The sequence below is a fragment of the Pseudomonas sp. ACN5 genome, assembly GCF_002303975.1.
Classification (GTDB): Bacteria; Pseudomonadota; Gammaproteobacteria; order Pseudomonadales; family Pseudomonadaceae; genus Aquipseudomonas; species Aquipseudomonas laurylsulfatiphila.
In genome coordinates this window covers 173,015-288,357 of record NZ_MRCP01000003.1, presented here as the reverse complement: position 1 = coordinate 288,357, position 115,343 = coordinate 173,015, and the positions used below count along the sequence as shown (strand labels likewise).

Below are 115,343 nucleotides of genomic sequence, written 5' to 3'. Positions count from 1 at the left end.
GGCTCGCTCCCACAAAGGTTCTCGCCTCCCCGGACGATCACGGCGGATCAAGGTTATCCAGCACCCGATTCACCGCCAGTTCACCCAGCATGATCGACTGCTGAATGCCCAGCAGGATGTGCCCCTGCGATCCCTTCAAGTCTCTGGCGAAGTCACTCGCCATGACGCTTGCCGAGGCCAGCGACACGCAGGCGTATTCCAGCAGGGTGTGGTTGTCGATGTCGGGGGCGATGAGGAAGATTGTACTGGTCATGATTCAGCGTCCTGAAAGTGGGCGGCCACGCCAAATCTTTGCTGATCATAGGGTGGCAGCTGTACGCAGGTTAGCAGACCGGGTTACGTGAACCGGCGCGCCCGAAGGCGCCCTGCGCACAGCGGCCGTCAAGGGCAGGTATGGAAATACCTGCCTTTCAGGAGCGCTAATACGCTTCATGTAACTACGGGCTGCTAAACCCGATCACTGACCATCAGTGACCCGGATCAAGCTACCGATGGCCCTCAAAGCGCACAAGCCGGCGGATTCTGGAGTAGTTGTAGGCAGCGCCGCAAGGCGCTGTAGCCTGTCCGAGGGATTTCGGAAATGTCCCACGGCAGGCGGTAAAGCTTCCTGCTGGCTTGGGATACTGTTGGTGTTCTTGCGGACGCCTTCGCGGGCAAGCCCGCTCCCACAGGGTTTCCCGGCGCTACCAAGATTGTGCTCACTGCGCTGAACCCTGTGGGAGCGAGCTTGCTCGCGATTGACGGCGCAGCCGTCACGGCTTCAGTGGCTCGACCTTCCTCGTCAGCAGTTCAACAAACGCCTTGGCCATCGCCGACTTCTGGTCCTTGCGCTGCACCAACCAAACCGCCGACACCGCCGCCGGATCAAGCAACGGGCGATAAACCACGCCATCAATACGCATCCGCTGATAAGACGCCGGCAACACCGAAACGCCGAGCCCCGCCGCCACCAGCCCGATGATGGTCATCGCCTCTCCGGCCTCCTGGGCAAAGTGCGGGCTGAAGCCTGCGTCCCGGGCCAGGCTGAGCAGTTGTGCATACAGGCCACTGCCATAGCTGCGTGGAAAGAACACGAAAGGCTCAAGCGCCAGGGCTGACAGAAACAGGCCCTCTTCGCTGCCCTCTACCAACGGGTGCTTGGAGCTGAGCACCGCGACCAGCGGCTCACGCATCAGCTCGACTACGCTGAGGCAGTCCGGCAGCCCGAGCGGGCGCATGATGCCGACCTCAATCGACTCGTCCACCAGCGCATCGGCCACCTGGGTACTGCTCATTTCCCGCAGATTCAGATGCACCGCCGGGAAACGCTGACGGAAAGAGAAAATCGCCTGGGGAATGGTCGAGTTGAACGGGGCGGATGAGGTGAAGCCAATCTTCAATTCACCCAACTCACCCAGTTGCGCCCGTCGCGCGACATCCGCCGCTTTATCAACCTGCGCCAGCACCAGCCGCGCCTCTTCCAGGAACAGCCGACCGGCCTCGCTCAGCTCGACCCGACGATTGGTACGCTCGAACAGCCGCGCGCCGACTTCCTGTTCCAGTGCCTGGATTTGCTGGCTCAGCGGCGGCTGGGAGATGCCCAGCACCTGTGCGGCGCGGCCGAAGTGCAGTTCTTCGGCGACGGCGATGAAGTAGCGCAGATGACGCAATTCCATGGAAACCCCATTAGGTCGTAAAAGCTATCAAACAGGTCGAACAATATATTGGATTGAATCATTAGCCAGCTATATGCTTTTTTCATTGCCTGACCGGCTGCGTCCTCCGAGGTCCCACCGTGAAAACTGCTGTCGCCCCACTCGCCCATGAAGTGCCTCCCTTAGCGACGGACGCTATCGCCGTTGAGCTGGCGGAGATCTACATCGAAAAAGGCACGCCAGCGTTCATGCGCACGGTGCTGGCGCTGTTCTGCGGCGGCTTCGCGACCTTCGCCCTGCTGTATTGCGTGCAACCGATGATGCCGCTGCTGTCCGACGAATACTCCATCAACGCGGCGCAAAGCAGCCTGATCCTCTCGGTGGCCACCGGCATGCTCGCTTTCGGCCTGCTGATCACCGGCCCCATCTCCGACCGCGTCGGGCGCAAACCGGTGATGGTTGCCGCGCTGTTCGCCGCCGCCCTGTGCACCCTTGCCAGCGCGATGCTGCCGAGCTGGCACGCGGTGCTGGCGATGCGGGCGCTGGTGGGCCTGTCTTTGAGCGGGCTGGCGGCGGTCGCCATGACCTATCTGAGCGAAGAGATCCATCCGCAGCACATCGGCCTGGCGATGGGCCTGTATATCGGCGGCAACGCGATTGGCGGGATGAGCGGGCGCTTGATCACCGGGGTACTGATCGACTTCGTCAGTTGGCACACGGCAATGCTGGTGATCGGCGGCCTGGCCCTGATTGCGGCGGCGGTGTTCTGGAAAATCCTCCCCGAATCACGCAACTTCCGTTCGCGCTCGCTGCACCCGCGCAGCCTGCTCGACGGCTTCACCATGCACTTTCGCGACGCCGGCTTGCCGCTGCTGTTCCTCGAAGCCTTTGTGCTGATGGGGGCGTTCGTCACGCTGTTCAACTACATCGGCTATCGCCTGCTGGCCGAGCCGTATCACATGGAACAGGCGTTCGTCGGGATGCTTTCGGTGGTGTACCTGTCGGGTATCTACAGCTCGGCGAAAATCGGTGCCCTGGCCGACAAGCTCGGTCGACGCAAAATGCTCTGGAGCACCATTGCGCTGATGATCGCCGGCCTGGCGCTGACGATGTTCACACCGCTGCCGCTGGTGATCATCGGCATGCTGGTGTTCACCTTCGGTTTCTTCGGTGCCCATTCGGTGGCCAGCAGCTGGATCGGCCGCCGCGCCACCAAGGCCAAGGGCCAGGCGTCATCGCTGTACCTGTTCAGCTACTACGTCGGGTCGAGTATTGCCGGTACGGCGGGTGGCGTGTTCTGGCACCTGGGTGGCTGGAACGGGATCGGGCTGTTTATCGGCACGCTGCTGGTGATTGCGCTGCTGATCGCGTTGAAGCTGGCGAAGTTGCTGCCATTAGGCGGTGTAAAAGCTTGAAGCCACTTTTTCCTGCTATCCACATGTAACTGTGGGAGCGAGCTTGCTCGCGATAAGGGCTTTACATTCAACATTTCTGTTGACTGATCGACCGCTATCGCGAGCAAGCTCGCTCCCACAGAAAAGCCGAGGGTTTTGTCAGATCACGATCACTCGTGATATTGCGCCGACAATTCATGCACGGCACGCAGGAATGCACCGGCGTGTTCCGGATCGACTTCCGGCGTAATGCCATGACCAAGGTTGAACACGTGGCCACTGCCTTTGCCGTAGCTGGCGAGAATGCGTCCGACTTCAGCGCGAATGGCTTCCGGTTTGGCGTAGAGCACGGTCGGGTCCATGTTGCCTTGCAGCGCGACCTTGTCGCCAACACGGGCACGGGCGTTGCCGATGTCGCAGGTCCAGTCCAGGCCCAATGCATCAGCACCGGCATCGGCGATGCTTTCCAGCCACAGGCCGCCGTTCTTGGTGAACAGGATGACCGGCACCTTGCGACCTTCGTGCTCGCGGATCAGGCCGCTGACGATTTTGCGCATGTAGGCCAGGGAGAACTCCTGGTACGCCGCTGCCGACAGGTTGCCGCCCCAGGTATCGAAGATCTGCACCGCCTGCGCACCGGCCATGATCTGGCCGTTGAGGTAGCTGGTGACCGATTGCGCAAGCTTGTCCAGCAACAGGTGCATGGCTTGCGGGTTGTCGTAGAGCATGGCCTTGGTCTTGCGGAAGTCTTTCGACGAGCCGCCTTCGACCATGTAGGTCGCCAGGGTCCATGGGCTGCCGGAGAAGCCGATCAACGGTACACGTCCGTTCAGTTCACGACGGATGGTGCTGACCGCATCCATCACGTAGCCGAGGTCTTTCTGCGGATCGGGAATCGGCAGGGCTTCGATGTCGGCCAGGGTGCTGACGACCTTCTTGAAGCGCGGACCTTCGCCGGTTTCGAAGTACAGGCCCTGGCCCATGGCATCGGGGATGGTCAGGATGTCGGAGAAGAGGATCGCCGCGTCCAGTTGCGGATAACGGTCGAGCGGTTGCATCGTGACTTCGCAAGCGAACGCCGGGTTCATGCACAGGCTCATGAAATCGCCGGCCTTGGCGCGGCTGGCGCGGTATTCAGGCAGGTAGCGACCGGCCTGACGCATCATCCACACGGGAGTGACGTCTACGGGTTGCTTGAGCAGGGCGCGCAGGAAACGGTCGTTCTTCAGGGCAGTCATGTCGGCATCCGGAAAAAAAGTGCGGGCATTTTCTCAGAGCCGGGCGCAAAAGGCACGGCAAGAGCGGAGGCTTTTGTCTATCGGGTCAATTTGTCGCAATGAAATAAAGAGTTTAGCAACACCGCGAAACAACTGTGGGAGCGGGCTTGCTCGCGAATGCGGTTTGTCAGGCAACAAAACTGTCGACTGACACTCCCTCTTCGCGAGCAAGCCCGCTCCCACATGTTTACTGCATTTCAAGTCTGGATCGGGTGCTTAGACGCCCAGGTAATCCAGGATCCCTTCAGCAGCATTACGGCCTTCGAAGATCGCCGTCACCACCAGGTCAGAACCGCGCACCATGTCGCCACCGGCGAAGATTTTCGGGTTGCTGGTCTGGTGCTTGTACTGACCTTGCTCCGGTGCCACAACGCGGCCCTGGCTGTCGGTCTGGATCTCGAACTGCTCGAACCACGGCGCCGGGCTAGGGCGGAAACCGAAAGCGATGACCACGGCGTCGGCCGGGATGATCTCTTCGGAACCCGGGATCGGCTCGGGGCTGCGACGGCCACGGGCGTCGGGCTCGCCGAGACGGGTCTCAACCACCTTCACGCCTTCGACCTTGTCTTCGCCGACAATGGCGATCGGCTGGCGGTTGTAGAGGAATTTCACGCCTTCTTCCTTGGCGTTCTTCACCTCTTTGCGCGAGCCCGGCATGTTCGCTTCGTCACGACGATAGGCGCAGGTCACCGACTTGGCGCCCTGGCGGATCGACGTACGGTTGCAGTCCATCGCCGTGTCGCCACCGCCCAGGACCACGACCTTCTTGCCTTTCATGTCGACGAAATCTTCCGGCGACTTTTCAAAGCCCAGGTTGCGGTTGACGTTGGCGATCAGGAAGTCCAGCGCGTCGTACACGCCTGGCAGGTCTTCACCGGCAAAACCGCCCTTCATGTAGGTGTAGGTGCCCATGCCCATGAATACGGCATCGTATTCTTCGAGCAGTTGCTCCATGGTCACGTCCTTGCCCACCTCGGTGTTGAGGCGGAACTCGATGCCCATGCCGGTGAAGACTTCGCGGCGATTGCTCAACACGGTCTTTTCCAGCTTGAACTCGGGGATGCCGAAGGTCAGCAGACCGCCGATTTCCGGGTTCTTGTCGAACACCACCGGGGTCACGCCGCCACGCACCAACACGTCGGCGCAACCCAGGCCCGCAGGCCCGGCACCGATGATCGCGACACGCTTGCCGGTCGGCTTGACCTTGGACATGTCCGGACGCCAGCCCATGGCGAACGCGGTGTCGGTGATGTACTTCTCCACCGAACCGATGGTCACCGCGCCAAAGCCGTCGTTGAGGGTGCAGGCACCCTCGCACAGACGGTCTTGCGGGCACACCCGGCCGCAGACTTCCGGCAGGGTGTTGGTCTGGTGCGACAACTCGGCGGCCTGGAGGATGTTGCCCTCGGCCACCAGCTTCAGCCAGTTGGGAATGAAGTTGTGCACCGGGCACTTCCATTCGCAATACGGGTTACCGCAACCCAGGCAGCGGTGGGCCTGGTCGGCCGACTGCTGGGGTTTGAAGGGTTCGTAGATTTCCACGAACTCTTTCTTGCGTTGACGCAACAGTTTCTTCTTCGGATCCTTGCGCCCGACCTCGATGAATTGGAAGTCGTTGCTGAGACGTTCGCCCATCTTCAAAACCTCTTACACGACAGCTTCAAGCTACAAGCTTCAAGCTGCAAGACAATCACGGTGGCAGGCACAACGCGCTCTGCTGTTAACTTGCGGCTTGAAGCTTGCCGCTTGCAGCTGCGTCGTTACTGCGGATTCGCACGAGTACTGGAGAGCAGAGATTTCAAGTTCGCCGCCTTAGGTTTGACCAGCCAGAAACGACGCAAGTAATCATCGAGGTTCTCGGCGAGTTCACGACCCCACTCGCTGTCGGTCTCCTCGACGTACTCGTTCAGCACGCGTTGCAGGTGGCTACGGTAGGCTTCCATCGCCTCGCCGCTGATCCGCTGGATTTCCACCAGTTCGTGGTTGACCCGGTCAACGAAGGTGTTGTCCTGGTCGAGCACATAGGCGAAACCGCCGGTCATGCCAGAGCCGAAGTTGTAACCGGTCTTGCCCAATACGCAGACGAAGCCACCGGTCATATACTCGCAGCAGTGATCGCCAGTGCCTTCCACGACAGTGTGGGCACCGGAGTTACGCACGGCGAAGCGCTCGCCCGCGGTGCCAGCGGCGAACAGCTTGCCGCCGGTAGCGCCGTACAGGCAGGTGTTGCCGATGATGGCACTGTCCTGGGTGCGGTAGACGCTGCCCTTCGGCGGCACGATCACCAGCTTGCCGCCGGTCATGCCCTTGCCGACGTAGTCGTTGGCGTCGCCTTCCAGATACATGTTCAGGCCGCCGGCGTTCCACACACCGAAACTCTGGCCCGCAGTGCCCTTGAAGCGGAAGGTGATCGGCGCATTGGCCATGCCCTGGTTGCCGTGCTTGCGCGCGATTTCGCCGGAGATCCGTGCACCAATGGAACGGTCGCAGTTGCAGATATCCAGGGCGAATTCAGCGCCGCTCAGGTCGTTGATCGCCGAGGTGGCCATGTCGACCATTTTCTCGGCCAGCAGGCCTTTGTCGAACGGCGGGTTGCGGTCCACGCCACAGAACTGCGGTTTGTCCGCCGGCACGTGGTCGCTGCCCAGCAACGGAGTCAGGTCGAGGTGATGCTGCTTGGCGGTCTGGCCTTCGAGGACTTCCAGCAGATCGGTACGGCCGATCAGCTCCTCGAGGGAACGCACGCCCAGCTTGGCCAGCCACTCACGGGTTTCTTCGGCGACGTAGGTGAAGAAGTTCACCACCATGTCGACGGTACCGATGTAGTGGTCCTTGCGCAGCTTCTCGTTCTGGGTCGCGACGCCGGTGGCGCAGTTGTTCAGGTGGCAGATGCGCAGGTATTTGCAGCCCAGGGCGATCATCGGCGCGGTGCCGAAGCCGAAGCTTTCAGCGCCGAGGATGGCCGCCTTGATCACGTCGAGGCCGGTTTTCAGGCCGCCGTCGGTCTGTACCCGGACCTTGCCGCGCAGGTCGTTGCCGCGCAGGGTCTGGTGGGTTTCGGCCAGGCCGAGTTCCCACGGCGCGCCCGCGTATTTGATCGAGGTCAGCGGCGATGCACCGGTGCCACCGTCGTAGCCGGAGATGGTGATCAGGTCCGCGTAGGCCTTGGCCACACCGGCGGCGATGGTGCCGACGCCCGCTTCCGCTACCAGCTTCACCGAGACCAGCGCTTTCGGGTTGACTTGTTTCAGGTCGAAAATCAGCTGCGACAAGTCTTCGATCGAGTAGATGTCGTGGTGCGGTGGAGGCGAGATCAGGGTCACGCCTGGCACTGCGTAACGCAGCTTGGCGATCAGACCGTTCACTTTACCGCCCGGCAGTTGACCACCCTCGCCCGGCTTGGCGCCCTGGGCGACCTTGATCTGCAGCACTTCAGCGTTGACCAGGTATTCCGGAGTCACACCGAAGCGGCCAGTGGCAACCTGCTTGATTTTCGAGCTCTTGATGGTGCCGTAGCGTGCCGGGTCTTCGCCGCCTTCGCCGGAGTTGGAACGCGCACCGAGGCGGTTCATGGCTTCGGCCAGGGCTTCGTGAGCTTCCGGCGACAGGGCGCCCAGGGAGATACCAGCGGAGTCGAAGCGTTTGAGCACCGATTCCAGCGGTTCGATCTCGCTCATATCCAACGGAGTGTCGAGGGTTTTGACTTTCAGCAGGTCGCGGATCATCGACACCGGGCGGTTGTCCACCAGCGAGGTGTATTCCTTGAACTTGCTGTAGTCGCCCTGCTGCACAGCCGCCTGCAGGGTGTTGACCACGTCCGGGTTGTACGCGTGATATTCGCCACCGTGGACGAACTTCAGCAGGCCGCCTTGCTGGATCGGCTTGCGCGGACTCCAGGCTTCGGTGGCCAGGGCTTTCTGCTCGGCTTCGATGTCGACGAAACGCGCACCCTTGATACGGCTCGGCACGCCACGGAAGCTCAGGTTGCAGACCTCCTCGGACAGGCCGATGGCCTCGAACAACTGCGCACCGCGGTACGAAGTGATGGTCGAGATGCCCATCTTCGACAGGATCTTCAGCAGGCCCTTGGTGATGCCTTTACGGTAGTTCTTGAACACCTCATAGAGGTCGCCCAGTACTTCACCGGTACGGATCAGGTCACCCAGCACTTCATAAGCCAGGAACGGATAAACGGCAGAGGCACCGAAACCGATCAACACGGCGAAGTGATGCGGATCGCGAGCGGTCGCGGTTTCCACCAGGATGTTGGAGTCGCAGCGCAGGCCTTTTTCGGTCAGGCGGTGGTGCACCGCGCCGGTGGCGAGCGAAGCGTGGATCGGCAACTTGCCCGGGGCAATGTGACGGTCACTCAGCACAACCTGGGTACGACCGGCGCGCACGGCTTCTTCGGCCTGATCGGCGACGTTGCGGATGGCCGCTTCGAGGCCGACGCTTTCGTCGTAGTTCAGATCGATGATCGCGCGCTCGAAGCCCGGACGATCGAGGTTCATCAGCGAGCGCCACTTGGCCGGGGAAATGACCGGCGAGCTGAGGATCACGCGCGAGGCGTGTTCCGGCGACTCCTGGAAAATGTTGCGCTCGGCACCGAGGCAGATTTCCAGCGACATGACGATGGCTTCACGCAGCGGGTCGATCGGCGGGTTGGTGACCTGCGCGAACTGCTGGCGGAAATAGTCGTACGGCGTGCGCACGCGCTGGGACAGCACGGCCATCGGCGTATCGTCGCCCATCGAGCCCACGGCTTCGTAGCCCTGTTCGCCGAGTGGACGCAGCACCTGGTCGCGCTCTTCGAACGTGACCTGGTACATCTTCATGTACTGTTTGAGCTGATCGACGTCGTAGAACGCCGAACCGTGGTCGTTGTCTTCCATGGTCGCCTGGATGCGCAGGGCATTCTTGCGCAGCCATTGCTTGTACGGATGACGGGACTTCAGGCGGTTATCGATCGCATCGGTGTCGAGGATCTGACCGGTTTCGGTGTCCACGGCAAAGATCTGGCCCGGGCCCACACGACCCTTGGCGATCACATCTTCAGGCTGGTAGTTCCAGACACCGATTTCCGAAGCCAGGGTGATGAAACCGTTCTTGGTGGTGACCCAACGCGCCGGACGCAGACCGTTACGGTCGAGCAGGCACACCGCGTAGCGACCGTCGGTCATTACCACGCCAGCCGGACCGTCCCACGGTTCCATGTGCATCGAGTTGTATTCGTAGAACGCACGCAGATCCGGGTCCATGGTCTCGACGTTCTGCCACGCTGGCGGAATGATCATCCGCACGCCACGGAACAGGTCGATGCCACCGGTGACCATCAGCTCCAGCATGTTGTCCATGCTCGAGGAGTCCGAACCCACGCGGTTGACCAGCGGGCCGAGCTCTTCCAGGTCCATCAGGTCGTTGGTGAACTTGGTGCGACGGGCCACGGCCCAGTTGCGGTTGCCGGTGATGGTGTTGATCTCGCCGTTGTGCGCCAGGAAGCGGAACGGTTGAGCCAGCGGCCATTTGGGCAGGGTGTTGGTGGAGAAGCGCTGGTGGAACACGCAAATCGAGGTTTGCAGGCGCTCATCGCTCAGGTCCGGATAGAAGGCGGTCAAGTCCGCCGGCATCATCAGGCCTTTGTAAATGATGGTCTTGTGCGAAAAGCTGCAGACGTAGTGGTCTGTGTCGGCGGCGTTGGCCACGGACGAGCGACGACGGGAGGTGAACAGCTTGACGGCCATGTCCTGGTCGCTCAGGCCTTCACCACCGATGAACACTTGCTCGATCTGTGGCAGGCGCTCAAGGGCCAGGCGGCCGAGGACGCTGGTGTCGATCGGCACTTTGCGCCAGCCGACCAGTTGCAGGCCAGCGGCCAGGATCTCGCGGTTCATGTTCTCGCGAGCGGCTTCGGCTTTGACCGGGTCCTGGTTGAAGAAGACCATGCCCACCGCATATTGCTTGGGCATTTCGACGCCGAAGGTTTCCTGGGCGATGGCTCGCAGGAACACGTCCGGCTTTTGAATCAGCAGACCGCAACCGTCACCGGTCTTGCCGTCGGCATTAATCCCACCGCGGTGGGTCATGCAGGTCAGGGCCTCGATGGCCGTTTGCAAAAGGGTATGACTGGGCTCGCCCTGCATATGGGCTATCAGGCCGAAACCACAGTTATCCTTGAATTCATCTGGTTGGTACAGACCTGCTTTCATAGACACTTTCTCACCAGGCTGCCTCTGATCGAGGCAAATTTCTTTTCAATTCAACCACTTGCCATCCGCGCCGAACGTACGCCAGCTTTGCGGGGACAAAAGGGAGGTCATTGTACACACCGACACTTGGCCTCACAAATTTGACGACGAAATGTCGCAAATCCATGTCGCATTTGTGAAAGGTTTAAAGCGATCTGCTGTGCTAGTCAAAACTTTTTTAATTTTGACCGCAACGACTCAAAGACTACTATGACGCAGACACCACAAGGCACGCAGCCTGGAAGGCAGCGCGCACTTGTAGAAATTTTGAGGTGCTTGGAGAGGCGGCCTGGGTAAGGCCGCCGAATCTTCAGCGAGTTGTTGCCAGTTCCTGTTGGACGCTGGCGACAGTGCGAGGCCAAGGTTTACCAGCCTGAACCTTCGCTGGCAAGGCCTTGATGGCGGAAACGGCTGCATCACGATTGGCGAAGTTGCCGTAGGTGATCACGTAGAGCGGCTTGCCATTGAGGACTTTCTTGAAATAGCGGTACTCGCCGCCCTGCTCCTTGACGAAGCTTTGCGCGGCCGTTTCGGAGCTGGTGCCGAGGATTTGCACCACGTAGTTGCCCGGTGCCTGACCGGCGTACCAGGTGCCACCAGCCGCTTTGGCCGCCGGAGCCGGTTTCTCGGCAGGCTTGGCCGCCGCAGCAACGGCTGGCTTGGCTGGCGCTGGAGCAGGCTTGGCCACTGGAGCAGGGGCTGGCTTGGCGGTGGCGACCTGAGTCGGCGCAGGTGCCGGCGCAGGTGTCGGTTTGGCAGCCGGCGTCGGCGCAGGGCCGGCAGGAACGCCCACAGGCGGCGCGGTGGTGGTCACCGTCGGCGGTGTGGCGCTGGAGCCTTCAACCGGAACGCCGTCGTCGCCTTCGGTAATGCCGCCTGCGGCCTCAGCCAGCGGGGCGCGCATGACCGGTTGCGAGTTGCCGACCAACGGCAACGGCATCGGCTGCGTGTTGCCGGCGAATTCGACGGCCGGAGCACCGCCATTCGCGGTTGGCTGGCCCTGGCCAAGCGGCAGTTGCGCCTGTTCATTGGCGGGCGCACCGGTGGTCGGTGCCTTGTTGCGACCCGGCATCATCCAGGCGGCAGCTACCGCAACCACGACTACGGCGGAAATCGCCAATACGTGTTTCTTCGGCATATTGAACCCCATTTTTGGACGCTTGACCGCAGAGCGGCTGGCGATCATGGCTTCGATCATCGCATCGCGGGCGACCTGATTGATGCTGCCAGGCCAACCTTCGGAGCTTTCGTGAATATCAGAGATCTGATTCGCGGTGAAAAGTTCGATGCCGCGGCCAGCGCCCTCGAGCCGCTGCTCCAGATACTCGCGGGTTTCGTCCTCGGTATAGGGCTGCAGTTCGATGACGTGGAATCGCTCTTCCTCGAGATGCAAAGCCTCAAGCTGAGCGATCAGCGAGGTCTCGCCGAACAGGAACACATGCGGGCGACCTTCAGGCGCACCGGCCGCCAGGACCATCAGAACTTCAAGGCCGGACTCATCGAGCTGTTCGGCGTCATCGACCAGCAAATAGACTTCCTGCCCGATGAGTGCAAGCTGCACCACCTGGGCCAGAATAGCGTCGGCATCCGCCTGGGCGACATTCAGCGCCTGGGCCACCTGACGCAGCACGCCGGCCGCATCGCCGGCGCCACGGGCGGACACCACCACGCTTTGTACCGACTGCTTGTTGGTGCTGGCGACCAGGGCCTGACGCAGCAGGGTCTTGCCACTGCCCTCGGGACCGGTGACCACCAGCAACAGCTGACTGTAGCGGGCCAGGTGATGCAACTGCCCCAGCACGGGTTTGCGCTGGGCCGGGAAAAATTTGAAGCCAGGCACCCGTGGAGCAAAAGGGTCATGACTCAACTGGTAATGGCCGAGGAAAGCCTCGTCGGCATGCAAACTAGTCATCGTGTTCTTATTAACCTTTAAGCTGAGCCAGGGCGCGGTAGTCTGCCCCCAGCGTGGCCTGTAGAACCTCTTTCGGATAATCGTCGGTCACCACCGCTTCACCCATGCGGCGCAGCAGCACCAGGCGCAAACGACCGTCGATCACTTTTTTATCAATGGACATATGTTCGAGGAAATCGGCTTCTGTCATCTCTTCTGGCGGGATGACCGGCAGCCCTGCACGCTGGAACAGACGAATGCCGCGATCACGCTCCTGCTCGCTGATCCAGCCCAGTCGCGCGGACATTTCCAGCGCCATTACGGTGCCAGCAGCCACCGCCTCTCCATGTAGCCAGACACCATAGCCCATGTGGGTTTCGATGGCGTGGCCAAACGTGTGGCCCAGGTTCAACGTGGCACGAACGCCCGTCTCTTTCTCATCGGCACCGACCACCGCGGCCTTGGCTGCGCAAGAGCGCTCGATGGCATAGGTCAGGGCTTGCTGATCCAGGTTGCGCAGGCGGTCGACGTTGTCTTCGAGCCAGGTCAGGAACGGCTCATCACAGATCAGCCCGTACTTGATGACTTCAGCCAGACCGGCGGACAGTTCGCGCGCCGGCAGGGTATTGAGGCTGGCGGTATCGATCAGCACCACGTTCGGCTGATAGAAGGCGCCGACCATGTTCTTGCCCAGCGGATGGTTGATCCCGGTCTTGCCGCCCACCGAGGAGTCGACCTGCGACAGCAGCGTGGTCGGAACCTGGATGAAATCGACGCCGCGCTGGTAGCAGGCGGCGGCAAAGCCGGCCATGTCACCGATCACACCGCCACCGAGGGCGATCACCGTGGTGCGGCGGTCATGTCGCGCGGTCAGCAGACCGTCGAAAATCAGCTGCAGGGTTTCCCAGGTCTTGAAGGCTTCACCGTCGGGCAGCACCACGGAAATCACCGAGTACTGCGCCAGGCTGCGGGTCAGACGCTCAAGATAGAGCGGTGCAACAGTCTCGTTGGAGACGATCGCCACTTGCCGTCCGCGAATGTGCGGGGCCAGCAGCTCGGGCTGATCCAACAAACCTTCGCCAATATGAATCGGGTAGCTGCGCTCGCCTAGATCAACCTTGAGTGTCTGCATGTGTCCCCACAGTGAAGATGAATCAGGCGTCCTGCCTTGAGTTAACGAATATCCACGGCATCTGCTGGTGTGACGCCGTTCGGTAGCCATCTGCCACAACCTTGAGCGGTCATGGCCAAACGCCGAGGATAGCGCATTTCGCGCGGCGCTTTAACGGGGTGGCAACTGCTGCAGGCGCTCTAGAATGTCGAGTACGACCATTCGTGGCGGTCGCTCATCGGTTTCGACCACCAGGTCGGCAATTTCCCGGTAAAGCGGATCGCGGATCGCCAACAGATCCCGAAGGGTCTTGGCCGGATCGGCAGTTCGCAACAATGGTCGATTGCGGTCACGGGCCGTGCGGCCGACCTGCTGCTCGACCGACGCATGCAGATAAACCACCCGCCCACCGGCATGCAGTGCCCGACGATTGGCTTCGCGCATGACCGCGCCACCACCTGTCGCCAGCACCACTCCGTCGTAATCGCACAGCTCGGCAATCATTGCCTGCTCGCGATCACGAAAGCCCGGTTCGCCTTCTTTATCGAAGATCCAAGGGATATTGGCGCCCGTGCGCAATTCAATTTCCTTATCGGAATCTTTGAATGGCAGGCGCAGCTCTTTGGCCAGCAACCGGCCGATGGTGCTTTTTCCAGCACCCATCGGTCCTACAAGAATCAAATTTCGCACAGAATCAATGACTCACAGCAATCGCCTGATTGTTCATGATACGCGGAGTGAGGAATACCAGCAGCTCGGATTTTTTCTCCGAAACCACATCACGCCGGAAAAGGCGGCCAAGATACGGCACATCGCCAAGAAATGGCACCTTATCTACGACCTTGCTCTGAGTATTTGAGAAAACGCCGCCAATGACGATGGTCTCGCCATCGTTGACCAGGACCTTGGCGTTGACCTCGTTTTTCTTGATCGGCGGTACATCCTGGACCTTGTTCAGGTAGTCCGGCTCGTCCTTGGTCACCTTGACCTCCATGATGATCCGGTTGTCGGGCGTGATCTGCGGCGTCACCTCCAGCGACAGCGACGCCTCCTTGAACGACACCGAAGTCGCGCCACTGGAACTGGCCTCCTGATAGGGAATTTCGGTGCCCTTGAGGATCTTGGCGGTTTCCTTGTCGGACGTGACCACCTTGGGTTGCGAGACGATTTCCCCGTTGCCGGTTTTCTCCATGGCCGTCAGTTCCAGGTCCAGCAAGACGTTATCGGTGATGAACGCGATGCCGATTCCCGAGGTGTTGTTGGCTACGCCCATGTCGACGAACGGCGAGTTGGTGCTGGTACTGCCGGGCGTGCCGATGGTCGATGACCCGTTGAGTCCATTGCTGACACCGGAGGTGCTCCAGTTTCCCCGGTTCTGTATCGATCCGCCCCAACGCACCCCGAGGCTTTTGTCATAGTCGACGTTGGCTTCGACAATGCGCGCCTCGATCATGACCTGACGCACAGGGATATCCAGCTGCGTGACGATCCTGCGCAGCTCATCAAGCCGGTCCTGGGTCTGGTAGGCAATGATGTTGTTGGTGCGCTCGTCGACAGTGATCGACCCCCGCTCGTCGGGTTTCGCTTCGGCACTGGTCACCGACTGGAAGAGCTTGGCGATGTCCGCCGCCTTGGCGTAATTCACCTGCAACAGTTCACGGCGCAACGGCGCCAGATCGGCAATCTGCTTTTGTGATTCCAGTTCCTGTCGCTCACGGGCAGCAATTTCATCGGCCGGCGCAACAAGCAGGACATTACCGACCTTGCGCTTGTCCAGCCCCTTGGTTCTCAGCACCAGATCCAGCGCCTGATCCCACGGCACGTTCTGCAGGCGCAACGTGATGCCACCCTGCACCGTATCGCTGGCCACCAGATTGAGGTTGGTAAAATCGGCGATCAATTGCAGCACCGACCGCACATCGATGTCCTGGAAGTTCAGCGAAAGCTTCTCGCCGCTGTAAGCCTGTGGCCCGACATTGCGTTTTTGCAGGTCGTCGACCGTCGCCGGGCGAACGCTGACCGTGAGCTTGCTGTCGGTCTGATAGGTCGAGTAATCGAACGCACCACCGGGCTCGATGCTGATGATGGCTCGATCGCCGCTCGCGCTGGCCTTGACGAACTGCACGGGGGTGGCGAAATCCTTCACATCCAGACGCACGCGCAACGGCTCGGGCAATCGGGTTTTGGCAAACCCGACAATAATCTTGCCCTCGCGCTGTTGTATGTCGGGCGCAATCGACGGGTCCGACAAGTCGATCACCACGTTGCCCTCGCCCTGCGTCCCTCGCTGAAAATCCACACCCCGAATGGCCTTGCCTGGCGTCGCAGCGGTGCGTGCCGGCATTGCCGGGGCCGCCGGCCTGGGTGTCGACGGTTTGACACCCTGCCCGACAACCACCAGCAAATTGTTGCCTTCAATTCGCGAGTCGTACGGGGCCGACTGAGCCAGGTTGATGATCAATCGCATACGCCCCCCGGCCTCCACCACCGTTGCACTACGGGCATTTCCACTACCGAGATCGCGAGTCTTGCTGGCCAACTGACTGACGACACCCGGCAAATCCAGCGCAATCCGGGCCGGCGACTCAGTCATGTAGCCCTGAGGCAACGGGGGCGGCGCATCGAACGACAACTTCAACTCGACCCGGTCTCCCGGCAGCGCAGCGACATCCAGCGCCTTGAGATTGGCCGCTTGTACCATCGGCGACAACATCGCTATCCATAGCGAAAGGCCGAAGGCGGAGAAAATCCTGTTCATTATTCGGGTTCCACTATGAGTGCTCTTTCAAAGGGATGGTCCGGGGACGCTCCAGCCACGCACCCTGACCATCAGGGACAATTTCAACCACATCGACTTGCGAACCACTGATCGCAACGATTCGTCCGTCGTTACGCCCCAGGTAATCACCGACCTTCAGGCGGTGCACGCCACCCGCCCCGCGCAACAGGGCAAAGGAGCCTGTCGCATTGGAAAGGGTGCCGACCATTTCAAACTGCTCGATGTTGAAACCTTCGAGGTATTGCCTGACCCGGTCAGGGTCGGGCTTGACGTTGCGCGAACCCCGCCGATGGGCCGCCAGATCAGTGCTGAGCTGTGGTGAAAACGGACTGCGCAGGTTCGCTGCGTCGTAGGTGAATGCCGGGTAAGACCGGAATACCGGCGTTGGTTCAATACTGCCCGGCCCGCGCAGGCGTATTTCGCTCAGGTAAGCGTCCAGATCGCTGTAGTCATCGCCAGCGCCGCAGCCGGACAGAACAGACAGCAACAGCACCATCGGAAAACAACGTGCCGGATTCATGGATGCCGCCCCATTTCGTTGTAGCGGTAGGTCTTGGCGAGGATGCTCAAGCGCAGTTTCGGAGCCCCCTGGGGACTGACGGGGACAAGGTCGAAATCGTGCAAGGTGACGATTCGCGGCAACCCGGCCACGCCACTGACGAAGGTGGCCAGGTCGTGGTACCCCCCGGTGACCATGATCTGGATCGGCAACTCGATGTAGAACGGCTGAGCGACCTCGGGCAGCAGCTTGATCTCTTCGAACTCCAGGCCGCTGCCCAAACCTGTACGTGTGATGTCTTCCAGCAAGCCGGGCACTTCGGTGTCGCCGGGCAGTTGTCGCAACAGCACGCTGAAAGCGCTCTCCATCTCCTTCAACTGTCGGGTGTAGAGATCGAGATTCGCCGCCATGCGCGCTTTACCGGCGAACTGTTCCTTGAGCGTCGACTCTTCCTCACGCTTCAGATCGAGCTGGCTCTCGAGGTCGCGAGTGGAAAAGTTGTAGCCCAAGGCCAGCACCACAAGCATCAGCAAACCGGCCACCAGACACTTGATCGCCGGCGGCCAGGCTCCCATGTTGCTGGTGTCCAGCTCATTGATGTCGATCTTGCGCAGCCCTTCGAACCATTCGGACAGGCTCATTTGCCGCCCTCCGGGGCTGCGGGTTGAGTCTGGCGAACGGTCAACTGGAAGACGTTGGCCTGCTCCACCTGACCGGCAGCTGCGGCCTTGACTTCGGTCAGGCTCGGCGCATCAAACCAGTCTGATGCCTCGAGGTTGCGCATCAAGTCTGAAACACGGTTGTTGGATTGCGCGGCACCGGTGATGGACAAGGTCTTTCCGGTCATTCTCACTTCGGTGAAATACACGCCGTCAGGCAGTGCCCGCGCCAACTGGTCAAACATTCGCCCGCTGATTTGGCGATTGTCCTGCAGACCCTGAATGATGCGCATGCGCTCGATCAGTTGTTGGCGGCGTTCCTTGAGATCATTGATCTGCGTGATCCGCTCATCGACCACGGCGATTTGCCTGCCGATGTAATCGTTACGGGCGATTTGCCGGTCGATGGCACGGCTGATGGCCTGGTTGGCAACCAGCACCGCACCCATCGTACCCGCCATAGCGGCCACCAGGACCAGCAGGAAGCGTTTGCGGCGAACTTCACGCCGCTCCTCTCGCCAGGGTAAAAGGTTGATCCGTGCCATCAGTCGAAGCTCCTGAGGGCAAGACCACAGGCGATCATCAACGCCGGGGCATCACTCGTCAGGGCGGCACCATTGACCTTGCTGCCCAGCGTCATGTCGGAAAAAGGGTTCGCGATCAGGGTCGGCGCGCCCAATTGCTGCTCGATCAAACGGTCCAGCCCCGGAACCGACGCGGTACCGCCGGCCAGCAGGATATGGTCGACGGCGCTGTACTGGCCGGCAGCAAAGAAGAACTGCAACGAGCGCGACACCTGCTGCACCAGTGCCTGTTGAAAGGGCTGCAAGACCTCACCGGCATAATCTTCCGGCAGGCCGCCCTTCCTTTGCGCCAGACTCGCCTGCTCCAGCGTCAGGCCATAGCGACGCTGGATTTCCCCGGTCAACTGCCGACCGCCGAACAGTTGCTCACGGGTGTAGATAATCCGCCCGTTGTGCAGCACGCTCAGGGTGGTCATGGTGGCGCCGATGTCCACCACTGCGACCGTCAAAGGTTCCTCGGAAACCGCAAGCCGACTGGCCAGCAACCCGAATGAACGCTCCAGTGCATAGGCCTCGACATCGACTACGCGAGCGGTCAGTCCGGCCAGAGCCAGGGCTGCCTCGCGGACCTCGACGTTTTCCTTGCGGCAAGCCGCGAGCAGCACGTTGACCCGCTCCGGGTTGCGCGCGCAGGTGCCCTGGACTTCAAAGTCGATCGCGACTTCATCCAGGGGATAAGGAATGTATTGATCCGCCTCGATCTTCAGCTGGCTTTCCATTTCGTCTTCGGAAAGAGCGGCATCCATCTCGATGATCTTGGTGATCACCGCCGAGCCTGCCACAGCCACGGCCACACCCTTGAGGCCGGTTCTGGCCCTGGTCAGCGCGCGCGCGAGGGCCAGCCCCACGCCCTCGAGGTCAGCGATGTTCTTTTCGATCACCGCGCCGACGGGCAAAGGCTCGACCGCATAAGCCTCGACCCGGAAGTGTTCGCCCTGACGGCTCAATTCCAGAAGCTTTACCGAGGTAGAGCTGATATCGATTCCGAGGAGCGTACTGGATTTTTTGTTGAAGAGTCCTGGCACTACCAATTCCCTATGACTTTCCGTGAGTTACGGACTCTGCAATGTCCATTGCGTTCAATCCGCCCGTCTTGACAGCAGCGCCAACCGCGCTCCCGATCAGAAAAATGCTTATAATGCCCAGCGTTTTTTTCCGCATTTGCTCAAGCGCGGGTCGTTCTCATTTAGCCTGAACCCTGTTGCCCAATTCATTTTTACCCTGGATATCCAAAAGCCTTGATTCGTCTGCTGAAGTTTTTCGGTTGGTCCATCGTCGCGGTTTTCTGCGGACTCCTTCTGGGTCTGAGCGGGACGTACCTCTACCTTAGTCCCGGGCTGCCGTCCGTGGAGGCGCTGAGAAGCATCCAGTTGCAGATTCCTTTGCGGGTCTACAGCAGCGATAACAAGTTGATTGCAGAGTTCGGCGAAATGCGCCGCACACCGATCCGTTTCGCCGACATTCCCCCCAATTTCATTAATGCGTTACTAAGTGCTGAGGACGACAATTTCGCCAACCACTATGGCGTCGATCCCAGCAGCCTGATGCGTGCCGCGACCCAACTGATCAAAAGCGGACACATCCAGTCCGGTGGCAGCACGATCACCATGCAGGTGGCGAAGAACTTCTTCCTGACCAGCGAACGCAGCTTTTCGCGCAAGACCACCGAGATCCTGCTGGCCCTGCAGATCGAACGACAACTGACCAAGGACGAGATCCTCGAGCTGTACGTCAACAAGATCTACCTGGGTAACCGTGCGTACGGCATCGAGGCGGCGGCGCAGGTCTATTACGGCAAATCGATCCGCGATGTCAGCCTGGCGCAGATGGCAATGATTGCCGGCCTGCCGAAGGCACCATCGCGCTTCAACCCGCTGGCCAACCCGGCGCGCAGCAAGGAGCGTCGCGACTGGATCCTGGGGCGCATGTACAAACTGGGCAAAATCAGCGAGGCCGACTACACCGCCGCGATCAACGAGCCGCTGAACGCCAGCTATCACGTACCGACTCCGGAAGTGAACGCGCCGTACATCGCCGAAATGGCCCGTGCCGAAATGGTCGGGCGTTATGGCAGCGACGCGTATACCGAAGGCTTCCGCGTCACCACCACGGTGCCGAGCGACCTTCAGGAACTGGCCAACACCGCCGTCCACGAAGGCCTGATGACCTACGATCAGCGCCACGGCTATCGCGGCCCCGAGTCGCGGCTTCCGGGCAAGACGCGTGAAGCCTGGGTAACCGAGTTGACCAAGCAACGCACCATCAGCGGCCTGGAACCGGCCATCGTGACCCAGGTCGACAAGAGCGGCCTGCAGGTGCTGACCCGCACCGGCCAGGAACACGTCAGCTGGGACACCATGAAGTGGGCCCGTCCGTTCCTGAACACCAACAGCATGGGCGCCAACCCGAAGCAGCCTTCGGACGTGGCTCAGGTCGGCGACCTGATTCGCGTGCAGCGTCAGCCGGACAACTCGCTGAAGTTCAGCCAGATCCCGCAGGCCCAGGGCGCGCTGGTGTCCCTGGACCCACAGAACGGTGCCATTCGCGCCCTGGTCGGCGGCTTCGCTTTCGAACAGAGCAACTACAACCGCGCACTGCAGGCCAAGCGCCAGCCGGGTTCGAGCTTCAAACCGTTCGTCTACGCCGCCGCACTGGATAACGGCTACACGGCCTCCAGCCTGGTGAACGATGCCCCGATCGTGTTCGTCGACGAGTATCTGGACAAAGTCTGGCGGCCGAAAAACGACACCAACACGTTCCTCGGCCCGATCCGCCTGCGTGAAGCGCTGTACAAGTCGCGCAACCTGGTGTCGATCCGCTTGCTGCAAGCGATGGGCGTTGGCAAGACCATCGACTACATCGCTCGCTTCGGCTTCAACAAACAGGACCTGCCACCCAACCTGTCCCTGGCGCTGGGCACCGCGACCCTGACGCCAATGGAGATCGCCACCGGCTGGAGCACCTTCGCCAACGGCGGCTACAAGATCACCCCGTACATCATCGACAGGATTGAAAGCCGCAACGGCGACACGCTGTTCGTCGCCAATCCGCCGAGCGTGCCTCAGGGCGGCGCTGCCAGCGATGGCATTGCCGCACCGGCACCTCAAGCCTTCACGGTCAATGCAACGCCGGGCGAGACCCCGGGCGCTGCACCGACGCCACAGGCACCCGCCGTGGCCGAACGCATCGTTGACGGGCGCACCACGTACATCCTCAACAGCATGCTTGAGGACGTGATCAAGCTCGGCACCGGTCGCCGCGCACTGGCCCTGGGCCGCCCGGACATCGCCGGCAAGACCGGTACGACCAACGAATCCAAGGACGCATGGTTCTCCGGTTACAACGCCGATTACGTGACCACCGTATGGACCGGTTTCGACCAGCCGGAAAGCCTGGGCCGCAAGGAATTCGGCGGCACCGTCGCGCTGCCGATCTGGATGAACTACATGGGCGCAGCACTCAAAGACAAGCCGCCGCATACGCAAGCGGAGCCGGAAGGCCTTCTGAGCCTGCGGGTCGACCCGGTCAGCGGCCGCGCGGCCAGCCCGGGCACGCCAGGCGCCTACTTCGAGCTGTTCAAGGCCGAAGATACGCCGCCGTCGGGCAACGAGCTCGGTAACGGCAATGCGCCGGGCAGTCCATTGCCAGCGGATGAGGCAGCGCCGATCGATTTATTCTGATTGCAGCAATGATGAAAGCCCCGCCTTCGAAAGAAGTGCGGGGCTTTTTTTGCCTGCCGGTTTTGATGTTGCCTGGTACGGCCTCTTCGCGGGCAAGCCCGCTCCCACAGTGGGCGATGGTGAACACAGGTTTTATGTACACCTCCGACCCTGTGGGAGCAGGCTTGCCCGCGAAGAGGCCTGTACAGACAACACATAAGCAGCAGGCAATAAAAAGCCCCGACTCAAATGAGCCAGGGCTATCGGTTGAAGCGTTACAACGGCTTAGCCGTTGAACACGTCATCCACGCTTTTGAGCGGGTAGTTCTTCGGATACGGCAGGGTCGCCACACCGGTCTCGATGGCGGCTTTAGCCACGGCATCGGAGATCAGGGTGATCAGACGGGCATCCATTGGCTTCGGAATGATGTACTCACGGCCGAATTCCAGTTTGATGCCGCCATAGGCGTCGCACACTTCCTGAGGCACTGGCAGCTTGGCCAGTTCACGCAGGGCGTTGGCCGCAGCCACTTTCATTTCTTCGTTGATGCGCTTGGCGCGAACGTCCAGGGCACCACGGAAGATGAACGGGAAGCCCAGTACGTTGTTGACCTGGTTCGGGTAGTCGGAACGACCGGTCGCCATGATCACGTCGCTACGGGTGGCGTGCGCCAGCTCCGGGGAGATTTCCGGATCAGGGTTGGAGCACGCGAACACGATCGGGTTCGGTGCCATCGACAGCAGGCCTTCAGCACTCAGCAGGTTCGGGCCGGACAGGCCTACGAACACGTCAGCGCCTTGCAGGGCGTCAGCCAGGGTGCGCTTGTCGGTCGCGTGAGCGAACACAGCCTTGTACTGGTTCAGGTCGTCACGGCCGGAGTGGATCACACCGGTACGGTCGACCATGTAGATGTTTTCGATGTTGGCGCCCATGCTCACCAGCAACTTCATGCAGGAGATGGCGGCGGCGCCGGCACCCAGGCAGACGATCTTGGCTTCCGGCAGGGTTTTGCCAGCGATTTCCAGGGCGTTGATCATGCCGGCCGCGGTCACGATAGCGGTGCCGTGCTGGTCATCGTGGAATACCGGAATATCGCACTGCTCGATCAGAGCGCGTTCGATTTCAAAGCACTCGGGTGCCTTGATGTCTTCCAGGTTGATGCCACCGAAGGTGATGGAGATGCGCTTGACGGTGTCGATGAAGGCCTGCGGGCTTTCGGAGTCGACTTCGATGTCGAAAACGTCGATGCCGGCGAAGCGCTTGAACAGTACGCCTTTACCTTCCATCACTGGCTTGGAGGCCAATGGGCCGAGGTTACCCAGGCCGAGAATCGCGGTGCCATCGGAAATGACTGCAACCAGGTTGCCTTTGCCGGTGTACTTGTAGGCCAGCTCGGGATCGCGGGCGATCTCGCGTACTGGCTCGGCTACGCCCGGGCTGTAGGCCAGCGACAGGTCGCGAGCGGTAGCAGTGGCCTTGGTGAGCTCGACACTCAGCTTCCCTGGACGAGGATTGGCGTGATATTCGAGAGCGGCAGTTTTCAGATCAGACATTTTGGCATTCCGCTTTTTACTGTTGGACAGACTGGTCAGCGAGGATACGCGCCTCGCAAAGTCCCCACAAGACTGACTGGTCACCCCTGTCAAGCGCCCGCCCCTACGACTTTGGGCCAAGAGCCACGGCACACAAGGCTTAGACTGTTCACAATTGACTGAAAAAATGTCTACAATTTTTTATCACTGTACCGCTTGAAGCATCGCCGGGTCGGTCAAGGGCAACATCCAGCGCGCCTGCCCTTCTTTCAGTCCGCCACGTCGCGAACGATCCAGCACCCAGCCGCGCGCCTCGATCTGCTTGCCCTTGAGGCTTTCCAGCGAATTCACATCGAAACGCGCCAGCAGATTGGGTGCAACGCGCAATACAACCGAGTCCTGCAACTCGATCCAAACCCCACCTCGATTGCGCTGCACCTTGCTCACACGACCGCTGAGCACGGCAAAACCGGAAGTGACGATCTGCTCCGCCTTCAGTACAGGCGACTGGCGCCACACACCAAGCCCGGCCTGTCGAGCGTTGCGCTCTGCAGCTTGCTGACAGGCGACCAGATCGACATTCGGCGCCACGGCCACCTGGAAACCCAAGCCTTCGGCGAGCATTTGCGCTTCCAGGTTGGCGCCATCCGCGCCATAGACATGGGCCAGCGTGCGGCCGTAATGATCCTTGCTTTCTTTGCCGGGCACCAACCCGACTCGCCCGTCACTCGCCGCCACCAATGCCTCAAGGCGTTTGCGTGCGGCCACGGCGAAGGGTTCGTCGGAACGGCCCTGCTTGCCCAGCTCCGGCGTGTTCAAGCCAATCATGCGCACATTGCGGCCATCGCTCAGACGCAGGGTGTCGCCATCCACCACCCGCTGCACCGCGACGGACGTCAGGCCGCCTGGTGTCGGACAAATGGCCTGCGCGCCAGGCAGCCAAATCGCGGACACAAAAAAGGCGCCCGCGAGGGACGCCTTTTTCATCAGCATGGAAAAACCGCAGCGGCTTCCCAAGTTGATCGGCCTTAGGCCTTTTTCGCGCCGAAAGCACCGAAACGGTCTGCGAAACGCTGAACGCGGCCGCCAGTGTCCAGAGTCTTCTGCTTACCGGTGTAGAACGGGTGGCATTCGTTGCAAACGTCGATCGCCAGGGCTTTGCCGAAGGTCGAACGGGTTTCGAACTTGTTGCCGCAGCTGCAGGTAACAGCAACTGCCGGGTATTCTGGATGGATATCAGCTTTCATGGTGTTTTCCTCGGGCTAGCGTGCCGCCACCCAACACTATTGTTGAATACCGCACGTAATTAGGCCGCGGATTCTACCAGACAATCCTGTTCACGCAAGCTGTCGCTCAAACCAGTCGTCTGCTAGGCTCCCGGCCAAATCGCCGCCCCTGTGGGAGCGGGCTTGCTCGCGAAAGCGGTGTGTCAGGCTACTTAATGCTGACTGACACCCCGTCTTCGCGAGCAAGCCCGCTCCCACAGGTCGTAGCCCTGCTGTTTATTCCGCTGATCGAGATCCCCGCGTGCCCGACGCCATTCTGCGCCTCGCCCTGCCTTCGCCGCTGCGCCGCCTGTTCGACTACCGCGCTCCGGCCGGCGTCCTGCGTGCCCAACTGCACCCCGGCATGCGCCTGCGGGTACCGTTCGGCCGGCGCGAGATGATCGGGATTCTGGTGGAAGTCACCGATACCAGCGAAGTGGCGGCCGAGAAACTCAAGCCGGCCCTGGCCTTGCTCGACGCTACGCCACCGCTGCCGCCTGCGCTGTTCAAGCTGTGCCTGTGGACCTCCCAGTATTACCAGCACAGCCTCGGCGACACCTTGAGCTGGGCATTGCCGGTGCTGCTGCGCCAGGGTGAGCTGGCGGAGACGCGCCAGGAACGCTTCTGGTCTGCCACGCCAGGCGCCAGCCTCGATGATCCGCGCATCGCCCGCGCCCCGCGCCAGCGTGAAGCCCTGGCCACGCTGGCCCAGCATCCCCACGGCGTCGCCCATCAGTTGCTGAGCAAACTGATGCTGAGCAAGGACAGCCTGGACTTGCTGCTGGCCAAGGAGTTGGTGCAGGTCGAGATCCGTCGCCACGCCCCCGGTGCACGCCACGAACACTGGCTGGCGCAACCGGAACTGCCGCTGAACCCGGAGCAGCGCGCCGCCTATGAGGCCATTCGCGCCGGCTTCGACAGTTACCACGCGTTCCTGCTGGCCGGCGTCACCGGCAGCGGCAAGACCGAAGTCTATCTGCAGTTGATCCGCGAAACCCTCGAGGCCGGCAAGCAGGCACTGGTGCTGATCCCGGAAATCAACCTCGGCCCGCAGACCCTGGCGCGCTTCGAACAGCGCTTCAATGCCCGCATCGCGCTGATCCATTCGGCGGTCAATGATCGCGAACGCCTTGATGCCTGGCTGGCCGCCCGGGACGGCGAGGCCGACATCATTATCGGCACCCGTTCTGCCCTGTTCACGCCGATGAAGAACCCCGGCCTGATCATCATCGACGAAGAGCACGACGGTTCCTATAAACAGCAGGAAGGCTTGCGCTACCACGCCCGCGATCTGGCGCTGGTGCGGGCGCGACAGGAAAACATCCCGATCGTCCTCGGCTCCGCCACGCCCTCGCTGGAAAGCCTGCACAACGCCTACACCGGCCGCTACGGACTCTTGCGCTTGAACGAGCGCGCCGGTGGCGCCAAGCAGCCGCGTTTCCTGCGCCTGGACGTGAAAAGCCGCCCGCTGGACAGTGGCATTTCCGGGCCGATGCAGCAGGCCATCGGCCAGACCCTGGCCGCCGGGCAGCAGGTACTGGTGTTCCTCAACCGCCGCGGCTTCGCCCCGACCCTGCTGTGTCACGATTGCGGCTGGATGTCCGAGTGTCAGCGCTGCGATGCGCGAATGACCGTGCATCAGCGTTACGGCGAGCTGCGCTGCCACCACTGCGGCTACGTCGAACGCGTGCCGCGCCAGTGCCCGAAATGCAACAAGGTCGATCTGCGCCCCGTCGGCGCCGGCACCGAGCGGGCCGAGGAGCGCCTGGCGATTCTGTTCCCGGACTATCCGGTGCTGCGGGTCGACCGCGACAGCACATCGCGCAAGGACGCGATGAACCAGCTGTTCGCGACCATTCAGAAAGGCCAGCCGTGCATTCTGATCGGCACGCAAATGCTTGCCAAAGGCCACCACTTCCCCCGGGTGACGCTGGTGTCGATCCTCGACGCCGACGGCGGCCTGTTCTCCGGCGACTTCCGCGCCAGCGAGCGCATGGCGCAGTTGATCGTCCAGGTCGCCGGCCGCGCAGGCCGCGCCGAAGAGCCGGGCAAGGTGATTATCCAGACGCACCTGGCCGACCACCCGCTGCTGGTGCAACTGACCGAGCAAGGCTATTTCGCTTTCGCCGAACAGGCCCTGAGCGAACGCCGCGCGGCTGGCTTGCCGCCGTTTGCGCATTTGGCGTTGTTGCGGGCCGAAGCGCATAAACCGGGCCAGGCCGAAGGTTTTCTCGATGAGGCGTGCAGCGAGGCCGAGCGCTTGCTGGCCGAACAGGGTTTGACCGGGATCGAACTGTTGGGGCCGGTGCCGGCGCCGATGGAGCGACGGGCCGGGCGTTATCGTGCCCAGCTGTTGTTGCAGGCGACGGCCCGGGCGCCGCTGCATCGGTTGCTGGCCACTTGGTTGTTGGTGCTGGAGCAGATGCCGAGCGGTCGAGCGGTGCGTTGGTCGCTCGATGTTGACCCGGTCGATTTGTATTAATTTTGGGACTGCCTTCGCGAGCAAGCCCGCTCCCACAGTGGATCTCCGGGGGGAACTACATTTTGTATCCACCTCGAAACCTGTGGGAGCGGGCTTGCTCGCGAAGAGGCCCTAATTGTCACCACACATCCACAACCTGCCTGCTAAGGTTGGCAAGCCCGTCTTCGCAACGGATAATGCCCAGTTTTTCCACCAGCGCATGATGCGCCGCCGCGCCTGCGGTCGAAAGAGAAGACCATGAAAGACACCATTCGCCAGCTGATCCAACAAGCCATCACCCAACTCGTCAACGAAGGTGTGTTGCCTGAAGGCCTGTCGCCGGCGATCCAGGTGGAAAACTCCCGCGACAAGAAGAACGGCGACTTCGCCAGCAACATTGCCATGATGCTGGCCAAACCGGCCGGCATGAAGCCCCGCGATCTGGCGGAAAAAATCATCGCCGCGCTGCCGGCTGACGAAAACGTTTCCAAGACCGAAATCGCAGGTCCCGGCTTCCTGAACTTCTTCCAGAACACCGACGCCCTGGCGACCCGCCTGGACGCTGCCCTGGCCGATGACCACATCGGCGTGCGCAAGGCCGGCCCGGTACAGCGCACCGTGGTTGACCTGTCGGCACCGAACCTGGCCAAGGAGATGCACGTCGGCCACCTGCGCTCGACCATCATCGGCGACGGCGTGGCCCGCGTTCTCGAATTCCTCGGCGACACCGTGATCCGTCAGAACCACGTCGGCGACTGGGGCACCCAGTTCGGCATGCTGATGGCTTACCTGCAGGAAAACCCGATCACCAGCGACGAGCTGTCGGACCTGGAGAACTTCTACCGCGCCGCCAAGCAACGCTTCGACGAATCCGAAGAGTTTGCCGACCGCGCCCGTGGCCTGGTGGTCAAGCTGCAGGCCGGCGATGCCGACTGCCTGGCACTGTGGACCAAGTTCAAGGACATCTCGCTGTCGCACTGCCAGAAGATCTACGAACTGCTCAACGTCAAACTGACCATGGCCGACGTGATGGGCGAAAGTGCCTACAACGACGACCTGATCAACGTGGTCAACGATTTGAAGGCCGCTGGCATGCTGGTCGAGAGCAACGGCGCCCAGTGCGTGTTCCTCGACGAGTTCAAGAACGCCGACGGCGACCCGCTGCCGGTGATCATCGTCAAGGCTGACGGCGGCTATCTCTACGCCACCACCGACCTGGCGGCCGTGCGTTACCGCAGTGGCAAGCTCAAGGCCGATCGTGCGCTGTACTTCGTCGACCAGCGTCAGGCCCTGCACTTCCAGCAGGTGTTCGCCGTGGCGCGCAAAGCCGGTTTCGTGACCCATCCGATGGAAATGGAACACATGGGCTTCGGCACCATGAACGGCGCTGACGGCCGTCCGTTCAAGACCCGTGACGGCGGCACCGTGAAGTTGATCGACCTGCTGACCGAAGCCCAGGAGCGTGCCTACACCCTGGTCAAGGACAAGAACCCGGAGCTGGCCGAGGCCGAGTTGCGCAACATCGCCAAGGTCGTGGGCATCGGCGCAGTGAAATACGCCGACCTGTCCAAGCACCGCACCAGCGACTACAGCTTCAACTTCGACCTGATGCTCAACTTCGAAGGCAACACCGCGCCCTACCTGCTGTACGCCTACACCCGCGTGGCCGGCGTGTTCCGCAAACTCGGCAAGGACTTCAGCGAAGTCGACGGCCAGATCGTCCTCGAAGCGACGCACGAACACGAACTGGCAGCGAAGCTCGCGCAGTTCGGTGAAATCCTGAACAACGTGTCCGAAAAAGGCACCCCGCACATCCTCTGCACTTACCTGTACGACGTCGCCGGCCTGTTCTCCAGCTTCTACGAGAACTGCCCGATCCTTGCCGCCGACACCCCGGCACAAATGCAGAGCCGCCTGCGCCTGGCCGCGCTGACCGGACGCACCCTCAAGCAAGGCCTGGAACTCTTGGGCCTGGAAACTCTGGAGCGTATGTAAGTTGGCTGCCAAGAAAAAACCTGCACCCAAGCGTGGCGCCAGCCGTTACCAAGCTCCTGCAAAGCAACCGATCCCGGGCTGGCTGTGGATGGTCATCGGCCTGACGGTCGGCGCGTTCATCGTGTTCCTGATGAAGCTGGAACCGGGCAAGGGCAGCGACACGGTCAAGCGTGAAAAGGTCGAGCAACAGCAGAAAGCCAGCAAGATCGCCGAGGCCAACAAGACCCCGCCGAGCCCGACGCAACCGGTGAAGCCGAAGTACGACTTCTACACCTTGCTGCCGGAATCGGAAGTCATCGTGCCGCCGGATGCCGTGCCGGAAAAAACCCTGCCAACGCCGCAAGTGCCGGCCATCCCGACAACGCCGGTCACCCCGGCCGAAGCGGCGAAGATCGACACGGCTCGCGCCCAGGCTGCATTGGCCGGGATCACGCCGCCACCAGCGCCACCGGTCAAGGCTGCGCCTGTGACGAAGTTTTTCCTGCAGGCGGGCTCGTTCCGCAAAGAGACCGATGCGGACAAGGTTCGGGCGCAGATCATCCTGCTGGGCCAAGCCGTTTCGGTTGAGTCCGGTACGGTGAAGGACGAAACCTGGTATCGGGTATTAGTGGGTCCGTTCAGCAACCGTGAGCAACTGACCACGGCACAGAAACAACTGGCCGGCGCCGGTTTCAGCAATTTGTTGTTACAACAACGCCAGAACCGCTGATCGACTGCCACAGGCACCGTGTCATCGTTCTTCGTCGGAACGCCGCCCGGAGCAAGCCCGCTCCCACATTCGACCGCGATCCAATGTGGGAGCGGGCTTGCTCGCGAAGGGGCCTTGGCAAACACCAGCGCTCCCATCTGGCTCACACCACTCGTCCCCTCTCTCGCCTTACAGTTGAAAAACCCTCCACCACCCCCATATGAATGGGCATAAGGCATTTTCGCCCCGCTGCGTGGAGACTCTCCCCTTGACCACCATCGTTTCAGTTCGCCGCCACGGCAAAGTCGTCATGGGCGGCGACGGCCAGGTTTCCCTTGGTAATACCGTGATGAAAGGCAACGCGAAAAAAGTTCGCCGCCTGTACCACGGCCAGGTCATTGCCGGTTTTGCCGGTGCCACCGCCGACGCCTTTACCCTCTTCGAACGTTTCGAAGGCCAGCTTGAAAAACACCAGGGCCACCTGGTGCGCGCCGCCGTCGAACTCGCCAAAGAATGGCGCACCGACCGCTCCCTGAGCCGCCTTGAAGCCATGCTCGCGGTCGCCAACAAGGACGCCTCCCTGATCATTACCGGCAACGGTGACGTGGTCGAACCCGAAGACGGCCTGATCGCCATGGGTTCCGGTGGCGCCTACGCCCAGGCCGCGGCTAGCGCGCTGCTGAAAAAGACCGACCTGTCAGCCCGGGAAATTGTCGAAACCGCCCTCGGCATCGCCGGCGACATCTGCGTATTCACCAACCACACCCAGACCATTGAGGAGCAGGACTGCGCCGAGTAAGTCCGTGCAGCCACCGCACCACGGCTCATTCTTGCTTGAGGTCCACTGAATATTATGTCCATGACTCCCCGTGAAATCGTCCACGAACTCAACCGCCACATCATCGGCCAGGACGATGCCAAGCGCGCCGTCGCCATTGCCCTGCGCAACCGCTGGCGCCGCATGCAGCTGCCTGAAGAGCTGCGCGTTGAAGTCACGCCAAAGAACATCCTGATGATCGGCCCGACCGGCGTCGGCAAAACCGAGATCGCCCGTCGCCTGGCGAAACTGGCCAATGCGCCGTTCATCAAAGTTGAAGCGACCAAGTTCACTGAAGTCGGCTATGTCGGCCGCGACGTCGAATCGATCATTCGTGACCTGGCCGATGCCGCGATCAAGCTGCTGCGCGAGCAGGAAATCGTCAAGGTTCGCCACCGCGCCGAAGATGCCGCCGAAGAGCGCATCCTCGACGCCCTGCTGCCACCGGCGCGCATGGGCTTCAGCAACGACGACGCCCCGACTGCCGATTCCAACACCCGCCAGCTGTTCCGCAAGCGCCTGCGCGAAGGTCAGCTGGATGACAAGGAGATCGAAATCGAAGTCGCCGAAATGGCCGGCGTCGACATCTCCGCGCCACCGGGCATGGAAGAAATGACCAACCAGCTGCAAAGCCTGTTTGCCAACATGGGCAAGGGCAAGAAAAAAGCCCGCAAGCTCAAGGTCAAAGAAGCGCTGAAGATGGTGCGCGACGAAGAAGCCAGCCGCCTGGTCAACGATGAAGAGTTGAAGGCCAAGGCCCTGGAAGCCGTCGAGCAGCACGGTATCGTGTTCATCGACGAAATCGACAAGGTCGCCAAGCGTGGTAATTCCGGTGGCGTCGATGTATCCCGCGAAGGCGTGCAGCGCGACTTGCTGCCGCTGATCGAAGGCTGCACCGTCAACACCAAGCTGGGCATGGTCAAGACCGACCACATCCTGTTCATTGCTTCCGGTGCGTTCCACCTGAGCAAGCCGAGCGATCTGGTGCCCGAGCTGCAAGGCCGTCTGCCGATCCGTGTCGAACTCAAGGCCCTGAGCCCGGAAGACTTCGAACGCATCCTCAGCGAGCCTCACGCCTCGCTCACCGAGCAATACTGCGCACTGCTGAAAACCGAAGGCCTGGGCATCGAGTTCCAGCCGAGCGGCATCAAGCGCATCGCGGAGATCGCCTGGCAGGTCAACGAGAAGACCGAAAACATCGGTGCCCGTCGCCTGCACACCCTGCTCGAGCGCCTGCTCGAAGAGGTGTCGTTCAGCGCCGGCGACCTGGCCAGCACCCATGACGGCAAGGTGATCCAGATCGACGCCGACTACGTCAACAGCCACCTGGGCGAATTGGCGCAGAACGAAGACCTGTCCCGCTACATTCTGTAGAGCTGCAAGCTGCAAGCTGCAAGCTGAGTTAAGCTTGCAGCTTGTAGCTTCCGCCCAAGGCTCTTCCTATGCTTCCCACCGACATCAAGCTGCACAAAGCCTCGAAAACCCTGTCGCTGAAATACGCGTCCGGCGAGGAATACACCCTGCCCGCCGAGTTCCTGCGCGTGCACTCTCCTTCCGCCGAGGTCCAGGGCCACGGCAAACCCATCCTGCAATTTGGCAAGATCAACGTCGGCCTGACCAAGGTAGAACCGGCCGGTCAGTACGCACTGAAACTGACCTTCGATGACGGTCACGACAGCGGACTGTTCACCTGGGAATACCTCTACGAACTGGCGCGACGTTATGACGCACTTTGGGAGGATTATCTGGCCGAACTCAAAGCGGCCGGAAAAACCCGCGACCCGAACGAATCCGTCGTCAAGCTGATGCTCTAATCCGAGCCTCTTGCTCTTTAGAGGGCATTTTCTAATTTCATCTGTTTGAATGCTCCGCTTCAGGGCCGTCGATTGGCCTGCTTGCGAAAAAAATTAAACTCGGGTAACCAATGGAACTGGCAAGTTCCCTGCAGTGCTCACTGCGAACAAAAGCAGCGATGCAGTATTAACGGTCACCCGAGCAGCAGTACCTGGCATTGGTTGTGTGACTGCACAGCAGGCCCCGGGTACTCGTCTCAGGACATTGGAGCGTCGTAGATGAGTAACAAGAATAACGATGACTTGAAGCAACAAGCCTCCGAAAACACCTTGGGGCTGAATCCTGTCGTTGGATTGCGTGGAAAAGATCTACTGGCTTCTGCTCGCATGGTGCTCAGGCAGGCCATCAAACAACCGATCCATAGCGCCAGGCATGTCGCCCATTTCGGTCTTGAACTCAAGAACGTACTGCTCGGCAAATCCGAGCTTCTTCCGAATAGCGATGACCGTCGCTTTGCCGATCCGGCCTGGAGCCAGAACCCGCTCTACAAACGTTATTTGCAAACCTACCTGGCGTGGCGCAAGGAACTCCACGACTGGATCGATGACAGCAACCTGCCGGCTAAAGACGTCAGCCGCGGGCACTTCGTAATCAACCTCATGACCGAGGCCTTCGCCCCGACCAACACGGCGGCCAACCCGGCAGCGGTCAAACGTTTCTTCGAGACCGGCGGTAAAAGCCTGCTCGACGGCCTCTCGCATCTGGCCAAGGACCTGGTACACAACGGCGGCATGCCGAGCCAGGTCAACATGGGCGCATTCGAAGTCGGCAAGACCCTGGCCGTGACCGAAGGTGCCGTGGTGTTTCGCAACGACGTGCTGGAGCTGATCCAGTACAAGCCCACCACCGAACAGGTGCACGAGCGCCCTTTGCTGGTGGTGCCACCGCAAATCAACAAATTCTACGTTTTCGACCTCAGCCCGGAGAAAAGCCTGGCGCGGTTCTGCCTGCGCAGCAACGTGCAAACCTTCATCGTCAGCTGGCGCAATCCGACCAAGGAGCAGCGTGAGTGGGGCCTGTCGACTTACATCGAAGCGCTCAAGGAAGCGGTCGATGTGGTCACCGCGATCACCGGCAGCAAGGACGTGAACATGCTCGGCGCCTGCTCCGGCGGCATCACCTGCACCGCGCTGCTGGGCCATTACGCAGCGATTGGCGAGAACAAGGTCAACGCCCTCACGCTGCTGGTCAGTGTGCTCGACACTACCCTGGACAGCGATGTGGCGCTGTTCGTCGACGAACAAACCCTCGAAAGCGCCAAGCGCCACTCCTATCAGGCTGGCGTGCTGGAAGGCCGCGACATGGCGAAAGTCTTTGCCTGGATGCGCCCCAACGACCTGATCTGGAACTACTGGGTCAACAACTACCTGCTGGGCAACGAGCCACCGGTGTTCGACATCCTGTTCTGGAACAACGACACCACCCGGTTACCGGCTGCGTTCCACGGCGACCTGATTGAAATGTTCAAAAGCAATCCATTGATTCGTCCGAATGCACTGGAAGTGTGCGGCACACCGATCGACCTGAAGCAGGTCACCGCCGATATCTTTTCCCTGGCCGGGACCAGCGACCACATCACCCCGTGGCGCTCCTGCTACAAGTCGGCGCAACTGTTCGGCGGCAATGTTGAATTCGTGCTGTCCAGCAGCGGGCATATCCAGAGCATCCTGAACCCGCCGGGCAATCCGAAATCGCGCTACATGACCAGCACTGAAATGCCCGCCAACGCCGATGACTGGCAGGAAGAGTCGACCAAGCACGCCGATTCGTGGTGGCTGCATTGGCAGGCCTGGCAGGCACAGCGCTCGGGCAACCTGAAAAAAGCTCCGCTGAAACTGGGCAACAAGGCGTACCCGGCGGGCGAAGCTGCACCGGGCACTTACGTGCATGAGCGGTAACTGACACACCCGCCCCCCTGTAGGAGCGAGCTTGCTCGCGATGGACGTTAACGATAACGCGTTCTTTCCGGATTAACGCGTTGCGCTTGAGTTCATCGCGAGCAAGCTCGCTCCTACAGGGGATCGGGAAGAATTCGAGAGAACGACCCACAGGGCCTGAAGCATGCCGCAACCCTTCATATTCCGTACCGTCGACCTGGATGGCCAGACGCTCCGCACGGCGGTACGCCCCGGCAAGCCTCACTTGACGCCCCTGCTGATTTTCAACGGCATCGGCGCCAACCTGGAGCTGGTGTTCCCGTTCATTGCCGCGCTGGACCCGGACCTGGAAGTCATTGCCTTCGACGTACCCGGTGTCGGCGGTTCGTCGACGCCAAACCGGCCGTATCGTTTTCCGCGGCTGGCCAAGCTCACGGCGCGCATGCTCGACTATCTCGACTACGGGCAGGTCAACGTCATTGGCGTGTCCTGGGGTGGCGCCCTGGCCCAGCAGTTCGCGTATGACTATCCGGAGCGTTGCAAGAAACTCGTGCTGGCCGCCACGGCGGCTGGTGCGGTGATGGTGCCGGGCAAGCCGAAAGTGTTGTGGATGATGGCCAGCCCGCGACGCTACATCCAGCCGTCCCACGTAATCCGCATTGCACCGATGATCTACGGGGGTGCGTTCCGTCGCGACCCGACGCTGGCCGCCAGCCATGCGGCCAAGGTGCGCTCGGCGGGCAAGCTCGGTTACTACTGGCAACTGTTCGCCGGCCTCGGCTGGACCAGCATCCACTGGCTGCACAAGATCCGCCAGCCGACCCTAGTACTGGCCGGCGACGATGACCCGTTGATCCCGTTGGTCAACATGCGCTTGCTGGCCTGGCGGATTCCCAACGCCCAGTTGCACATCATCGATGACGGTCATCTGTTCCTGATTACCCGGGCCGAAGCGGTGGCCCCGATCATCATGAAATTCCTGGAGGAGGAGCGCCAGCGCGCGGTGATGCATCCGCGTCCGGCGCCATTGGGCAGTTAAAGCGCTGCCTCAGCGGTCGGCAGGACGCCACGCCGCGCAACAACCCGTTACAGCGTCTATGGTGTTCTGGTTCAGTGTGTTTGTTTTTGGCCTGAAGACGAAGGAGTGTTGAATCATGCGCGAGAAACCAGCGAGGGAGTCCTTAGCGACTCCCGCCGCGTTCATCAATGCACAGAGTGCGATTACCGGTCTGCGTGGCCGGGATCTGCTGTCGACCCTGCGCAGTGTGGCCGCCCATGGCTTGCGCAACCCACTGCACAGCGCCCGGCATGCCCTCAAACTCGGCGGTCAGCTTGGCCGCGTGCTGCTGGGCGAGACCCTGCACCCGACCAACCCGCACGACGCTCGCTTCGCCGACCCGGCGTGGAGCCTCAACCCGTTTTATCGCCGTAGCCTGCAGGCCTATCTGAGCTGGCAGAAGCAGGTCAAAAGCTGGATCGACGAGAGCAACATGAGCCCGGACGACCGCGCCCGCGCCCACTTCGCCTTCACCTTGTTCAACGACGCCGTATCGCCCTCCAACACCCTGCTCAACCCACTGGCGGTCAAGGAGCTGTTCAATTCCGGCGGTAACAGCCTGGTGCGAGGCATCGGCCATCTGGTGGACGATCTGCTGCATAACGACGGCCTGCCCCGGCAAGTCACCAAGCAAGCGTTCGAGGTCGGCAGGACAGTCGCCACTACTACCGGCGCCGTGGTGTTCCGCAACGAGCTGCTGGAGTTGATCCAGTACAAGCCGATGAGCGAAAAGCAGTATTCCAAGCCCCTGCTGGTGGTGCCGCCGCAAATCAACAAGTACTACATTTTCGACCTGAGCCCGCACAACAGTTTCGCCCAGTACGCCCTTAAAAACGGCCTGCAAACCTTCATGATCAGCTGGCGCAATCCCGATGTGCGTCACCGCGAATGGGGGCTCTCGACCTACGTCGAAGCCGTGGAAGAAGCGATGAATGTCTGCCGGGCGATTACCGGCGCACGGGAGGTCAACCTGATGGGCGCCTGCGCCGGCGGGCTGACCATTGCCGCGCTGCAAGGTCATTTGCAGGCCAAACGGCAGCTGCGCAGGGTGTCCAGCGCGACCTATCTGGTGAGCCTGCTCGACAGTCAACTGGACAGCCCCGCTACGCTGTTCGCCGACGAGCAGACACTGGAGGCTGCCAAGCGCCGCTCCTATCAGAAAGGTGTGCTGGACGGCCGTGACATGGCCAAGGTCTTTGCCTGGATGCGCCCCAACGACTTGATCTGGAGCTATTTCGTCAACAACTATCTGTTGGGCAAGGAGCCACCGGCGTTCGACATCCTCTACTGGAACAACGACAACACGCGCCTGCCAGCCGCCCTGCATGGCGACCTGCTGGACTTCTTCAAGCACAACCCGCTGACCCACCCGGGCGGACTGGAAGTGTGTGGCACGCCGATCGATTTGCAGAAGGTCACCGTCGACAGCTTCAGCGTCGCCGGCATCAACGATCACATCACACCGTGGGATGCGGTGTATCGCTCAACGCTGTTGCTCGGTGGCGAACGGCGCTTCGTGCTGTCCAACAGCGGTCATGTGCAGAGCATCCTCAACCCGCCGAGCAACCCAAAAGCCAACTACGTCGAGAACGGCAAACTGAGCAGCGACCCCCGCGCCTGGTATTACGACGCCAGGCATGTCGACGGCAGTTGGTGGACCCAATGGCTGAGCTGGATTCAGGAACGCTCCGGCGCGCAGAAGGAAACCCACATGGCGCTCGGCAACCAGAACTACCCACCGATGGAGGCAGCACCCGGTACTTACGTGCGCGTGCGCTGACGTTCAACGAGCCACGGCCGCTGCCGGCCGTGGCAAGACCCGATCATTAAGAAGACTGGATGAAAACCCGCGACCGGATCCTCGAATGTGCCCTGCAGTTGTTCAATCAGAAGGGCGAACCGAATGTCTCCACCATGGAAGTTGCCAATGAAATGGGCATCAGCCCGGGCAACCTCTACTACCACTTTCATGGCAAGGAACCGCTGATACTCGGGCTGTTCGAGCGCTTCCAATGTGAACTGCAACCGCTGCTCGACCCACCGTCCGACGTCGAATTGGGCCCCGAAGATTACTGGTTGTTCCTGCATCTGATCGTCGAGCGCCTGTCCCATTACCGGTTTCTGTTCCAGGACCTGTCGAACCTCGCCGGACGCCTGCCGAAACTGGCCAAGGGTATTCGCAACCTGCTCAATGCACTCAAGCGCACACTGGCGTCGTTGCTCGCACGATTGAAGGCTCAAGGGCAATTGGTCAGCGACACTCAGGCGTTAGGGCAACTGGTGGAACAGATCACCATGACCCTGCTGTTTTCACTGGATTACCAGCGAATTCTCGATCGCGAAGGCGAGGTGCGGCTGGTGGTTTACCAGATCATGATGCTGGTGGCGCCACACTTGCTGCCAGCAATGAAGGCTGCGACCGAACAGATGGCGATGGCGTATCTGGAAGACCACGGATAACCCTGGTCACAACTATCCCCTGTGGGAGCGGGCTTGCTCGCGAAGGCTGTTCATCATTCAGCATTGATATCGGCTGACATACCGCTTTCGCGAGCAAGCCCGCTCCCACAGGGGATCTCTGTCGTGCTCCAGGGTGCATTCACAAACAAAAACGCCCGACCTTGGCAGGCCGGGCGTTTTCTTGAGCCCTGAAAATCAGGACTGACTGGTTGGCGTCGATGGAGCTGGCGCGGCAGTCGGTGTGACAGCAGGGGTTGGCGCGGTCGCGGAGTTCGAGGCGCTGACCGGAGCGGCTGCCGGGGTTGCCGGGGTTGCCGGCTTGGCAGCTGCTACTGCTGGTTTTGGCGCGGCGGCTTTTGGAGCTGCCGGCTTCTTCACTGCAGGTTTTTTCGCAGCAGCAGGTTTGGCTGCCGGCTTGGCGGCGGGTTTTGCTGCAGCTGTTTTAGCCGCAGGCTTGGCTGCGGCTGGCTTGGCAGCCGGTTTGGCGACAGCTTTCGCCGCAGCCGGTTTGGCCGCTGGCTTGGCGGCTGCAGTTTTAGCGGCAGGTTTGGCAGCAGGTTTAGCCGCTGCTTTTGCCAGTGGTTTGGCAGCCGTTTTCGCGGCTGGCTTGGCGGCGGCAGTCTTGGCAGCAGGCTTGGCTGCCGCGGTTTTCGCCGCAACAGGCGCGACCTTGGCACCGGTCAGTTTTTCGATTTGCTTGGTCAGGGTCTCGACCTTGCTGTGCAGTGCCTTGACTTCGTTGCGGCTCGGTACGCCCAGACGCGAGATGGCACTGTTCAGACGCTTGTCGAAAGCACCTTCCAGCTCATCCCACTTGCCCAGTGCGCGATCTTTCACGCCGCTGATGCGCGATTTGGCCGAAGAAGCGGAGTCCTTGGCGGCGTCGACTGTCTTGCCAACAGCGCTCTTGGTGAGCTTCTCGGCTTTCTCGCCGTCCTTAACCAATGCATCGAAGAGTTTGCTGCCGTCAGTGTCGATCTTCGAGTACACGCCTAAACCAGCCAGCCAGATTTTTCGGGAGTAATCTTCAACCTTCCCGATCCACGAGCTGCCTTCTTTTTCGGTTTTCTTTTTAACAGCCATCCCGTTCTCCTTAAGATTTACGCGCGACACGTTCGAGCAATGCCGTCAGCTCATCGAGCTTAGCAGAGAGTGTCTCAACGTCATGTTTAGACGGAATGCCGATACGATTCAAGGCACTTGCGACACGCGTGTCGAACGCTTTCTCGACCTTGTCGAGTTGAACTTCGACACGGCCTTTGAAAGTGCTGACTTCACTCTTGACTTCAACGATCTCGGCATTGGCCGCTTCAAGTTTCTCAGCGACTACTTTTTTGCCTTTCTTTTCAACGACCTGACCAGCCTTGATCAGCTCTTGAAAGTATTCGCTGCCCTCTTGGCCGACCTTGGCGTAGGCGCCCAGGCCTGCCAGCCAGATCTTGCGGGCATAGGATTTGACGTCGCCCAGCGCGCTGGTCGATGCGTCGATTTTTTTCTTCAAAATAACTTTGGCCATGGTGCACCTCACGCGCAGAAGGTTTGAGGAACTGCCCGGATAAGTGTCGGGCTCTGGCACAAAGTAGGGAGAAAAATTAGAAACGGCACCCTAACAAATGACATAAAAGGCCGGGCGTACCACAAAACAAATGTGGGAGCGGGCTTGCTCGCGAAGACGGTGGGTCAGTTGATAAAAATTTCACTGGCACACCGCCTTCGCGAGCAAGCCCGCTCCCACAGGGGATCTCATTTCAACCAGAAAATCAGACCAGGGCCTTATCCAGCGCCTTTTCGATTTCCGCTTTGATCATGCCGCTCATGGCCGACATCATCAGGCCCAGTTCCACATCGACCTTGATCGAATCTTCACTGACATGCACCGCACCCTTCACACCCGAGCGCTTGAGGTTCAGGGTGTCGCCAGACCACTGCGGCTCCAGGCCATACTGATCGGAAAGTTTCTGCGCCAGCTTGTCGGCCTTCACGCGAGCCGCTTCCTTGCCCAGGCCGTGGGCACGTTCAACACTAATACGGGCCATTGAATGACTCCTGCTTTATGGATGCTTTCCCGGGGCATCTTGACCTCTGCTGCGTCAAAACGTCCCGATGGTTGCCCATCTTACCTTCAGCCTTGCCAAGACAAAGCATGCCTTGGGGATTAGAATGTCGCGCATTCTCTTTTGGTGACAGCGATATGACTGATCAGCGCAAAGGCAGCGATGCCGAACCCACCACTCACTTCGGCTTCAAAAACGTTCCGGAAAGCCAGAAAGCGGAAAAAGTCGCTGAGGTTTTCCATTCGGTAGCCGCCAAGTACGACCTGATGAACGACCTTCTGTCGGGCGGCATGCACCGTCTGTGGAAGCGTTTCGCGATCGAACTGTCGGGCGTTCGCGTCGGCAATCGCGTGCTCGACATCGCTGGCGGCACCGGCGACCTGACCCGGAAGTTCTCGCACCTGGTAGGCCCGACCGGCCAGGTCGTACTGGCCGACATCAACGAGTCCATGCTCAAGGTTGGCCGTGACCGCCTGCTGGACCTCGGTGTGGCCGGCAACGTCGAATTCGTCCAGGCCGATGCGGAAAAACTGCCGTTCCCGGACAACCATTTCGACTGCGTGACCATCGCCTTCGGCCTGCGCAACGTGACCCACAAGGAAGACGCCCTGCGCTCGATGCTGCGCGTGCTCAAGCCGGGTGGCCGCCTGCTGGTGCTGGAATTCTCCAAGCCGACCAACGCGCTGATGTCCAAGGCCTACGACGCCTATTCGTTCGCCTTCATGCCGCTGATGGGCAAGCTGATCACCAACGACTCGGAAAGCTATCGCTACCTGGCCGAATCGATCCGCATGCACCCGAACCAGGAAACCCTGAAGTCGATGATGGTCGAGGCCGGCTTCGACCGCGTGACCTATCACAACATGACCGCAGGCATCGTTGCCCTGCACCGCGGCATCAAGCCCTGATGCTGCTCGCCGGCCTGCTCGCCAGCGTTGAACTCGGCCTGAACCGGGTGCTGCGCCTCGACAGCACGGCGCTGCCGCGACTGGCGCATCTGACCGGCAAAGTGATTGCCGTCGATTGCCGCAGCCCGGCGCTGCACCTGTTCATCCTGCCCAGCGACGAAGGCCTGATGCTCGCCTCCCAGTGGGAAACCGGCGCCGACTGCACCTTGCGTGCACCGGCCTCAAGCCTGTTGAAACTGGCCATGAGCAAGGACAAGACTTCCGTCCTGCACGCCCCTGAAGTCGAACTCGATGGCGACAGCGGCGTGCTGCTGGAGCTGGCGGCGATCCTCCAGGACCTGGAGCTGGACTGGGAGTACGAGCTCTCGCGCTGGCTGGGTCCGGTCGCCACGCAACTGGTCGGCGGCCACCTGCGCAGTCGCGCCCGCTGGTACCAGCAAGGCTTCGCCAGCCTGGGCCAGAACCTGGGCGAATACCTGGCCGAAGAATCGCGCACCCTTGTCGGTCAGCGCGAAGCCGAAGCCCGATTCAGTGAACTGGACCAGATCAAGCTCGATCTGGAACGTCTCGAGGCGCGTTTCGAGCGCCTTTCCCGATCCCTCGACCCAAGCGATAACGCATGAAGCTGCTTGCCGTCCGCCGTTTGTTGCGCATCCAGCGCGTCGTGATCCGCTACCGCCTCGATGACCTGCTGTTCGCCCTGCCGTTGCCCTGGTTTCTGCGGGCTCTGCGCCACGCCTTGCCGTGGCGCTGGTTCCCGCGCAAGACCCTCGACCTGAGCCGTGGCGCGCGCCTGCGCCTGGCGTTGCAGGACCTGGGGCCGATCTTCATCAAGTTCGGGCAGATCCTGTCCACACGCCGCGACCTGCTGCCAGAAGACATCGCCGATGAGCTGATGAAGCTGCAGGACCGCGTGCCGCCGTTCGACTCGCAAGTGTCGGTCAAGCTGATCGAAGAACAGCTGGGCAAGAAAATCAGCGACGTGTTCAGCCGTTTCGATGTCGAGCCGCTGGCCTCGGCTTCGGTGGCGCAGGTGCATGCCGCGCAACTGAAAACCGGTGAAGAAGTGGTGGTCAAGGTGATCCGCCCCGGTCTCAAACCGGTGATCGCCCAGGACCTGGCATGGCTGTTCATCCTCGCCCGCGCCGCCGAAAAACTCTCCGCCGATGCGCGCCTGCTGCACCCGGTGGACGTGGTCAGCGATTACGAAAAAACCATCTACGACGAACTCGACCTGCTGCGCGAGGCGGCCAATGCCAGCCAGTTGAAGCGCAACTTCGAAGGCTCGCCGCTGCTGTACGTGCCGCAAGTCTATTGGGACTGGTGCCGACCGAAAGTCCTGGTGATGGAGCGCATCTACGGTATCCAGGTCACCGATCTGGCAACCCTGGCCGACCAGCGCACCGACATGAAAATGCTCGCCGAGCGTGGCGTGGAGATTTTCTTCACCCAGGTGTTCCGCGACAGCTTCTTCCACGCCGACATGCACCCCGGCAACATCTTCGTCAGCACCGTGAATCCGTGGAGTCCGCAGTACATTGCCATCGACTGCGGCATCGTCGGCAGCCTGACCCCGGAAGACCAGGATTACCTGGCACGCAACCTGTTCGCCTTCTTCAAGCGTGATTATCGTCGCGTGGCGCAGTTGCACATCGATTCGGGCTGGGTGCCGGCGGAAACCAAGCTCAACGAATTCGAAGCGGCGATCCGTACCGTGTGCGAGCCGATCTTCGAAAAACCGTTAAAAGATATTTCCTTCGGTCAGGTGCTGATGCGCCTGTTCCAGACCGCTCGGCGCTTCAACATGGAGGTTCAACCGCAGTTGGTTCTGCTGCAAAAAACCTTGTTGAACATCGAGGGCCTGGGCCGTCAGCTATACCCGGACCTCGACCTGTGGAACACCGCGCAGCCGTTCCTCGAACGCTGGATGCGCGAGCGGGTCAGCCCCAAAGCCCTGCTCGGCAACGTGCAGAGCCAGTTCGAACAGATCCCGCACCTGGCCAACATGGCCCGCGACCTGCTCGAACGCGTGTCCCAGCCCCACGCCTACGATCCGCCGCCAGCGTGGCACCGACGCCGGGACGACTGGTTCCTGCGCCTGCTCGGTACGGCCCATCTGGCCGGTGGCGCCATCCTTGCCGCTGGCGGGCCACTGAATCAGCTGGACTATTGGCCAGCTGGCATCATGATGGCGGTCGGTTTGTATCTGGTCGTGCGTCGATAGCATGTATCAGCTGCAAGTTATAAGCTTCAAGCTTCAAGCGATGTTCGTAGCAATCATGTTTAATTCACGCCTGTAGATATGCGTTGCACAATACGAAGGATCGAAGCGCACTGGCTTTTACTTGCGGCTTGAAGCTTAAGGCTTGGGGCTGCTTCAGGAACTGAAGATGAAAAACTGGCTGGACGAGATCAAGTGGGACGCCGATGGCCTCGTGCCGGCAATTGCCCAGGATCACAAGACCGGGCGCGTCCTGATGATGGCCTGGATGAACCGCGAAGCACTGGAGCTGACCGCTGCCGAGAACCGCGCCATTTACTGGTCGCGCTCCCGTGGCAAGCTGTGGCGCAAGGGCGAAGAGTCCGGCCACGTGCAGACCCTGCACGAGATGCGCCTGGACTGCGACGCCGACGTCATCATCCTGATGGTCGAGCAGATCGGCGACATCGCCTGTCATACCGGCCGCCAGAGCTGCTTCTACCGCGTCTACGAGAACGGCGACTGGACAACGGTCGACCCGGTCCTTAAAGATCCGCATGCCATCTATTGCGCAGGGCACAAACATGAGTGACACACTGACCCGCCTGGCCGAGGTGCTGGAAGAGCGCAAAGGCGCCGCCGCCGACAGCTCGTATGTCGCCAGCCTGTATCACAAGGGCTTGAACAAGATTCTGGAAAAAGTCGGCGAAGAGTCGGTCGAGACCATCATTGCCGCCAAGGACGCCGCCGTCAGCGGCGACTGCAGCGATGTGATCTACGAAACCGCCGATTTGTGGTTCCACAGCATGGTCATGCTCGCCCAATTGGGGCAGCATCCACAGGCTGTACTCGATGAACTGGACCGTCGTTTCGGTCTCTCCGGACACGCCGAGAAAGCCTCGCGCCCGTCCGCCTGAATAACTATTAGAGAGGAGCAGCAGCATGGGCATTTTTGACTGGAAACACTGGGTCGTCATCCTGGTTGTCGTGGTACTGGTATTCGGCACCAAGAAATTGAAAAACCTCGGCACCGACGTCGGCGAATCGATCAAGGGCTTCAAGAAAGCCATGAACGACGACGAAAAACCGGCCGACCCGAATGCGACCCCGGCCCAACCGGTTCCACCGGTCCAGCCACAGACCACCGTGAACCAGCCGCACACCATCGACGTGCAGGCACAGAAAGTCGAAGAGCCGATCCGCAAAGACGTGTGAGCACTGACTAATGTTTGGTATCAGCTTCTCTGAACTGCTGCTCGTCGGCCTCGTCGCCCTGCTGGTGCTGGGTCCCGAGCGCTTGCCGGGCGCTGCGCGCACCGCCGGCCTGTGGGTCGGACGCCTGAAGCGCAGCTTCAACGCAATCAAACAGGAAGTTGAACGTGAAATCGGTGCCGACGAGATTCGTCGGCAACTGCACAACGAACACATCCTGTCGCTTGAGCAGGAGGCGCGGAAAATCTTCACGCCGACCCAGCAGGAGCCGACGCCGGTCGAGCATGTGGGTGCGCAGACGATTCAAGCAACTGCCCCCGCTGCCGCGACAACGCCTGCTGTTGCGGCTGTCGAGCCTGCGCCGATTGTTGCTGCAACCACTCCGGTTGAACCCGTTACACCTGCGGCTGCGCCCGTTGCGCCAGCCCCTCATGACCCAACACTGCCGCCGCGAGCCCCATGAGCGATCTCCCAGAAAACGACCAGCACATGCCGCTGGTTTCGCACCTCACCGAGTTGCGTACCCGACTGCTGCGCTGCGTAGCGGCGATTTTCATCATCTTCGCCGGCCTGTTTGCCTTTACCCAGCAGATCTACACCTTCGTCTCGACGCCGCTGCGTGCGTACCTGCCCGCCGGCGCGACGATGATTGCCACCGACGTGTCGTCGCCGTTCCTGACGCCGCTGAAGCTGACGATGATGGTCTCGCTGTTCCTGGCGATCCCGGTGATCCTGCACCAGATCTGGGGCTTCATCGCCCCGGGCCTGTACAAGCATGAAAAGCGCATTGCCGTGCCCTTGCTGGTCTCCAGCATCTTTCTGTTCTACGCCGGCATGGCCTTCGCCTACTTCCTGGTTTTCCCGCTGATCTTCAAGTTCTTCGCCGCCGCCACCCCGGCCGGCGTGGAAATGATGACCGACATCACCAGCTACCTCGATTTCGTCATGACGTTGTTCTTCGCCTTTGGCGTGGCGTTCGAGATCCCGGTGGCCGTGGTGCTGCTGGTGTGGATCGGCGTGGTCGACGTCAAATACCTGAAGAAAATCCGCCCGTATGTGATCATCGGCTGCTTCGTGGTCGGCATGATCCTCACACCGCCGGACATCTTCTCGCAGACCCTGCTGGCCGTGCCGATGTGGCTGTTGTTTGAAATCGGCATTCTGTTCAGCAGCCTGATCAGCAAACGTGGCGAGCATCCGGACGACCAACCGGCTGACGATCACAACGACCAGCCGCCAGCGACCCAAGCGTGAACCTGCTGCTCCTTGAAGAGGCCGACTTCATTGCGGCCGACCGGGCGATCCTGCGTGATCGCCGGCTGACCCACATGCAGGAAGTCCACCGCTGCGAAGTGGGCGACAGCATGCGCGTAGGGCGGATCGGCGGACTGATGGGCTCGGCCGAAGTGCTGCGCCTGGACGCCGACGAAGCGGAATTGCGCGTCACCCTCGACCAGCCACCACCGGCCAAGCTGCCGCTGACCCTGATATTGGCCCTGCCACGCCCCAAGATGCTGCGCAGGGTGTTCCAGACGGTGGCGGCCATGGGTGTGCCGCGTATCGTGCTGGTCAACAGCTATCGCGTCGAGAAGAGCTTCTGGCAGACCCCCTTCCTGGAGCCTGAGGCCATTCGCGAGCAATTGATCCTCGGCCTCGAACAGGCCCGGGACAGCGTGCTGCCGGAAGTTGTCATCGAGAAGCGCTTCAAGCCATTCGTCGAGGACCGTTTGCCGGCGATCACCGACGGCACCCTTGGCCTGGTAGGGCATCCCGGCAATTACCCGCCCTGCCCTCGCGCACTCAGCGAACCGGTGACCCTGGCCATCGGCCCCGAGGGCGGCTGGATTCCCTACGAGATCGACCTGCTGGGCAAATCCGGCCTGCAACCGGTACAACTGGGCGAGCGCATCCTGCGCGTCGAAACCGCCGTGACCGCGCTGCTGGCCCGACTTTTCTAATCCCGGACATATTCCCCTGTGGGAGCGGGCTTGCTCGCGAAAGCGGTGTGTCAGTGCCTTCAATGCCGACTGACACTCCGCTTTCGCGAGCAAGCCCGCTCCCACAAGTCATCATCCGTCCGTACATCGGGCAGCGCCTACAGATTCAGGTTCCCCTGCCGATACATCCCCCATAAAACCAAATTGTGGTCCGGGGAGATTCAGCATGTACCAATGGCTAGCCGAGAATCTGGGAAACGTCAGCGTCAAACGCAAGCTGGGGATCGGCTTCGGCCTGGTGCTGTTACTGACCCTGCTGATCACCTTCACCGGCTGGAGCGGCCTGAGCGGCGTCACCAGCCGTGGCGATAAACTGGGATTCATCGCCAGCCTCAACGACCTGACCAAGGACCTGCGCATTGCACGCCTGGATTACGAGATGCGTCGCGGGGAACAAGGCCCCGGCGCCGTCAACGATCTGCTGGGCAAACTCGAAAGCGGCCTGCAGACCGCCCGCGGCCTGATCGAACAACCGGCCGACACCGCCATGGTCGATCAACAACTGGCCGCTGTCGCCGAATACCGTCGTGCCTTCAACGACATGACCCAGGCCGGCGCCCAGCGTGAAGATGCCCGCAGCAAACTCGGCGCCACCGCCGACAACGCCGTGGCCCGTGTCGCCGAAGTGGAAAAATCCATGCTGCAAGGTGACAGCGTCGCAGCATTCAATAGCGTGATCGACCTGAGCAAACTGATCCAGCAGGCGCGCTTCCAGGTTCGCGGCTACACCTACAGCGGCAAGAGCGAAGCCGAACAGCCAGCCCTCGACGCGATCGACAACGCCCTGAAGAACCTCGAGAGCCTGCCGGCCAAACTGCCCGAAGAACACATCGCCATCCTGCAACAGGCGACTGATTCACTGAAGGCCTACCGCGCCGCCGTCAGCCAGTTCCGCGACTCCCAGGTGGCCAGCGCCAAGGCCTTGGTACGCATGTCCGCCCAAGGCGAGATCCTGTTGGACATGAGCCAGAAACTCACCGTCTCGCAAACCGTCGTGCGTGACAGCGACGCCGCCCACGCCAAGAACATGCTGGCCCTCGCCACCGTTCTGGCCATCGCCTTCGGCCTGCTGGCCGCCTGGGCGATCACCCGGCAGATCATCATTCCGTTGAACCAGACCCTGGCCGTCGCTGAGCGCGTTGCCAGCGGCGACCTGACCCTCAACCTGACGTCGCAGCGTCGCGACGAACTCGGCCAGTTGCAGCGCGCCATGCAGAGCATGACCCAGGGCTTGCGCGAACTGATCGGCGGCATCAGCGATGGCGTCACGCAGATTGCCAGCGCCGCTGAAGAGCTGTCCGCAGTCACCGAGCAGACCAGCGCCGGGGTCAACAGCCAAAAAGTCGAGACCGATCAGGTCGCCACCGCCATGAATGAAATGGCCGCCACCGTGCAGGAAGTGGCACGCAACGCCGAAGAGGCCTCCGAAGCCGCCGTCGCCGCCGACCAGCAGGCCCGCGAGGGTGACAAAGTGGTGGGCGAAGCCATCGCCCAGATCGAGCGCCTGGCCGCGGAAGTCGGCCACTCCACCGAGGCCATGGGCGAACTCAAGCGCGAAAGCGACAAGATCGGCAGCGTGCTCGACGTGATCAAGTCCGTGGCCCAGCAAACCAACCTGCTGGCGCTCAACGCCGCGATTGAAGCAGCCCGTGCTGGTGAAGCCGGACGTGGGTTTGCCGTGGTCGCCGACGAAGTCCGCAGCCTGGCCCAGCGCACCCAGAAATCCACCGAAGAGATCGAAGAGCTGATCGTCGGCCTGCAAAACGGCACACAGCAAGTGGCGACCATCATGGACAACAGCCGCACCCTGACCGACAGCAGTGTCGAACTGACCCGCCGCGCCGGTGGCTCACTGGAAAGCATCACCCGCACCGTCTCGGCGATTCAGGCGATGAACCAGCAGATCGCCGCTGCCGCCGAACAGCAAAGCGCCGTGGCCGAAGAGATCAACCGCAGCGTGCTGAACGTGCGGGATGTGTCGGATCAGACCTCGGCAGCCAGTGAAGAGACGGCAGCGTCCAGCGTTGAGCTGGCACGACTGGGGACGCATTTGCAGATGCTGGTGGGCAAGTTCAGGGTTTGAGGTGATCTGCAGACCTCGGCTCACTCAGGACCGAGGTGATGCCTTCGCGAGCAAGCCCGCTCCCACACTGAAATGCGGTCCCCTGTGGGAGCGGGCTTGCCCGCGAAAGCGATCGACCAGACACCGCTGTTACAGAATCTGGCGCAAGTTCAAGAACAAACTTCAAGCCATAAAAAAACCCGCTTTCGCGGGTTTTTTTATCATGCCAACTGAGGCTGTTCGCTCATCGGCTTGAGCGGCAGCAACGGTGCATGGGGATCGGCCTTCACCGACTTGCGCCAGGCACCCAGCCACTCTGGGTGACCTTCGTTCCAGACCTGCTCGTGCAAGCGAGCCAAGGCCACCGGGTCGCTCAACAGTTGCACACGCTCGTTGTTGGTCAGGCCTTCAGGTCCAACCTTCATCGCGTGCCGCACCCGCTCGATGCGCAACCACTCAATCGGCTCAGCCTGATTGTGCCGCGAGGTCGCCAGCGAGCAAGCCAGGGCGTTCTGCTGCGGATCGACCACCGAACGGACGAAGCCGTCGTTCAGCGCGTGCCAGCGGTTTTCGTGGGTGTACTGGTCGGTGGCCAGCAAGGCCTGCGGCGGATTGTATTCCTCAGGGATCAGGAACAGGCTCTCGTCACGGGACTTCAGGCCCAGGCCGACACGGCTGGAGATCACCGACACCGGGATCGACAGCATCAACGAACCGACGATCGGCACCAGCCACCACAGGAAGCTCGGGTTCAGCCAGATCACCAGCAGGGCCCAGAAGAAGCCCAGCAGGGTTTGCGGACCATGGCGCTTGATTGCTTCGCTCCACGGCGTGGAGTCGTCGTCACGCTGCGGCGAGTTCCAGGTCGCGGCCCAGCCGAGGAACGCGGCGAGGACGAAACGGGTGTGGAAAATCATCCGCACCGGCGCCAGCAGCATGGAGAACAGCATCTCCAGCAGCATCGACAGGGTCACCTTGAACTTGCCGCCGAACTCTTTTGCGCCCTTGGCCCAGATCAGGATGATGCTCAGCAGCTTCGGCAGGAACAGCAGCACGATAGTGGTCGAGAACAGCGCAATCGCCTTGTCCGGGTGCCATTGTGGCCACAGCGGATAGAGCTGGCGCGGTTCGAGGAAGTACTGCGGCTCCATCAGCGTGTTGACCGCCAGCAGCGCGGTCGACAGCACCAGGAAGAAGAACCACAGCGGCGCCGACAGGTAGGACATCACGCCGGTCAGGAACACCGCACGGTGTACCGGGTGCATGCCTTTTACCAGGAACAGGCGGAAGTTCATCAGGTTGCCGTGGCACCAGCGACGGTCACGCTTGAGTTCGTCCAGCAGGTTCGGCGGCAGTTCTTCATAGCTGCCCGGCAAATCGTAGGCAATCCACACGCCCCAACCGGCACGACGCATCAGCGCGGCTTCCACGAAGTCGTGGGACAGGATCGAACCGGAGAACGCGCCTTTACCGGGCAACGGCGCCAGGGCGCAGTGATCGATAAACGGCTTCATGCGGATGATCGCGTTGTGGCCCCAGTAGTGCGACTCGCCCAGTTGCCAGAAGTGCAGGCCGGCGGTGAACAGCGGGCCATACACGCGAGTGGCGAACTGCTGCATGCGCGCATACAGGGTGTCCATGCCCGACGCCCGTGGCGCGGTCTGGATGATCCCGGCGTCCGGCGTCGCTTCCATCAGGCGCACCAGACTGGTCAGGCACTCGCCGCTCATCACGGAGTCGGCGTCGAGTACGACCATGTACTTGTAGTCACCGCCCCAACGACGGCAGAAGTCGTCGAGGTTGCCGCTCTTGCGTTTTACGCGACGACGACGGCGGCGATAGAAGATCTTGCCGAAGCCACCGGCTTCGCGGCAGACGTCCAGCCAGGCCTGTTGCTCGGCAACACAGATATCGGCGTCGTTACTGTCGCTGAGGACGAAGAAATCGAAGCGGTCCAGGTCACCCGTGGCCGCAACCGACTCGAAGGTCGCCCGCAGGCCGGCGAACACCCGAGGCACGTCCTCGTTGCAGATCGGCATCACCAGTGCGGTGCGCGCATCCTTTGGAATCGGCTCGTTACCGGCACTTTTACCGGAAATACGGTATTTATCGTGACCAGTCAGCAATTCGAGGAAGCCCATCAGCGCGGTCCAGAAACCGGCCGATACCCAGCAGAACAGAATACCGAACAGGATCAGGATGCTGGTCTGCAAAGCGTAAGGCAGCACTTGCGTGGCGGTTTGCAGCAGCGGTTGGTGCAGCACTTCGTTGAGGTCGACGAACGACCAGCCCTGGTACGGCATGATGCCTTTCATGTACCAGCCGGCGACGATGGTCTGGCCGAGCATCAGCAACAACAGAATGTAGCGACGGATCGAACCGACGGTACGCCAGCGCGCGGCCGGCAGCACACGTTCGTCCTTCGGCGGCTTCGGCGGGTTGGTACGACCGGTCATCCGCCGCCAGCCGCGCACCAGAATGTTGGTGCGCCACGGCTCCGGCACGACCTTGGTCCGCCGGATCGGCGGGGTCGCCTTGAGGCAGACCCGGCCGTTGGCGTCGAGCACCAGCATTTCCGCGTCCTGCAGCTCTTCGGCGGTGCTCAGGGTCAGGCGTTTGCCGACCGAAGCCTGGGCGGCTTCGGTCGGGGCGTCGAACGTCGAAGACGACAGGCGTTCATGCAATTCGCTGAAAGACTGGCAGCCCGCGAGTTCCGCGCGCTGCTCGTCGGTCATCGGCAGATGCGCCAGATACTCGGAAAGAGTTTCTGGCCGTACTTGAGAGTTACTCATCGGCAGGCAACTGATAGCTCCAGGTCTCGGTCAGGACTTCTTCAGTCGGCGCCGATTCCGGTGTGGCTGGGGCCGCGTCGGCAGCGACAGGCTGCTTGGCGTCTGTATTGGCCTTGTCCTTGGCATCTGCAACAGGCTTGGCTTCAGCCTGCTTGGCCTCTGCTTGCCTGGCTTCCTTGTCCGCTTTCTCTTGTTGCTTGGCGGCAACCTTGTCGGCCTTGGCAACCGACGAGTTGGACGACGGAATCGAGGTCTTGGCCAGGTCCGCCGGCACGATGTTCTGCACCAGCGCGGCACGCATCTCGGTGGACTTGCCCGGGTCCTTGATCTTCATCCGCAGGGTCAGGCGCCAGCCCTTGGTTTCAGGGTTGTAGCGCACGCTGTTTTCCACCAGCTCGGCGTTGTCGCCGACACTGACCTGGCTGCGAACCTCGGCATCGGCCGGCAATGCCGCCAGGGACGGGCCTTCGAAGTCCACCAGGTAGGCAACGCTGCCATCGGGCTGACGAATCAGGTTGGACTGCTTGACGTCACCGGTCGAACGCAGGGTCTGCTTGACCCAGGCACTGTCCGGCGCGTGAATCGCCGCCTCGTCCATGGTCCAGTGCATACGATAAGCGACATCGAGCGGCTGGCCAGGTTCCGGCAATTTTTCCGGGTTCCAGAAGGCCACGATGTTGTCGTTGGTTTCGTCGGCGGTCGGAATCTCGACCAGGTCGACGGTGCCCTTGCCCCAGTCACCCTTCGGCTCGATCCAGGCGCTTGGGCGCTTGTCGTAGCGGTCGTCGAGGTCTTCGTAGTGGCTGAAGTCGCGGCCACGTTGCAGCAGGCCGAAACCGCGCGGGTTTTCCACGCTGAAGTTGCTCACCGCCAGGTGTTTCGGATTGTTCAGCGGACGCCAGATCCACTCGCCGTTGCCGGCATGGATCGCCAGGCCGCTGGAGTCGTGCAGTTCGCGGCGGTAGTTCAGTACTTTCGATGGCTGGTTGGCGCCGAACAGGAACATGCTGGTCAACGGGGCGATGCCCAGCTTGCCGACCTTGTCACGCAGGAACATCTGCGCCTTGACGTCGACGATGGTGTCGCTGCCCGGACGCAGGGTCAGGCGATAGGCACCGGTGGCACGCGGAGAGTCCAGCAGGGCGAAGATCACCAGGTGCTTGTCGCCCGGCTTGGGCTGTTGAATCCAGAATTCGCGAAAACGCGGGAATTCTTCGCCGGACGGCAAGGCGGTATCGATGGCCATGCCGCGAGCGGACAAACCATAGACGTGACCCTTGCCGACGACGCGGAAGTAGCTCGCGCCGAGCATGGTCATGATTTCGTCTTGCTTGTCGGCCTTGTTGACCGGGTACAGCACACGGAAACCGGCGTAGCCCAGTTGCTCGGTGGCCTTCGGGTCGAATTTCACATCGCCGAAGTCGAAACGACTTGGATCGTATTTGATCTCTTCGACGGTGTTCGCCGTGATTTCGTTGATTTTCACCGGCGTATCGAAGTGCATGCCCTGGTGATAGAAGGACAGCTTGAACGGCGTCTTCTGATCAGCCCATTCGGCTTTTTCCGTCAGAAAACGAATTTTCTGGTAGTCCGCGAACTTCATTTCGCGGAACTCGTTCGGCAGGTTACTGCGCGGCGCTTCGTATTTCTGCGCGGCCAGCTCTTTTGCCTTGGCCGATACATCATCCAGACTGAATGCCCAAAGCTGGCCGGCGCTGAGCAGGCAGAGCAGTGCAGAGCCCGCTACCAGGGCGCTGCGTAACCGTTTGGCAGACAATTTTGGTGCGTTACAGGGACTAACAATCACGAGCAACCCTCGCCGAAAACAGATCAAAAAACCAACGGCCAGTTAAAGGGTCTGCACGGTGCACGGTCTGAAAAAACCGCCCTTGCAAACCACTCTTGCCAAGTTGGCGAGCATTGTTCCGACTCCGCTGGGGCGAAATGATTCCCCAATCGGATCCAGACAAGTCTCTACCTAAGTCAAAATGGACCAACGAACGCTGATCCCCGTAGCGCGCGATTATCTAGTAGGCCGCGTTACAACGCATCAGGGGTAACAAAGTATTTATCGCGATAAAGCCCTGTTTTCAGTCGAAATGAGCTTAAAAACTTGTTTCAAGCGCTTTCAGGTCTGTAACAGGAAGGTGACCGGCCCATCATTGACCAGGTGCACCTGCATATCCGCGCCGAATCTACCTGATGCCACAGTGCCATGCACCTGTTTCGCTTTGCTTAATAGATAGTCGAACAATTCCTCACCCAAGGCCGGAGGGGCCGCAGTCGAGAAACCCGGACGCAGCCCGCTTCGGGTATCGGCAGCCAGGGTGAACTGAGAGACCAACAGCAGCCCGCCGCCCACATCCGCCAGGGACAGATTCATCTTGCCCTCAGCGTCACTGAACACCCGATAGTTAAGCAGTTTATTAAGAAGTTTGTCGGCGCTGGCCCGCGTATCGTCTGGCTCAACGGCCACCAGGACCAGCAATCCCTGATCAACGGCACCCACGACTTCGCCGGCAACCTCGACTCGTGCGCCACGCACCCGTTGCAGCAGGCCCTTCATGCCTCATCAGGCGCCAGGTCGAGCAGACGCCGGGCCATCTGATCGGCGGCGCGGACCAGCGCGTCGGTGATGCCCGGTTCGGAAGCGGCATGACCGGCATCGCGGATGACCTGCAGTTCGCTGTTCGGCCAGGCTTGATGCAATTCCCAGGCGTTATCCAGCGGGCAGATCACGTCATAGCGGCCATGGATGATCACGCCGGGCAAATGGGCGATCTTGCCCATGTCGCGGATCAACTGGTTCGGTTCCAGGAAGGCGTGGTTGCTGAAGTAGTGGCATTCGATGCGGGCAATCGACAAGGCACGCTGTGGCTCGGAGAAGCGATCGACCACCAGCGGGTTCGGACGCAGGGTCGCAGTACGGCCCTCCCAGGTGGACCAGGCCTTGGCCGCGTGCATCTGGGCAATCTGGTCGTTGCCAACCAGACGCTTGTGGAACGCGGTGAGCAAATCGCCACGCTCATCCAGCGGGATCGGCGCGATGTAGTCCTGCCAGTAATCGGGGAACAGACGGCTCGCGCCAGCCTGATAGAACCATTCGATTTCCTGCGGACGGCACAGAAAAATTCCGCGCAGGATCAGACCATGTACACGCTCAGGATGGGTTTGCGCATAGGCCAGCGCCAGGGTCGAACCCCAGGAGCCGCCAAACAGCACCCATTTGTCGATGCCCAGGTGCTGGCGAATCCGCTCCAGATCGGCGACCAGATCCCAGGTGGTGTTGTTTTCCAGGCTGGCGTGGGGGGTGGAGCGACCGCAACCGCGCTGATCGAAAGTGACAATGCGATAGAGGTTGGGATCGAAGAAGCAACGACTCTGGGCATCACATCCGGCACCGGGGCCGCCGTGGATGAACACCACCGGCAAACCTTCCGGTGAACCGCTTTCGTCGACATACAGCGTGTGGGTCTCGTCGACGGCCAGATCGTGCCGGGCGTAGGGTTTGATCTGCGGGTACAAAGTCTGCATTGCGCACTCCGTATGGGGTCGAGGTCATCCCTGGGGGGACTTCTATTATTCTGCCGTCCGGCATCATAAACCCGAATTACGTCAATGAGCATGCCCGTGCGGAGTCAGATTCTTGCCGACAGGTATCCGAACAGGGCCTGGTACAGCTCATCGACCTCGGCCACCTGCCCGCGGGCCCGCAAACAGCCATGAACCAGGCCCTCGCCGACATACAGCGTGGCAGCCCCGCCCGCAGCGTTCAGGCGCTTGGCATACCGCACGCCGTCATCACGCAACGGGTCGAATTGCGCCACGGCGATCCATGCCGGTGGCAATCCCCTGAAATCCGTGGCGAGCAATGGCATGGCGTAGGCGCTCGGATGGCGAGTGCCCCGCAGGTAAAGGGCGTGATAGCAATCGACGTCACTGCTGCTGAGTAACGGCGCGTCGATGCACTCGCTGCGCGATGGCAGCCGGTGATCGCCGCCCAACCCCGGATAGATCAGAACCTGCGCGCACGGCAAAGGCTCGCCGGCATCGCGCAGTGCCAGGCACAACGCTGCTGCGAGATTGCCGCCGGCACTGTCACCGGCTACCAGCATGCGCTCCGGATCGAGTTGAAACGGCCCGGTGCGCAGCGCTCGCCAGACCTTCAGGCAATCATCGAACGCAGCGGGAAACGGATGCTCCGGTGCCCGGCGATAGTCGACGGCGATCACCAGCACACCGAGTGTCGATGCCAATTCGGCGCAGATGAAATCGTGGGAGTCCAGGTCCCCCACCACCCAGCCGCCGCCATGCAGGTAAACGATGCACGACGCTGCGCTGGCCGGTGGCTGATAGGAACGGACGGCAACGCCGGACAACACGAAGTCGACCACATACAACCCGGCGGGACGTGCCGGAGTAAACGCCCGGCACATCTCGCTGTAGGCCAGTCGCAATCCGGCGAGGCTGCTGTCGGTGCTGTTGAAACTGACGGTTTTCTCGACGAATGCCGTCATCTGCTCGGAAAGCGGGTAAGGAGCCATGAGCCGGGTGTCAGCCTTTTCAGAGGTGCACGGGAGACCAGGTTCCTGTGGGAGCGGGCTTGCTCGCGAAGAGGCCAGCACATTCAACCTCTATGTCGACTGTCAATCCGTCTTCGCGAGCAAGCCCGCTCCCACAGGTTTTGGGGTCAGTTCTTCAGGCTGGCCTGAACCGCTGCCACGCCGTCCTTGCCATCGAAACTGCTGACACCTGCCAGCCAGCGCTGCAGGTCTTCGGGATGCTCGCGCAGCCATTTTCTGGCGACATCCTGAGCCGTTTGGCGCTCCATGATCGGTACCATCAGCTGACTTTCCTGGGCAGCAGTGAACGTCAGGTTCTCCAGCAACCGATTGGCGTTCGGGCAGCGTTCGGCGTAATCCGGGGCGGTGACGGTGGATACGGTCGCCGCACCTTCGTTCGGCCCGTACACGTCTTCGCTGCCGGTCAGGTAGGCGATCTTCATGTTGATGTTCATCGGGTGCGGGGTCCAGCCGACGAATACCACGAACTCCTTGCGATTCACCGCCCGCTGCACGGCCGCCAGCATCCCGGCCTCACCGGACTCGATCAGTTTGAAGTCCTTCAGGCCGAAGTGATTGGTCTCGATCATCGTCTTGATCGTGGTGTTGGCACCGCTGCCCGGCTCGATGCCGTAGATCTTGCCGCCGAGCTGGTCTTTGAACCTGGCGATATCGGCGAAGGTTTTCAGGCCCGCAGCCGCGACGTAGTCAGGCACAGCAAGAGTCGCCTGGGCATCGGCCAGACTCGGCTTGGCCATGACCTTGACCTGATTGGCAGCCACGAAGGGTGCGATGTTCTTGTCCATCGCCGGTTTCCAGTAACCCAGGAAGATGTCGAGCCGCTTGTCGCGGATGCCGGCAAAGATGATTTGCTGCACGGCGCTGGTTTGCCTGCTTTCGTAGCCCAGACCGTTGAGCAGCACATCGGCCATGCCACTGGTGGCGATCACGTCGGTCCAGTTGACCACGCCCATGCGCACGGTCTTGCAGGAGGCGTCATCCGCAGCCATGGCGCCGGCGCTCAACAGAGCGGTGCCGCAGAAGATTGAGAAACAGCGGCTGAACAGTCTTTTCATCAGGATGATCTCGTGCGGCAGCGGATTATTGTCGGGCCGGTGTCTTTGTGCACCGTGGCCAGAACAATACGCAGCAGACGAGCGGTAAAAGCGACCTGTGGCGACCGTGTTTTGCACGGTGGCGACTAGCAGCCTGACCTGTAGGAGCGAGCTTGCTCGCGATGGTCGTGAACGGTAACGCGCCCAGTCAGACACCCCACGACATTCTCTGGTTTTTCGCGAGCAAGCTCGCTCCTACAGAGACCGCACCAAGCCTTAATGGCTGTAGTGCTTCTCGCCCCAGGCCAGCAGCCCTTGCAGCAACTCCTTGAGCACCGCCCGCGTAGGCTCCGCCAGATCGGCGCGATAACGGAATGGCTCGAACTCTTCCATGTACGTGCACTGCCCCAACTCCAGTTGCACAGCGTGGATGTTCTCGCCCGGGTTGCCGTAATGGCGGGTGATGTGGCCGCCCTTGAAGCGTCCGTTCAGCACGTGGGTGTAATTGTCGTGACGTGCGCAGATGGCTTCCAGCTGACTGGCCAACTGTGGATCGCAACTGGCGCCATTGAAGGTGCCGAGGTTGAAGTCCGGCAGCTTGCCGTCGAACAGGTGCGGGATGATCGAGCGGATCGAGTGTGCGTCGAACAGCAGCGCGTAGCCGAACTCGGCCTTCAGTCGCGCCAATTCCTGCTGCAGGGTGCTGTGGTACGGCGTCCAGATCTTTTCCAGATAGGTCGCACGCTCTACTTTCGAAGGCTCCAGCCCTTCACGGAACAACGGCACGCCGTCGAACAGCGTGGCCGGATACAGGCCGGTGGTCGCGCCCACGTACAGCGGCTTGTCGTCGGACGGACGGTTCAGGTCTATGACGAACCGCGAGTATTCGGCTGCCAGGGTACTGGCGCCCAATTCATCGGCGAAGTCATACAACTGCGGAATGTGCCAGTCGGTGTCCGGCAGGCTTTTCGCCTGGGGGATCAGCCCGGCCTCAACTGCCGGGGTCAGGCGCACACCGGCGTGGGGCATGCTGATCAGCAGCGGTACGCGGCCTTGTTTGAAGTTAAGTACCTTATCCACAACGGCTCTCCTACAGAGTTGTTTCGACGCCGTGGCGCACGACGCGTTTTTCCAGGTCGCCGCCCAGCCAGTACGACAGGTCGGCCGGGCGATCGATTTGCCAGGCGACGAAATCCGCGACCTTGCCGGCTTCCAGCGAGCCGTGGGTATCGGCCATGCCCAGCGCGGTAGCGGCGTGAATCGTGGCACCCGCCAAGGCTTCTTCCGGGGTCATGCGGAAGCAGGTGCAGGCCATGTTCAGCATCAGGCGCAACGACAGTCCCGGTGAGGTGCCCGGGTTGAGGTCGCTGGCGATGGCGATTTTCACGCCGTGCTTGCGCAGGGCATCCATCGGCGGCAATTGGGTTTCGCGCAGGAAGTAAAAGGCCCCGGGCAACAACACCGCGACGGTACCGGACTCGGCCATGGCGATGGCGTCGTCTTCGGTCATGAACTCCAGGTGATCGGCAGACAACGCGTGGTAACGCGCCGCCAGGCTCGAGCCGTGCAGCGAGGACAATTGCTCGGCGTGCAGCTTCACCGGCAAGCCCAGTTCCCGGGCGGTGATGAATACGCGCTCGACCTGCGCCGGCGAGAACGCCAGGTATTCACAGAATGCATCCACCGCGTCTACCAGCCCTTCGGCCGCCAGGGCCGGCAGCATGTCAGCGCAGATGTGATCGATGTAGTCGTCGGCGCGATCGGTGTATTCCGGCGGCAAGGCGTGAGCGGCCAGACAGGTGCTGCGCACGCTGACGGGCAGTTCGGCACCGAGGCGACGGGCCACGCGCAGCATCTTGCGCTCGTTGGCCAGGTCCAGGCCGTAGCCGGACTTGATTTCGATGCTGGTGACGCCATCGCGCATCAGGCTTTTCAGGCGCTTGGCGGCACTGGCGAACAGTTCGTCTTCACTGGCCGCGCGGGTGGCGCGCACGGTGCTGGCGATGCCACCACCGCTGGCGGCGATTTCCGCGTAGCTGACGCCTTGCAGGCGCTTCTCGAATTCACCGCTGCGGTTACCGCCAAACACCGTGTGGGTGTGGCAGTCGATCAGTCCCGGGGTGACCCAGGCGCCTTCAAGATCGTTGACGGTCGGGTAATCCCCCGCCGGCAGTTCAGCGCGCGGGCCGATCCACTCAATGAGCGCGCCTGACGTCACGATGGCCGCATCCTCGATGATCGAGTAGACGCCTTGCGCCATGGTTGCGACGTGACAGTGTTGCCAGAGCGTTTTCATCCTTGGCCTCCGTTAGGTTATCGATGAGAAAAAGTCGGGTCCGGTGTCACCAGGGCCGCCTGGCCTGCCGCCGGTTTCACCCAGGTCAGGTAAGCCAGCACCAGCAGCACGATCCACACCACGCCGACTATCAGGGCCGCCTGGGTGTCCGGGAAGTAGCCCAACACGCCGAAGACGAACAGCATGAAGGCAATCGCCGCTATCGGTGCATAGGGCCAGAACGGTACCGGGAATTTCAATTGTGCGACTTGCTCGGCGCTCATGGAACGACGCATGGCCACCTGGGTAAACAGAATCATCAGCCAGACCCAAACCGTGGCAAAGGTCGCGATGGAGGCGATCAGCAGAAACACGTTTTCCGGGATCAGGTAGTTCAGCAACACGCCGAGCAACAGCGCGGCGCTCATCACCACAACGGTCATCCATGGCACGCCGTTGCGCGACAGCCGTGCGAAGCCCTTGGGTGCGTGGCCCTGCTGAGCCAGGCCGTACATCATGCGGCCAGCACCGAAGATGTCACTGTTGATGGCCGAGATCGCCGCCGAGATCACCACGATATTGAGGATGGTCGCCGCCGAGCTGATGCCCAGATTGTCGAAAATCTGCACGAACGGACTGCCCTGGCTGCCGATCTGCTGCCATGGAAAGATCGACATCAGCACCAGCATCGTCAGGACGTAGAACAACAGGATGCGCAACGGCACGGCATTGATCGCCCGGGGCAGCACATGCTGCGGGTCTTTGGCTTCACCGGCGGTCACACCGATGATTTCAATCCCGCCGAACGCGAACATCACCACCGCGAACGAAGCGATCAAACCAGTCACGCCATTGGGCATGAAGCCGCCATGGCTCCAGAGATTGCTGATGTCGGTCGCCTGGGCGCCGGGCGCCGTGCTGATGCCAAACAACATGATGCCGAAGCCACCCAGGATCATCGCGACAATGGCCGCGACCTTGAGCAGCGACAGCCAGAACTCCATTTCACCGAAGACCTTGACGTTGCACAGGTTCAGGCCGCCTACCACCGAGACGATGCCCAGCACCCAGATCCAGCGGGAAACCTCCGGGAACCAGAAGCCCATGTAGATACCGAATGCAGTGACGTCGGCCATGCCGACGATGACCATTTCGAATGCATAGGTCCAACCGAGGATGAAGCCCGCCATCGGCCCCAGGTAGGTGCTGGCGTACTGGCCGAAAGAGCCGGCCACCGGGTTGTGCACCGCCATCTCACCGAGGGCGCGCATGACCATGAACACCGCTGCGCCACCAATCAGGTACGCGAGCAGCACCGCAGGCCCGGCCATTTGAATGGCCGAAGCAGAACCGTAAAACAGCCCGGTGCCGATTGCCGACCCCAGCGCCATGAAGCGAATATGTCGGGCAGAGAGCCCGCGTTTCAAACCTTTTGCTGGCTGTTGCATTGCTCGTCCTTAATTATTGTTATTCGACGCTAAATCGAATCGCTGGCAAGCCAGCTCCTACAGGTTCAACGCGATCCATGTGGGAGCGGGCTTGCTCGCGAAGGGGCCATCACAGGCTAGGCAGCAACTTCGTCGAAACCAGCTCGTTCAGGCAACGCGAAGCCAACAGCTCGGTCGCGGCATTGATGTCCGGCGCAAAGAAGCGGTCCTTCTCATAGAACGGCACTTCGTTGCGCAGGATGGCGCGGGCCTTTTCCAGCTTTGGCGAAGTCTTCAGACCATTGCGCAGGTCCAGGCCCTGGACTGCCGCGAGCCATTCCACCGCGAGAATGCCACGGGTGTTTTCAGCCATTTCCCACAGACGCTTGCCAGCCGCCGGCGCCATGGACACGTGGTCTTCCTGGTTGGCCGAGGTCGGCAGACTGTCAACCGAGTGCGGATGGGACAGCGCCTTGTTTTCGCTGGCCAGTGCCGCGGCGGTCACCTGGGCGATCATGAAGCCGGAGTTCACGCCGCCGTTGGCCACCAGGAACGGCGGCAGCTGCGACATGTGCTTATCCATCATCAGCGAGATGCGGCGTTCGCTCAGGGAGCCGATTTCGGCGATGGCCAGGGCCATGTTGTCGGCAGCCATGGCCACCGGCTCGGCGTGGAAGTTGCCGCCGGAAATCACGTCACCTTCCGCGGCGAACACCAGCGGGTTGTCGGATACGGCGTTGGCTTCGATCGCCAGCACTTCGGCGGCCTGACGGAACTGGGTCAGGCAGGCGCCCATGACTTGCGGCTGGCAACGCAGGGAGTACGGGTCCTGGACCTTCTCGCAGTTCTCGTGGGAATCGGAGACTTCGCTGCGCTCGCCCAGCAGATCGCGATAAGCGGCGGCCGCGTCGATCTGGCCTTTTTGGCCACGGGCCGCGTGGATGCGGGCGTCGAACGGCGAGCGCGAGCCCAGTACCGCTTCCACGGTCAGGCCGCCCAGTGCCAGGGCACCGGCGAACAGGTCTTCACCTTCGAACAGGCCGCGCAGGGCAAACGCGGTGGACACCTGGGTGCCGTTGAGCAGCGCCAGGCCTTCTTTCGCAGCCAGGGTCAACGGCGTCAGGCCGGCGACTTTCAGCGCTTCGGTGGCTTCCATCCACTCGCCCTTGTAGCGCGCCTTGCCTTCGCCCAGCAGCACCAGCGACATGTGGGCCAGAGGCGCGAGGTCACCGGAAGCACCGACCGAACCTTTCAGTGGAATGTGCGGGTACACCTCGGCGTTGATCAGGGCGATCAGCGCGTCGATCACCACGCGGCGGATGCCGGAGAAACCACGGCTCAGGCTGTTGACCTTGAGCACCATGATCAGACGCACCAGCTCGTCGCTGATCGGCTGGCCGACACCGGCGGCGTGGGACAGCACCAGCGAGCGCTGCAGGTTTTCCAGGTCTTCGCTGGCGATGCGGGTCGAGGCCAGCAGGCCGAAGCCGGTGTTGATGCCGTAGGCGGTGCGGTTCTCGGCGAGGATCTGCTCCACGCAGGCCACGCTGGCTTCGATCTGGGCTGCAGCGCTGTGATCGAGGGTGATTTTGACCGGTTGCTGATAGACATCACGCAGTTGGGCAAGGCTCAGTTGGCCGGGAATCAAATTAAGCGCAGTCATGTTCATTCTCCTTTTGAGAGTTTGTTGTTAACTACCAGACGCTCCGGAAATATCCGTTGTCCGTCGCTTCCCCCTTCTTGAGGGGGCTGGCGCCTTGGCACGCTGGTCTTGTTTGGAAATCAGTTCAAGTTCGGTAAGGCTTTTTGCAGCAAAGCAGGGTCTTTCAGAACGCCGGCAGCGGCAGCGATGTCCGGCGCCAGCCAGCGATCCTGGTCATAGGCAGGAACGCGCTCGCGCAGCAGACGCCAAGCGGCATCGGTGCCCGCGCCGAAGCGTTGTTCTTTCAAGAATTCAAACGCCTGGGCCGCCAACAGGTACTCGATGGCGAGGATCTGCGTGCAGTTTTCCAGGGCGCGATGCAGCTTCAGCGCCGCGTTGGTGCCCAGGCTCAGGTGATCTTCCTGCAGGCCCGACGTCACGTAGTTATCCAGCACCGCCGGTTGCGCCAGCTGGCGGTTTTCCGCACACAGGGACGCGGCCACGTATTGCACGATCATCATCCCGGAGTTCACCCCCGGGTTGGCCACCAGGAACGCCGGCAAGCCGCTGACGTGCGGGTTGATCAAGCGGTCCAGGCGACGTTCGGCAATCGAGCCGATTTCCGCCATGGCAATCGCCAGCAGGTCCGCGGCCATTGCCACGGACTGGCCGTGGGGGTTGGCCTGGGACACCACGCGGTAGTTGTCCGCTGTGCCCAGCACCAGCGGGTTGTCGGTGGCGCTGTTGAGTTCGGTTTCGATCTGTTTGGTCGCGTGTACCAATTGATCGCGCGCGGCGCCGTGAACCTGTGGGATCGAGCGAATGCTCAGGGCATCCTGGGTGCGAATGCCTTTGCTCTGGGCGATCACTTCACTGCCGTCGAGCAAGGCGCGCAGGTTGATCCCGACCTGTTGCATGCCAGGGTGCGGCTTGAGCGCGATGATCTCGGCATCGAACGCGTCGATCTGCCCGCGCTGGGCTTCGAAGCTCATGGCGCCGATCACGTCGGCCCATTCCAGCAGGCGCGTAGCGTCGGCAATGGCCAGGCAGCTCAGGCCGGTCATGCACGGCGTGCCGTTGACCAGGCACAAACCGTCCTTGGCGCCGAGCTTGACCGGTTGCAGGCCTTCTTCGGCCAGCGCCTGTTGCGCGGCAACGATCTGCCCGCGATAGCTGACATTGCCCACGCCCAGCAGCGCGATGCCGATGTGGGCCATATGGGTCAGGTAACCCACGGAGCCCTGGGACGGCACCTGAGGGGTGATGCCCCGGTTGAGCAGCGCCAGCAGCGCTTCGACGACCTGACGGTGCAGGCCGGATTTGCCGTGGCTGTAGTTGACGATGGCGGCACACATGATCGAACGGGTCTGCTCGTCGGCCAGTGGTGCACCCACGCCGCAGGCGTGGCTGAGCAAGGTATTGCGCGACAATTGGCTGAGTTGCTCATCCTGCAGCGAGACGTTGCACAGCGCGCCCAGGCCGGTGTTGATGCCGTAGGCGCGTTCGCCGCTGGTGACGATGCGCTGGACGATGGCCTGGGCGTTTTCGATACGCGCCCAGATCGGCGCCGACAGCTCAAGCTGCGCGCCATGACGAGCGACGGCGACCACATCCTGCCAGGTGACCTGCGCTTGGGTGATAACGATTTTTTCAGCCTGGGACATCTTCAACCTCTGCGTACAACCTGAATATTGATACAGCTTCACTGACGCCTTCGCGGGCAAGCCCGCTCCCACAGGGTTTTGTGAACACCGGAGATCCACTGTGGGAGCGGGCTTGCCCGCGAAGGGGCCCGCCCAGCCACCACAAACCTCTTAAACCACCGCCGCCCGACGCTGCACAAAGCGGTCGACATACTCATCCGCCGGCGAGTGCAGGATCTCTCTCGGCGTACCCACCTGGATCAGGCGGCCGTCCTTGAGGATCGCGATGCGATTGCCGATGCGCACGGCCTCGTCAAGGTCGTGGGTGATGAAGACGATGGTCTTGTGCAGGGTCTTTTGCAGTTCCAGCAGCTGGTCCTGCATCTCCGCACGAATCAGCGGATCGAGGGCACTGAAGGCTTCGTCCATCAGGATGATGTCGGTGTCCGCCGCCAGGGCGCGGGCCAGGCCCACACGCTGGCGCATACCGCCGGAAAGCTGATGCGGGTATTTGTTTTCGTAACCCTTGAGGCCCACGGTGTTGATCCAGTGCAGCGCACGCTCGGCGCACATGGCTTTGCTTTCGCCACGGATTTTCAGGCCGTAGGCGACGTTGTCCAGCACGCTCTTGTGCGGCAACAGGCCGAAGCTCTGGAACACCATGCTGATCTTGCGCCGGCGAAATTCGCGCAGGGCTTCCATGTCGTATTGCAGGATGTCCACGCCGTCCACCAGGATCGCACCGCTGGTCGGGTCGATCAGGCGGTTGAAGTGGCGTACCAGGGTCGACTTGCCGGATCCCGACAGGCCCATGATCACGAAGATCTCGCCGCTGCCGATGCTCAGCGACAGGTCGTTCACGCCGACCACGCAGCCGGTTTCGGCCAGCACCTGATCCTTGGTCTTGCCCTGGCCGACCATGGCCAGCGCGTCCTTGGAACGGTTGCCGAAAATCTTGAAGACGTTTTTGACTTCGATCTTGCTCACGGTTGCGTTGTTCATTTGCTCACCTCATGCCGTGCGCGACCATACGCCTGTGTAATGCGGTCGATCACCACAGCCAGAATCACGATCGCCAGACCGGCTTCGAGGCCACGTCCGACGTTGAGGGTCTGAATCCCCACCAGCACGTCTTCACCCAGGCCACGGGCACCGATCATCGAGGCGATCACGACCATCGACAGAGCCATCATGGTGGTCTGGTTGATGCCCGCCATGATGCTCGGCAGGGCCAGCGGCAGTTGCACGCCGAACAGTTGCTGCCAGCGGTTGGCACCGAAGGCGTTGATCGCTTCCATCACTTCGCCGTCGACCTGGCGAATGCCCAGATCGGTCAGGCGGATCAGCGGCGGCGCGGCGTAGATCACGGTGGCGAAAATCGCCGGGACCTTGCCTAGGCCAAACAGCATCAGCACCGGGATCAGGTACACGAAGCTCGGCATGGTCTGCATGATGTCCAGCAAGGGCATCAGCACCGAACGCAGGCGATTGCTGCGCGCCGAGAGAATGCCCAGCGGTATGCCGATCAACACCGAAATGATCGTCGCCACCATCATCAGCGCCAGGGTCTGCATCAGCTTGTCCCAGAGGCCGACCGCACCCACCAGGAACAGCAGGCCGACGATCACTGACGTGGTCACGACTTTACGGGTCGCGTGCCAGGCCACGCCCGCCACGATCGCCAGCATCAGCCACCAGGGCGCTGCACGCAGCAGGCTTTCAAGATTGACGATGGCCCACAACAGCGTATCGGAGATGTGCCGGAACACGTCGCCGTAGTTGGTGACCAGCGAATCGACCCAACCGTTGACCCAGTCGGCGATGGAAAAGGTAAAGCTTTCGGGAAACATAAGAGACTCTCAATCAAGGGGTTGCGATCAAGCGTCCGACTGCCGTTGCCGGCAGTCGGAGAAGCCCAACCTACAAGGCCGCGTCGATTTTCTTGGCTGCGTCTTCGCTCACCCACGCGTGCCAGACTTCAGGATGTTCCTTCAAGAAGATCTTGGCCAGTTTTGGCGACTCGATCCGCTCTTTGGTCATGCGTCCCAGGTTCTGGTTCAGCAGGTCGATCGGCACGTTGACCTTTTCCAGCACGGCCACCAGTTCCGGGGCTTCGTCGTGGAAGGTCTTGGACAGGCCGACCTTGATGGTCACCGTCTTGTTCACGCCTGGTTTCTCTTCGAGTTTCACCACGTCGACCTGGCCCATCAGCGGCGTTGGCGACCAGTAGTAGAACAGGATCGGCTCGCCACGCTTGTAGCTCGACAGCACGGCGGCATCCAGCGCCGGGCCGGTGCCTGGGCGGAAGTTGGTGTAGGTGCTTTCCAGGCCGTAGCTCTTGAGCATTTCGCTGTTGTCGAGCTCACAGGTCCAGCCGGCCGGGCAGTTGTAGAAACGGCCCTTGGATGGCTCTTCGGCGTCCTTGAAAACGGCCGAGTACTTGGCCAGGTCGGCGATATTCTTCAGGTCCGGCGCCTTGGCTTCCAGCTTGCGCTTGGCGTCGCCTTCGATCACGTAGCGCGGCACGTACCAGCCTTCGATCGCACCCACCACCGGCGCACCGACACCGACGACCTTGCCGGCCTTCTCAGCCTTGTTCCAGACTTCGCTACGGCCGACCCATTCTTCGGCAAACACTTGAATATCGTTGCTGCTCAGGGCGTTTTCCATGGTGATGGAGTTGCCCGGCAGGCTGTCGGTCTTGCAGTCGTAGCCTTTCTCCAACACGACTTGCATCACGTCGGTCAGGAGCATGGCGCTTTCCCAGTTCAAACCGGCGAATTTCACCGGTTTGCCCGACTCGCACCAACCCGCCGCCTGAGTGGCGCCAGCGCTGGCCAGCAGGCCCATGGAAAGCAATGTGGTCAGCAGGGTCTTGTTCGATTTCATTGTTTTGACGCTCCTAATCATGAATTGGCTTACGGCAGTCAAGAGGCATCCAGCCCTGTCCACGTCCAATCAGGCCTGCGCCGCAGCGCGACCGACATTCAGCTTTTGTTCGGTGACCGCGTCCTGCTCGACCGGCAGGATCAAACGATCAGGCACTGTGCCGTGCCATTTTTTCGCACACAGGTAATACAGGGCTGCGGGAATCACCAGACCGATGATCCAGGAAATATCCACATCACCCAGGGCCGCCACCAGCGGACCGGTATAGAACTTGGTGGAGATGAACGGCAGCTGCACCAACACGCCAAACACATAGACGCTGATACCGAGAAGGTTCCAACGACCGTAGCGACCGTTCGGATCGCCCAGCGCCGGCACGTCATAGCGCTCGCGAGTGATGCAGTAGTAGTCCACCAGGTTGATCGCACTCCATGGCGTGAAGAACGCCAGCAGGAACAGGATGAAGGACTTGAATGCACCGAGGAACGAGTGCTGGCCGAGCAACGCCATCAGGGTTGCAGCACCGACGATGACCAGCACGAAGACCAGACGCTGCAAGCGCGTGACTTTCAGGTCTCCACGGAAACCGCTGATGATGGTCGCGATGCACATGAAGCTGCCGTAGGAGTTCAGCGTGGAAATGGTGACCTTGCCGAACGCGATGCTGAAGTACAGCAGCGCAGCGGTGGCACCGGTCCCGCCCAGACCCACGATGTACGCCACTTCGTGGCCGGCGAATTGCCCGTTGGCCGAAGCGGCAGCAAACACGCCGAGGACCATCGCCACCTGTGCACCAATGACCGAACCTGCGCCTGCGGCAAAAAAGGTTTTCACCGAGGAAATCTTGCTCGGCAGGTAGCGAGAATAGTCAGCCACATAAGGGCCGAAGGCGATCTGCCAGGACGCCGCGAGCGACACCGCGAGCAAGAAACTGCTCCAGCTGAAGTGGCGGATCTGCAACAGAGCGCCAACATCAACCTGGCTGATCAGACGGCTGAACAGATAAACAAAGGCAATCACGCCAATGACACTGGCAACACGACCGATCCAATGGATCACCCGATAACCGAGCACCGTGACCAGCACGATGACACTGGCGAAAAGGAGGATACCGACGGTGTCGCTGACCCCAAACAACTGGCCCAGCGCCTGGCCGGATAACACGGTTCCCGTTGCGGTGAAGCCCAGGTACATCAAGCAGACCAGCACGATCGGGATGGCCGCGCCGTACACGCCGAACTGTACCCGGCTGGAAATCATCTGCGGCAGGCCAAGCTTGGGGCCTTGCGCCGCATGCAGCGCCATCACGCCGCCACCGAGCAATTGCCCGATCAGCAGGCCGATCAGCGACCAGAACACATCACCGCCCAGCACCACGGCGAGCGCCCCGGTGACAATTGCGGTGATTTGCAGGTTGGCACCCATCCACAGGGTGAACTGGCTAAACAGACGACCGTGTCTTTCCGCTTCCGGGATGTAGTCGATCGAGCGTTTCTCGATCAACGGTTTGTTACTTGCACGTTCGTCAGTGACAGCCATGGTTCAACCTCTATGGATTGTTCTGATTATTCGTTGAGTTGATGTGTGGCTGCTCTTCTGTGGGAGCGAGCTTGCTCGCGATAGTGGTTTGTCAGTCAACAAAGATGTTGAATGTGCCGGCCTCATCGCGAGCAAGCTCGCTCCCACATAAAGCAGTACAGCGTTACTTGCCGGTAATCATCGGCAGGTTCAGCCCTTGCTCCTTGGCGCAGTCGATGGCGATCTGGTAACCGGCATCGGCGTGACGCATAACGCCAGTGGCCGGGTCGTTGTGCAGCACGCGAGCGATACGCTCGGCCGCTTCGTCAGTACCGTCGCAGACGATCACCATGCCCGAGTGCTGGGAGAAGCCCATGCCGACGCCGCCGCCGTGGTGCAGGGACACCCAGGTCGCGCCGCTCGCGGTGTTGAGCAGGGCGTTGAGCAGTGGCCAGTCGGACACGGCGTCGGAACCGTCTTGCATCGATTCGGTTTCGCGGTTCGGGCTCGATACCGAGCCGGAGTCCAGGTGGTCGCGGCCGATCACGATTGGCGCGGACAGCTCACCGCTACGTACCATTTCGTTGAACGCCAGACCCAGCTTGGCACGCAGGCCCAGGCCAACCCAGCAGATACGTGCTGGCAGGCCCTGGAAGCTGATGCGCTCGCGCGCCATGTCCAGCCAGTTGTGCAGGTGGGCATCGTCCGGGATCAGCTCTTTTACTTTAGCGTCGGTCTTGTAGATGTCTTCAGCGTTGCCCGACAGCGCCGCCCAACGGAACGGGCCGATACCGCGGCAGAACAGCGGACGGATGTAGGCCGGTACGAAGCCTGGGAAGTCGAATGCGTTTTCCACGCCTTCTTCCTGGGCCATCTGACGGATGTTGTTGCCGTAGTCGAAGGTCGGCACGCCCATTTTCTGGAAGTCCAGCATCGCTTTGACGTGCACGGCCATCGATTGCTTGGCGGCCTTGATCACCGCGGCAGGTTCAGTCTTGGCGCGAGCGCGATACTGGTCCCAGGTCCAGCCGGCCGGCAGGTAACCGTTGAGCGGGTCGTGGGCGCTGGTCTGGTCGGTGACCATGTCCGGACGCACACCGCGCTTGACCAGTTCCGGCAGGATTTCAGCCGCGTTACCCAGCAGCGCGATGGAGATCGCCTTGCCTTCTTTGGTGTATTTGTCGATACGCGCCAGCGCGTCGTCGAGGTCTTTGGCTTGCTCATCGACATAGCGGCTTTTCAGACGGAAATCGATGCTGACCTGCTGGCATTCGATGTTCAGCGAGCAGGCACCAGCCAGTGTCGCGGCCAGAGGCTGGGCACCGCCCATGCCGCCCAGACCAGCGGTCAGGACCCACTTGCCCTTGAGGTTGTCGTTGTAGTGCTGGCGACCGGCTTCGACGAAGGTTTCGTAGGTGCCCTGGACGATGCCCTGGCTGCCGATGTAGATCCAGCTGCCGGCGGTCATCTGGCCGTACATGGCCAGGCCTTTGGCGTCCAGTTCGTTGAAGTGTTCCCAGCTCGCCCAGTGCGGCACCAGGTTGGAGTTGGCGATCAGTACGCGCGGGGCGTTGGCGTGAGTCTTGAACACGCCGACCGGCTTGCCGGATTGCACCAGCAGGGTCTCGTCGTCGTTCAGGTTGGTCAGGCTTTCGACAATCTTGTCGTAGCATTCCCAGTTACGGGCAGCGCGACCGATACCACCGTAAACCACCAGCTCCTTAGGGTTCTCGGCAACTTCCGGGTCGAGGTTGTTCATCAGCATGCGCAGCGGCGCTTCGGTCAGCCAGCTCTTGGCGGTCAGCTTGTTACCGCGTGCGGCACGGATTTCAACGTCACGAAACTTAGTAGGTTTAATGTCAGTCACGAAAAAGACTCCTCAGCAATCAATCCAAACCAACCCAGGCAGTGGGCGAGCAAGCCAATGGGCATCAGTGCACACCAGCGAATCAGTGGACGATGGTTGAGTCCTCGTGACTCATACGCATACGTCTTTACTTGTACATACAAGCATATGCAATCAGGCGGCCAACTTATTGGATGAGCATTCAAGAAAAATCATGAAACGGCTGGAGAGCGCCTGGAACAAGGGTTCCGGGGAAGATGAAATTTTTCTGAGGGGATTTTTGTAGCGAGGGGGTTTTGTTACTTGAGCGTGGTTTTGCGCCATGCTGGGGCGTTCGGTAACACCTGATACCCAATTAAGCGCATTCCAGAAACACCCTACAACATCATCAGAAACATCCGACTCCACCTCCATCAATCCTCGCCGACTTCACGAGCAAGCCCCCTGATGTCACTTCTGCGAGGAACCCGTAATGAAACAGTGGAAAGTTCAAACCCACCTGCTCCTGCTTGCCGGCATTCTCCTGAGCAGCCTGACCGGCATCGGCGCACTCGGCCTGTACGGCATGCGCGCTACGGTCCAGGGACTGGAGACGGTTTACCTGGACCGGGTCATTCCGCAACAGGACCTGAAGAAAATCTCCGAGCTGTATTCAGTCCGGATCGTCAACGCTATCCACAAGGCCCGCGATGGCATCCTCAGTGGCGTCGACGCAGCGCAGCAGATACGACAAGCGATGCTTGAAATCGAACCGCTCTGGCGCACCTACCTCTCGACTCGCCTGGTTGATGAAGAGGTGCGACTGATCAACGAAATCACACCGCTGATGCAGGCGACCAAAGTACCGCTCCAGCGTTTGCAGGCGGTCTTGAACCGCAACAACGCCGCCAGTCAGAGCCTGGAGCAGTTCGCCACACACCAGCTTTACCCCTTGATCGACCCGCTGACCTCACTGCTCTCGCAGCTGACGGATGCTCAACTGAAAGAAGCTCGCCATCAGTTCGAGCACAGCCAGGCACTCTATGAGACCAATATGAGGCTGATGGCCGTGGTCCTGGCTCTGGCACTGTTGTTTGGCAGTCTTTATGCCCTGCTGTTCAGCGCCAGGCTGGCGCGATACCTGGGCGCCGAGCCTCACGAGCTGGCCAGTATCAGCACAAGGATTGCCCAGGGCAGGCTCGGCGATCCGGCGAACAGTAACGCGACGTCGACGGGTGTCATGCAATCGGTCGAGGCCATGCGACGCAGCCTGGCCAGCATGATCGGCAAGGTGCGCGAGGCCTCGCAGCATATCGAGTCCTCGACCCTGAACCTGAGCATCTCGTCTGAACAAGGCCTGAAACAGGCTGCCGAGCAAAATGGCGCGGCCTCCTCCATTGCCGCCGCCGCGGAACAGATGTCAGCCAACATTACACACATCGCCGAGAACGCCGCGCAGGCGCACGACACCACCCAAAAGGCCGAGCAGATCACCGCTTTCGGCATTGCCACCATGGAGCGCTCTATCCTCGAGATGCAGCAGATCGCCCAGCTGGTGACCCAGTCGTCGGATGAAATAGACCAATTGACCCTGCACTCCAACGCCATCGGGAAAATTGTCGGCATGATCCACAGCATTGCCGAACAGACCAATCTGCTCGCACTCAATGCTACCATCGAGGCGGCGCGGGCCGGTGAACAAGGACGCGGGTTTGCTGTGGTGGCTGACGAAGTGCGGGAACTGGCAACCCGCACGACCCGCTCTACCGCCGAGATTGTGGTGCTGGTGAGCACCATTCAAAGCGGCATGAGAAAGGCCAACAGCAGCATGAACACCGGGCGCGAGCGCGTACTTCAGGGCCAACAACTGATCGACAGCGCCGGCGCGTCGATGAATGACGTCAAGACCGCGCTCAACGCGTCACTCAATGCCGTCAGCCAGATCTCCAATGCCCTGCAGGAACAGCGTGAAGCCAGCGAAGACGTGGCGCGCAATGTGGAAAACGTGGCGCAGCGGGTCGAGGAAAATGTCGCGGCGCAACAGCAGGCGGTGCAAACCATCCAGGCACTCAAGCAGATGTCGAGTGAGCTGGAGGCGACCGTTCGAGGTTTTACCCTCGAACGGGAATGACCGGGATCAGTCGCGCGAGGTCAGTTCGATCACGCAGCACAGCCCATTGATGGCGACATCCAGTAATCCGGCATCAGCCTCCAATTGCAGGCAATCATGACGGCCCAATTGCTGGGCGTTGTTATCGACCGACACCTCAACCTGCTCACTCATGCTGAACACCAACACTGTGCCCGCCGAGCTGAAGAACCGCTGCTCGCCCGACAACCACTGCAACCGCGCGCTGTAACGCTGCGGCGCGTAAATCAGGTTGAAATCGCGAATCGGCCCACCGAGCAATGTGCAGGACACCTTGCTTTCACCACTGAAGGCAAACGGGTCCAGCGGTAACAGTGGCCGTGTGTTCTGGCCATCCACCGTCAGGGTCATGCCGTCGCCCTGCAAAACGGTGATCACTCGCTCATAACCGGCAAAAGTGGAAAAACCGCCCGATTCGCCAATGTCGGCAATCGACAGGCGCCAGCCAAAGCCATCCAGGCCGGTGCCGGCATCACGGGTGATTTCTTCGGTGCTGCCGCCGCCGTTTTTCCACGGCATGCGCGGGTAATCCACCGCACGTAAAACTTTCAGACTGCTCATTTATGGCTCTCTATTTATGAAACCGACCTTCCAGACGATGACGGGAACCAGGGTGGATCAAGCGAGCGGCGGTCACCGGCTGGCGACCGGACCAGGTGCGGCGACGGATCAGCAGGCACGGCTCGCCTTTTTCAATCTGTAGCAATTTGCATTCGGACGGCTCGGCCAGGATCGCCTCGACCACGTGCTCGCCTTCGGTCAGCGGCGCGACCTGGTTCAGATAGGCGTAGGGCGTTTGCAGGGTGAAGTCCTGCTTGAGGTAATCCGGCGCCACCAGCGCGTTGACGAAACGGTCTTCGATCTGCACCGGAATATCGTTCTCGAAATGCACGATCAGTGAATGGAACACCTTCTGCCCTTCGCGCATGTCCAGGGCCAGGGCGCGCTCGGAGCCGGCGGCCTCTTCTTCAAGGGTGATGACCTTGCAGGTGTGGCGATGACCGCGGGAGGCGATTTCGTCGGCGATGTTGTGCACTTCGAACAGGGCAGACTGGCTTTTCGGCTCGGCGACGAAGGTGCCGACGCCTTGCATGCGCACCAGCAGGCCATCGGCGGTCATCTCGCGCAGCGCGCGGTTGATGGTCATGCGGCTGAAGCCCAACTGGCTGACCAGTTCGCTTTCCGACGGAACGCGGTAGTGCGGCGGCCAGTTTCCACTGTCGATTTGCTGGGTGATCATTTGTTTGACGCGGGCGTACAAGGGCGCCGGACTGTCGCCCATGTTCGCGGCCAACGGAGAGACTGGAGGCGGAGTCGGCACGGTTAATCCTTGGTCGTTTAGTTGATGTCGCTAGCTTGCCGGAGTTTACCGGGCAGGCAAACGTCTGTATATGTATATACAAATAACACACGATGGGGTGCTGAACCATGTCCGCCTTCTTTGCCGAACGCGCGCTGCTGCCTAGTGGATGGGCCAACAATGTACGTCTTGAGGTCAGCGCCGATGGCGTATTGACCCATATCCAGGCCGATTCTCATGCAGATGGCGCCGAGCGGTTGAGCGGTCCGCTGCTGCCTGGCATGCCGAATCTGCACTCCCACGCCTTCCAGCGGGCCATGGCCGGGCTGGCGGAAGTGGCGGGCAATCCGAACGACAGTTTCTGGACCTGGCGCGACCTGATGTACCGCCTCGTCGGAAAAATCAGCCCGGAGCAACTCGGCGTCATCGCCCGTCAGCTGTACATCGAAATGCTCAAGGCCGGTTACACCTCGGTCGCGGAATTTCACTACGTGCATCACGACATCAGTGGCCAGCCTTACGCGGATCCGGCCGAACTGGCCCTGCGTATCAGCCAGGCTGCCCGTTCCGCGGGTATCGGCTTGACCCTGCTGCCGGTGCTCTACAGCCATTCCGGTTTCGGTGGCCAAGCGCCGAACGACGGTCAGCGCCGCTTCATCAACAGCACCGAAAATTACCTCAAGCTGCAATCGCGCCTGCAAACGGTCCTGGCGCAGCAACCGGCTCAATCCCTGGGATTGTGTTTCCACTCATTGCGCGCGGTCACGCCGCAGCAGATCAGTGAAGTGCTGGCAGCCAGCGACAAGCAGTGCCCGGTGCACATCCACATCGCCGAGCAGCAGAAAGAAGTCGACGACTGCCTGACCTGGAGTGGCCGTCGTCCGCTGCAATGGCTGTACGAAAACGTCGACGTCGATCAACGCTGGTGCCTGGTCCACGCGACTCACGCCAACCCGGAAGAAGTCACGTCGATGGCCAAGAGTCGCGCCATCGCCGGCCTGTGCCTGACCACCGAAGCCAACCTCGGCGACGGGATCTTCCCGGCGGTGGACTTCCTCGCCCAGGGCGGCCGCATGGGTATCGGTTCCGACAGCCATGTGTCACTGAGCGTGGTGGAAGAATTGCGCTGGCTGGAATACGGCCAGCGTCTACGCGACCAGCGGCGAAATCGCCTGTATGGCGCGGAGCAGCCGATGGTCGGGCGCACGCTGTTTGATGCCGCGCTGGATGGCGGCGCCCAGGCACTGGGCCAGCCGATTGGCGCCCTGGAAGTCGGCAAGCGCGCCGACTGGCTGGTGCTCGACGGCAACGATCCGTATCTGGCCACGGCCAGCGGCGACGGGATTCTCAACCGCTGGCTGTTTGCCGGTGGCGATCGTCAGGTGCGGGATGTGCTGGTCAACGGTCAGTGGGTAGTGCGCGATGGGCGCCATGCTGATGAAGAAGAAAGCAGCCGCGCCTTCACCCAGGTCCTGCGTGAATTGCTGGGCTGACATCAAACAAAAATGTGGGAGCGGGCTTGCTCGCGAAGGCGGACTGTCAGTCAACATCTCTGTTGAATGTGACACCCTCTTCGCGAGCAAGCCCGCTCCCACATTTGGATATGTGCTGACGGTTAGTTCGAGGTCTTGGCCATCTGCTGTTCCGACGCCCGCCAGATCAACCGGGTGGTGTCGTAACCCTGCTGACGCGCCCTGCTCAGCAGCTCCTCGCGCACCACTCCATTCACGGTCGGCGTGCGCGACAACAGCCACAGATACTTGCGGCTCGGGTCACCGACGATGGCGGTCTTGTAGTCATCGCTGACGTACAGCACCCAATAATCGCCCTTCGCCGTACCCGGGATCAGCCTGGAAAACCAGGTATCGAACTCGACCCGCAGCTTGTCGTTCTTGCCGGGCACCTCAGGATAAGCCGTGCCCTTGACCTCTTCCCATTGCCACTGCGCTGTCAGGCAGCGGTTCAATACCGCGACGTTGCCATCGGGTTTAAGCGTGTAATGGGCTTCGGATTGCGCACAGTCACGCTGGAAGTACATCGGCAGACGGGCCAGCTCATACCAGGTGCCCTGGTAGCGCTTGAGGTTGACGCTGTTGGCCGTCTTGGGCGCCAAAGGGTCCGGGCCAGACGTGGCACAGCCAGCCAACACCAGGCCGGCAAAAAGGATGATCAATAACCGCTTCATTATTTTTCTCCCGTGGGCGATCGCCCCGGTTTACTTCAGGCCTTGGCCGGAAAACATCAGCACTTTGTCACCGGCGAACTGCACGCTGATAAAGCTGTTCTTGTCGCCCCAGGTGCAACTGGACATGCCGAGCGCGCCTGAACAATCGGCGGGTTTGCCCAACAAGGTCTCCACATCGGCCTTGGCCATGCCGGCCGAGAGCTTCGAGTAGTTTTCCTGATTGACCTTGCTGCAGGCAGCGAGCAATACGCAGAATGAAAGCAGGGCGATGGAACGCAGCGACATGGTGAAACTCCGGGGGGCGTAGGGGATTGGCATGGCTGCCAAGCTGAAGCTTAGAAGAGAAAACCCCTGTCTGGTTCCCTGCCCGGCAGGCTATTTATCGGGCCACTCGTCTGCCTTTTGCCGAAAATCATTCACTTTCCTCGTTCACCGAGCATTTCGTCGTTTTTCAGGAAAATCCGCCTAATCTTTGGCGCCGTTCAGTCGACATAAATGCAACGCAATGCCACGTCGGTGGCATTTGCTCCCCCATTTTGTAGAACAGCCCCTCTGCGGTAGCTCATCCCATGACCAGAAACATGAAGTTCAGCCACAAGATCTTGCTGGCTGCCGCCCTCGTGGTGGCCGTCGCATTCGCTTGTTTCATCCTGTTCAACGACTATCGCCAGCGCGAAACCCTGCGCAACAGTACCGAAGCCTCGATGCAGGAGCTCGGCAGCCTGACCACCAGCAACATCCAGACCTGGCTGGAAAGTCGCATGCAGTTGCTGCAGTCGATGGCCCAACAGGTCAGCGCCGATGGCAATGCGCCCGCCAGTCTGAAACGGATCATCGACCTGCCCGCCTACACCGGCAACTTCCAGCTGAGCTACTTCGGTGGCGCCGATGGCGTGATGTTCTCGGTCCCGGCCGGCAACCGCGCGGCGGACTACGACCCACGCGCCCGCGGCTGGTACAAGGCGGCCAATAGCGCACAACAGACCATTGTCACCGAACCGTATATCGCTGCGTCCTCTGGCAAACTGGTGATCACCGTGGCCACCCCGGTAAAGCACCAGGGCCAGATGATCGGTGTCGCCGGCGCCGACATCGATCTGTCCAGCGTCAGCGCGATCATCAATTCGCTGAACTTCGGCGGTCACGGCCATGCGTTCATCGTCGGTGCCGACGGCAAGATCCTGATTCACCCGGACAGCAAGCTGGTGCTCAAGAACCTGGCCGAGGCCTATCCGAGCGACACGCCGAAAGTCAGCCCGGGCCTCAAAGAAGTCGAGATCGACGGCAAGCGCCAGTTCATCTCCTTCACCCACGTCAACGGCGTGCCATCGGCGGACTGGTACGTGGCACTGGTGCTCGACCAGGAAACGGCGTTCTCGATGCTCAGTGAATTCCGCACCTCGGCGATCATCGCCATGGTGATCGCCGTCGTGATCATCATCGCCCTGCTGGGCATGCTGATCAGCCTGCTGATGCAGCCGCTGCTGACCATGGGCCGCGCCATGCACGACATCGCCGAAGGCGAAGGTGACCTGACCAAACGCCTGACCATTCACGGTCACGACGAATTCGGCGCGCTGGGGCTGTCGTTCAACCGCTTCGTCGAACGCATTCACACCTCGATCATCGAAGTGGCCTCGGCCACAGGGCAGGTCAACGAAGTAGCGCTACGCGTAGTGGCCGCGTCGAACTCGTCGATGTACAACTCCGACCAGCAAGCCTCGCGCACCAGCAGCGTGGCCGCGGCGATCAACCAGCTCGGCGCCGCCGCCCAGGAAATCGCGCAGAACGCCGCCCTCGCCTCGCAGCACTCCAGCGACGCCCGCAGCCTGGCCGAAGACGGCCAGCAGGTGGTGGATAAAACCATCGCGGCGATGCAACAGTTGTCGGCGAAGATCAGCGACTCGTGCGGCAACATCGAAACCCTCAACAGCAACACGGTCAACATCGGGCAGATCCTGGAAGTGATCACCAGCATCTCCCAGCAGACCAACTTGCTGGCGCTCAACGCCGCCATCGAAGCAGCCCGCGCCGGTGAGGCCGGTCGCGGTTTTGCCGTGGTGGCCGATGAGGTACGCAACCTCGCTCACCGCACCCAGGACTCAGCGCAGCAAGTGCAGACGATGATCGAAGAGCTGCAAGTCGGCGCCCGCGCAGCGGTGGGCATCATGACCGACAGCCAGCGCCAGAGCGAAAGCAGCGTCGGCATCGCCAACCAGGCCGGCGAACGCCTGGGCAGCGTGACCCAGCGCATCGGCGAGATCGACGGCATGAACCAGTCCGTGGCAACAGCGACCGAAGAGCAGACCGCCGTGGTGGAGTCGATCAACGTCGACATCACCGAAATCAACACGCTGAACCAGGAAGGCGTGGAGAACCTGCAGGCGACCTTGCGTGCGTGTGCCGATCTTGAGCAGCAGGCGGCGCGGTTGAAGCAGCTGGTCGGAAGCTTCAGGATCTAAGGCGCACTCACCGGCCCCTTCGCGGGCAAGCCCGCTCCCACACTGGATCTCCAGTGCGACAAAGTTCCCTGTGGGAGCGGGCTTGCCCGCGAAGGCGGCATCAGCCGCCATGAAGATCTAGAACCTCGACCCAGGCTTCGACAGAAACGCCAGCTCCTCAGCCGTAGACACCCTCCCCAACACCGCATTGCGATGCGGAAACCGCCCAAACTGCGCAATCACTTGCTGATGCCGCTCGGCATAGTCCAGGTAATCGCTGAACAGTGCCCGATCGCTTTCCGGCTGCTGCGCCACCAATTCGATATAGCGCGAGACGCCTTCGTTCTGCACCGCCAGGTTCTCGCTATGCTCGAACACCAGGTAGATGAACACCCGCTGAATCGGCTGCAACTGCCGGTCGAAATCCGCGGCAATGCCTTGCGCCACCAGCGCCTGAGCCCTGATGTCACCGGAAAAAGCCTTGGGAGAATCGCGAAAGATCATTCGCGGGAGTTGATCGAGCAACAGCACCAGGGCCAGCCAACCTTCGGGACGTTGCATCCACTCGGTCAATCCGCCGGCCAGTGCCTGTTCGACGCAGTCCCCGAAACGCTCACGCGCTTCGAGGTCCTGGCTGTCGCGCTTGCCGAACCATAACCTGCCCTTCTGCGCCGCCACTTCGCTCGCCGATCCGGAACTTCCGAACCACCAATCAAGCAACGGCTGCCAGGGCGCGGTCATGGTTTACTCCTTGTGGTAAGCCGTGACGCGGGCCACTTCTTCTTTCGAACCGAGGAACACCGCCACACGCTGGTGCAGGCCTTCGGGCTGGATGTCGAGGATGCGCTGATGGCCGTCGGTGGACGCGCCGCCCGCCTGCTCCACCAGGAACGACATCGGATTGGCTTCGTACATCAGGCGCAGCTTGCCCGGCTTGGACGGCTCGCGGCTGTCACGTGGGTACATGAACAGGCCGCCGCGGGTCAGGATGCGGTGCACGTCGGCTACCATCGCGGCGACCCAGCGCATGTTGTAGTTCTTTTTCAGCGGGCCTTCATCGCCTGCCAGCAATTCGCTGACGTAGCGCTGTACCGGTGCTTCCCAGTGACGCTGGTTGGACGCGTTGATGGCAAATTCCTGGGTACTTTCAGGAATGGTGATGTTCTCGTGGGTCAGTACGAAACTGCCCATTTCACGGTCCAGGGTGAAGCCTTTCACGCCGTCGCCCAGGGTCAGGATCAGCATGGTCTGCGGACCGTAGATCGCGTAACCGGCGGCCACTTGCTGGGTACCTGGCTGCAGGAAGGCCTTTTCATTCAAAGGTTCGTTCTGGCTCAGGTATTCGTTCGGGCAACGCAGTACCGAGAAGATGGTGCCGACCGGGGCGTTGATGTCGATGTTCGACGAACCGTCCAGCGGGTCGAATACCAGCAGGTACGCGCCTTTCGGGTATTTACCCGGGATCTGGTAGGCGTTGTCCATTTCTTCGGACGCCATGCCGGCCAGGTGACCGCCCCATTCGTTGGCTTCGAGCAGGATTTCGTTGGAGATCACGTCGAGCTTTTTCTGCACTTCGCCCTGGACGTTTTCAGTGCCCATGCTGCCCAGAACGCCACCCAGGGCGCCTTTGGACACGGCGTGGTTGATCTCCTTGCAGGCACGCGCCACCACTTCGATCAGGAAGCGCAGATCGGCAGGAGTGTTGTTGCTGCGGGTCTGCTCAATCAAATAGCGACTCAAGGTAACGCGGGACATGGAAGGCTCCGGTGGAATGGGGGGCTAAAAACCCGCGCAGTTTAACGCGAGTCGGGGCGCATTTCCTCCTATCAGACGTGATCCGCCGAAGAGAGTTCATGCGCGGGGTTGAGCGTAGATGGAAATGGGCGGGGTGTGAGCCTGGAAAGGGTGGCTTGTTTCAATATTTTGGGTGTCTGGCTGACCGCCTTCGCGAGCAAGCCCGCTCCCACAAGAACGGCGCTGTTCCTGTGGGAGCGGGCTTGCTCGCGAATGGCGCGTAGCGCCAGCCATTCTCAGGATTTGGCAGAAGGCTTGCGCAGCAAACTGAAAGCCATCGCCGCCAGAAACACCACACAGAGCAGCAACACCGCCCACAAACCGAATTTCTTCCAGTGGCTGTCGACCGGCACCGACGCGGCGCCTACCGACGGCTGCGTAGTCAGCGCCCCGACATCCACCAAGGCCCGGCCCAGGGTCGCCAGCTTCTGCGGGCTGTAATCCGGAATCAGCGTCGACAGCGGCAAGTTCGCCGCCTTCGCTGTCGTGTTCCCCACCACCAGCGTGTAAGGCCCCGGCCCACGTGCCAGAAACACCAGTTGCGTGGCGCGCATGGCAAACTTCAGCGTCGGCGCCTGATCACCCAGGCCGCCACCGCGTTCGTCCACGGTCAGTTTCAATTGCTGGACGATTTGCCCGGACAACTGCAATTGGTTTTGCACCACGTCCTGACCATTCTGCGTCAGGCGATAGAGCAAACCGCTGCCCAACGACTGCCATGGCAGGCTGCTGTCGCGCCGGCCGGCCAGGCTCACTGGCGCCAGACTGTTGGGCTGGCTCAACTCGACCTGCACTCGCTCGACATTAAGCCCCATCGGCAACTGCCAGGTGTATTCACCCGCCTTCACGCTGCTGCCGGCCAATGCCTGGGACCAGACCAACGGCAATGGCAGGCTGCGGGTATTGGCGCTTTGCAGTTGCGCCGATGTCAGTGTCGGCGCCGAATGCGGGGTGATCCACAGCAACCGCAGGTAGCGCGCCGACTGACCCGGCAGGTTGACCTCATGCTGTTCGACCCGCTCGTCGGAAAAGGTCAGGCGCGCCACCTGCCCTTCGCCCCAGGACTGCCAACGCTGCAGATCATCGCTGGCTTCGATGGTGAAACGCTGGAAGCCGTCGCGCTCGCTGGTCCAGTCGAGAATCAATTGCTGCAATGGCGCCTTGATAGCGGACGCGTCGAGCAACCAGCCGCGCAACTCCTCCTCACCCGCCTCCAACTGACTGGAGGGCTGCACTTCGACCAACGTGCCGTTGGTGCTCGATTGCACCCGTACGCTCGGCGCGGTTTCAGTGGCGTCCACTGAGTTGTACAGCGCAAACCATTTCACCTCGGTCAAGGTACGCGTTTCATTGCTCCGCGCCGACTCCCGGACCAAGGCATAGGCCTGAGCTTCACCCACGGAGTTGAATACACGCACATCGCTCAGGTCAGCCTGCCGTGCATTCAGTTGTACGCTCAGGGGCAGTTCAAGGCGATACCAAGGTCCTTCGCCCGTTACCGACAAAGGCACTTGGGTGGTGAAATCCGCCGGTTTTTCCTGGGCAACCGCCGACAACACCAGCCCCATGGCAACAATGCCCAGCCAACCCAGACTCAGCTTCTGACTCAAGACGACACTCCTTGTGATTCCGGGACCGGTTTCCCGCTGTCCGGCACGGCTTCGGCACGTTTGGGCGGTAGCGGAGCGAAATAACCCACCACCAGCAACAACACGCCGACACCAATAAACGACACGATCCGCGCCAGCCCGCCGCGATTGCTCAATTCGACAAAAAACAGCTTGGCCACGACCACACCAATCAAGGCCGCACCGATCAGCCAGACTTCGCGACGGCGACGCATATGGCCGCCGATCATCAGGCTCAGGGCCATCAAGGTCCAGACAATGGACAGGCCGGCTTGTACTCGCATCGACTCCAGCAACAGATCCAGCTCGAACGGCACCGCACTCCAATGGTGCGCCGTGCGCATCACCAAAGCCGTAAAGAACACGAACAGCGAGGCACCTGCGACCCCTTGTGTTGCAATGGCGGCGTAATCCTTGCGGACAGCCAGTTGGGGCATGGCGCTGCGGGACCAGACGTAGACGCCGAACAACGCAAACAACAGGCCCAGCTCCAGCGGGTTGATCAATGGCACGTAAGGCAGTGGCTCGGCGTTGCCCTCACTGGCGATATTCGCCAGCCAGAACCAGCCGAGCAACAGCAAGGCCAGCGGCGCAGCGGCGTACACGCGGTATTCCCGAGGATAGGCCGACACCGGCCAAGGCCATGCGCGAGGTGCTGCCATCAACACCAGATACAGGCTTGGCAGAATCGCCCAGCCCAACCAGCGCCAGGCGTTGTATTGCTCGGACAACACCAGCAAGGCGTAACGCAGTTCCAGCGCCAGCACGCCCATCAACAGCCAGCAGCCGAGCACATGGGCGACGCTCGGCACGGGCGCTGGCAGCATGGGCGCCAGGCGTCGCAGGGACATGAAATGCACGACGAACACGGCGGCCCACGCCAGCCAGCCAAAGTTGGCCGCCGGGTGATAACGCGAGTGCCAGGCCGCTAGCAGCACCAGCGCCGCAGCGGGTATCAACACCGTGCCGAGTCCCCCCAGTGACGGCCATTTCAGGCGCAGCGCCAATACCGTCCACAGCGCAACACTTACGGCAGCGATGCCCAACAACAACGTCGCCTGCATCGACTGCGGCGCAAAATGCAGCACTTCGATAACCCAGGCCAGCGCCCACCAACCCGCGCCCCACACCAGCAACGCCTGGGACAATCGCAACAGACTCAGACCTTTGAACGCGGTGAACGAATGACCGATCTGCAAACGCCAGGCCCCGACCATCGCGGCCAGCCCCAGCAGCAGCGGCGCCCAGAACCCGCCATGGGCCAGGGGCTGCAGACCGTCACTGAACTGTGGCCCAGCCGTCAGGAACAGCGCGCCACCCAACAGTTGCACAGCGAACGCGGCGAACACGAACGTGCGCGATTGCAGGTGCAAGCCAACAAACAACGTGAGCGCCCCGGCCAAGGCCCAACTGATCACCGTGCCGTGGCTGAAGAAAAACAAGGGAGCCAGCAAATAGAGAAACGCCAGCCCGAGACAAGCCAATACCGGCAGGCCTTTGAGCTCCCATGGCCTGATCTGCTCCGGCAAGGCTTTAAGTAATTGGTAGAAGCTGAACAGCAACGCGACGCCCAGTAACAGCGCACCTAGCGGTACACCGCCGAGCAGGCTGCTTTCGCTGTCGTGCAGCTCGCTGAGAAACGCCAGCGCCGCCCCCAGTTGCAGCAGCAAGGCAAAGGCCCGGCCCAAGGGCCTTTGTTGGCGCAGACCGAGCCAGAAGATCCCCGCGCCTTCCACCGCCCATGCCGCCGTCGTCCAACGCGCATCGAGCCCCAGCGGTATCGCCAGGCTGGTGAAGATCACGCCCAGGGCCAGGCAGGTTTCGCCCAACAACAGCGTGCGCCCGACCATCAGCCAACGGGCAAGCCCCATATAAATGATGCCCAGTGCCAAGGCACTGAATGCAGCAGCGAATTCCAGATGCTGCACCAGCACCAACTGCAAGCCGAAACCCGCCAGTGGCGGGCCGAACAGCAGCGTGCCGTCGACGTAGTCACCCTTGCGCGCCAACCAGCGCAGCAGTGCTTCGCGACTGCCATCTGCGGGTGTATCGCCCATCTCCATCAATCTGCGCCGGGCGAACAGCAGACCAATGGCCACGTACATCAGGAAAAACAAAATCAGAAACAGCTCGGTGCTCCACAACAGTTCCGGCGAGTAGGAGCGCAGGCCCCAGGCGAATCCGATGCCGAAAGTGCCGGTGAAGCCAATGACATTCAACAGCCGCCAGGCCTTGAACCAGGCGATGGCGAAGATACCGGCGTTGAGCAGGGTAAAGTAGCTGAACAGCGCGACATGGCTGCCGGCGCCGGTGGAGGCCAGGATGGGCGCGGCGAATCCGCCCAGTGCGGCCGCGGCGGCCAGCCCCAGGGAATCCTGGGCAATGGCGAGAATCGCCGAACAGACCGTCACCGCCACCAGCAGGCCAAACCCCGCCGAGGGATCGAGCAACGGATGCAGGCGCATCGCGGCAAACACCGTCAGGTACATCACGGCGATCCCGGCACCCTGCAGGATCAATGCGTAACTGCTGTTGCGGGCCCTCAACCACCAACCCAGCCCGAGCAGCCCCAATGCTGCGGCAGCCACGCCTGCGTAGCGCAACTCAACCGGCACCACCACGCCTTCAGTGGCATAGCGCAGCAGAAAGGCCAGGCCGAGGAACAGCAGCACCACGCCGACGCGCAACACGGTATTGCCACCGAACAACCAGGCACGGGCGCGACCGATGGCGCGGTCGATGAGATTCGGGCCACGCGGGGAGCCAGGCGATTGTGCTTGGCGAGCGGTCGGCTCGGGTTTCCATGCATCGGCGGCCGGACGCCTGATTTCGCTGGCCGCCGCCTGGATTGGCTCGAGTTCGGGCGGCAGTTCCCAGATCAGTTCCGTGGCTGCGGCAGGGGTTTCATCAAGGAAGGTTTCAGGTGAGACAAGCGGTTCGCGGGTTTGCGGCGCCTTGACACCCGATGCTTCGAGCAGCGCCAGACGTTGCTCCACCGCTTGCAGGGCTACCTGCGCCTGCTCCAGCAAACGCTGCTGCTCGACGGCCTGCGAGTCCATGCGAGCCAAGCGAAGGGCCTGGCCGATACCCAACCCGAGTAACGCGCCCAGCAGCGCATCGCTGAATGACTCGTCGAGTATCCAGCCGAGCACCAGCCCTATCAGCATGAACATCCATTGCATGGTCGATATCCCTAAGCGCATTAGCCAATCCGGAAAGATTAGCTCAGCCGTATCCATAAAGATCGCAGCCTTCGGCAGCTCCTACACCCATCCTGTAGGAACTGCCGAAGGCTGCGATTTTTTCCGGCGCGCCAGTATATCCACCTGCCTGAAGACTTACTCCAGCGCCTTCCAGATTTCCGTGGCGTACTCGCGAATGGTCCGGTCCGACGAGAACCAGCCCATCCGCGCCGTGCTCAATACCGCTGAACGCCACCACTCCTTCGAATCGTGCCAATGGGCTTCGACGCGCATCTGCGCGTGCCAGTAGGAATCGAAGTCGGCGCAGACCAGGAAGCGGTCGTAATCCACCAGCGAATCGATCAACCCGGTGTAACGGGACGGATCATCCGGCGAGAACACCCCGCCACGAATCGCTTGCAGCACATCGTTCAGGCGATGGGACGCGGCGATGTCCGGTACGGCACTGAACTCATGGTTCTGCTTGCGCGCCTCCACCTGCTGCGCGCTGAGGCCGAAGATGAACATGTGCTCGGCACCGATGCGGTCGCACATTTCCACGTTGGCCCCGTCCAGGGTGCCGATGGTCAGCGCGCCGTTCAGGCCGAATTTCATGTTGCTGGTGCCTGATGCTTCGAAACCGGCGGTGGAAATCTGCTCGGACAAATCCGCCGCCGGAATGATGCTCTCCGCCAGGCTGACGTTGTAGTTGGGCAGGAACACCACTTTGAGCAAACCGCGCACGGTCGGGTCGTTGTTCACCACCCGGGCGATGTCGTTGGTCAGCTTGATGATCAGTTTGGCCTGGTGATAACTCGCAGCTGCCTTGCCGGCGAAGATTTTCACCCGTGGTACCCAGTCGATTTCAGGTTCGGCGCGGATCGCCTGGTACAACGCCACGGTGTGCATCAGGTTGAGCAATTGGCGTTTGTACTCATGGATGCGCTTGACCTGCACGTCGAACATCGCCGCCGGGTTGACCGCCACGCCCAAGCGCTCATGAATCAGGTACGCCAGGGCTTTCTTGCTGTGCAGCCGTTGCTCGGCAAACGCCTTGCGGAACGCGCTTTTCTCGGCGAACGGCTCGAGGGCGAGCAAACGCTCTTCCGGGTTGTCCAGCACCTCGGGACCCAGGGCATCGACCAGCATCGAGGTCAGCTCGGGGTTGGCCTGGTAGAGCCAGCGGCGGAAGGTGATGCCGTTGGTTTTGTTGTTGATCCGCTCCGGGTAGAGCTTGTGCAGTTCGGAGAACACCGTTTGGCGCATCAGTTGCGTGTGCAACCCGGACACACCGTTGATGCTGTGGGAGCCGAGAAACGCCAGGTTGCCCATGCGCACCCGACGACCGTTGTCTTCCTCGATCAGCGACACCGCGCGCAACACGTCGAAGTCGTGAATGCCTTTGGCCCGCAGGGAGTCGATGTGCTGGGCGTTGATCAGGTAAATGATCTGCATGTGCCGCGGCAACATGCGCTCCATCAGGCCGACCGGCCAGGTTTCCAGCGCTTCGGGCAACAAGGTGTGGTTGGTGTAGGACAGCGTATCGACGGTGACTTGCCACGCGGCATCCCACGCCACGTCATAAACGTCGACCAGTTGCCGCATCAGTTCAGCCACGGCAATCGAGGGGTGAGTGTCGTTGAGCTGGATCGAGGCGTGATCGCCCAGGGTCAGCACCGAGGTGTGCATGTTGCGATGACGGCGCAGCAGATCCTGCAACGAGGCGGCGACGAAGAAGTACTCCTGGCGCAGGCGCAACTCCTGGCCGGCCTCGGTGCTGTCCGCCGGGTACAGCACCCGGGAGATGCTTTCGGCCCGGGCCACTTCGGCCACGGCACCCAGGTGGTCGCCAGCGTTGAAACGCTCCAGGTGCAGATCTTCCATGGCGCGGGCGCGCCACAGGCGCAGCGTGTTGACGCTCGCCCCGCGCCAGCCGACCACCGGCGTGTCGTAGGCAATCGCCCGTACGGTTTCCGCCGGGGACCAGACTTGCCGGGATTTGCCGGTGTCGTCGGTCAGGGTCTCGACACTGCCGCCGAAACCAATGGTGTAGACCACTTCCGGCCGCTCGAACTCCCAGGGGTTACCGAAATCCAGCCAGTGTTCGGTCTGCTCCTGCTGCCAGCCGTCGACAATCGCCTGGCGGAACAACCCGTGTTCATAGCGGATGCCGTAGCCATGACCGGCGATGCCGAGGGTCGACATGCTTTCCAGGAAACATGCCGCCAGACGCCCGAGGCCGCCGTTGCCCAGGGCCGCGTCGGGCTCCAGCAGACGGATGCGCTCAAGGTCGACGCCCAGTTCGGTCAAGGCTTCACGCGCCACGTCGAGCAGGCCGAGGTTGCTCAGGCTGTCGATCAGGAGCCGGCCGATGAGAAACTCCAGGGAAAGGTAATAAACGCGCTTCTGACCTTTGCGGTAGATCTGCCGCGTGTGGTCCATCCAGTGCTCGACCATGTGATCCCGCGCGGCCAGGGCAATGGCTTCAAACCAGTCATGGTCGAAGGCGTGATCCGGGTCTTTACCCACTGCATAAGTGAGCTTGGTCAAGACGGCGTCGCGGAATGCGGCCACCTCTGCTTCGCGAACAAGTGGTTCTTGAGTCATCGATAGGACCTCGAGCGAGCTTGGAGTTGTCTGAGCCTAGACGGTCTGACAGGCGGTAGAGGCTCTGGTTCGGCAGTTTTCCTGTAAGTGCGAATCGGGTCGGCAATACATTGTCGAGTACCTGATTCAATGCAGGGGCCGTGCCGGATTAGCGGTTTATTGGCCGGCAGTGAAAAAATCTGGCGAAAGGTTGTTCAAAAATCCACCAGTCCCGGTATGATCGCGCGCCCTGATGCACACGCTGGTAACAAACGATGATGAAGCCGAACCTGATCGCTGCCGCAGAGATCGACCGCCTCGATACCTGGGCCAAGTACTCTGCCCCGATGTGCGGCTCGTGCATGTCCAGCTGCTGCACCCTGCCCGTCGAGGTCAAGATCAAGGACCTGATCCGCATCGGCGTGGTCGATGAGTTCGAGCTGGGCGATCCGCCGAAGAACATCGCCAAACGCCTGCAAAAGGAAGGTCTGGTCGAGCGCTTCAACCAGAAGTCGGGAATCTTTACCCTCCAGCGCATGAGCAACAACGATTGCCTGTACCTGGATCGTAAGAGCCGTCTGTGCACTATTTATGATAAGCGCCCGGATACTTGCCGCAACCACCCGAAAATCGGCCCGCGGCCGGGGTATTGCGCGTACAAGCCGAAGGAAGTGGAGCGCGAGCGGAATTCGCGCAGTATCGAGCGGTTCTGATATTTCCTGAGATTTTCGGTGGCTGATCGGCCGCCTTCGCGAGCAAGCCCGCTCCCACAGGTATTTTCGGTGTTCACACAATTTGTGGCTCACCTTGAACCCTGTGGGAGCGGGCTTGCCCGCGAAGGGGCCCTGACAAACACCACACAAATCCCAGACAAACAAAAACGCCCCCGGCCTTTCGACCGGGGGCGTTTTCGTTCAGCCGGGGCTAAATCTTATGCCTTGGCTTTCTTGGCAGCGCGGGTACGCTCGCTTTCGTCAAGAATTTTCTTACGCAGGCGAATCGACTTTGGAGTCACTTCGCACAATTCATCGTCCTGGATGAATTCCAGAGCCTGTTCCAGGGTGAAGCGAACAGGTGGAACCAGAGCGATGGTTTCGTCTTTACCCGAAGCACGCATGTTGTCGAGCTTCTTGCCCTTGGTAGGGTTGACGCCCAGGTCGTTGTCACGGTTGTTCAGACCAACGATCTGACCGTTGTAGATTTCCTGACCGTGTTCAACGAACAGCTTGCCACGCGCCTGCAGGGTTTCCAGGGAGTAGGTCAGTGCCTTGCCGGTTTCAACCGAAACCAGAACGCCGTTCTGACGGCCGGACATGTCGCCGGACTTCATCACGTCGTAACGGTCGAAGATCGAGGTCAGGATGCCAGCGCCGTTGGTCAGGGTCAGGAACTGGTTACGGAAACCGATCAGACCACGAGCAGGGATGTTGTATTCCAGACGTACACGGCCCTTGCCATCCGGCACCATGTTGGTCAGGTCGCCCTTACGCAGGCCCATCTCTTCCATCACCTTGCCCTGGGATTCTTCCGGCAGGTCGATGGTGACGTTTTCGAACGGTTCGTGCTTCACGCCGTCAACCAGACGGATGATCACTTCCGGACGGCCTACAGCCATTTCGAAGCCTTCGCGACGCATGGTTTCGATCAGTACCGAGAGGTGCAGTTCGCCACGGCCGGAAACCTTGAACTTGTCAGCCGAGTCGCCTTCTTCAACGCGCAGCGCAACGTTGTACAGCAGCTCTTTGTCCAGACGTTCCTTGATGTTACGGGAAGTCACGAACTTGCCTTCTTTACCGCAGAATGGCGAGTCGTTTACCTGGAAGGTCATGGAAACGGTTGGCTCGTCGACGGTCAACGGCTTCATCGCTTCAACGGTGTCCGGGTGGCACAGGGTGTCGGAGATGAACAGCGAGTCCATACCGCTGATGCACACGATGTCGCCTGCAGCAGCTTCTTCAACGTCTACACGGTGCAGACCGTGGTGACCCATCAGCTTCAGGATACGACCGTTGCGCTTCTTGCCGTCGGCGCCGATAGCCACAACCGGGGTGTTCGGCTTGACGCGACCGCGAGCGATACGGCCAACACCGATAACACCCAGGAAGCTGTTGTAGTCCAGTGCGGAGATCTGCATCTGGAACGGACCGTCACGGTCGACTTTCGGCGCAGGTACGTTGTCGACGATCGACTGGTACAGCGGGGTCATGTCTTCAGCCATTTCGGTGTGGTCCAGACCGGCAATACCGTTCAGGGCCGAGGCGTAGACGACTTTGAAGTCCAGCTGTTCTTCGGTGGCACCCAGGTTGTCGAACAGGTCGAAGATCTGGTCCAGAACCCAGTCCGGACGCGCGCCTGGACGGTCAACCTTGTTGATGCACACGATCGGACGCAGGCCGGCTTCGAACGCCTTCTTGGTCACGAAACGGGTTTGCGGCATAGGGCCGTCTTGAGCGTCAACCAGCAGCAGAACGGAGTCGACCATCGACATTACGCGTTCAACTTCGCCGCCGAAGTCGGCGTGGCCCGGGGTGTCCACGATGTTGATGTGGTAGCCGTTCCAGTTGATGGCGGTGTTTTTCGCCAGAATGGTAATACCGCGCTCTTTTTCCTGGTCGTTGGAGTCCATCACGCGCTCGTCGTTGAGCTCGTTGCGCTCCAGGGTGCCGGATTGACGCAGGAGTTTGTCTACCAGGGTGGTTTTACCATGGTCAACGTGGGCAATGATGGCGATGTTGCGTAGATTTTCGATCACTTGTGTATCTCGATCAGAGGATTCGGTGTGCTGACAAGTCTTGGCAGCGATTAACAGTAGCGTCCGTGAAAGCCGTTACAGCTTGACGGTGGCGTCGGGGGGCCGGTGACGCAGGCCACAGGCAAACAGCCCCGGGCACTTAGCTCGGTCGATAAACGCGCACATTGGCATGCCCCTCACTGAGCAAATGGTGGGCATGCAGGCGACTCATCACGCCTTTGTCGCAATACAGCAGGTACTGGCGAGTAGGGTCCAGTTCCTTGAAACGAGCGTTCACTGCATAAAACGGCATCGTTTGTACCTCGATGCCAGCAAGCTCCAGCGGGTCATCTTCAGCGGCATCCGGGTGACGGATGTCGATGACGATCTGACCGGCCAGCGCTTCGCTGACTTCTTCAATCTGCAAGTCCTGGCCCAATTCGTCGATCACGCGATCGATCGGCACCAGCTTGGCGTTTTCGAGCGCACGCTCGAGCACCGCCATATCGAATTCTTTCTCTTCGTGCTCGACACGGTAGCGCTTGGCGGCGGTCTTCGGATTAACCGAAATGACCCCGCAGTACTCCGGCATGTGCCGGGCGAAATCGGCGGTGCCGATTTCGTTGGCCGTGTCGATGATGTCTTGCTTGTGGCTGGCGATCAGCGGGCGCAAGACCAGTTTGTCGGTCACGCAATCGATCACTGACAGGTTCGGCAGCGTCTGGCTCGACACCTGGGAGATCGCCTCACCGGTGACCAGAGCCTCGATGTGCAGTCGATCGGCAATCCGGGACGAAGCGCGCAACATCATACGCTTCAATACTACGCCCATATGACTGTTATCGACTTTGCCGAGAATTTCGCCCAGCACTTCCTCGAACGGCACACTGACAAATAACACGCGTTGGGAGCTGCCGTACTTCTTCCAGATGAAATGCGCGACTTCCATGACGCCCAGTTCGTGGGCACGTCCGCCCAGGTTGAAGAAGCAGAAATGCGCCATCAGGCCGCGGCGCATGATCTGGTAGGCCGCCACGGTGGAATCGAAGCCGCCGGACATCAGCACCAGCGTCTGCTCCAGGGCGCCCAGCGGATATCCGCCGATGCCGTTGTGCTGGCTGTGGATCACAAACAACCGTTGGTCGCGAACTTCGATGCGGACTTCGATTTCAGGCTTTTTCAGGTCGATCCCGGCGGCACCACACTGACGGCGCAACTGGCTGCCGACATATTTCTCGATATCGATCGAGCTGAACGGGTGCTTGCCGGCACGCTTGCAACGCACGGAAAAAATCTTGCCGGCCAGTGCATCACCGTAGTGCTGCTTGCACTTTTCAACGATGTCGTCGAAATCACCCAGCGGGTACTCGTCGATTTGCAGGAAGTGCGCGACGCCCGGCATGCAGCTCAGGCGCTCGCCCATCTCCTTCAGGGCCTTGGGATCGCTGACGCGGGTTTCCAGCTCGAGGTTGTCCCACACGCCGTTCACCACCACGGCCGGGTCCAGATCGCGGAGCACGGCACGGATGTTCTTGGCCAATTGGCGGATGAAACGCATCCGTACCGGGCGGCTCTTGATGGTGATCTCGGGGAAGACTTTTACGATTAATTTCATGGAAACAGCGCGCGCAGGGCCTGCCGAAAAAGGGGGGCGCGGATTATAGCGGAAATTGCTCAAGGTTTAACCAGTTAATGTGCAGAAGGTTTTGCGCGCACCAAAACGGGTCATTTATTCATTTTGACGCCACATTACGGGGCGGTATTTTCGGCTTTAAAGCGCATTAATGGCTGATAAGCGTGTTTTTGGGGCAAAAAACCCATGCTGGGGCACTGGCATGCAATTTGCTCCCTTGTGAGGCAGGTTGCCTTGGCAGAGTATTCGCGCCGGCATCACCCACATTTAAGGGCATCCACTACTAGCCCGAAGCCACCCGGAGGACACTATGTCGAAGTCGGTTCAACTCATCAAAGATCATGACGTCAAATGGATTGATCTGCGCTTCACGGACACCAAAGGCACTCAGCACCACGTGACCATGCCGGCTCGCGATGCGCTGGATGACGACTTCTTCGAAGTCGGCAAAATGTTCGACGGTTCCTCCATCGCTGGCTGGAAAGGCATCGAAGCCTCCGACATGATCCTGATGCCGGACGACTCCACCGCCGTTCTGGATCCGTTCACCGAAGAACCGACCCTGATCCTGGTCTGCGACATCATCGAGCCTTCGAGCATGCAAGGCTACGACCGTGACCCACGTGCGATCGCCAAGCGCGCCGAAGAGCACCTGAAAGCCACCGGTATCGGTGACACCGTGTTCGCCGGTCCAGAGCCAGAGTTCTTCATCTTTGACCAGGTGAAGTTCAAGTCCGACATTTCCGGTTCCATGTTCAAGATCTACTCCGAACAAGGTTCCTGGATGTCCGACCAGGACATCGAAGGCGGCAACAAGGGCCACCGTCCAGGCGTCAAAGGCGGCTACTTCCCGGTTCCACCGTTCGACCACGACCACGAAATCCGTACCTCCATGTGCAACGCACTGGAAGAAATGGGCCTGACCGTCGAAGTTCACCACCACGAAGTGGCAACTGCCGGCCAGAACGAAATCGGCGTCAAGTTCAACACCCTGGTGAAGAAAGCCGACGAAACCCAAACCCTGAAGTATGTCGTGCACAACGTTGCCGATGCCTACGGCCGCACCGCGACCTTCATGCCTAAGCCTCTGTACGGCGACAACGGCTCGGGCATGCACGTGCACATGTCCATCTGGAAAGATGGCAAGAACACCTTCGCAGGCGAAGGCTATGCCGGCCTGTCGGACACCGCCCTGTACTTCATCGGTGGCATCATCAAGCACGGTAAGGCCCTGAACGGCTTCACCAACCCGGCGACCAACTCCTACAAGCGTCTGGTTCCAGGCTTCGAAGCGCCAGTGATGCTGGCCTACTCGGCTCGCAACCGCTCGGCTTCGATCCGCATTCCTTACGTGTCGAGCCCGAAAGCCCGCCGTATCGAAGCACGCTTCCCGGATCCGGCTGCCAACCCGTACCTGTGCTTCGCCGCACTGTTGATGGCTGGCCTGGACGGCATCCAGAACAAGATCCACCCTGGCGACGCTGCAGACAAAAACCTGTACGACCTGCCGCCTGAAGAGGCGAAAGAGATTCCACAAGTTTGCGGCAGCCTGAAAGAAGCCCTGGAAGAGCTGGACAAAGGTCGTGCGTTCCTGACCAAAGGCGGCGTTTTCAGCGACGACTTCATCGACGCTTACATCGCCCTGAAAAGCGAAGAAGAAATCAAGGTACGCACCTTCGTACACCCACTGGAATACGAGCTGTACTACAGCTGCTGATCCGGTAGCGCTGCGGCACGCGGCGTGACAAAAAAGAGGCCTCCTTCGGGAGGCCTCTTTTATTGCCAGCGATTCAACGGCTGACGCACATCCCTGTGGGAGCGGGCTTGCCCGCGAAAGCGGTCTGTCTGATAACAGGATGTTGAGTGTACTGACGTCTTCGCGAGCAAGCCCGCTCCCACAAGGGGTTTTCTGTGTTCAGGCGGCCTCGGCAAATCTTGCCCAGATGTTTAGCGACTTGGGTTAACCGCCCGGCCTGACCTATGCTGCAACCCAACGCTTTCGCTTCCGGTCGATTCCATGGGTCGTGGTTTTCTGTTCATCCTGCTGCTGATCGCCCTGCCCGCCATGGCGCAGATCTACAAATACACAGACGCCAACGGCGCCACTGCGTACAGCAATCAACCGCCTGACGGCGTCAGCGTCCAGCCGGTCCACCTGCCGCCCCTCAACAGCATTGAGCGCCAGCCTCCCGACGAAGCCGCGCCTGTTGCTGAAACCACCCGAAATGAGCCACCCCAAAAGCCCTATGAAGTACTGGAGCTGACCGGTCTGCCCAATACCGAAGCCCTGCGCGCCAACAATGGCACCTTCACGATAAACGTACTGATCAAGCCGCGCCTGAAAAGCCCCCACCGGTTGCGCCTGCTGCTGGACGGCCAGCCCTACGGCCAGCCAGTCAATGTGCCGATCCTGCAACTGGTGAATATCGATCGCGGCGAGCATCGCCTCGCCGTGCAAGTGATCGATGGCGAAAACGTTGTGCAGCAGAGCCCAACCGCAACCTTCACCTTGCAACGCGTGCACACGCGCTGAAGGCCTGGCTGCTGATTGCCGGCTTCATTGCACTGCTGATGTCGGCACGAAAAACCCCATTCCTGCGACTTTTCTAACCTCATGCAGGTTTGCGCACTATATTGGTGCAACTGCTTGCACCGTACTCAGATTCCAACCCATTTTGGTTCGAAATTACCCGTGAAAGCCGGCAGAACGCCACGCAAGCGAGCGTCAGACGCCCGTTTCAGGCCATTGGCGCTTCTTTTCGGAGCCTTGGTTTACTTTTTGCAACTTCTAATTACCAACACTTGTTTCTTGCGCATGCTCCGCCCCAAAAGAGGTCCCGATGACCATTAGCGACGCACTCCACCGTTTGCTACTCGACAACCTCACCACCGCCACCATTCTGCTCGATGCCGAACTGCGCCTCGAGTACATGAACCCGGCGGCGGAGATGCTGCTGGCCATCAGCGGCCAGCGCAGCCATGGACAGTTCATCAGTGAGTTGTTTACCGAATCGACCGAAGCGCTGAACTCCTTGCGCCAGGCTGTCGAACAGGCCCACCCGTTCACCAAGCGCGAAGCCATGCTGACCGCCCTCACCGGCCAGACCCTGACCGTCGACTACGCGGTAACGCCGATTCTGAGCAATGGCGACACGATGCTGCTGCTTGAAGTCCACCCTCGCGACCGCTTGTTGCGGATCACCAAGGAAGAAGCACAGCTTTCCAAGCAGGAGACCAGCAAGATGCTGGTGCGCGGGCTTGCCCATGAAATCAAGAACCCCTTGGGCGGAATTCGTGGCGCGGCGCAATTGCTGGCCCGGGAACTGCCGGAAGAAAGCCTGCGCGACTACACCAACGTCATCATCGAAGAAGCCGACCGCCTGCGTAACCTGGTCGATCGCATGCTCGGCTCCAACAAGCTGCCGTCACTGGCCCTGTGCAATGTCCACGAAGTGCTGGAGCGCGTCTGCCAACTGGTGGAAGCCGAAAGCCAGGGTTGCATCACGCTGGTGCGCGACTACGACCCAAGCATTCCCGACGTATTGATCGACCGCGAACAGATGATTCAGGCCGTACTGAACATCGTGCGCAACGCGATGCAGGCCATCAGCAGCCAGAACGAGCTGCGCCTGGGCCGAATCAGCCTGCGCACCCGTACCATGCGCCAGTTCACCATCGGCCATGTGCGCCATCGCCTGGTGACCAAGATCGAGATCATCGACAACGGCCCGGGCATCCCTGCGGAACTTCAGGAAACCATCTTCTTTCCCATGGTCAGCGGTCGCCCGGACGGTACCGGGCTCGGCCTGGCCATTACCCAGAACATCATCAGCCAGCACCAGGGCCTGATCGAATGTGACAGCCACCCCGGCCACACCACTTTCTCGATCTTTCTGCCACTGGAACAAGGAGCCCCATCGACATGAGCCGTAGTGAAACCGTGTGGATCGTCGATGACGACCGTTCTATCCGTTGGGTCCTGGAAAAAGCCTTGCAACAGGAAGGCATGACCACGCAAAGCTTCGACAGCGCCGATGGCGTGATGAGCCGCCTGGCACGCCAGCAACCGGACGTGATCATTTCCGACATCCGCATGCCCGGCGCCAGCGGCCTGGACCTTCTGGCACGGATTCGCGAGCAGCATCCACGGCTGCCGGTCATCATCATGACCGCTCACTCCGATCTGGACAGCGCTGTCGCGTCCTATCAGGGTGGCGCCTTCGAATACCTGCCCAAACCGTTCGATGTCGACGAAGCGGTTTCCCTGGTCAAGCGCGCCAACCAGCACGCCCAGGAGCAGCAAGGCCTGGAAGTCGTCCCGACATTGACCCGCACCCCGGAAATCATCGGCGAGGCGCCGGCGATGCAGGAGGTGTTCCGCGCCATCGGCCGCCTGAGCCACTCCAACATCACCGTGCTGATCAATGGCGAATCCGGTACCGGTAAAGAGCTGGTGGCCCACGCCCTGCACCGTCACAGCCCGCGCGCCGCTTCGCCGTTCATCGCGCTGAACATGGCGGCGATCCCCAAAGACCTGATGGAATCCGAACTGTTCGGCCATGAGAAAGGCGCGTTCACGGGCGCGGCCAACCTGCGTCGCGGGCGTTTTGAACAGGCGGACGGCGGCACGCTGTTTCTCGATGAAATCGGCGACATGCCCGCCGACACCCAGACCCGCTTGCTGCGGGTGTTGGCCGATGGCGAGTTTTACCGCGTCGGCGGTCATGTACCCGTGAAGGTCGATGTGCGCATCATCGCCGCGACTCACCAGAACCTGGAAACCCTGGTGCATGCCGGGAAATTCCGTGAGGACTTGTTCCATCGCCTCAACGTGATCCGCATCCATATCCCGCGCCTGTCTGATCGTCGCGAAGACATCCCGACCCTGGCCAAGCACTTCCTCAGCCGCGCAGCCCAGGAGCTGGCAGTCGAGCCCAAGCTGCTGAAAAACGAAACCGAGGAATACCTGAAGAACCTGCCGTGGCCGGGCAACGTGCGCCAACTGGAGAACACCTGTCGCTGGATCACGGTGATGGCTTCGGGTCGCGAAGTGCACATCGGCGACCTGCCGCCGGAGTTGCTGAGCCTGCCGCAGGATTCAGCACCGGTCACCAACTGGGAGCAAGCCCTGCGCCAATGGGCAGACCAGGCGCTGGCCCGTGGTCAATCGAGCCTGCTCGACAGCGCCGTGCCGGCCTTCGAGCGGATCATGATCGAGACCGCCCTCAAACACACCGCCGGTCGCCGCCGCGATGCCGCCGTTTTGCTGGGTTGGGGGCGTAACACCCTGACGCGCAAGATCAAGGAATTGGGGATGAAGGTGGATGGCGGGGATGATGATGAGGGCGACGAAGCCTGATTACTCACTGAGCACACGATCCTGTGGGAGCGGGCTTGCTCGCGAAGGGGCCATAACATTCAACATCATCGTTGACTGTTACACCGCTTTCGCGAGCAAGCCCGCTCCCACATTCAAAGCTGCGTGCACCGCCTGAATGCACCGTGAACCGCAATCGCGCACAAAAACAGCTTCGAATCCCCATCTGCTTTCGCAATCGAATCCCTTCCGAAAAAACACGAAAGCCCCGAATCTCGGGGCTTTCAGCGTTTCAAACCGGATTTCTTGTTTCTCTTTGTGAAAACTGGCACGCCCCCTGCAACAACCCTTTCAAGTGATTCAGATCACCGACCCGGTTTCGGGGACCTTGGTACAGGCAGGCCGGGGATTCCCCTCTTTACACAGGGCTCACACCGCAGCCGCGACGAGCCCAGCCGTTTTGGGGCCCTTGATACAGGCAGGTCAGGGGTTCCTTCTTTACACCAGGCTCACACCGCACTCGCGACGAGCCTCCCGTTTCGGGAACCTTGGTACAGGCAGGCCGGGGATTCCCTCTTTTATTGCTCCCGGAGATGGATCTCCAGCCGCCAGCGGTCATCGACCTCGCTACCGGCCCACTCGCCCAGCAGCGGCCGGGCCGCCACCAGCGTCAGCAGCAACCCTCCATCACTCAAACGTACCCGCCAGTTCACATCCTTGCCGCCAAGCTTGAGCTGGCCTTTCTGCGCCTGGCCCTCGGCGCCAAACAGCAGCGCGACACTGCCGTCGACGATTTCGCCATGGACCTTGGGTTCGTTGTTGAACCACACCACCAGCCCGTCGCCCGTCACCTCAACCTGCTGCAACTGACTCGGGTCTGGCGTGGTCAGGCGACCGATCATCAGGCCGATCATCATCCCGACAATCGCCAGCGAGCCCATCACCCGCAGGAATAGTTTCGAACGCACGTCTGCTTGCGGCGTAGAATGCGCGTCATCTTTACCTTCGGAGCCGTGCATGTTTCACGTCATCCTTTTCCAACCAGAAATTCCGCCGAATACCGGCAACGTTATCAGGCTGTGCGCCAACAGTGGCTGCCACCTGCATTTGATCGAGCCGCTGGGCTTCGAGATGGACGACAAGCGCCTGCGCCGCGCCGGCCTCGACTACCACGAGTATGCCACCTTGCAACGTCACGCCGACCTCGCCAGCTGCCTGGAAAGCCTCGGTCATCCACGCCTGTTCGCCTTCACCACAAAGGGCTCGCGGCCATTCCACGATGCCAGCTTCGCCCCAGGCGATGCGTTCCTGTTCGGCCCGGAAAGCCGGGGTTTGCCCGCCGAGGTGCTGGACGCCCTGCCCCCCGAGCAACGCCTGCGCCTGCCGATGCGCGAGGGCTGCCGCAGCCTGAACCTGTCGAATACGGTGGCCGTCGCGGTTTACGAAGCCTGGCGCCAGAACGACTTCAAATAACACCGCATAGCAAATGTGGGAGCGGGCTTGCTCGCGAAAGGGTCATCAGCTTCAACATGAATGTTGACTGAAAAACCGCTTTCGCGAGCAAGCCCGCTCCCACATTGGACTTGCTTCGACGCTCAGAAATGCTTACTGAACGGTCGGAGTCTCGCCGGCAGCCTGCATGCGTTGCAGCTCTTGCGCGTACAGCGCATCGAAGTTCACCGGAGCCAGCATCAGTGCCGGGAACGAACCACGGGTCACCAGGCTGTCCAGGGTTTCGCGAGCGTACGGGAACAGGATGTTCGGGCAGAACGCACCCAGGGTGTGGCTCATCGAAGCATCGTCCAGGTTCTTGATCAGGAAGATACCGGCCTGTTGCACTTCAGCGATGAACGCCACTTCGTCACCGTTTTTCACGGTAACCGACAGGGTCAGCACGACTTCGTGGAAGTCGGATTCCAGTGCCTTTTGACGGGTGTTCAGATCCAGGGCGACGCTCGGTTCCCACTGCTGGCGGAAGATCGCCGGGCTTTTCGGAGCTTCGAAGGACAGGTCACGCACATAAATGCGCTGCAAGGAGAATTGCGGTGCAGTTTCTTCTTCGTTCGCAGCAGTGTTCTGTTGGTCAGTCATCGCAGATCCTTCTTGATCCAGGGTTCTTTTAGGTTTGCTTGTTTGGGGTATTGCCGTCAGGCACTGAGCAGCGCGTCGAGCTTGCCAGCGCGCTCCAGGGCGAACAAATCATCACAACCGCCCACGTGGGTGCTGCCGATCCAGATTTGCGGCACGGACGTACGTCCGGCCTTCTGGGCCATCGCAGCACGCACCTGCGGCTTGCCATCGACCTTGATCTCTTCGAAGGCCACGCCTTTGTTCTCGAGCAGGTATTTGGCTCGCGAGCAGTAAGGGCAGTAATCGCTGGAATAGACGACGACGTTGCTCATATCACTTCACCAGCGGCAGATTGTCGGCTTTCCAGCTGGAAATACCGCCGGACAGCTTGGCGGCGGTGAAACCGGATTTCACCAATTCACGAGCGTGAGTGCCGGCGGTCTGGCCCATGGCATCGACCAGGATGATGGTCTTGGCCTTGTGCTTTTCCAGTTCGCCAACGCGGGCGATCAGTTTGTCCTGGGGAATGTTCAGCGCACCGACAATGTGACCGGCGGCGAAATCCTTGGTTGGACGAATGTCGATCACCACGCCGGCGTCCTTGTTGACCAGGCCGGTCAGTTCGCCAGTGCTCAGGCTACGGCCGCCGCCCTGCATTTGATAGGCAATCAGCAACGCCAGCAGTACGACGAAGATACCGACGAGAATGTAGTGGTTAGTGGCGAATTGAATCAGGTTAGCAACCATCGAAGGAGGTTCCAGGGCGTTAAAATGTCGGCCAGTATACACAGCCACTATGGTGGGCCAAACCCCGTCCGGCGGTGACGCGGCCGGAACTTCGCTTTAAACTGCGACTCCCTTTTTCCATTACCCCTTTTACCTCAGCCACGAGTGGATTCCATGACTACCACGCCTAAACCTTTGGTCCTGATGATTCTCGACGGCTTCGGTCACAGTGACAGCCCCGAATCCAACGCCATTTTCGCGGCGAAGAAGCCTGTACTGGATCGCCTGTGGGCCACCGTGCCGAACGGCCTGATCTCGGGCAGCGGCATGGACGTCGGCCTTCCGGATGGCCAGATGGGCAACTCCGAAGTCGGTCACATGAACCTCGGCGCCGGCCGCGTGGTGTATCAGGACTTCACTCGCGTCACCAAATCGATCCGCGACGGCGAGTTCTTCGAGAACCCGACCATCTGCGCGGCCGTGGACAAAGCCGTCGCCGCCGGCAAAGCCGTGCATTTCATGGGCCTGCTGTCCGATGGCGGCGTGCACAGCCACCATGACCACCTGGTCGCCATGGCCGAACTGGCCTTCAAGCGCGGTGCTCAAAACATCTACCTGCACGCCTTCCTCGACGGCCGCGACACTCCGCCGAAAAGCGCGCAATCCTCGATCGAACTGCTCGACGCCACTTTCCAGGCCCTGGGCAAAGGCCGGATCGCCAGCCTGATCGGCCGTTACTACGCCATGGACCGCGACAACCGTTGGGACCGTGTCTCCCAGGCCTACAACCTGATTGTCGATGGCCAGGGCGAATTCAACGCCGCCACCGCCCAGGAAGGCCTGCAAGCAGCCTACGAGCGCGGCGAGAGCGACGAATTCGTCAAGGCAACCTCCATCGGTGAGCCGGTAAAAGTCGAAGACGGCGATGCCGTGGTGTTCATGAACTTCCGCGCCGACCGCGCCCGCGAACTGACTCGCGTGTTCGTCGAAGACAACTTCAGTGAGTTCGAGCGTGCCCGCCAGCCGAAACTGGCCGGTTTCGTCATGCTGACCCAATACGCCGCCAGCATTCCTGCCCCGTCGGCCTTCGCCGCCGGCAGCCTGGAAAACGTGCTGGGCGACTACCTGGCGAAAAACGGCAAGACCCAGCTGCGCATCGCCGAAACCGAAAAATACGCCCACGTGACCTTCTTTTTCTCCGGCGGCCGCGAAGAACCGTTCCCGGGGGAAGAACGCATCCTGATTCCCTCGCCGAAAGTCGCCACCTATGACTTGCAGCCGGAAATGAGTGCCCCGGAAGTTACCGACCGCATCGTCGACGCCATCGAAAACCAGCGTTACGACGTGATCGTGGTCAACTACGCCAACGGCGACATGGTCGGTCACAGCGGTGTGTTCGAAGCGGCGGTCAAGGCTGTCGAATGCCTTGACCTGTGCGTAGGCCGTATCGTCGATGCCCTGGAAAAAGTCGGCGGCGAAGCCTTGATTACCGCTGACCATGGCAACGTCGAGCAAATGTCCGACGAAACCACCGGCCAGGCGCACACTGCACACACCACCGAGCCGGTGCCGTTCATCTATGTCGGCAAGCGCGACCTGAAGGTCCGTGAAGGCGGCGTGCTGGCGGACGTGGCGCCGACCATGCTGAAGCTGCTGGGGCTTGAGCAGCCGGCGGAAATGACCGGGACGTCGATCCTGGTGTAACCCGACCGCTCAAACACCGAAATACCCTGTGGGAGCGGGCTTGCTCGCGAAAGCGGTGTGTCAGTCGACATTAATGTTGCCAGACACACCGCTTTCGCGAGCAAGCCCGCTCCCACTTTGCTTTGTGGTGTTTTTCCGTCCAGTCATCACACAGTCAGAAATGGGCATTTTTTTTGCCGCCCATGGCGGGCATACTAGGCCGTCCCTTTCCCTGGTGCCGCCCGCCCCTATGCTTCGCGTCCTGATAGCCCTAGCTCTGACTTGCCTGCTCCAACCGGCCTTTGCTGACGAGCGCGCAGACACCCAACAACAGTTGGACGCCACGCGTCAGGACATTGCCGAGCTGAAGAAGCTGCTGGGCAAGTTGCAGGAAGAAAAGTCCGGCGTGCAGAAAGAGCTCAAGGGCACCGAAACCGAAATGGGCAAGCTCGAGAAGCAGGTCGATGCCCTGCAAAAAGAGCTTAAGAAAAGCGAAGCCGAGCTGCAGCGACTCGATGCGGAGAAAAAAAAACTCCAGAGCGCGCGCATTGAACAGCAACGACTGATTGCCATTCAGGCCCGGGCGGCCTATCAGAACGGTCGCCAGGAATACCTCAAGCTGCTGCTCAACCAGCAGAATCCGGAAAGATTCGCCCGCACCCTCACCTATTACGACTACCTGAGCCAGGCTCGCCTGGAGCAGTTGAAGAGTTTCAACGAAACCCTGCGCCAACTGTCCAATGTCGAGAAAGACATCGCCATGCAGCAGGCGCAACTGCTGGTGCAGCAAAGCAGCCTCGACACCCAGCGTGACGAACTCGAGAAAGTCCGCAAGGAGCGCCAGCAAGTCCTGGCCAAGCTCAATGACGACGTAAAGGCTCGCGATCAGAAACTGGCGGCGCGCGAGCAGGATCAGGCAGACCTGTCTAAAGTCCTTAAAACCATTGAAGAAACCCTGGCCCGCCAGGCCCGTGAGGCAGAAGAAGCGCGACAAAAAGCGTTGATTGCCCAGCAGGAAGCCGAAAAAAAGCGTTTACGTGAGGCCCAGGCGCAGGCAAATGCCAGCGATGACGCCCCACGCAAACCGGTCAAGTCGACTCCCGGCGCACTGGTTTCCAGTTCCGGCGAGACCTTTGGTGGTCCGTTTGCGTCAACCCGCGGCAAACTTCCCTGGCCTGTCGATGGTCGACTGCTGGCACGCTACGGTGAAAGCCGTGGTGACGATGCCCGGACCAAGTGGGATGGCGTGATGATCGGCGCGTCTGCCGGCAGCACCGTGCATGCGGTGCATGGTGGTCGCGTAGTGTTTGCCGACTGGCTGCGAGGCGCCGGGTTGTTGGTGATCCTCGACCACGGCAACGGTTTTTTGAGCCTTTATGGTCACAACCAGACGCTGCTCAAGTCTGCGGGTGATGTGGTTAAAGCCGGTGAGTCCATCTCCACTGTCGGCAACAGTGGCGGGCAAGACACGCCAGCGCTGTATTTTGCTATTCGTCAGCAGGGTCACCCGAGTGATCCGGCGCAATGGTGCCGCGCGCAAGGATAAGCGCGTTACCTAATTCAGGAGTTTGTTAGACATGCTGCATTTGTCCCGCCTTACCTCGCTGGCCCTGACGATCGCCCTGGTGATCGGCGCGCCTCTGGCGTTTGCCGCTCAACCGGCCCCGGCGGTTGCGCCTGCGGGCACTGCTGCGACCACCAAGGCGCCACTGCCGCTGGATGAGTTGCGCACCTTTGCCGAGGTGATGGACCGGATCAAGGCCGCTTATGTCGAACCGGTGGACGACAAGACCCTGCTGGAAAACGCCATCAAGGGCATGCTCAGCAACCTCGACCCACATTCGGCTTACCTCGGCCCTGAAGATTTCGCCGAGTTGCAGGAAAGCACCAGCGGTGAATTCGGTGGCCTGGGCATTGAAGTCGGCGCCGAAGACGGCTTCATCAAAGTGGTGTCGCCGATTGACGACACCCCGGCTTCCAAGGCCGGCATTCAGGCCGGCGACTTCATCGTCAAGATCAACGGCCAGCCCACCCGCGGCCAGAGCATGACCGAAGCCGTCGACAAGATGCGCGGCAAGATCGGCCAGAAAATCACCCTGACCCTGGTGCGCGACGGCGGCACGCCGTTCGACGTGACCCTGTCCCGCGCCGTCATCCAGGTCAAGAGCGTGAAGAGCCAGCTGCTGGAATCGGGCTACGGCTACATCCGCATCACCCAGTTCCAGGTCAAGACCGGTGAAGAGGTTTCCAAGGCGCTGGCCAAGCTGCGCAAGGAGAACGGCAAGAAGCTCAACGGCATCATCCTCGACCTGCGCAACAACCCGGGCGGCGTGTTGCAGGCGGCGGTGGAAGTGGTCGACCACTTCATCACCAAGGGCCTGATCGTCTACACCAAGGGCCGCATCGCCAACTCAGAGCTGCGTTTCTCTGCCACCGGCAAGGACGAAAGCGAAGCCGTGCCAATGGTCGTGCTGATCAACGGCGGCAGCGCCTCGGCATCGGAAATTGTCGCTGGCGCCCTGCAGGACCAGAAACGCGCCGTGGTGATGGGCACCACCAGTTTCGGCAAGGGCTCGGTGCAAACCGTGCTGCCGCTGAACAATGACCGCGCATTGAAGATCACCACGGCGCTGTATTACACGCCGAACGGCCGCTCCATCCAGGCCCAGGGCATCGTCCCGGACATCGAAGTGCGCAAGGCCAAGATCACCAGCGAGCAGGACAACGACTACTTCAAGGAAGCCGACTTGCAGGGTCACCTGGGCAACGGCAACGGCGGTGCGGACAAACCGACCGGCTCCAGCAAGGCCAAGCCGATGCCACAGGACGATGATTACCAACTGGCCCAGGCCCTGAGCCTGCTCAAAGGGCTGAGCATCACGTCCGGCCGTTGAGGATGCGCCTGCGGTACATTCTCGGTCTGCTTTGCTGTCTGGCGGGTGTTGTTCACGCAACACCCGCCCCGACCACCCCGCAAAAAGCCTACCTGACCCTAATCATCGATGACCTGGGGCAGAACCTGCCCCGGGATCGCCGCGTGCTGGCCCTGCCCGGCCCGGTGACCACGGCGATCATGCCCGACACGCCTCACGCCACCGAATTCGCCCGCGAAGCCCATCGCGCCGGAAAAATCGTCATTCTGCACATGCCCATGGATCCGGCGACCGGACCGTTCGCCTGGCATCCCGAATTGCCTGTCGATGAGCTGGAAAAGCGCCTGAACGCTGCGTTCAAAAGGGTCCCCTACACCAGCGGCATCAACAATCACATGGGCAGCCGCATGACCGCACAACCCGCGGCCATGGCCTGGCTGATGACAGACTTGCAACGACGGCACAAATTCTTCGTCGACAGCCGCACCAGCGCCCGAACCGTGGCCGCGGCCGAAGCGCAGAAGATCGGTCTGGCCAGCGTTTCGCGGGATGTGTTTCTCGACGATGAACGAACCGAAGCAGCGATCTTCAGCCAGTTGCAGACAGCGATCAGCCTCGCACACAAGCAGGGTTCGGCGGTGATGATCGGGCATCCGTATCCACAGACACTCGCGGTGCTGGAGCGGGAGCTGCCGAAGCTGAAGGCTCAGGGAATTGAGTGGATTGATATCAGGCAGATGATCAGTGTGCGCGGGAATCGGGCGACCGCAGCGCATGGCAAAGACGGTGTGTACCGCTAGTAGCTACACAGCAGAACCCCTGTGGGAGCGGGCTTGCTCGCGAAGGCGTCGTGTCAGTCGACATTAATGGTGTCTGACAAACCGCCTTCGCGAGCAAGCCCGCTCCCACATTTAAGCACTGGGTATTAGAGGTACCGCGCCATGATCTCGTCGACCTTGCCTTCCTTGCGCATTTGATCCAACGCTGCTTGAAGCTTGGCCACCGTCTCGTCCGACACGTCCTTGTTCAGTGCCAGGTACAGTTCGGCACTGTTGAAACGCAGTACGGTTTTCAACCCGTTGACCCCTTCCTGACGCGCCAGATAGCGTCCGGCCGGGTCACCGGTGGCCCACAGGTCGATCTGCCCGTTGACCAATTTTTTCGCGTTGTCCTGATCGCGCAGTACAACAATCGGATTGAGCCCCTGCTTGGCCAGCGTCTCGGCAATCGCGTCGCCCTTGTAGGCACCGATCTTGTACTTGCGCGCATCATTCAAGGTTTCGAGGGTGATCTTGCTGTCTGCCTTGGCCAGCATGATCCAGTCGTCCGGGCCGATTGGACCGACCCATTTGAACAGCTTCTCACGATCCGGCAACCGCGCCATGACGAACACGCCATAGCCGGGTTTTTCCAGGGTGAGTTTGTAGATTCGCTCCCAAGGGAAACGCAGCGTCAGGCTGTAGGTAATGTTGGCGCGCTTGAAAACCTCGCGGACGATATCGGTGGCGATGCCGTCGATGTTCTCGTCCTGAGCGAAGTTCTTGCCATTCTTCGCCATGTTGTAGGGCGGGAAGTTTTCAGTCAGCAACACCATGTCGGCATCGGGGCTGTCTTTTGCGTGTGCTCCGCTGATGAACAACAGAGACGCGCTGGCAAGGACGAGAAGAAGGCGTTTAAGCATGTCTGGCTACCGAAATCCATGGCGTACCCAAGAGTGCCTTGGGCACGCCATGATGTCCACTGGCCTGCATTGGTTTGTTCAGCGCATCACAATTCCGCGATGGGCCATATAAGCCTTGGCTTCCTGCACGGTGTATTCGCCGAAGTGGAAAATACTCGCCGCCAGAACCGCACTGGCGTGACCTTCGATAATGCCGTCGGCCAGGTGTTGCAGGTTGCCGACGCCACCGGAAGCGATCACCGGAATGCCCAGCGCATCGCTGATGGCGCGGGTGACGCCCAGGTCGAAACCGTTTTTCATGCCGTCCTGGTCCATGCTGGTCAGCAGGATCTCACCGGCACCCAGACCTTCCATTTTCTTTGCCCATTCGACAGCGTCGAGACCGGTTGGCTTGCGACCGCCATGGGTGAAGATTTCCCAGCGCGGGGTTTCGCCCGGCCCGGAAACCTTCTTCGCGTCGATCGCGACCACGATGCATTGCGAACCGAAATGCTGCGCGGCTTCGCCGACGAACTCAGGGTTGAACACCGCTGCGGTGTTGATCGAAACCTTGTCCGCGCCGGCATTGAGCAGGTTGCGGATGTCCTGCACGGTGCGTACGCCACCACCCACGGTCAGCGGGATGAACACCTGGCTGGCCATGCGCTCGACGGTGTGCAGCGTAGTGTCGCGGCCATCGACGCTGGCCGTGATGTCGAGAAAGGTAATCTCGTCGGCGCCCTGCTCGTCATAGCGACGGGCGATTTCCACCGGGTCGCCGGCGTCGCGGATGTTTTCGAATTTCACACCCTTGACCACCCGGCCGTTGTCCACGTCCAGGCAAGGGATGATGCGCTTGGCTAACGCCATAAGACTTAATCTCCGATTAAGAAGCTTCAAGCTTCAAGCTGCAAGAAAGAGCGGATCGCGGTCGCGCTTCTAACTTGCAGCTTGCAGCTTATGGCTTGGAGCTGGCCGCGTAGCTATCGCAGAACGCCTGAGCTTCTGCCACATCCAGCGTGCCCTCATAAATCGCGCGGCCTGTAATGGCGCCGATGATGCCCGGCGCCTTGGCGTCGAGCAGGGTCTTGATGTCGCCCAGGTTGTGGATACCGCCGGAAGCGATCACCGGGATCTTCGTTGCAGCAGCCAGTGCCGCGGTGAACGGTACGTTGCAGCCCTGCATCATGCCGTCTTTGGCGATGTCGGTATAAACGATCGCGGAAACGCCGTCGGCTTCGAATTGCTTGGCCAGGTCGATCACCTGAATGGTGCTGATTTCAGCCCAGCCGTCGGTGGCGACGAAGCCGTCCTTGGCGTCCAGGCCGACAATCACCTTGCCCGGGAATGCGCGGCAGGCTTCGGCAACAAAGGCCGGATCTTTCACGGCCTTGGTGCCGATGATCACGTAGCTGACGCCCGCTTTCACGTAGTGCTCGATGGTTTCCAGGGAGCGGATACCACCACCGATCTGGATCGGCAGGTTCGGGTAGCGTTTGGCGATGGCGGTGACCACTTCGCCGTTGACCGGCTGGCCTTCGAAGGCGCCGTTCAGGTCGACCAGATGCAGACGGCGGCAACCGCCCTCCACCCACTTGGCAGCCATGCTCACCGGGTCATCGGAGAACACTGTGGAATCTTCCATGCGGCCCTGGCGCAGACGAACACAGGCACCGTCTTTAAGATCGATAGCGGGAATAATGAGCATGCTTTTTCCTTCGTCAAAAGAGCTGCAAGCTGCAAGCTATAAGCTGCAAGCAGGCACGCGTACTAATTCTTGCAGCTTGAAGCTTGTAGCTTTCAGCTGCTCTTTTCGAGCGCCCACAGGTCGCTTTCGATGCTTTCGAACCTCTCTTTGAGGTGCGCCTGCACATCGAAAATCGCCCTGTTGTAATAGTGCGGAGCAATTTCACGGGTAAACAGCTCAAGAATCTCCGCCGCCTCGAACGAGCCGAGGTCGAGTTCGAAGCGGTCTTCCATGAAACGCTTGATCTTGCGATTGGCCTCGCTCTCCTGCTCGGGAGTGAGGGTCAGAATCGGCGGTTTCTTCTTGACGGCCATTTACCAGCGACCGTCCCACGCAGCGAAGTTCTGCAGCAACTGCAGGCCATGGGTATGGCTTTTCTCCGGGTGGAACTGCACGGCGAAACGCGAGCCTTCGGCCAGCGCCGCGGCAAAATCGACACCGTAGTGCCCGCCACCCACCACCTGCCGCGCGTTGGCGGCAGCGATGTAGTAGCTGTGCACGAAGTAGAAACGCGCCAGGTCCGGAATGTCATGCCACAGCGGGTGACTGACCTTCTGCTTCACTTCGTTCCAGCCCATGTGCGGGACTTTCAGGTGCTCGCCGTCCTCGACCAGATCCTTGCCGAAGAACTTCACCTGGCCCGGGAACAGGCCGATGCAGTCGACGCCGTCGTTCTCTTCGCTGGTGTCGAGCAAGGCTTGCATGCCCACGCAGATGCCAAGGAACGGACGGTCCTGGCTGACTTCACGCACCAGAGAGTCGAAGCCGAGGCGACGTATCTCCGCCATGCAATCGCGAATGGCGCCAACGCCGGGGAAAACCACCCGGTCGGCTTCGCGAATCACGGTGGCATCGCTGGTGATCAGCACCTTGCCGGCACCGACGTGCTCGAGGGCCTTGGCCACCGAGTGCAGGTTGCCCATGCCGTAATCGATAACCGCGACTGTCTGCATTACAGGACGCCCTTGGTCGAAGGCATTTGCCCGGCCATGCGGTCGTCGAGCTCGACGGCCATGCGCAGGGCGCGACCGAAAGCCTTGAACACGGTTTCGATCTGGTGGTGGGTGTTGTGCCCACGCAGATTGTCGATGTGCAAGGTGACGTTGGCGTGGTTGACGAAGCCCTGGAAGAATTCCTGGAACAGGTCAACGTCGAAGCCACCGACGGTGGCACGGGTGTAGGGAACATGCATCTGCAGGCCTGGACGGCCGGAGAAATCGATCACCACGCGCGACAGCGCTTCATCGAGCGGCACGTAGGCGTGACCGTAGCGACGGATGCCTTTCTTGTCGCCGATGGCTTTGGTGAAGGCCTGGCCGAGGGTGATACCGACGTCTTCCACAGTGTGGTGGTCATCGATATGCAGGTCGCCCTTGCTGACAATATCCAGGTCGATCAGCCCGTGACGGGCGATCTGGTCCAGCATGTGCTCAAGAAAAGGTACACCGATATCGAATCGGGCCTTTCCGGTGCCATCGAGGTTGATCGAGGCTTTGATCTGGGTTTCCAGAGTGTCGCGCTCGACAGACGCCTTACGTTCGGCCATCACCAGCTCCGCAAAATCATTGGGCGAAAAAGGCAGCCATTATAGGCGTGCGGGCGCCAAACAGAAACACGCGAGGTGATATCACTGACGGAGTGAATCCGGGGGTGCCAGCGGTGTACATGTCAGTACAAGCCATTCAGGTGCAACACAGAACAAATGTGGGAGCGGGCTTGCTCGCGAAAGCGGTGGATCAGCCCACAATTATGTCGACTGATACTCCCTCTTCGCGAGCAAGCCCGCTCCCACAGGGGCTGTGGCTTACCTTGGTGTTAGTGGAACAACACCGCGGTTTTTTGCAGGGTCACCCACACACCCCACGCCAACGGAATACCCACCACCAGCCACGCCGCCACCGCCAGCGGTTTGGTGCCCGGCGCGGCTTTCCACTCCAGCACGGTGCTGCTGTCAGCCCCTTTGTCATGGCCCAGCGCCTGTTCGGCGGCCAGTTCGGCGTCGGTCATGAAGTACTTGTCGGCCACCGGGCGCACCAGCAGGTTGCACAGGAAACCCAGCACCAGCAGGCCGGCGAGGATGTACAGCGTGATGTCGTACGCTGCTGCACGCTCAACGCCGATGCTCAGCTGATACTCACGCAGGTAGTTCACCAGCACTGGACCGAGCACGCCGGCGGCCGCCCACGCCGTCAGCAGACGACCGTGAATCGCACCGACCATTTGCGTACCGAACAGGTCCGCCAGATACGCCGGAACCGTCGCGAAACCACCGCCGTACATCGACAGAATGACGCAGAACGCCGCCACGAACAGCGCGATGCTGCCCAGATGACCGAGGTTCGGAATCAGTCCGTACAGGGCAAAGCCCAAGGCGAAGAACACGAAATAGGTGTTTTTGCGCCCCAGGTAATCCGAGAACGAAGCCCAGAAGAAACGCCCGCCAATGTTGAACAGGCTCAGCAAACCGGTGAAACCGGCCGCGATGGCGGCGATCGAAGCCAGTTGCGAAGCGTCGAGTTGGCCGAACGCCAGGTCATTGCCCAGCAACTTGCCACCGAACACTTCCTGCAACAGCGGCGACGCCATGCCGAGGATACCGATACCGGCCGATACGTTCAGGCACAGCACCAGCCACACCAGACGGAACTGCGGCGTCTTCCAGGCCACATTCACGTGAACATGACGATGAGTAATCATCGCGTTGGAGGCTTTTTTCGCCGGGGCGGTCCAGCCTTCAGGCTTCCAGCCGGTTGGCGGGACGCGGTAGGACAGCGCGCCACCGATCATGAACACAAAGTAGATCGCGGCCATGACCAGGAAGCTCTGCCACACGCCGACGCTGGTTGGCGAAGCGAAATGCCCCATCAGCGCTGCCGCCAGCGGAGCGCCGACCATCGCACCACCGCCGAAGCCCATGATCGCCATGCCGGTGGCCATGCCGCGCTTGTCCGGGAACCACTTGATCAGGGTCGAGACCGGCGAGATGTAACCCAGGCCCAGGCCGATACCACCAATGACCCCGGAGCCGATCCACATCAGCCAGATCTGGTGGGTATACACGCCCAGCGCCGAAATCAGCAGCCCGCCGCACCAGCACAGCGCCGATACAACCCCTGCCTTGCGTGGCCCGGCATGTTCCAGCCAGCCACCCCAGATGGCGGCCGAGCAACCCAGGAAGATGAAGAACAGGGTGTAGATCCAGCCGAGCATCGAGATCGGCCAGTCACACTGGGATGAAAAGACTTGTGCGATAAAACTCATGTCTGGCGCGCAGGCCACTGGAGCCGTGATGCCCAACGCCTTTGACAGCGGCAACCAGAACACCGAAAAGCCGTAGGCCATGCCGATGCACAGGTGGATGGCCAGCGCGGCCGGCGGTACCAGCCAACGGTTGAAACCGGGCTTGGCGATGATCCGCTCCTTGGACAGGAACGCAGGCTGGTCGGCGCCGAAGCCGTCCGCCGTGATGCTCGTGGTCATTGTGTATCCCCCAATTATCAGTAGGGTTCGCCAGCCACAGTTAACTCCCGGCCTTTATGCACGCAGACATGACCGTTTTTTGGTGGAGCGCCTTGTTGTGCGACAACAGGTCGCAGAAGGACGGACGAACGGGCAAAGGTTACCATCTGCCAGTGACAGAAAAACCAAACTGACATCACCTTTGGTACGTCGTCTGACCTCCATCGCTTCATGACCCCACAGGAATCACCATGCCGATCATTGTCGAGCCGCTGAACCAAGCCACGTCCCAGGACCGGCAGGATCTGCAGAAGATCTACCGCGACGCTCCAGACTGGTTGTTCGCCCCGTTTTCCGGCGAAGCGCAGTTGATCGAGGACTGTTTGCGCGACGGCACACTGATCGCCGGACGCTTCAATGATCGCCTGCTGGGCGCCGCCCGCCTGCAAAGGCACCAAGACGCCTGGCACTTGTCCCAAATATGTGTGCGAAAAATTACCCGTCGCCGTGGTGTTGCCGAGCGACTGGTGGCCGAAGCCCAGAAAATGGCCGCGCAATCGGGCATGCCCCTGCGCCTGCTGGCGCCTGCCGGGCATCTGGAGGCGCAGGCGCTGGCCGCCAAGCTGAAACTGCCGCTGGATGTATTGCCGGCGTGATCACTGACCGGTCGTCTGTTCGGGGGCGCTATACTCCTCGGCTAAATTTTGAATTCGACTAATTACAAGGACTCGCCCATGAAAGCGTTCGGCAAAATCCTGGGTCTGGTACTTCTCGGGCTGTTGCTGATCATTGTGGCGCTGGGCTTTGCCCTGACCCACCTCTTCGATCCCAACGACTACAAAGACGAGATTCGCCAGATTGCCCGCGACAAAGCCCACATCGAGCTGACGCTCAATGGCGATATCGGCTGGAGCCTGTTCCCGTGGCTGGGCCTGGAGTTGCACGACGCCAGTGTCGCGACCATGGTCAAACCGACTGAACCGTACGCCGACTTGCAGATGCTCGGCCTGTCGGTGCGCGTACTGCCGCTGCTGCGCCGTGAAGTGCAGATGAGCGACGTGCGCGTCGAAGGCCTGAACCTGCGCCTGAGCCGCGACAAGCAGGGTCATGGCAACTGGGAGGACATCGGCAAGCTGCCTGCAACGGCCGGCACCGACGCGACCGGCACCCCGCCAGCCACTCCCGAACCTGCGCCCGAAACCGGCGCCGCGGCGGAAAAACCGTCCCAGCCGATCCGCCTGGACATCGACAGCCTGACCGTGAACAACGCACGGGTCGAATACACCGACGAAAGAACCGGCAAGAGCTTCAGCGCCGAAAGCATTCAGTTGAGCACCGGCGCGGTCCATGACTCCGTCAACATTCCGCTCAAGCTCACGGCTTTCCTGTCAGCCAACCAGCCTGCACTGCGGGTGCGTACCGAACTCAACGGTGAGTTGCGCATCGCACGTGCACTGCAGCGCTATCAGTTCGAGGATATGAAGCTGACGGGGGAAGTGACCGGCGACCCCTTGCAAGGCAAGGCCGTGACGTTCTCCGCCCAGGGCCAGTTGGTGCTGGACAGGGCCGCCAACGTTGCCGAGTGGACCGGCATCAAGGTCTCTGCCAACCAGTTGCGGGCACTGGGTGAACTGAAGGTCAACGATCTGGACAAGACCCCACAGGTCAGCGGCGGCATCTCGATTGCCCAGTTCGACCTGGCGAAATTCGTCGACAGCATCGGCCAGAAACTCCCGGCCATGGCCGAAGGCAGCCTGAGCAAGGTCGAGCTGGTCAGCCGGTTGGCCGCGACACCGACCAGCCTGGCGCTCGACGACCTCAACCTGAAAGTCGACGACAGCACCTTCAGCGGCCGCATCGCCGTAGAAGACTTCGCCAGGCAATCGCTGCGCGCCGTGCTCAAGGCCGACACCTTCAACGTCGACCGTTACCTGCCGCCGAAATCCGCCGAGGCCAATAGCGCGACACAAGTGCGTCAGGCCGAAGTCGCCAGCACCGAAGCCGATGCCATGGCCGGCGCCGGCAGCACGCCGTTGCCACCCGCGCCGACCAAGGACGCGTGGAGCAGCGAGCGCCTGCTGCCAGTGGAACGCTTGAGCAAGCTCGATGTGGACGCCGACCTGACCTTCGGCCAGTTGACCCTGCAAAAACTGCCGATCCATAACGCTGCGCTCAAGGCCACCGGCCAGGGCGGCCTGCTGACGCTGGCCAACCTGCGTGGCGACCTGTACGAGGGCAACTTCGAAACCACCGGCACGCTCGATGTGCGCCAGCCAGTGCCGGCACTGAATCTGCAGACGAAGATCAGCCGGGTACCGGCGGAAAAAATCCTCGAAAGCCAGGGCAAGAATCCACCGGTCAAGGGCCTGGTCACGCTCAACAGCAACCTGACCGGCAACGGCAACAGCCAGAAGGCGTTGATCGATACCCTCAACGGCAACGCCAGCTTCGTCATCAACAATGGCGTGCTGCTCAACGCCAACCTTGAGCAACAGCTGTGCAAAGGCATCGCTACGCTCAACCGCAAAACCCTCAGCGGCGAGCCGCGCGGCAAGGACACTCCGTTCCAGGAGCTCAAGGGCAACCTGACCTTGCGTAACGGCGTAGCCAGCAACCCGGACCTGAAAGTGCGCATCCCGGGCATGACCGTCAAGGGTGACGGCGACATCGATCTGCGCGTGCTGGGCATGGACTACCGCGTCGGCATCATCGTCGAAGGCGATACCAGCGCCATGCCGGACCCGGCCTGTCAGGTCGGCGACAAGTTTGTCGGCATCGAGTGGCCACTGCGCTGCCGCGGCCCGCTGGAGCTGGGCGCCAAGGCTTGCCGTTTGGATAACGACCGCATGAGCCAGGTCGCGACCAAGTTGGCTGGCGACAGGATCAGCGACAAAATCGACGAAAAATGGGGCGACAAAGTCGACCCGAAACTGAAAGACGCGCTCAAGGACCTGTTCAAGCGATGAGAGCCGAGCAGTTTTCAACGGCGGTGCTGGACTGGTTCGACCGCCACGGCCGTCACGATTTGCCCTGGCAGCAGGACATCAACCCGTATCGGGTTTGGGTCTCGGAAATCATGCTGCAGCAGACCCAGGTCAGCACCGTGCTGAACTACTTCGACCGCTTCATGGCCTCGCTGCCAACGGTCGAAGCCCTGGCGGCGGCACCGGAAGACGAAGTGCTGCACCTGTGGACCGGCCTGGGTTACTACACCCGCGCGCGCAATTTGCAGAAGACCGCGAAAATCGTCGTCGAGCAGTACGGCGGCGAATTTCCCCGAGACGTGGAAAAACTCACCGATCTGCCGGGGATCGGCCTGTCCACCGCTGGCGCCATTGCCAGCATCAGCATGGGCCTGCGCGCGCCGATCCTCGACGGCAACGTCAAACGCGTCCTGGCGCGCTTTACCGCGCAAGAGGGCTACCCGGGCGAGCCGAAGGTCGCCAGACAGCTCTGGGCCAACGCTGAGCGCTTTACGCCTCACGACCGGGTCAACGCCTACACCCAGGCGATGATGGACCTCGGTGCCACGCTCTGCACCCGCAGCAAACCGAGCTGCCTGCTGTGCCCGCTGGAAAAAGGCTGCGAGGCGCACATGCTCGGCCTGGAAACCCGTTACCCGATCCCCAAGCCGCGCAAGGCCATCCCGCAGAAGCGCACGCTGATGCCGATGCTGGCCAACACCGAAGGCGCCATCCTGCTTTACCGTCGCCCCTCTACGGGCCTCTGGGGCGGCTTGTGGAGCCTGCCGGAACTCGACGACCTCGACGACCTGTCACACCTGGCAGCGCAGCACTCGCTGGAACTGGGCACCCAACAGGCATTGCCGAGCCTGGTGCACACCTTCAGCCATTTTCAGTTATCCATCGAACCCTGGCTGGTTCAGGTCCAGGAGACCGGCCATCACGTGGCCGAGGCCGACTGGCTCTGGTATAACCTCGCCACCCCGCCGCGCCTGGGCCTTGCCGCCCCGGTCAAAACCTTGCTCGAACGCGCGGCCGCCGTATTGAACGCAGGAGAGTCGTCATGACCCGCACCATCATGTGCCGCAAGTACAAAGAAGAATTGCCAGGCCTGGAGCGCGCTCCCTTCCCGGGCGCCAAAGGCCAGGACATTTTTGACCACGTCTCGGCCAAGGCCTGGGCCGACTGGCAAAAACACCAGACCCTGCTGATCAACGAAAAACGCCTGAACATGATGAACGCCGAAGATCGCAAATATCTTCAGGGCGAAATGGACAAGTACTTCTCCGGCGAGGATTACGCCAAGGCCGAAGGCTACGTGCCGCCGTCGGAATAACCCCGATTTATCGGGGGTCGGAACGTAAGCGACGGTAATAATTAAAATTTTTTTGAAAACTTGCTTGACGACCCCCTGAA

96 protein-coding genes and 2 pseudogenes are annotated in these 115,343 nt (G+C 60.9%); 41 read left to right on the top strand and 57 right to left on the bottom strand.

The genetic code is table 11. From position 1 onward, the window contains the following. Positions 1 to 37: 37 nt before the first annotated feature. Together BSF40_RS07420 and BSF40_RS07415 are read right to left on the bottom strand one after the other, a co-directional pair. Positions 38 to 253: a DUF6124 family protein gene (locus BSF40_RS07420; RefSeq protein ID WP_095964626.1), complete on the bottom strand. Its 216-nt coding sequence runs from the start codon at positions 251 to 253 to the stop codon at positions 38 to 40. A 499-nt stretch (positions 254 to 752) separates the two neighbouring features. Beyond that, complete coding sequence (locus tag BSF40_RS07415) at positions 753 to 1,655, bottom strand: LysR family transcriptional regulator (RefSeq protein ID WP_095964625.1); 903 nt, start codon at positions 1,653 to 1,655, stop codon at positions 753 to 755. Positions 1,656 to 1,774: 119 nt separating this feature from the next. Between BSF40_RS07415 and BSF40_RS07410 the strand changes: the two genes are divergently transcribed. Further along, positions 1,775 to 3,049, top strand: a complete 1,275-nt coding sequence (locus BSF40_RS07410) for an MFS transporter (RefSeq protein ID WP_095964624.1) — start codon at positions 1,775 to 1,777, stop codon at positions 3,047 to 3,049. A 149-nt stretch (positions 3,050 to 3,198) separates the two neighbouring features. Here the strand turns inward: BSF40_RS07410 and hemE are convergent, their stop codons facing one another. The 11 genes from hemE to BSF40_RS07350 form a co-directional block, all read right to left on the bottom strand. Then, positions 3,199 to 4,266 carry a uroporphyrinogen decarboxylase gene (hemE, locus tag BSF40_RS07405; RefSeq protein ID WP_095964623.1) on the bottom strand — a complete coding sequence of 356 codons (1,068 nt, stop codon included), beginning with the start codon at positions 4,264 to 4,266 and terminating at the stop codon, positions 3,199 to 3,201. Positions 4,267 to 4,521: 255 nt separating this feature from the next. Beyond that, complete coding sequence (locus tag BSF40_RS07400) at positions 4,522 to 5,940, bottom strand: FAD-dependent oxidoreductase (protein WP_095964622.1); 1,419 nt, start codon at positions 5,938 to 5,940, stop codon at positions 4,522 to 4,524. Positions 5,941 to 6,065: 125 nt separating this feature from the next. After that, positions 6,066 to 10,511 (bottom strand): glutamate synthase large subunit, encoded by a 4,446-nt coding sequence (gene gltB, locus BSF40_RS07395; protein WP_095964621.1) that lies wholly within the window; start codon positions 10,509 to 10,511, stop codon positions 6,066 to 6,068. A gap of 349 nt (positions 10,512 to 10,860) precedes the next feature. Next, entirely contained in the window at positions 10,861 to 12,462 is a 1,602-nt protein-coding gene (locus BSF40_RS07385; protein ID WP_095964620.1) for an AAA family ATPase, read from the bottom strand. Positions 12,463 to 12,472: 10 nt separating this feature from the next. Beyond that, positions 12,473 to 13,573, bottom strand: a complete 1,101-nt coding sequence (gene aroB, locus BSF40_RS07380; protein WP_095964619.1) for a 3-dehydroquinate synthase — start codon at positions 13,571 to 13,573, stop codon at positions 12,473 to 12,475. Positions 13,574 to 13,723: 150 nt separating this feature from the next. Next, the gene (aroK, locus tag BSF40_RS07375; protein WP_015093141.1) at positions 13,724 to 14,242 is read right to left on the bottom strand and encodes a shikimate kinase AroK; all 519 of its coding nucleotides are present in this window, start codon (positions 14,240 to 14,242) and stop codon (positions 13,724 to 13,726) included. A 4-nt stretch (positions 14,243 to 14,246) separates the two neighbouring features. Then, entirely contained in the window at positions 14,247 to 16,310 is a 2,064-nt protein-coding gene (gene pilQ / locus BSF40_RS07370) for a type IV pilus secretin PilQ (protein WP_095964618.1), read from the bottom strand. A 13-nt stretch (positions 16,311 to 16,323) separates the two neighbouring features. Further along, entirely contained in the window at positions 16,324 to 16,851 is a 528-nt protein-coding gene (locus tag BSF40_RS07365; protein WP_095964617.1) for a pilus assembly protein PilP, read from the bottom strand. Beyond that, entirely contained in the window at positions 16,848 to 17,471 is a 624-nt protein-coding gene (locus tag BSF40_RS07360) for a type 4a pilus biogenesis protein PilO (protein ID WP_095964616.1), read from the bottom strand. The genes BSF40_RS07365 and BSF40_RS07360 overlap by 4 nt, the downstream gene beginning before the upstream one ends. Then, on the bottom strand, positions 17,468 to 18,034 hold the full coding sequence (locus BSF40_RS07355; protein ID WP_095964615.1) for a PilN domain-containing protein: 567 nt from the start codon (positions 18,032 to 18,034) through the stop codon (positions 17,468 to 17,470). The genes BSF40_RS07360 and BSF40_RS07355 overlap by 4 nt, the downstream gene beginning before the upstream one ends. Next, positions 18,034 to 19,098, bottom strand: coding sequence for a pilus assembly protein PilM (locus tag BSF40_RS07350; RefSeq protein WP_095964614.1), 1,065 nt, complete (start codon positions 19,096 to 19,098; stop codon positions 18,034 to 18,036). Before BSF40_RS07350 ends, BSF40_RS07355 begins: the two co-directional genes overlap by 1 nt. Before the next feature lie 216 nt (positions 19,099 to 19,314). Here BSF40_RS07350 and BSF40_RS07345 point away from each other — a divergent pair, with 216 nt between their 5' ends. Continuing rightward, positions 19,315 to 21,753, top strand: a complete 2,439-nt coding sequence (locus BSF40_RS07345) for a penicillin-binding protein 1A (RefSeq protein ID WP_371918067.1) — start codon at positions 19,315 to 19,317, stop codon at positions 21,751 to 21,753. Between the two features lie 264 nt (positions 21,754 to 22,017). On the opposite strand, the gene BSF40_RS07340 is transcribed toward BSF40_RS07345, so the two are convergent. From BSF40_RS07340 to rpmE, 3 genes are all read right to left on the bottom strand, one after another. After that, entirely contained in the window at positions 22,018 to 23,286 is a 1,269-nt protein-coding gene (locus tag BSF40_RS07340) for a malic enzyme-like NAD(P)-binding protein (protein ID WP_008047852.1), read from the bottom strand. A 183-nt stretch (positions 23,287 to 23,469) separates the two neighbouring features. Continuing rightward, a complete protein-coding gene (locus tag BSF40_RS07335; RefSeq protein ID WP_095964612.1) occupies positions 23,470 to 24,258 on the bottom strand; it encodes a thermonuclease family protein in 789 nt (262 codons plus the stop codon). 35 nt (positions 24,259 to 24,293) lie between these two features. After that, on the bottom strand, positions 24,294 to 24,512 hold the full coding sequence (gene rpmE / locus BSF40_RS07330; protein WP_008047849.1) for a 50S ribosomal protein L31: 219 nt from the start codon (positions 24,510 to 24,512) through the stop codon (positions 24,294 to 24,296). A 280-nt stretch (positions 24,513 to 24,792) separates the two neighbouring features. On the opposite strand from rpmE, the gene BSF40_RS07325 reads away from it, so the two are divergent. The 10 genes from BSF40_RS07325 to BSF40_RS07280 all read left to right on the top strand — a co-directional run bounded on the left by BSF40_RS07325 (position 24,793) and on the right by BSF40_RS07280 (position 37,739). Then, entirely contained in the window at positions 24,793 to 27,012 is a 2,220-nt protein-coding gene (locus BSF40_RS07325; RefSeq protein ID WP_095964611.1) for a primosomal protein N', read from the top strand. Positions 27,013 to 27,249: 237 nt separating this feature from the next. Then, entirely contained in the window at positions 27,250 to 28,986 is a 1,737-nt protein-coding gene (gene argS, locus BSF40_RS07320) for an arginine--tRNA ligase (RefSeq protein WP_095964610.1), read from the top strand. A gap of 1 nt (position 28,987) precedes the next feature. Further along, positions 28,988 to 29,695, top strand: coding sequence for an SPOR domain-containing protein (locus tag BSF40_RS07315; protein ID WP_095964609.1), 708 nt, complete (start codon positions 28,988 to 28,990; stop codon positions 29,693 to 29,695). 247 nt (positions 29,696 to 29,942) lie between these two features. Further along, positions 29,943 to 30,473 carry an ATP-dependent protease subunit HslV gene (hslV, locus tag BSF40_RS07310; protein ID WP_007975582.1) on the top strand — a complete coding sequence of 177 codons (531 nt, stop codon included), beginning with the start codon at positions 29,943 to 29,945 and terminating at the stop codon, positions 30,471 to 30,473. A 54-nt stretch (positions 30,474 to 30,527) separates the two neighbouring features. After that, a complete protein-coding gene (gene hslU / locus BSF40_RS07305; RefSeq protein ID WP_007975581.1) occupies positions 30,528 to 31,865 on the top strand; it encodes an HslU--HslV peptidase ATPase subunit in 1,338 nt (445 codons plus the stop codon). A gap of 68 nt (positions 31,866 to 31,933) precedes the next feature. Continuing rightward, on the top strand, positions 31,934 to 32,305 hold the full coding sequence (locus BSF40_RS07300; RefSeq protein WP_095964608.1) for a gamma-butyrobetaine hydroxylase-like domain-containing protein: 372 nt from the start codon (positions 31,934 to 31,936) through the stop codon (positions 32,303 to 32,305). A gap of 258 nt (positions 32,306 to 32,563) precedes the next feature. Continuing rightward, positions 32,564 to 34,243, top strand: coding sequence for a class II poly(R)-hydroxyalkanoic acid synthase (phaC, locus tag BSF40_RS07295; protein WP_095964607.1), 1,680 nt, complete (start codon positions 32,564 to 32,566; stop codon positions 34,241 to 34,243). A gap of 163 nt (positions 34,244 to 34,406) precedes the next feature. Then, a complete protein-coding gene (phaZ, locus tag BSF40_RS07290) occupies positions 34,407 to 35,261 on the top strand; it encodes a poly(3-hydroxyalkanoate) depolymerase (RefSeq protein ID WP_095964606.1) in 855 nt (284 codons plus the stop codon). A gap of 115 nt (positions 35,262 to 35,376) precedes the next feature. Then, a complete protein-coding gene (gene phaC / locus BSF40_RS07285; protein ID WP_095964605.1) occupies positions 35,377 to 37,059 on the top strand; it encodes a class II poly(R)-hydroxyalkanoic acid synthase in 1,683 nt (560 codons plus the stop codon). Between the two features lie 59 nt (positions 37,060 to 37,118). Continuing rightward, on the top strand, positions 37,119 to 37,739 hold the full coding sequence (locus BSF40_RS07280) for a TetR/AcrR family transcriptional regulator (protein ID WP_095964604.1): 621 nt from the start codon (positions 37,119 to 37,121) through the stop codon (positions 37,737 to 37,739). 195 nt (positions 37,740 to 37,934) lie between these two features. Here BSF40_RS07280 and BSF40_RS07275 read toward each other — a convergent pair whose 3' ends face one another. The 3 genes from BSF40_RS07275 to BSF40_RS07265 all read right to left on the bottom strand — a co-directional run bounded on the left by BSF40_RS07275 (position 37,935) and on the right by BSF40_RS07265 (position 39,775). Next, positions 37,935 to 38,822: a phasin family protein gene (locus BSF40_RS07275; protein ID WP_095964603.1), complete on the bottom strand. Its 888-nt coding sequence runs from the start codon at positions 38,820 to 38,822 to the stop codon at positions 37,935 to 37,937. A gap of 10 nt (positions 38,823 to 38,832) precedes the next feature. Continuing rightward, positions 38,833 to 39,255 carry a phasin family protein gene (locus BSF40_RS07270; RefSeq protein ID WP_095964602.1) on the bottom strand — a complete coding sequence of 141 codons (423 nt, stop codon included), beginning with the start codon at positions 39,253 to 39,255 and terminating at the stop codon, positions 38,833 to 38,835. A 244-nt stretch (positions 39,256 to 39,499) separates the two neighbouring features. Continuing rightward, positions 39,500 to 39,775, bottom strand: a complete 276-nt coding sequence (locus BSF40_RS07265) for a polyhydroxyalkanoic acid system family protein (RefSeq protein WP_095964601.1) — start codon at positions 39,773 to 39,775, stop codon at positions 39,500 to 39,502. A gap of 155 nt (positions 39,776 to 39,930) precedes the next feature. On the opposite strand from BSF40_RS07265, the gene ubiE reads away from it, so the two are divergent. The 11 genes and pseudogenes from ubiE to BSF40_RS33450 all read left to right on the top strand — a co-directional run bounded on the left by ubiE (position 39,931) and on the right by BSF40_RS33450 (position 48,193). Next, positions 39,931 to 40,701, top strand: a complete 771-nt coding sequence (gene ubiE / locus BSF40_RS07260) for a bifunctional demethylmenaquinone methyltransferase/2-methoxy-6-polyprenyl-1,4-benzoquinol methylase UbiE (protein WP_095964600.1) — start codon at positions 39,931 to 39,933, stop codon at positions 40,699 to 40,701. Then, positions 40,701 to 41,324, top strand: a complete 624-nt coding sequence (locus BSF40_RS07255; RefSeq protein ID WP_015093123.1) for an SCP2 domain-containing protein — start codon at positions 40,701 to 40,703, stop codon at positions 41,322 to 41,324. The genes ubiE and BSF40_RS07255 overlap by 1 nt, the downstream gene beginning before the upstream one ends. After that, on the top strand, positions 41,321 to 42,925 hold the full coding sequence (gene ubiB, locus BSF40_RS07250; RefSeq protein WP_095964599.1) for a ubiquinone biosynthesis regulatory protein kinase UbiB: 1,605 nt from the start codon (positions 41,321 to 41,323) through the stop codon (positions 42,923 to 42,925). Before BSF40_RS07255 ends, ubiB begins: the two co-directional genes overlap by 4 nt. 166 nt (positions 42,926 to 43,091) lie before the next feature. Further along, positions 43,092 to 43,493, top strand: a complete 402-nt coding sequence (gene hisI, locus BSF40_RS07245) for a phosphoribosyl-AMP cyclohydrolase (RefSeq protein WP_007975565.1) — start codon at positions 43,092 to 43,094, stop codon at positions 43,491 to 43,493. After that, on the top strand, positions 43,486 to 43,818 hold the full coding sequence (locus BSF40_RS07240; RefSeq protein ID WP_007975564.1) for a phosphoribosyl-ATP diphosphatase: 333 nt from the start codon (positions 43,486 to 43,488) through the stop codon (positions 43,816 to 43,818). The genes hisI and BSF40_RS07240 overlap by 8 nt, the downstream gene beginning before the upstream one ends. Before the next feature lie 25 nt (positions 43,819 to 43,843). Further along, positions 43,844 to 44,116 (top strand): twin-arginine translocase TatA/TatE family subunit, encoded by a 273-nt coding sequence (locus tag BSF40_RS07235; RefSeq protein WP_015093120.1) that lies wholly within the window; start codon positions 43,844 to 43,846, stop codon positions 44,114 to 44,116. Between the two features lie 10 nt (positions 44,117 to 44,126). Continuing rightward, positions 44,127 to 44,576, top strand: coding sequence for a Sec-independent protein translocase protein TatB (gene tatB, locus BSF40_RS07230; RefSeq protein ID WP_095964598.1), 450 nt, complete (start codon positions 44,127 to 44,129; stop codon positions 44,574 to 44,576). Next, positions 44,573 to 45,367 (top strand): twin-arginine translocase subunit TatC, encoded by a 795-nt coding sequence (tatC, locus tag BSF40_RS07225; protein WP_015093118.1) that lies wholly within the window; start codon positions 44,573 to 44,575, stop codon positions 45,365 to 45,367. The genes tatB and tatC overlap by 4 nt, the downstream gene beginning before the upstream one ends. After that, the gene (locus tag BSF40_RS07220) at positions 45,364 to 46,071 is read left to right on the top strand and encodes a 16S rRNA (uracil(1498)-N(3))-methyltransferase (RefSeq protein WP_095964597.1); all 708 of its coding nucleotides are present in this window, start codon (positions 45,364 to 45,366) and stop codon (positions 46,069 to 46,071) included. The genes tatC and BSF40_RS07220 overlap by 4 nt, the downstream gene beginning before the upstream one ends. 205 nt (positions 46,072 to 46,276) lie before the next feature. Next, positions 46,277 to 47,338 (top strand): annotated as a pseudogene (locus BSF40_RS33455) (methyl-accepting chemotaxis protein); the annotation flags it as partial. Continuing rightward, positions 47,321 to 48,193 carry a methyl-accepting chemotaxis protein gene (locus tag BSF40_RS33450; RefSeq protein WP_371918066.1) on the top strand — a complete coding sequence of 291 codons (873 nt, stop codon included), beginning with the start codon at positions 47,321 to 47,323 and terminating at the stop codon, positions 48,191 to 48,193. The pseudogene BSF40_RS33455 and the gene BSF40_RS33450, both read left to right, overlap by 18 nt. 200 nt (positions 48,194 to 48,393) lie before the next feature. On the opposite strand, the gene mdoH is transcribed toward BSF40_RS33450, so the two are convergent. From mdoH to hutU, 16 genes are all read right to left on the bottom strand, one after another. Next, positions 48,394 to 50,964 carry a glucans biosynthesis glucosyltransferase MdoH gene (mdoH, locus tag BSF40_RS07210; RefSeq protein ID WP_095964595.1) on the bottom strand — a complete coding sequence of 857 codons (2,571 nt, stop codon included), beginning with the start codon at positions 50,962 to 50,964 and terminating at the stop codon, positions 48,394 to 48,396. Further along, the gene (locus BSF40_RS07205; RefSeq protein ID WP_095964594.1) at positions 50,957 to 52,771 is read right to left on the bottom strand and encodes a glucan biosynthesis protein G; all 1,815 of its coding nucleotides are present in this window, start codon (positions 52,769 to 52,771) and stop codon (positions 50,957 to 50,959) included. Before BSF40_RS07205 ends, mdoH begins: the two co-directional genes overlap by 8 nt. Before the next feature lie 321 nt (positions 52,772 to 53,092). After that, on the bottom strand, positions 53,093 to 53,530 hold the full coding sequence (gene dtd / locus BSF40_RS07200) for a D-aminoacyl-tRNA deacylase (protein ID WP_015093112.1): 438 nt from the start codon (positions 53,528 to 53,530) through the stop codon (positions 53,093 to 53,095). After that, positions 53,527 to 54,498, bottom strand: a complete 972-nt coding sequence (gene pip / locus BSF40_RS07195) for a prolyl aminopeptidase (protein ID WP_095964593.1) — start codon at positions 54,496 to 54,498, stop codon at positions 53,527 to 53,529. Before pip ends, dtd begins: the two co-directional genes overlap by 4 nt. A gap of 104 nt (positions 54,499 to 54,602) precedes the next feature. After that, complete coding sequence (locus BSF40_RS07190; protein WP_095964592.1) at positions 54,603 to 55,508, bottom strand: alpha/beta hydrolase; 906 nt, start codon at positions 55,506 to 55,508, stop codon at positions 54,603 to 54,605. A gap of 146 nt (positions 55,509 to 55,654) precedes the next feature. Next, positions 55,655 to 56,602, bottom strand: coding sequence for a choline ABC transporter substrate-binding protein (locus BSF40_RS07185; RefSeq protein WP_095964591.1), 948 nt, complete (start codon positions 56,600 to 56,602; stop codon positions 55,655 to 55,657). 255 nt (positions 56,603 to 56,857) lie between these two features. Continuing rightward, positions 56,858 to 57,661 carry an N-formylglutamate deformylase gene (gene hutG, locus BSF40_RS07180; protein WP_095964590.1) on the bottom strand — a complete coding sequence of 268 codons (804 nt, stop codon included), beginning with the start codon at positions 57,659 to 57,661 and terminating at the stop codon, positions 56,858 to 56,860. A gap of 10 nt (positions 57,662 to 57,671) precedes the next feature. After that, the gene (hutI, locus tag BSF40_RS07175; protein WP_095964589.1) at positions 57,672 to 58,877 is read right to left on the bottom strand and encodes an imidazolonepropionase; all 1,206 of its coding nucleotides are present in this window, start codon (positions 58,875 to 58,877) and stop codon (positions 57,672 to 57,674) included. Positions 58,878 to 58,894: 17 nt separating this feature from the next. Then, on the bottom strand, positions 58,895 to 60,304 hold the full coding sequence (locus tag BSF40_RS07170; RefSeq protein WP_095964588.1) for an amino acid permease: 1,410 nt from the start codon (positions 60,302 to 60,304) through the stop codon (positions 58,895 to 58,897). 109 nt (positions 60,305 to 60,413) lie between these two features. After that, on the bottom strand, positions 60,414 to 61,946 hold the full coding sequence (gene hutH / locus BSF40_RS07165) for a histidine ammonia-lyase (RefSeq protein ID WP_095964587.1): 1,533 nt from the start codon (positions 61,944 to 61,946) through the stop codon (positions 60,414 to 60,416). 119 nt (positions 61,947 to 62,065) lie between these two features. Next, positions 62,066 to 63,589, bottom strand: coding sequence for a histidine ammonia-lyase (gene hutH, locus BSF40_RS07160; protein ID WP_095964586.1), 1,524 nt, complete (start codon positions 63,587 to 63,589; stop codon positions 62,066 to 62,068). A gap of 150 nt (positions 63,590 to 63,739) precedes the next feature. Then, positions 63,740 to 64,570, bottom strand: a complete 831-nt coding sequence (locus BSF40_RS07155; RefSeq protein WP_015093103.1) for a glycine betaine/L-proline ABC transporter ATP-binding protein — start codon at positions 64,568 to 64,570, stop codon at positions 63,740 to 63,742. Continuing rightward, a complete protein-coding gene (locus tag BSF40_RS07150) occupies positions 64,567 to 65,418 on the bottom strand; it encodes a proline/glycine betaine ABC transporter permease (protein WP_007975541.1) in 852 nt (283 codons plus the stop codon). The genes BSF40_RS07155 and BSF40_RS07150 overlap by 4 nt, the downstream gene beginning before the upstream one ends. A gap of 70 nt (positions 65,419 to 65,488) precedes the next feature. Continuing rightward, positions 65,489 to 66,457: an ABC transporter substrate-binding protein gene (locus tag BSF40_RS07145; protein WP_095964585.1), complete on the bottom strand. Its 969-nt coding sequence runs from the start codon at positions 66,455 to 66,457 to the stop codon at positions 65,489 to 65,491. A gap of 69 nt (positions 66,458 to 66,526) precedes the next feature. Further along, entirely contained in the window at positions 66,527 to 67,996 is a 1,470-nt protein-coding gene (locus tag BSF40_RS07140) for a cytosine permease (protein ID WP_095964584.1), read from the bottom strand. A 163-nt stretch (positions 67,997 to 68,159) separates the two neighbouring features. Continuing rightward, on the bottom strand, positions 68,160 to 69,842 hold the full coding sequence (gene hutU, locus BSF40_RS07135; RefSeq protein WP_095964583.1) for a urocanate hydratase: 1,683 nt from the start codon (positions 69,840 to 69,842) through the stop codon (positions 68,160 to 68,162). 451 nt (positions 69,843 to 70,293) lie between these two features. Between hutU and BSF40_RS07130 the strand changes: the two genes are divergently transcribed. Beyond that, positions 70,294 to 71,931 carry a methyl-accepting chemotaxis protein gene (locus BSF40_RS07130; RefSeq protein ID WP_095964582.1) on the top strand — a complete coding sequence of 546 codons (1,638 nt, stop codon included), beginning with the start codon at positions 70,294 to 70,296 and terminating at the stop codon, positions 71,929 to 71,931. A gap of 6 nt (positions 71,932 to 71,937) precedes the next feature. Here BSF40_RS07130 and BSF40_RS07125 read toward each other — a convergent pair whose 3' ends face one another. Next, complete coding sequence (locus BSF40_RS07125) at positions 71,938 to 72,510, bottom strand: HutD family protein (RefSeq protein ID WP_095964581.1); 573 nt, start codon at positions 72,508 to 72,510, stop codon at positions 71,938 to 71,940. Positions 72,511 to 72,520: 10 nt separating this feature from the next. Further along, the gene (gene hutC / locus BSF40_RS07120) at positions 72,521 to 73,231 is read right to left on the bottom strand and encodes a histidine utilization repressor (RefSeq protein WP_162135916.1); all 711 of its coding nucleotides are present in this window, start codon (positions 73,229 to 73,231) and stop codon (positions 72,521 to 72,523) included. 146 nt (positions 73,232 to 73,377) lie between these two features. Between hutC and BSF40_RS07115 the strand changes: the two genes are divergently transcribed. Beyond that, positions 73,378 to 74,742, top strand: a complete 1,365-nt coding sequence (locus BSF40_RS07115; protein WP_095964580.1) for a formimidoylglutamate deiminase — start codon at positions 73,378 to 73,380, stop codon at positions 74,740 to 74,742. 122 nt (positions 74,743 to 74,864) lie between these two features. On the opposite strand, the gene BSF40_RS07110 is transcribed toward BSF40_RS07115, so the two are convergent. Further along, entirely contained in the window at positions 74,865 to 75,434 is a 570-nt protein-coding gene (locus BSF40_RS07110; protein WP_095964579.1) for a lipocalin family protein, read from the bottom strand. A gap of 30 nt (positions 75,435 to 75,464) precedes the next feature. After that, the gene (locus BSF40_RS07105) at positions 75,465 to 75,719 is read right to left on the bottom strand and encodes a hypothetical protein (protein WP_007975531.1); all 255 of its coding nucleotides are present in this window, start codon (positions 75,717 to 75,719) and stop codon (positions 75,465 to 75,467) included. Positions 75,720 to 76,003: 284 nt separating this feature from the next. Between BSF40_RS07105 and BSF40_RS33445 the strand changes: the two are divergent. Then, a pseudogene (locus BSF40_RS33445) lies at positions 76,004 to 77,038 on the top strand (cache domain-containing protein); the annotation flags it as partial. Between the two features lie 93 nt (positions 77,039 to 77,131). Beyond that, positions 77,132 to 77,896: a methyl-accepting chemotaxis protein gene (locus tag BSF40_RS33440; RefSeq protein WP_371317842.1), complete on the top strand. Its 765-nt coding sequence runs from the start codon at positions 77,132 to 77,134 to the stop codon at positions 77,894 to 77,896. Positions 77,897 to 78,013: 117 nt separating this feature from the next. On the opposite strand, the gene BSF40_RS07095 is transcribed toward BSF40_RS33440, so the two are convergent. The 5 genes from BSF40_RS07095 to BSF40_RS07075 all read right to left on the bottom strand — a co-directional run bounded on the left by BSF40_RS07095 (position 78,014) and on the right by BSF40_RS07075 (position 87,086). Then, positions 78,014 to 78,616 (bottom strand): DUF924 family protein, encoded by a 603-nt coding sequence (locus BSF40_RS07095; protein WP_095964577.1) that lies wholly within the window; start codon positions 78,614 to 78,616, stop codon positions 78,014 to 78,016. Positions 78,617 to 78,619: 3 nt separating this feature from the next. After that, complete coding sequence (locus BSF40_RS07090) at positions 78,620 to 79,630, bottom strand: class 1 fructose-bisphosphatase (RefSeq protein ID WP_034148565.1); 1,011 nt, start codon at positions 79,628 to 79,630, stop codon at positions 78,620 to 78,622. A 275-nt stretch (positions 79,631 to 79,905) separates the two neighbouring features. Next, positions 79,906 to 81,279, bottom strand: coding sequence for a DUF3999 domain-containing protein (locus BSF40_RS07085; RefSeq protein ID WP_095964576.1), 1,374 nt, complete (start codon positions 81,277 to 81,279; stop codon positions 79,906 to 79,908). After that, the gene (locus BSF40_RS07080; RefSeq protein ID WP_095964575.1) at positions 81,276 to 84,479 is read right to left on the bottom strand and encodes a DUF2339 domain-containing protein; all 3,204 of its coding nucleotides are present in this window, start codon (positions 84,477 to 84,479) and stop codon (positions 81,276 to 81,278) included. The genes BSF40_RS07085 and BSF40_RS07080 overlap by 4 nt, the downstream gene beginning before the upstream one ends. A gap of 156 nt (positions 84,480 to 84,635) precedes the next feature. Further along, the gene (locus BSF40_RS07075) at positions 84,636 to 87,086 is read right to left on the bottom strand and encodes a glycogen/starch/alpha-glucan phosphorylase (protein ID WP_095964574.1); all 2,451 of its coding nucleotides are present in this window, start codon (positions 87,084 to 87,086) and stop codon (positions 84,636 to 84,638) included. A 254-nt stretch (positions 87,087 to 87,340) separates the two neighbouring features. Here BSF40_RS07075 and BSF40_RS07070 point away from each other — a divergent pair, with 254 nt between their 5' ends. Next, a complete protein-coding gene (locus tag BSF40_RS07070; RefSeq protein ID WP_007970630.1) occupies positions 87,341 to 87,778 on the top strand; it encodes a YkgJ family cysteine cluster protein in 438 nt (145 codons plus the stop codon). A 218-nt stretch (positions 87,779 to 87,996) separates the two neighbouring features. Here the strand turns inward: BSF40_RS07070 and typA are convergent, their stop codons facing one another. Together typA and thiI are read right to left on the bottom strand one after the other, a co-directional pair. Beyond that, positions 87,997 to 89,817, bottom strand: a complete 1,821-nt coding sequence (typA, locus tag BSF40_RS07065; protein WP_095964573.1) for a translational GTPase TypA — start codon at positions 89,815 to 89,817, stop codon at positions 87,997 to 87,999. 139 nt (positions 89,818 to 89,956) lie between these two features. After that, positions 89,957 to 91,411 (bottom strand): tRNA uracil 4-sulfurtransferase ThiI, encoded by a 1,455-nt coding sequence (gene thiI / locus BSF40_RS07060; RefSeq protein WP_015093090.1) that lies wholly within the window; start codon positions 91,409 to 91,411, stop codon positions 89,957 to 89,959. Positions 91,412 to 91,739: 328 nt separating this feature from the next. On the opposite strand from thiI, the gene glnA reads away from it, so the two are divergent. The 4 genes from glnA (at position 91,740) to ntrC (ending at position 96,788) form a co-directional block, all read left to right on the top strand. Next, a complete protein-coding gene (gene glnA, locus BSF40_RS07050; RefSeq protein ID WP_007970634.1) occupies positions 91,740 to 93,146 on the top strand; it encodes a glutamate--ammonia ligase in 1,407 nt (468 codons plus the stop codon). A gap of 300 nt (positions 93,147 to 93,446) precedes the next feature. Continuing rightward, positions 93,447 to 93,962: a DUF4124 domain-containing protein gene (locus BSF40_RS07045; protein ID WP_095964572.1), complete on the top strand. Its 516-nt coding sequence runs from the start codon at positions 93,447 to 93,449 to the stop codon at positions 93,960 to 93,962. 307 nt (positions 93,963 to 94,269) lie between these two features. Further along, positions 94,270 to 95,355 carry a nitrogen regulation protein NR(II) gene (gene glnL / locus BSF40_RS07040; protein WP_095964571.1) on the top strand — a complete coding sequence of 362 codons (1,086 nt, stop codon included), beginning with the start codon at positions 94,270 to 94,272 and terminating at the stop codon, positions 95,353 to 95,355. Further along, on the top strand, positions 95,352 to 96,788 hold the full coding sequence (gene ntrC, locus BSF40_RS07035) for a nitrogen regulation protein NR(I) (RefSeq protein ID WP_015093087.1): 1,437 nt from the start codon (positions 95,352 to 95,354) through the stop codon (positions 96,786 to 96,788). Before glnL ends, ntrC begins: the two co-directional genes overlap by 4 nt. A 536-nt stretch (positions 96,789 to 97,324) precedes the next feature. Here the strand turns inward: ntrC and BSF40_RS07030 are convergent. Then, positions 97,325 to 97,765, bottom strand: coding sequence for a hypothetical protein (locus BSF40_RS07030; RefSeq protein WP_015093086.1), 441 nt, complete (start codon positions 97,763 to 97,765; stop codon positions 97,325 to 97,327). On the opposite strand from BSF40_RS07030, the gene BSF40_RS07025 reads away from it, so the two are divergent. Next, positions 97,764 to 98,219 carry a tRNA (cytidine(34)-2'-O)-methyltransferase gene (locus tag BSF40_RS07025; protein ID WP_015093085.1) on the top strand — a complete coding sequence of 152 codons (456 nt, stop codon included), beginning with the start codon at positions 97,764 to 97,766 and terminating at the stop codon, positions 98,217 to 98,219. The genes BSF40_RS07030 and BSF40_RS07025 overlap by 2 nt on opposite strands. Positions 98,220 to 98,351: 132 nt before the next feature. Here BSF40_RS07025 and secB read toward each other — a convergent pair whose 3' ends face one another. Genes secB through BSF40_RS07010 form a run of 3 tightly spaced genes read right to left on the bottom strand, consistent with a single transcriptional unit; the run spans position 98,352 to position 99,563 of the window. Continuing rightward, a complete protein-coding gene (gene secB / locus BSF40_RS07020; protein WP_015093084.1) occupies positions 98,352 to 98,837 on the bottom strand; it encodes a protein-export chaperone SecB in 486 nt (161 codons plus the stop codon). Positions 98,838 to 98,893: 56 nt separating this feature from the next. Then, entirely contained in the window at positions 98,894 to 99,148 is a 255-nt protein-coding gene (gene grxC, locus BSF40_RS07015) for a glutaredoxin 3 (RefSeq protein WP_015093083.1), read from the bottom strand. Position 99,149: 1 nt separating this feature from the next. Then, a complete protein-coding gene (locus BSF40_RS07010) occupies positions 99,150 to 99,563 on the bottom strand; it encodes a rhodanese-like domain-containing protein (RefSeq protein ID WP_095964570.1) in 414 nt (137 codons plus the stop codon). A 153-nt stretch (positions 99,564 to 99,716) separates the two neighbouring features. Between BSF40_RS07010 and gpmI the strand changes: the two genes are divergently transcribed. From gpmI to BSF40_RS06990, 4 genes are all read left to right on the top strand, one after another. Next, positions 99,717 to 101,246 (top strand): 2,3-bisphosphoglycerate-independent phosphoglycerate mutase, encoded by a 1,530-nt coding sequence (gpmI, locus tag BSF40_RS07005; RefSeq protein WP_095964569.1) that lies wholly within the window; start codon positions 99,717 to 99,719, stop codon positions 101,244 to 101,246. Between the two features lie 229 nt (positions 101,247 to 101,475). After that, entirely contained in the window at positions 101,476 to 102,771 is a 1,296-nt protein-coding gene (locus tag BSF40_RS07000; RefSeq protein ID WP_095964568.1) for a murein hydrolase activator EnvC, read from the top strand. Between the two features lie 31 nt (positions 102,772 to 102,802). After that, positions 102,803 to 104,119 (top strand): S41 family peptidase, encoded by a 1,317-nt coding sequence (locus tag BSF40_RS06995; protein WP_015093079.1) that lies wholly within the window; start codon positions 102,803 to 102,805, stop codon positions 104,117 to 104,119. A gap of 2 nt (positions 104,120 to 104,121) precedes the next feature. Beyond that, complete coding sequence (locus BSF40_RS06990) at positions 104,122 to 104,898, top strand: divergent polysaccharide deacetylase family protein (protein WP_095964567.1); 777 nt, start codon at positions 104,122 to 104,124, stop codon at positions 104,896 to 104,898. Positions 104,899 to 105,023: 125 nt separating this feature from the next. Here BSF40_RS06990 and BSF40_RS06985 read toward each other — a convergent pair whose 3' ends face one another. The 7 genes from BSF40_RS06985 to BSF40_RS06955 form a co-directional block, all read right to left on the bottom strand. Then, positions 105,024 to 105,779, bottom strand: a complete 756-nt coding sequence (locus BSF40_RS06985) for an ABC transporter substrate-binding protein (RefSeq protein ID WP_095964566.1) — start codon at positions 105,777 to 105,779, stop codon at positions 105,024 to 105,026. A 78-nt stretch (positions 105,780 to 105,857) separates the two neighbouring features. After that, complete coding sequence (gene hisF / locus BSF40_RS06980) at positions 105,858 to 106,628, bottom strand: imidazole glycerol phosphate synthase subunit HisF (RefSeq protein ID WP_007972752.1); 771 nt, start codon at positions 106,626 to 106,628, stop codon at positions 105,858 to 105,860. Between the two features lie 88 nt (positions 106,629 to 106,716). After that, entirely contained in the window at positions 106,717 to 107,466 is a 750-nt protein-coding gene (gene hisA / locus BSF40_RS06975) for a 1-(5-phosphoribosyl)-5-[(5-phosphoribosylamino)methylideneamino]imidazole-4-carboxamide isomerase (RefSeq protein WP_095964565.1), read from the bottom strand. 92 nt (positions 107,467 to 107,558) lie between these two features. Then, positions 107,559 to 107,819: a DUF2164 domain-containing protein gene (locus BSF40_RS06970; RefSeq protein WP_095964564.1), complete on the bottom strand. Its 261-nt coding sequence runs from the start codon at positions 107,817 to 107,819 to the stop codon at positions 107,559 to 107,561. Then, positions 107,820 to 108,458 (bottom strand): imidazole glycerol phosphate synthase subunit HisH, encoded by a 639-nt coding sequence (gene hisH / locus BSF40_RS06965; protein WP_015093075.1) that lies wholly within the window; start codon positions 108,456 to 108,458, stop codon positions 107,820 to 107,822. It lies immediately after the preceding gene. After that, complete coding sequence (hisB, locus tag BSF40_RS06960) at positions 108,458 to 109,051, bottom strand: imidazoleglycerol-phosphate dehydratase HisB (RefSeq protein WP_003186751.1); 594 nt, start codon at positions 109,049 to 109,051, stop codon at positions 108,458 to 108,460. Before hisB ends, hisH begins: the two co-directional genes overlap by 1 nt. Before the next feature lie 269 nt (positions 109,052 to 109,320). Then, positions 109,321 to 110,985, bottom strand: coding sequence for an OFA family MFS transporter (locus BSF40_RS06955; protein ID WP_095964563.1), 1,665 nt, complete (start codon positions 110,983 to 110,985; stop codon positions 109,321 to 109,323). 230 nt (positions 110,986 to 111,215) lie between these two features. Here BSF40_RS06955 and BSF40_RS06950 point away from each other — a divergent pair, with 230 nt between their 5' ends. From BSF40_RS06950 to BSF40_RS06935, 4 genes are all read left to right on the top strand, one after another. After that, positions 111,216 to 111,620: an acetyl-CoA sensor PanZ family protein gene (locus BSF40_RS06950; protein WP_095964562.1), complete on the top strand. Its 405-nt coding sequence runs from the start codon at positions 111,216 to 111,218 to the stop codon at positions 111,618 to 111,620. A 78-nt stretch (positions 111,621 to 111,698) separates the two neighbouring features. Beyond that, positions 111,699 to 113,930, top strand: a complete 2,232-nt coding sequence (locus BSF40_RS06945; RefSeq protein WP_095964561.1) for an AsmA family protein — start codon at positions 111,699 to 111,701, stop codon at positions 113,928 to 113,930. After that, positions 113,927 to 114,994 (top strand): A/G-specific adenine glycosylase, encoded by a 1,068-nt coding sequence (mutY, locus tag BSF40_RS06940; protein WP_095964560.1) that lies wholly within the window; start codon positions 113,927 to 113,929, stop codon positions 114,992 to 114,994. Before BSF40_RS06945 ends, mutY begins: the two co-directional genes overlap by 4 nt. Next, a complete protein-coding gene (locus BSF40_RS06935; RefSeq protein ID WP_007972770.1) occupies positions 114,991 to 115,263 on the top strand; it encodes an oxidative damage protection protein in 273 nt (90 codons plus the stop codon). Before mutY ends, BSF40_RS06935 begins: the two co-directional genes overlap by 4 nt. Positions 115,264 to 115,343 lie beyond the last annotated feature (80 nt).

What these genes read in the sequence shown, in the direction of transcription:
- BSF40_RS07420 (WP_095964626.1), bottom strand. Translation starts at nt 253, where the DNA reads ATGACCAGTACAATCTTCCTCATCGCCCCCGACATCGACAACCACACC.
- BSF40_RS07415 (WP_095964625.1), bottom strand. Translation starts at nt 1,655, where the DNA reads ATGGAATTGCGTCATCTGCGCTACTTCATCGCCGTCGCCGAAGAACTG.
- hemE (WP_095964623.1), bottom strand. Translation starts at nt 4,266, where the DNA reads ATGACTGCCCTGAAGAACGACCGTTTCCTGCGCGCCCTGCTCAAGCAA.
- BSF40_RS07400 (WP_095964622.1), bottom strand. Translation starts at nt 5,940, where the DNA reads ATGGGCGAACGTCTCAGCAACGACTTCCAATTCATCGAGGTCGGGCGC.
- gltB (WP_095964621.1), bottom strand. Translation starts at nt 10,511, where the DNA reads ATGAAAGCAGGTCTGTACCAACCAGATGAATTCAAGGATAACTGTGGT.
- BSF40_RS07385 (WP_095964620.1), bottom strand. Translation starts at nt 12,462, where the DNA reads ATGACTAGTTTGCATGCCGACGAGGCTTTCCTCGGCCATTACCAGTTG.
- aroB (WP_095964619.1), bottom strand. Translation starts at nt 13,573, where the DNA reads ATGCAGACACTCAAGGTTGATCTAGGCGAGCGCAGCTACCCGATTCAT.
- pilQ (WP_095964618.1), bottom strand. Translation starts at nt 16,310, where the DNA reads ATGAACAGGATTTTCTCCGCCTTCGGCCTTTCGCTATGGATAGCGATG.
- BSF40_RS07365 (WP_095964617.1), bottom strand. Translation starts at nt 16,851, where the DNA reads ATGAATCCGGCACGTTGTTTTCCGATGGTGCTGTTGCTGTCTGTTCTG.
- BSF40_RS07360 (WP_095964616.1), bottom strand. Translation starts at nt 17,471, where the DNA reads ATGAGCCTGTCCGAATGGTTCGAAGGGCTGCGCAAGATCGACATCAAT.
- BSF40_RS07355 (WP_095964615.1), bottom strand. Translation starts at nt 18,034, where the DNA reads ATGGCACGGATCAACCTTTTACCCTGGCGAGAGGAGCGGCGTGAAGTT.
- BSF40_RS07340 (WP_008047852.1), bottom strand. Translation starts at nt 23,286, where the DNA reads ATGTCTGATCTGAAAACTGCCGCTCTCGAATATCACGCCAATCCTCGT.
- BSF40_RS07335 (WP_095964612.1), bottom strand. Translation starts at nt 24,258, where the DNA reads ATGCTGATGAAAAAGGCGTCCCTCGCGGGCGCCTTTTTTGTGTCCGCG.
- rpmE (WP_008047849.1), bottom strand. Translation starts at nt 24,512, where the DNA reads ATGAAAGCTGATATCCATCCAGAATACCCGGCAGTTGCTGTTACCTGC.
- argS (WP_095964610.1), top strand. Translation starts at nt 27,250, where the DNA reads ATGAAAGACACCATTCGCCAGCTGATCCAACAAGCCATCACCCAACTC.
- hslU (WP_007975581.1), top strand. Translation starts at nt 30,528, where the DNA reads ATGTCCATGACTCCCCGTGAAATCGTCCACGAACTCAACCGCCACATC.
- BSF40_RS07300 (WP_095964608.1), top strand. Translation starts at nt 31,934, where the DNA reads ATGCTTCCCACCGACATCAAGCTGCACAAAGCCTCGAAAACCCTGTCG.
- phaC (WP_095964607.1), top strand. Translation starts at nt 32,564, where the DNA reads ATGAGTAACAAGAATAACGATGACTTGAAGCAACAAGCCTCCGAAAAC.
- phaZ (WP_095964606.1), top strand. Translation starts at nt 34,407, where the DNA reads ATGCCGCAACCCTTCATATTCCGTACCGTCGACCTGGATGGCCAGACG.
- phaC (WP_095964605.1), top strand. Translation starts at nt 35,377, where the DNA reads ATGCGCGAGAAACCAGCGAGGGAGTCCTTAGCGACTCCCGCCGCGTTC.
- BSF40_RS07280 (WP_095964604.1), top strand. Translation starts at nt 37,119, where the DNA reads ATGAAAACCCGCGACCGGATCCTCGAATGTGCCCTGCAGTTGTTCAAT.
- BSF40_RS07275 (WP_095964603.1), bottom strand. Translation starts at nt 38,822, where the DNA reads ATGGCTGTTAAAAAGAAAACCGAAAAAGAAGGCAGCTCGTGGATCGGG.
- BSF40_RS07270 (WP_095964602.1), bottom strand. Translation starts at nt 39,255, where the DNA reads ATGGCCAAAGTTATTTTGAAGAAAAAAATCGACGCATCGACCAGCGCG.
- BSF40_RS07265 (WP_095964601.1), bottom strand. Translation starts at nt 39,775, where the DNA reads ATGGCCCGTATTAGTGTTGAACGTGCCCACGGCCTGGGCAAGGAAGCG.
- ubiE (WP_095964600.1), top strand. Translation starts at nt 39,931, where the DNA reads ATGACTGATCAGCGCAAAGGCAGCGATGCCGAACCCACCACTCACTTC.
- BSF40_RS07255 (WP_015093123.1), top strand. Translation starts at nt 40,701, where the DNA reads ATGCTGCTCGCCGGCCTGCTCGCCAGCGTTGAACTCGGCCTGAACCGG.
- ubiB (WP_095964599.1), top strand. Translation starts at nt 41,321, where the DNA reads ATGAAGCTGCTTGCCGTCCGCCGTTTGTTGCGCATCCAGCGCGTCGTG.
- hisI (WP_007975565.1), top strand. Translation starts at nt 43,092, where the DNA reads ATGAAAAACTGGCTGGACGAGATCAAGTGGGACGCCGATGGCCTCGTG.
- BSF40_RS07240 (WP_007975564.1), top strand. Translation starts at nt 43,486, where the DNA reads ATGAGTGACACACTGACCCGCCTGGCCGAGGTGCTGGAAGAGCGCAAA.
- BSF40_RS07235 (WP_015093120.1), top strand. Translation starts at nt 43,844, where the DNA reads ATGGGCATTTTTGACTGGAAACACTGGGTCGTCATCCTGGTTGTCGTG.
- tatB (WP_095964598.1), top strand. Translation starts at nt 44,127, where the DNA reads ATGTTTGGTATCAGCTTCTCTGAACTGCTGCTCGTCGGCCTCGTCGCC.
- tatC (WP_015093118.1), top strand. Translation starts at nt 44,573, where the DNA reads ATGAGCGATCTCCCAGAAAACGACCAGCACATGCCGCTGGTTTCGCAC.
- BSF40_RS33450 (WP_371918066.1), top strand. Translation starts at nt 47,321, where the DNA reads ATGCAGAGCATGACCCAGGGCTTGCGCGAACTGATCGGCGGCATCAGC.
- mdoH (WP_095964595.1), bottom strand. Translation starts at nt 50,964, where the DNA reads ATGAGTAACTCTCAAGTACGGCCAGAAACTCTTTCCGAGTATCTGGCG.
- dtd (WP_015093112.1), bottom strand. Translation starts at nt 53,530, where the DNA reads ATGAAGGGCCTGCTGCAACGGGTGCGTGGCGCACGAGTCGAGGTTGCC.
- pip (WP_095964593.1), bottom strand. Translation starts at nt 54,498, where the DNA reads ATGCAGACTTTGTACCCGCAGATCAAACCCTACGCCCGGCACGATCTG.
- BSF40_RS07190 (WP_095964592.1), bottom strand. Translation starts at nt 55,508, where the DNA reads ATGGCTCCTTACCCGCTTTCCGAGCAGATGACGGCATTCGTCGAGAAA.
- BSF40_RS07185 (WP_095964591.1), bottom strand. Translation starts at nt 56,602, where the DNA reads ATGAAAAGACTGTTCAGCCGCTGTTTCTCAATCTTCTGCGGCACCGCT.
- hutI (WP_095964589.1), bottom strand. Translation starts at nt 58,877, where the DNA reads ATGAAAACGCTCTGGCAACACTGTCACGTCGCAACCATGGCGCAAGGC.
- BSF40_RS07170 (WP_095964588.1), bottom strand. Translation starts at nt 60,304, where the DNA reads ATGCAACAGCCAGCAAAAGGTTTGAAACGCGGGCTCTCTGCCCGACAT.
- hutH (WP_095964587.1), bottom strand. Translation starts at nt 61,946, where the DNA reads ATGACTGCGCTTAATTTGATTCCCGGCCAACTGAGCCTTGCCCAACTG.
- hutH (WP_095964586.1), bottom strand. Translation starts at nt 63,589, where the DNA reads ATGTCCCAGGCTGAAAAAATCGTTATCACCCAAGCGCAGGTCACCTGG.
- BSF40_RS07155 (WP_015093103.1), bottom strand. Translation starts at nt 64,570, where the DNA reads ATGAACAACGCAACCGTGAGCAAGATCGAAGTCAAAAACGTCTTCAAG.
- BSF40_RS07150 (WP_007975541.1), bottom strand. Translation starts at nt 65,418, where the DNA reads ATGTTTCCCGAAAGCTTTACCTTTTCCATCGCCGACTGGGTCAACGGT.
- BSF40_RS07145 (WP_095964585.1), bottom strand. Translation starts at nt 66,457, where the DNA reads ATGAAATCGAACAAGACCCTGCTGACCACATTGCTTTCCATGGGCCTG.
- BSF40_RS07140 (WP_095964584.1), bottom strand. Translation starts at nt 67,996, where the DNA reads ATGGCTGTCACTGACGAACGTGCAAGTAACAAACCGTTGATCGAGAAA.
- BSF40_RS07130 (WP_095964582.1), top strand. Translation starts at nt 70,294, where the DNA reads ATGAAACAGTGGAAAGTTCAAACCCACCTGCTCCTGCTTGCCGGCATT.
- BSF40_RS07125 (WP_095964581.1), bottom strand. Translation starts at nt 72,510, where the DNA reads ATGAGCAGTCTGAAAGTTTTACGTGCGGTGGATTACCCGCGCATGCCG.
- hutC (WP_162135916.1), bottom strand. Translation starts at nt 73,231, where the DNA reads ATGGGCGACAGTCCGGCGCCCTTGTACGCCCGCGTCAAACAAATGATC.
- BSF40_RS07115 (WP_095964580.1), top strand. Translation starts at nt 73,378, where the DNA reads ATGTCCGCCTTCTTTGCCGAACGCGCGCTGCTGCCTAGTGGATGGGCC.
- BSF40_RS07110 (WP_095964579.1), bottom strand. Translation starts at nt 75,434, where the DNA reads ATGAAGCGGTTATTGATCATCCTTTTTGCCGGCCTGGTGTTGGCTGGC.
- BSF40_RS07105 (WP_007975531.1), bottom strand. Translation starts at nt 75,719, where the DNA reads ATGTCGCTGCGTTCCATCGCCCTGCTTTCATTCTGCGTATTGCTCGCT.
- BSF40_RS33440 (WP_371317842.1), top strand. Translation starts at nt 77,132, where the DNA reads ATGTACAACTCCGACCAGCAAGCCTCGCGCACCAGCAGCGTGGCCGCG.
- BSF40_RS07095 (WP_095964577.1), bottom strand. Translation starts at nt 78,616, where the DNA reads ATGACCGCGCCCTGGCAGCCGTTGCTTGATTGGTGGTTCGGAAGTTCC.
- BSF40_RS07090 (WP_034148565.1), bottom strand. Translation starts at nt 79,630, where the DNA reads ATGTCCCGCGTTACCTTGAGTCGCTATTTGATTGAGCAGACCCGCAGC.
- BSF40_RS07080 (WP_095964575.1), bottom strand. Translation starts at nt 84,479, where the DNA reads ATGCAATGGATGTTCATGCTGATAGGGCTGGTGCTCGGCTGGATACTC.
- BSF40_RS07075 (WP_095964574.1), bottom strand. Translation starts at nt 87,086, where the DNA reads ATGACTCAAGAACCACTTGTTCGCGAAGCAGAGGTGGCCGCATTCCGC.
- BSF40_RS07070 (WP_007970630.1), top strand. Translation starts at nt 87,341, where the DNA reads ATGATGAAGCCGAACCTGATCGCTGCCGCAGAGATCGACCGCCTCGAT.
- thiI (WP_015093090.1), bottom strand. Translation starts at nt 91,411, where the DNA reads ATGAAATTAATCGTAAAAGTCTTCCCCGAGATCACCATCAAGAGCCGC.
- glnA (WP_007970634.1), top strand. Translation starts at nt 91,740, where the DNA reads ATGTCGAAGTCGGTTCAACTCATCAAAGATCATGACGTCAAATGGATT.
- BSF40_RS07045 (WP_095964572.1), top strand. Translation starts at nt 93,447, where the DNA reads ATGGGTCGTGGTTTTCTGTTCATCCTGCTGCTGATCGCCCTGCCCGCC.
- glnL (WP_095964571.1), top strand. Translation starts at nt 94,270, where the DNA reads ATGACCATTAGCGACGCACTCCACCGTTTGCTACTCGACAACCTCACC.
- ntrC (WP_015093087.1), top strand. Translation starts at nt 95,352, where the DNA reads ATGAGCCGTAGTGAAACCGTGTGGATCGTCGATGACGACCGTTCTATC.
- BSF40_RS07025 (WP_015093085.1), top strand. Translation starts at nt 97,764, where the DNA reads ATGTTTCACGTCATCCTTTTCCAACCAGAAATTCCGCCGAATACCGGC.
- BSF40_RS07030 (WP_015093086.1), bottom strand. Translation starts at nt 97,765, where the DNA reads ATGCACGGCTCCGAAGGTAAAGATGACGCGCATTCTACGCCGCAAGCA.
- secB (WP_015093084.1), bottom strand. Translation starts at nt 98,837, where the DNA reads ATGACTGACCAACAGAACACTGCTGCGAACGAAGAAGAAACTGCACCG.
- grxC (WP_015093083.1), bottom strand. Translation starts at nt 99,148, where the DNA reads ATGAGCAACGTCGTCGTCTATTCCAGCGATTACTGCCCTTACTGCTCG.
- BSF40_RS07010 (WP_095964570.1), bottom strand. Translation starts at nt 99,563, where the DNA reads ATGGTTGCTAACCTGATTCAATTCGCCACTAACCACTACATTCTCGTC.
- gpmI (WP_095964569.1), top strand. Translation starts at nt 99,717, where the DNA reads ATGACTACCACGCCTAAACCTTTGGTCCTGATGATTCTCGACGGCTTC.
- BSF40_RS07000 (WP_095964568.1), top strand. Translation starts at nt 101,476, where the DNA reads ATGCTTCGCGTCCTGATAGCCCTAGCTCTGACTTGCCTGCTCCAACCG.
- BSF40_RS06995 (WP_015093079.1), top strand. Translation starts at nt 102,803, where the DNA reads ATGCTGCATTTGTCCCGCCTTACCTCGCTGGCCCTGACGATCGCCCTG.
- BSF40_RS06990 (WP_095964567.1), top strand. Translation starts at nt 104,122, where the DNA reads ATGCGCCTGCGGTACATTCTCGGTCTGCTTTGCTGTCTGGCGGGTGTT.
- BSF40_RS06985 (WP_095964566.1), bottom strand. Translation starts at nt 105,779, where the DNA reads ATGCTTAAACGCCTTCTTCTCGTCCTTGCCAGCGCGTCTCTGTTGTTC.
- hisF (WP_007972752.1), bottom strand. Translation starts at nt 106,628, where the DNA reads ATGGCGTTAGCCAAGCGCATCATCCCTTGCCTGGACGTGGACAACGGC.
- hisA (WP_095964565.1), bottom strand. Translation starts at nt 107,466, where the DNA reads ATGCTCATTATTCCCGCTATCGATCTTAAAGACGGTGCCTGTGTTCGT.
- BSF40_RS06970 (WP_095964564.1), bottom strand. Translation starts at nt 107,819, where the DNA reads ATGGCCGTCAAGAAGAAACCGCCGATTCTGACCCTCACTCCCGAGCAG.
- hisH (WP_015093075.1), bottom strand. Translation starts at nt 108,458, where the DNA reads ATGCAGACAGTCGCGGTTATCGATTACGGCATGGGCAACCTGCACTCG.
- hisB (WP_003186751.1), bottom strand. Translation starts at nt 109,051, where the DNA reads ATGGCCGAACGTAAGGCGTCTGTCGAGCGCGACACTCTGGAAACCCAG.
- BSF40_RS06955 (WP_095964563.1), bottom strand. Translation starts at nt 110,985, where the DNA reads ATGACCACGAGCATCACGGCGGACGGCTTCGGCGCCGACCAGCCTGCG.
- BSF40_RS06950 (WP_095964562.1), top strand. Translation starts at nt 111,216, where the DNA reads ATGCCGATCATTGTCGAGCCGCTGAACCAAGCCACGTCCCAGGACCGG.
- BSF40_RS06945 (WP_095964561.1), top strand. Translation starts at nt 111,699, where the DNA reads ATGAAAGCGTTCGGCAAAATCCTGGGTCTGGTACTTCTCGGGCTGTTG.
- mutY (WP_095964560.1), top strand. Translation starts at nt 113,927, where the DNA reads ATGAGAGCCGAGCAGTTTTCAACGGCGGTGCTGGACTGGTTCGACCGC.
- BSF40_RS06935 (WP_007972770.1), top strand. Translation starts at nt 114,991, where the DNA reads ATGACCCGCACCATCATGTGCCGCAAGTACAAAGAAGAATTGCCAGGC.